At 43.5% G+C, this 115,343-nt stretch carries 103 protein-coding genes, 3 pseudogenes, 1 riboswitch and 1 other annotated feature (1 of these 108 running past the window's edge); of the genes and pseudogenes, 13 read left to right on the top strand and 93 right to left on the bottom strand.

Annotation, left to right across the window (positions count from 1 at the left end):
• The 14 genes from HFM85_RS06520 to HFM85_RS06455 form a co-directional block, all read right to left on the bottom strand.
• On the bottom strand, window positions 1-197 hold the 5' end (the start) of the coding sequence (locus tag HFM85_RS06520; RefSeq protein WP_173738366.1) for an HdeD family acid-resistance protein. It extends 358 nt beyond the left edge of the window; only the first 197 of its 555 coding nucleotides appear in the window; its start codon is at window positions 195-197; the stop codon falls past the left edge of the window.
• A gap of 198 nt (window positions 198-395) precedes the next feature.
• Entirely contained in the window at window positions 396-956 is a 561-nt protein-coding gene (locus HFM85_RS06515; RefSeq protein WP_173738365.1) for a TetR/AcrR family transcriptional regulator C-terminal domain-containing protein, read from the bottom strand.
• A gap of 155 nt (window positions 957-1,111) precedes the next feature.
• Window positions 1,112-2,440 carry a hemolysin family protein gene (locus HFM85_RS06510; protein ID WP_243873826.1) on the bottom strand — a complete coding sequence of 443 codons (1,329 nt, stop codon included), beginning with the start codon at window positions 2,438-2,440 and terminating at the stop codon, window positions 1,112-1,114.
• A gap of 262 nt (window positions 2,441-2,702) precedes the next feature.
• Window positions 2,703-4,385: a sensor histidine kinase gene (locus tag HFM85_RS06505; protein ID WP_330594762.1), complete on the bottom strand. Its 1,683-nt coding sequence runs from the start codon at window positions 4,383-4,385 to the stop codon at window positions 2,703-2,705.
• Between the two features lie 34 nt (window positions 4,386-4,419).
• Window positions 4,420-5,103 carry a phosphate signaling complex protein PhoU gene (phoU, locus tag HFM85_RS06500; protein WP_173738363.1) on the bottom strand — a complete coding sequence of 228 codons (684 nt, stop codon included), beginning with the start codon at window positions 5,101-5,103 and terminating at the stop codon, window positions 4,420-4,422.
• A 4-nt stretch (window positions 5,104-5,107) separates the two neighbouring features.
• On the bottom strand, window positions 5,108-5,866 hold the full coding sequence (pstB, locus tag HFM85_RS06495) for a phosphate ABC transporter ATP-binding protein PstB (protein WP_119239473.1): 759 nt from the start codon (window positions 5,864-5,866) through the stop codon (window positions 5,108-5,110).
• A 9-nt stretch (window positions 5,867-5,875) separates the two neighbouring features.
• The gene (gene pstA, locus HFM85_RS06490) at window positions 5,876-6,790 is read right to left on the bottom strand and encodes a phosphate ABC transporter permease PstA (protein WP_173738362.1); all 915 of its coding nucleotides are present in this window, start codon (window positions 6,788-6,790) and stop codon (window positions 5,876-5,878) included.
• Window positions 6,780-7,637, bottom strand: a complete 858-nt coding sequence (pstC, locus tag HFM85_RS06485) for a phosphate ABC transporter permease subunit PstC (RefSeq protein ID WP_173738361.1) — start codon at window positions 7,635-7,637, stop codon at window positions 6,780-6,782. The genes pstA and pstC overlap by 11 nt, the downstream gene beginning before the upstream one ends.
• Before the next feature lie 123 nt (window positions 7,638-7,760).
• Complete coding sequence (locus HFM85_RS06480; RefSeq protein WP_173738360.1) at window positions 7,761-8,624, bottom strand: substrate-binding domain-containing protein; 864 nt, start codon at window positions 8,622-8,624, stop codon at window positions 7,761-7,763.
• A gap of 155 nt (window positions 8,625-8,779) precedes the next feature.
• A complete protein-coding gene (locus tag HFM85_RS06475; protein WP_021977005.1) occupies window positions 8,780-9,214 on the bottom strand; it encodes an RrF2 family transcriptional regulator in 435 nt (144 codons plus the stop codon).
• Window positions 9,215-9,638: 424 nt separating this feature from the next.
• On the bottom strand, window positions 9,639-10,571 hold the full coding sequence (gene cysK / locus HFM85_RS06470; RefSeq protein ID WP_015526291.1) for a cysteine synthase A: 933 nt from the start codon (window positions 10,569-10,571) through the stop codon (window positions 9,639-9,641).
• A gap of 167 nt (window positions 10,572-10,738) precedes the next feature.
• Window positions 10,739-11,749 (bottom strand): DUF4097 family beta strand repeat-containing protein, encoded by a 1,011-nt coding sequence (locus HFM85_RS06465; RefSeq protein WP_173738359.1) that lies wholly within the window; start codon window positions 11,747-11,749, stop codon window positions 10,739-10,741.
• Window positions 11,742-12,455: a DUF1700 domain-containing protein gene (locus HFM85_RS06460; protein ID WP_173738358.1), complete on the bottom strand. Its 714-nt coding sequence runs from the start codon at window positions 12,453-12,455 to the stop codon at window positions 11,742-11,744. Before HFM85_RS06460 ends, HFM85_RS06465 begins: the two co-directional genes overlap by 8 nt.
• Window positions 12,452-12,772, bottom strand: a complete 321-nt coding sequence (locus HFM85_RS06455; RefSeq protein ID WP_173738357.1) for a PadR family transcriptional regulator — start codon at window positions 12,770-12,772, stop codon at window positions 12,452-12,454. The genes HFM85_RS06460 and HFM85_RS06455 overlap by 4 nt, the downstream gene beginning before the upstream one ends.
• Window positions 12,773-12,948: 176 nt before the next feature.
• Here HFM85_RS06455 and HFM85_RS06450 point away from each other — a divergent pair, with 176 nt between their 5' ends.
• Both HFM85_RS06450 and HFM85_RS06445 read left to right on the top strand, forming a co-directional pair.
• A complete protein-coding gene (locus HFM85_RS06450) occupies window positions 12,949-13,977 on the top strand; it encodes an N-acetylmuramoyl-L-alanine amidase (protein ID WP_243251491.1) in 1,029 nt (342 codons plus the stop codon).
• Between the two features lie 18 nt (window positions 13,978-13,995).
• Window positions 13,996-15,177 (top strand): serine hydrolase, encoded by a 1,182-nt coding sequence (locus HFM85_RS06445; RefSeq protein ID WP_173738356.1) that lies wholly within the window; start codon window positions 13,996-13,998, stop codon window positions 15,175-15,177.
• Window positions 15,178-15,247: 70 nt separating this feature from the next.
• On the opposite strand, the gene HFM85_RS06440 is transcribed toward HFM85_RS06445, so the two are convergent.
• The 10 genes from HFM85_RS06440 to HFM85_RS06395 all read right to left on the bottom strand — a co-directional run bounded on the left by HFM85_RS06440 (window position 15,248) and on the right by HFM85_RS06395 (window position 33,078).
• The gene (locus HFM85_RS06440) at window positions 15,248-16,474 is read right to left on the bottom strand and encodes a hypothetical protein (protein WP_173738355.1); all 1,227 of its coding nucleotides are present in this window, start codon (window positions 16,472-16,474) and stop codon (window positions 15,248-15,250) included.
• A 57-nt stretch (window positions 16,475-16,531) separates the two neighbouring features.
• Window positions 16,532-17,347, bottom strand: a complete 816-nt coding sequence (locus HFM85_RS06435) for a PP2C family protein-serine/threonine phosphatase (RefSeq protein ID WP_173738354.1) — start codon at window positions 17,345-17,347, stop codon at window positions 16,532-16,534.
• Window positions 17,348-17,379: 32 nt separating this feature from the next.
• Window positions 17,380-19,380, bottom strand: coding sequence for a serine/threonine protein kinase (locus HFM85_RS06430; RefSeq protein ID WP_173738353.1), 2,001 nt, complete (start codon window positions 19,378-19,380; stop codon window positions 17,380-17,382).
• A 102-nt stretch (window positions 19,381-19,482) separates the two neighbouring features.
• The gene (gene rpoC / locus HFM85_RS06425; RefSeq protein WP_173738352.1) at window positions 19,483-23,181 is read right to left on the bottom strand and encodes a DNA-directed RNA polymerase subunit beta'; all 3,699 of its coding nucleotides are present in this window, start codon (window positions 23,179-23,181) and stop codon (window positions 19,483-19,485) included.
• A gap of 17 nt (window positions 23,182-23,198) precedes the next feature.
• Entirely contained in the window at window positions 23,199-27,056 is a 3,858-nt protein-coding gene (rpoB, locus tag HFM85_RS06420; protein ID WP_173738351.1) for a DNA-directed RNA polymerase subunit beta, read from the bottom strand.
• 226 nt (window positions 27,057-27,282) lie between these two features.
• Complete coding sequence (locus tag HFM85_RS06415; RefSeq protein WP_173738350.1) at window positions 27,283-30,030, bottom strand: right-handed parallel beta-helix repeat-containing protein; 2,748 nt, start codon at window positions 30,028-30,030, stop codon at window positions 27,283-27,285.
• Window positions 30,031-30,166: 136 nt separating this feature from the next.
• Window positions 30,167-30,541 (bottom strand): 50S ribosomal protein L7/L12, encoded by a 375-nt coding sequence (gene rplL / locus HFM85_RS06410; protein WP_015526302.1) that lies wholly within the window; start codon window positions 30,539-30,541, stop codon window positions 30,167-30,169.
• 75 nt (window positions 30,542-30,616) lie between these two features.
• A complete protein-coding gene (gene rplJ, locus HFM85_RS06405; RefSeq protein ID WP_021652200.1) occupies window positions 30,617-31,126 on the bottom strand; it encodes a 50S ribosomal protein L10 in 510 nt (169 codons plus the stop codon).
• Window positions 31,127-31,178: 52 nt separating this feature from the next.
• Window positions 31,179-31,315 (bottom strand) — a sequence feature (ribosomal protein L10 leader region).
• Between the two features lie 97 nt (window positions 31,316-31,412).
• Entirely contained in the window at window positions 31,413-32,042 is a 630-nt protein-coding gene (upp, locus tag HFM85_RS06400; protein ID WP_173738390.1) for a uracil phosphoribosyltransferase, read from the bottom strand.
• 157 nt (window positions 32,043-32,199) lie between these two features.
• The gene (locus HFM85_RS06395) at window positions 32,200-33,078 is read right to left on the bottom strand and encodes a Cof-type HAD-IIB family hydrolase (RefSeq protein WP_173738349.1); all 879 of its coding nucleotides are present in this window, start codon (window positions 33,076-33,078) and stop codon (window positions 32,200-32,202) included.
• Window positions 33,079-33,290: 212 nt separating this feature from the next.
• Between HFM85_RS06395 and HFM85_RS06390 the strand changes: the two genes are divergently transcribed.
• Entirely contained in the window at window positions 33,291-34,427 is a 1,137-nt protein-coding gene (locus HFM85_RS06390; protein ID WP_173738348.1) for an FAD:protein FMN transferase, read from the top strand.
• A gap of 5 nt (window positions 34,428-34,432) precedes the next feature.
• On the opposite strand, the gene HFM85_RS06385 is transcribed toward HFM85_RS06390, so the two are convergent.
• Window positions 34,433-34,684 carry a hypothetical protein gene (locus HFM85_RS06385; RefSeq protein WP_044961921.1) on the bottom strand — a complete coding sequence of 84 codons (252 nt, stop codon included), beginning with the start codon at window positions 34,682-34,684 and terminating at the stop codon, window positions 34,433-34,435.
• A gap of 386 nt (window positions 34,685-35,070) precedes the next feature.
• Here HFM85_RS06385 and HFM85_RS06380 point away from each other — a divergent pair, with 386 nt between their 5' ends.
• Window positions 35,071-36,444 (top strand): sodium-dependent transporter, encoded by a 1,374-nt coding sequence (locus tag HFM85_RS06380; RefSeq protein WP_173738347.1) that lies wholly within the window; start codon window positions 35,071-35,073, stop codon window positions 36,442-36,444.
• A 122-nt stretch (window positions 36,445-36,566) separates the two neighbouring features.
• Here HFM85_RS06380 and HFM85_RS06375 read toward each other — a convergent pair whose 3' ends face one another.
• Together HFM85_RS06375 and HFM85_RS06370 are read right to left on the bottom strand one after the other, a co-directional pair.
• Window positions 36,567-39,956, bottom strand: a complete 3,390-nt coding sequence (locus HFM85_RS06375) for a DEAD/DEAH box helicase (protein WP_173738346.1) — start codon at window positions 39,954-39,956, stop codon at window positions 36,567-36,569.
• Window positions 39,957-40,087: 131 nt separating this feature from the next.
• Window positions 40,088-41,518 carry an aspartate ammonia-lyase gene (locus HFM85_RS06370; RefSeq protein ID WP_173738345.1) on the bottom strand — a complete coding sequence of 477 codons (1,431 nt, stop codon included), beginning with the start codon at window positions 41,516-41,518 and terminating at the stop codon, window positions 40,088-40,090.
• A 342-nt stretch (window positions 41,519-41,860) separates the two neighbouring features.
• Here HFM85_RS06370 and HFM85_RS06365 point away from each other — a divergent pair, with 342 nt between their 5' ends.
• Complete coding sequence (locus HFM85_RS06365) at window positions 41,861-42,307, top strand: Lrp/AsnC family transcriptional regulator (RefSeq protein WP_173738344.1); 447 nt, start codon at window positions 41,861-41,863, stop codon at window positions 42,305-42,307.
• A gap of 16 nt (window positions 42,308-42,323) precedes the next feature.
• Here HFM85_RS06365 and HFM85_RS06360 read toward each other — a convergent pair whose 3' ends face one another.
• The 14 genes from HFM85_RS06360 to HFM85_RS06295 all read right to left on the bottom strand — a co-directional run bounded on the left by HFM85_RS06360 (window position 42,324) and on the right by HFM85_RS06295 (window position 58,884).
• Window positions 42,324-43,280, bottom strand: a complete 957-nt coding sequence (locus HFM85_RS06360) for an RpnC/YadD family protein (RefSeq protein WP_173738343.1) — start codon at window positions 43,278-43,280, stop codon at window positions 42,324-42,326.
• Between the two features lie 572 nt (window positions 43,281-43,852).
• Window positions 43,853-44,494, bottom strand: a complete 642-nt coding sequence (gene thiE, locus HFM85_RS06355; RefSeq protein ID WP_173738342.1) for a thiamine phosphate synthase — start codon at window positions 44,492-44,494, stop codon at window positions 43,853-43,855.
• A gap of 16 nt (window positions 44,495-44,510) precedes the next feature.
• Window positions 44,511-45,413: a hydroxyethylthiazole kinase gene (locus HFM85_RS06350; RefSeq protein ID WP_173738341.1), complete on the bottom strand. Its 903-nt coding sequence runs from the start codon at window positions 45,411-45,413 to the stop codon at window positions 44,511-44,513.
• Entirely contained in the window at window positions 45,376-45,930 is a 555-nt protein-coding gene (gene thiW, locus HFM85_RS06345) for an energy coupling factor transporter S component ThiW (protein WP_015526323.1), read from the bottom strand. The genes HFM85_RS06350 and thiW overlap by 38 nt, the downstream gene beginning before the upstream one ends.
• Before the next feature lie 338 nt (window positions 45,931-46,268).
• A riboswitch (TPP riboswitch) is annotated at window positions 46,269-46,371 on the bottom strand.
• 90 nt (window positions 46,372-46,461) lie between these two features.
• Window positions 46,462-47,451: an aldo/keto reductase gene (locus tag HFM85_RS06340; protein WP_173738340.1), complete on the bottom strand. Its 990-nt coding sequence runs from the start codon at window positions 47,449-47,451 to the stop codon at window positions 46,462-46,464.
• A gap of 68 nt (window positions 47,452-47,519) precedes the next feature.
• Window positions 47,520-49,025 (bottom strand): arabinosylfuranosidase ArfA, encoded by a 1,506-nt coding sequence (gene arfA, locus HFM85_RS06335; RefSeq protein WP_173738339.1) that lies wholly within the window; start codon window positions 49,023-49,025, stop codon window positions 47,520-47,522.
• A 136-nt stretch (window positions 49,026-49,161) separates the two neighbouring features.
• The gene (locus HFM85_RS06330; RefSeq protein ID WP_173738338.1) at window positions 49,162-50,859 is read right to left on the bottom strand and encodes an acyl-CoA dehydratase activase; all 1,698 of its coding nucleotides are present in this window, start codon (window positions 50,857-50,859) and stop codon (window positions 49,162-49,164) included.
• Complete coding sequence (locus HFM85_RS06325) at window positions 50,856-52,136, bottom strand: 2-hydroxyacyl-CoA dehydratase subunit D (RefSeq protein WP_173738337.1); 1,281 nt, start codon at window positions 52,134-52,136, stop codon at window positions 50,856-50,858. Before HFM85_RS06325 ends, HFM85_RS06330 begins: the two co-directional genes overlap by 4 nt.
• A 317-nt stretch (window positions 52,137-52,453) precedes the next feature.
• Window positions 52,454-52,633, bottom strand: a complete 180-nt coding sequence (locus HFM85_RS06320; protein WP_015526328.1) for a DUF6472 family protein — start codon at window positions 52,631-52,633, stop codon at window positions 52,454-52,456.
• A gap of 108 nt (window positions 52,634-52,741) precedes the next feature.
• Window positions 52,742-53,200 carry a ferritin-like domain-containing protein gene (locus HFM85_RS06315; RefSeq protein WP_173738336.1) on the bottom strand — a complete coding sequence of 153 codons (459 nt, stop codon included), beginning with the start codon at window positions 53,198-53,200 and terminating at the stop codon, window positions 52,742-52,744.
• Window positions 53,201-53,265: 65 nt separating this feature from the next.
• Window positions 53,266-55,650 (bottom strand): glycoside hydrolase family 31 protein, encoded by a 2,385-nt coding sequence (locus HFM85_RS06310; protein WP_173738335.1) that lies wholly within the window; start codon window positions 55,648-55,650, stop codon window positions 53,266-53,268.
• 31 nt (window positions 55,651-55,681) lie between these two features.
• A complete protein-coding gene (locus tag HFM85_RS06305) occupies window positions 55,682-56,503 on the bottom strand; it encodes a carbohydrate ABC transporter permease (protein ID WP_173738334.1) in 822 nt (273 codons plus the stop codon).
• Window positions 56,504-56,518: 15 nt separating this feature from the next.
• Window positions 56,519-57,397, bottom strand: a complete 879-nt coding sequence (locus HFM85_RS06300; RefSeq protein ID WP_118512744.1) for a carbohydrate ABC transporter permease — start codon at window positions 57,395-57,397, stop codon at window positions 56,519-56,521.
• Window positions 57,398-57,507: 110 nt separating this feature from the next.
• Complete coding sequence (locus HFM85_RS06295; protein WP_173738333.1) at window positions 57,508-58,884, bottom strand: extracellular solute-binding protein; 1,377 nt, start codon at window positions 58,882-58,884, stop codon at window positions 57,508-57,510.
• A 451-nt stretch (window positions 58,885-59,335) separates the two neighbouring features.
• Here HFM85_RS06295 and HFM85_RS06290 point away from each other — a divergent pair, with 451 nt between their 5' ends.
• Window positions 59,336-60,361: a LacI family DNA-binding transcriptional regulator gene (locus HFM85_RS06290; protein ID WP_173738332.1), complete on the top strand. Its 1,026-nt coding sequence runs from the start codon at window positions 59,336-59,338 to the stop codon at window positions 60,359-60,361.
• A gap of 110 nt (window positions 60,362-60,471) precedes the next feature.
• Here the strand turns inward: HFM85_RS06290 and HFM85_RS06285 are convergent, their stop codons facing one another.
• Both HFM85_RS06285 and HFM85_RS06280 read right to left on the bottom strand, forming a co-directional pair.
• Window positions 60,472-60,744, bottom strand: a complete 273-nt coding sequence (locus tag HFM85_RS06285; protein ID WP_118512776.1) for a hypothetical protein — start codon at window positions 60,742-60,744, stop codon at window positions 60,472-60,474.
• 145 nt (window positions 60,745-60,889) lie between these two features.
• On the bottom strand, window positions 60,890-61,378 hold the full coding sequence (locus HFM85_RS06280) for a DUF1648 domain-containing protein (protein WP_173738331.1): 489 nt from the start codon (window positions 61,376-61,378) through the stop codon (window positions 60,890-60,892).
• A 213-nt stretch (window positions 61,379-61,591) separates the two neighbouring features.
• Here HFM85_RS06280 and HFM85_RS06275 point away from each other — a divergent pair, with 213 nt between their 5' ends.
• Entirely contained in the window at window positions 61,592-62,974 is a 1,383-nt protein-coding gene (locus HFM85_RS06275; protein WP_173738330.1) for an NCS2 family permease, read from the top strand.
• Between the two features lie 62 nt (window positions 62,975-63,036).
• On the opposite strand, the gene HFM85_RS06270 is transcribed toward HFM85_RS06275, so the two are convergent.
• The 8 genes from HFM85_RS06270 to HFM85_RS06235 form a co-directional block, all read right to left on the bottom strand.
• Window positions 63,037-63,891: a YitT family protein gene (locus tag HFM85_RS06270; RefSeq protein WP_173738329.1), complete on the bottom strand. Its 855-nt coding sequence runs from the start codon at window positions 63,889-63,891 to the stop codon at window positions 63,037-63,039.
• Entirely contained in the window at window positions 63,888-64,241 is a 354-nt protein-coding gene (locus HFM85_RS06265) for an arsenate reductase family protein (protein ID WP_173738328.1), read from the bottom strand. Before HFM85_RS06265 ends, HFM85_RS06270 begins: the two co-directional genes overlap by 4 nt.
• Before the next feature lie 108 nt (window positions 64,242-64,349).
• Window positions 64,350-65,138 (bottom strand): zf-HC2 domain-containing protein, encoded by a 789-nt coding sequence (locus tag HFM85_RS06260; RefSeq protein ID WP_173738327.1) that lies wholly within the window; start codon window positions 65,136-65,138, stop codon window positions 64,350-64,352.
• Window positions 65,122-65,619 carry an RNA polymerase sigma factor gene (locus HFM85_RS06255; protein ID WP_173738326.1) on the bottom strand — a complete coding sequence of 166 codons (498 nt, stop codon included), beginning with the start codon at window positions 65,617-65,619 and terminating at the stop codon, window positions 65,122-65,124. The genes HFM85_RS06260 and HFM85_RS06255 overlap by 17 nt, the downstream gene beginning before the upstream one ends.
• Window positions 65,620-65,815: 196 nt before the next feature.
• Window positions 65,816-66,985 carry a YkvI family membrane protein gene (locus HFM85_RS06250; RefSeq protein WP_173738325.1) on the bottom strand — a complete coding sequence of 390 codons (1,170 nt, stop codon included), beginning with the start codon at window positions 66,983-66,985 and terminating at the stop codon, window positions 65,816-65,818.
• Window positions 66,986-67,003: 18 nt separating this feature from the next.
• Window positions 67,004-68,422 carry an FAD-binding oxidoreductase gene (locus HFM85_RS06245; RefSeq protein ID WP_173738324.1) on the bottom strand — a complete coding sequence of 473 codons (1,419 nt, stop codon included), beginning with the start codon at window positions 68,420-68,422 and terminating at the stop codon, window positions 67,004-67,006.
• A 3-nt stretch (window positions 68,423-68,425) separates the two neighbouring features.
• Window positions 68,426-69,616 (bottom strand): electron transfer flavoprotein subunit alpha, encoded by a 1,191-nt coding sequence (locus tag HFM85_RS06240; protein WP_173738323.1) that lies wholly within the window; start codon window positions 69,614-69,616, stop codon window positions 68,426-68,428.
• Between the two features lie 13 nt (window positions 69,617-69,629).
• A complete protein-coding gene (locus HFM85_RS06235) occupies window positions 69,630-70,418 on the bottom strand; it encodes an electron transfer flavoprotein subunit beta/FixA family protein (protein WP_173738322.1) in 789 nt (262 codons plus the stop codon).
• A 225-nt stretch (window positions 70,419-70,643) separates the two neighbouring features.
• Between HFM85_RS06235 and HFM85_RS06230 the strand changes: the two genes are divergently transcribed.
• Window positions 70,644-71,015: an SMI1/KNR4 family protein gene (locus tag HFM85_RS06230; protein WP_173738321.1), complete on the top strand. Its 372-nt coding sequence runs from the start codon at window positions 70,644-70,646 to the stop codon at window positions 71,013-71,015.
• Between the two features lie 63 nt (window positions 71,016-71,078).
• Here the strand turns inward: HFM85_RS06230 and HFM85_RS06225 are convergent, their stop codons facing one another.
• The 7 genes and pseudogenes from HFM85_RS06225 to HFM85_RS06195 all read right to left on the bottom strand — a co-directional run bounded on the left by HFM85_RS06225 (window position 71,079) and on the right by HFM85_RS06195 (window position 75,885).
• On the bottom strand, window positions 71,079-71,261 hold the full coding sequence (locus HFM85_RS06225; RefSeq protein ID WP_173738320.1) for a hypothetical protein: 183 nt from the start codon (window positions 71,259-71,261) through the stop codon (window positions 71,079-71,081).
• A gap of 23 nt (window positions 71,262-71,284) precedes the next feature.
• The gene (locus HFM85_RS06220) at window positions 71,285-71,689 is read right to left on the bottom strand and encodes a hypothetical protein (RefSeq protein WP_173738319.1); all 405 of its coding nucleotides are present in this window, start codon (window positions 71,687-71,689) and stop codon (window positions 71,285-71,287) included.
• A 663-nt stretch (window positions 71,690-72,352) separates the two neighbouring features.
• On the bottom strand, window positions 72,353-72,535 hold the full coding sequence (locus tag HFM85_RS06215; RefSeq protein ID WP_330594756.1) for a hypothetical protein: 183 nt from the start codon (window positions 72,533-72,535) through the stop codon (window positions 72,353-72,355).
• A gap of 39 nt (window positions 72,536-72,574) precedes the next feature.
• Window positions 72,575-73,864 carry a glycerophosphodiester phosphodiesterase family protein gene (locus HFM85_RS06210; RefSeq protein WP_173738318.1) on the bottom strand — a complete coding sequence of 430 codons (1,290 nt, stop codon included), beginning with the start codon at window positions 73,862-73,864 and terminating at the stop codon, window positions 72,575-72,577.
• Between the two features lie 526 nt (window positions 73,865-74,390).
• Window positions 74,391-74,996, bottom strand: a complete 606-nt coding sequence (locus HFM85_RS06205) for a helix-turn-helix domain-containing protein (protein WP_330594754.1) — start codon at window positions 74,994-74,996, stop codon at window positions 74,391-74,393.
• Window positions 74,997-75,134: 138 nt separating this feature from the next.
• Window positions 75,135-75,512, bottom strand: coding sequence for an SdpI family protein (locus tag HFM85_RS06200; protein ID WP_173738317.1), 378 nt, complete (start codon window positions 75,510-75,512; stop codon window positions 75,135-75,137).
• Window positions 75,513-75,624: 112 nt separating this feature from the next.
• Window positions 75,625-75,885, bottom strand: a pseudogene (locus tag HFM85_RS06195) (TnpV protein).
• Window positions 75,886-75,897: 12 nt separating this feature from the next.
• Between HFM85_RS06195 and HFM85_RS06190 the strand changes: the two are divergent.
• On the top strand, window positions 75,898-76,044 hold the full coding sequence (locus tag HFM85_RS06190) for a hypothetical protein (RefSeq protein WP_243873825.1): 147 nt from the start codon (window positions 75,898-75,900) through the stop codon (window positions 76,042-76,044).
• Window positions 76,045-76,968: 924 nt separating this feature from the next.
• Here HFM85_RS06190 and HFM85_RS06185 read toward each other — a convergent pair.
• The 10 genes from HFM85_RS06185 to HFM85_RS06140 all read right to left on the bottom strand — a co-directional run bounded on the left by HFM85_RS06185 (window position 76,969) and on the right by HFM85_RS06140 (window position 84,539).
• Window positions 76,969-78,024: a helix-turn-helix domain-containing protein gene (locus HFM85_RS06185; RefSeq protein ID WP_173739179.1), complete on the bottom strand. Its 1,056-nt coding sequence runs from the start codon at window positions 78,022-78,024 to the stop codon at window positions 76,969-76,971.
• Window positions 78,025-78,244: 220 nt separating this feature from the next.
• A complete protein-coding gene (locus HFM85_RS06180) occupies window positions 78,245-78,832 on the bottom strand; it encodes a DUF2812 domain-containing protein (RefSeq protein WP_118049207.1) in 588 nt (195 codons plus the stop codon).
• Window positions 78,829-79,152 carry a PadR family transcriptional regulator gene (locus HFM85_RS06175; RefSeq protein ID WP_004850579.1) on the bottom strand — a complete coding sequence of 108 codons (324 nt, stop codon included), beginning with the start codon at window positions 79,150-79,152 and terminating at the stop codon, window positions 78,829-78,831. Before HFM85_RS06175 ends, HFM85_RS06180 begins: the two co-directional genes overlap by 4 nt.
• 132 nt (window positions 79,153-79,284) lie before the next feature.
• Window positions 79,285-79,659, bottom strand: coding sequence for a TnpV protein (locus HFM85_RS06170; RefSeq protein WP_173739180.1), 375 nt, complete (start codon window positions 79,657-79,659; stop codon window positions 79,285-79,287).
• Between the two features lie 4 nt (window positions 79,660-79,663).
• Window positions 79,664-81,079, bottom strand: a complete 1,416-nt coding sequence (locus HFM85_RS06165) for a plasmid recombination protein (protein WP_118701431.1) — start codon at window positions 81,077-81,079, stop codon at window positions 79,664-79,666.
• A gap of 201 nt (window positions 81,080-81,280) precedes the next feature.
• On the bottom strand, window positions 81,281-81,508 hold the full coding sequence (locus HFM85_RS06160) for a DUF5348 domain-containing protein (protein WP_008373546.1): 228 nt from the start codon (window positions 81,506-81,508) through the stop codon (window positions 81,281-81,283).
• Between the two features lie 174 nt (window positions 81,509-81,682).
• Window positions 81,683-81,922: a hypothetical protein gene (locus HFM85_RS06155; RefSeq protein WP_004850590.1), complete on the bottom strand. Its 240-nt coding sequence runs from the start codon at window positions 81,920-81,922 to the stop codon at window positions 81,683-81,685.
• Window positions 81,923-81,989: 67 nt separating this feature from the next.
• Complete coding sequence (locus HFM85_RS06150) at window positions 81,990-83,072, bottom strand: AAA family ATPase (protein WP_055247529.1); 1,083 nt, start codon at window positions 83,070-83,072, stop codon at window positions 81,990-81,992.
• A 169-nt stretch (window positions 83,073-83,241) separates the two neighbouring features.
• Entirely contained in the window at window positions 83,242-84,333 is a 1,092-nt protein-coding gene (locus HFM85_RS06145) for a site-specific integrase (protein ID WP_173739181.1), read from the bottom strand.
• An 11-nt stretch (window positions 84,334-84,344) separates the two neighbouring features.
• A complete protein-coding gene (locus HFM85_RS06140) occupies window positions 84,345-84,539 on the bottom strand; it encodes a MerR family transcriptional regulator (protein ID WP_004850599.1) in 195 nt (64 codons plus the stop codon).
• A 232-nt stretch (window positions 84,540-84,771) separates the two neighbouring features.
• On the opposite strand from HFM85_RS06140, the gene HFM85_RS06135 reads away from it, so the two are divergent.
• Entirely contained in the window at window positions 84,772-85,254 is a 483-nt protein-coding gene (locus tag HFM85_RS06135; RefSeq protein WP_008790928.1) for a helix-turn-helix domain-containing protein, read from the top strand.
• 258 nt (window positions 85,255-85,512) lie between these two features.
• Here HFM85_RS06135 and tuf read toward each other — a convergent pair whose 3' ends face one another.
• From tuf to HFM85_RS06055, 16 genes and pseudogenes are all read right to left on the bottom strand, one after another.
• Complete coding sequence (gene tuf / locus HFM85_RS06130; RefSeq protein WP_118515188.1) at window positions 85,513-86,706, bottom strand: elongation factor Tu; 1,194 nt, start codon at window positions 86,704-86,706, stop codon at window positions 85,513-85,515.
• Between the two features lie 125 nt (window positions 86,707-86,831).
• The gene (gene fusA, locus HFM85_RS06125) at window positions 86,832-88,955 is read right to left on the bottom strand and encodes an elongation factor G (protein WP_274602634.1); all 2,124 of its coding nucleotides are present in this window, start codon (window positions 88,953-88,955) and stop codon (window positions 86,832-86,834) included.
• A gap of 18 nt (window positions 88,956-88,973) precedes the next feature.
• Window positions 88,974-89,444, bottom strand: a complete 471-nt coding sequence (gene rpsG / locus HFM85_RS06120; RefSeq protein WP_207660371.1) for a 30S ribosomal protein S7 — start codon at window positions 89,442-89,444, stop codon at window positions 88,974-88,976.
• Between the two features lie 229 nt (window positions 89,445-89,673).
• Complete coding sequence (gene rpsL / locus HFM85_RS06115) at window positions 89,674-90,093, bottom strand: 30S ribosomal protein S12 (protein WP_119240298.1); 420 nt, start codon at window positions 90,091-90,093, stop codon at window positions 89,674-89,676.
• 284 nt (window positions 90,094-90,377) lie between these two features.
• Complete coding sequence (locus HFM85_RS06110; protein ID WP_173739067.1) at window positions 90,378-91,007, bottom strand: hypothetical protein; 630 nt, start codon at window positions 91,005-91,007, stop codon at window positions 90,378-90,380.
• Between the two features lie 150 nt (window positions 91,008-91,157).
• Window positions 91,158-93,695, bottom strand: coding sequence for a YfhO family protein (locus tag HFM85_RS06105; protein WP_173739068.1), 2,538 nt, complete (start codon window positions 93,693-93,695; stop codon window positions 91,158-91,160).
• 509 nt (window positions 93,696-94,204) lie between these two features.
• A complete protein-coding gene (locus tag HFM85_RS06100; RefSeq protein ID WP_119240301.1) occupies window positions 94,205-94,609 on the bottom strand; it encodes an amino acid-binding protein in 405 nt (134 codons plus the stop codon).
• Window positions 94,610-94,708: 99 nt separating this feature from the next.
• Window positions 94,709-94,861 (bottom strand): annotated as a pseudogene (locus HFM85_RS06095) (sporulation transcriptional regulator SpoIIID); the annotation flags it as partial.
• Complete coding sequence (locus HFM85_RS06090) at window positions 94,848-96,383, bottom strand: recombinase family protein (protein ID WP_117593509.1); 1,536 nt, start codon at window positions 96,381-96,383, stop codon at window positions 94,848-94,850. The pseudogene HFM85_RS06095 and the gene HFM85_RS06090, both read right to left, overlap by 14 nt.
• 119 nt (window positions 96,384-96,502) lie before the next feature.
• Window positions 96,503-98,227, bottom strand: coding sequence for a hypothetical protein (locus tag HFM85_RS06085; protein ID WP_015541718.1), 1,725 nt, complete (start codon window positions 98,225-98,227; stop codon window positions 96,503-96,505).
• A gap of 27 nt (window positions 98,228-98,254) precedes the next feature.
• Window positions 98,255-99,931 carry an RNA-binding domain-containing protein gene (locus HFM85_RS06080; protein ID WP_117593511.1) on the bottom strand — a complete coding sequence of 559 codons (1,677 nt, stop codon included), beginning with the start codon at window positions 99,929-99,931 and terminating at the stop codon, window positions 98,255-98,257.
• A 128-nt stretch (window positions 99,932-100,059) separates the two neighbouring features.
• Entirely contained in the window at window positions 100,060-100,236 is a 177-nt protein-coding gene (locus HFM85_RS06075; RefSeq protein ID WP_171030313.1) for a hypothetical protein, read from the bottom strand.
• A gap of 307 nt (window positions 100,237-100,543) precedes the next feature.
• Complete coding sequence (locus tag HFM85_RS06070) at window positions 100,544-101,893, bottom strand: virulence-associated E family protein (protein ID WP_008707132.1); 1,350 nt, start codon at window positions 101,891-101,893, stop codon at window positions 100,544-100,546.
• Window positions 101,802-102,506 carry a CHC2 zinc finger domain-containing protein gene (locus tag HFM85_RS06065; RefSeq protein WP_008707134.1) on the bottom strand — a complete coding sequence of 235 codons (705 nt, stop codon included), beginning with the start codon at window positions 102,504-102,506 and terminating at the stop codon, window positions 101,802-101,804. The genes HFM85_RS06070 and HFM85_RS06065 overlap by 92 nt, the downstream gene beginning before the upstream one ends.
• 21 nt (window positions 102,507-102,527) lie before the next feature.
• The gene (locus HFM85_RS06060; RefSeq protein ID WP_008707136.1) at window positions 102,528-103,766 is read right to left on the bottom strand and encodes a hypothetical protein; all 1,239 of its coding nucleotides are present in this window, start codon (window positions 103,764-103,766) and stop codon (window positions 102,528-102,530) included.
• Between the two features lie 180 nt (window positions 103,767-103,946).
• Window positions 103,947-104,171: a helix-turn-helix domain-containing protein gene (locus tag HFM85_RS06055; RefSeq protein ID WP_008707138.1), complete on the bottom strand. Its 225-nt coding sequence runs from the start codon at window positions 104,169-104,171 to the stop codon at window positions 103,947-103,949.
• 316 nt (window positions 104,172-104,487) lie between these two features.
• Here HFM85_RS06055 and HFM85_RS06050 point away from each other — a divergent pair, with 316 nt between their 5' ends.
• Entirely contained in the window at window positions 104,488-105,531 is a 1,044-nt protein-coding gene (locus HFM85_RS06050) for a DUF6076 domain-containing protein (RefSeq protein WP_025577902.1), read from the top strand.
• Between the two features lie 30 nt (window positions 105,532-105,561).
• Here the strand turns inward: HFM85_RS06050 and HFM85_RS06045 are convergent, their stop codons facing one another.
• The 9 genes and pseudogenes from HFM85_RS06045 to HFM85_RS06005 all read right to left on the bottom strand — a co-directional run bounded on the left by HFM85_RS06045 (window position 105,562) and on the right by HFM85_RS06005 (window position 112,697).
• The gene (locus HFM85_RS06045) at window positions 105,562-105,993 is read right to left on the bottom strand and encodes a winged helix-turn-helix domain-containing protein (RefSeq protein ID WP_020993285.1); all 432 of its coding nucleotides are present in this window, start codon (window positions 105,991-105,993) and stop codon (window positions 105,562-105,564) included.
• Window positions 105,994-106,023: 30 nt separating this feature from the next.
• Window positions 106,024-108,072: a M56 family metallopeptidase gene (locus tag HFM85_RS06040; RefSeq protein WP_243119273.1), complete on the bottom strand. Its 2,049-nt coding sequence runs from the start codon at window positions 108,070-108,072 to the stop codon at window positions 106,024-106,026.
• Complete coding sequence (locus tag HFM85_RS06035; RefSeq protein ID WP_044951768.1) at window positions 108,059-108,382, bottom strand: BlaI/MecI/CopY family transcriptional regulator; 324 nt, start codon at window positions 108,380-108,382, stop codon at window positions 108,059-108,061. Before HFM85_RS06035 ends, HFM85_RS06040 begins: the two co-directional genes overlap by 14 nt.
• 175 nt (window positions 108,383-108,557) lie before the next feature.
• Window positions 108,558-108,935 carry a TnpV protein gene (locus HFM85_RS06030; RefSeq protein ID WP_008707145.1) on the bottom strand — a complete coding sequence of 126 codons (378 nt, stop codon included), beginning with the start codon at window positions 108,933-108,935 and terminating at the stop codon, window positions 108,558-108,560.
• A 58-nt stretch (window positions 108,936-108,993) separates the two neighbouring features.
• A pseudogene (locus HFM85_RS06025) lies at window positions 108,994-109,116 on the bottom strand (sporulation transcriptional regulator SpoIIID); the annotation flags it as partial.
• A 108-nt stretch (window positions 109,117-109,224) separates the two neighbouring features.
• On the bottom strand, window positions 109,225-109,905 hold the full coding sequence (locus HFM85_RS06020) for a TMEM165/GDT1 family protein (RefSeq protein WP_173739070.1): 681 nt from the start codon (window positions 109,903-109,905) through the stop codon (window positions 109,225-109,227).
• Window positions 109,906-110,134: 229 nt separating this feature from the next.
• Window positions 110,135-111,109 carry a TPM domain-containing protein gene (locus HFM85_RS06015; protein ID WP_173739071.1) on the bottom strand — a complete coding sequence of 325 codons (975 nt, stop codon included), beginning with the start codon at window positions 111,107-111,109 and terminating at the stop codon, window positions 110,135-110,137.
• Window positions 111,106-111,672 carry a LemA family protein gene (locus HFM85_RS06010; protein ID WP_173739072.1) on the bottom strand — a complete coding sequence of 189 codons (567 nt, stop codon included), beginning with the start codon at window positions 111,670-111,672 and terminating at the stop codon, window positions 111,106-111,108. The genes HFM85_RS06015 and HFM85_RS06010 overlap by 4 nt, the downstream gene beginning before the upstream one ends.
• 80 nt (window positions 111,673-111,752) lie before the next feature.
• Window positions 111,753-112,697, bottom strand: coding sequence for a ketopantoate reductase family protein (locus HFM85_RS06005; protein WP_173739073.1), 945 nt, complete (start codon window positions 112,695-112,697; stop codon window positions 111,753-111,755).
• A 194-nt stretch (window positions 112,698-112,891) separates the two neighbouring features.
• Between HFM85_RS06005 and HFM85_RS06000 the strand changes: the two genes are divergently transcribed.
• Together HFM85_RS06000 and HFM85_RS05995 are read left to right on the top strand one after the other, a co-directional pair.
• A complete protein-coding gene (locus HFM85_RS06000; RefSeq protein WP_173739074.1) occupies window positions 112,892-113,980 on the top strand; it encodes a pyridoxal phosphate-dependent aminotransferase in 1,089 nt (362 codons plus the stop codon).
• Between the two features lie 182 nt (window positions 113,981-114,162).
• A complete protein-coding gene (locus tag HFM85_RS05995; protein WP_173739075.1) occupies window positions 114,163-115,290 on the top strand; it encodes a CDP-glycerol glycerophosphotransferase family protein in 1,128 nt (375 codons plus the stop codon).
• Window positions 115,291-115,343: the final 53 nt, after the last annotated feature.

The raw sequence follows: 115,343 nt of genomic DNA, 5'->3' as shown, positions 1-115,343 counted from the left end.
AGACAAAAAGCATCTCTTGTGAAATATCCGCTGATCTTAATAGCTCCGTACAGGATCAGCATGATTCCCATGAGCACGCACAGCATTTTTACAGAGCTTTTGGGCTTCGCCATCAGAAAAATACCCAGCACGCAGAACAGTAATGACATGACGATGTAGATGTTTTTTACAAGCTTCAGCTGTTTCAGGTCATCCATACGTTCCCTCCTTGATAATTTTTTCTCATTTATTGTACTGAATTATACATCACCGTGTCGTTTAAAAAAACAGACAAAAAAGAGCCAGTGCCTAAATTTCAGACACCAGCTCAAAATTAACCGTTTCTATATCTTAATATTTGAGAACATTCCCGTTCTACAGCTAAATGGATATTTTTAATCTTCATTTAGTCGAAATCATAGCTTTCCTTTCAGATTTTTGTACTGACTCTCAAGGCTCTTCTCGTAAATATGCTCCAGCTTATGCATATCTGACAGGATATCATAATCCATATCATGACGCAGCCAGTCCAGGATCACTCCCACAAATACGCATTTATAATACCGGCTTATAAGATGCCTATCCTCCTGATCCATTTCAAAGTCTCCGACCGCCCTGTTGATCAGCCCCTCCACCACACGCTCTGCGGCATGATCCAGATAATCGGCAAATACATCCCTCTGGATCGAGCGGTACAGATGTATCATGGCTTTTTTGTTCTTCTGAACTGCATTGACAAGGATTCTCATACAGTCGCTGACTGATTCCGGTGCTTTCTGATCCTTCAGAATGTCATTCAGCTCTTCCCTTACCATTGCTTCCACTGCATCCGGAATATCCCTGAAATGGTAGTAAAATGTATTCCTGTTTACTCCACAGCGTTCCACGATGTCCTTTACCGTAATCTTGGACAATGGTTTTTCGTTCATAAGTTCCGTCAGTGTATGCAGTATGATCTGTCTTGTAAAACCTGGCATTTCCTCTCCCCCATCACAAGCTTCCCTCGGGTTATTTCCTTATTATGTCATAAAAATAACATACTTTCAAGCAACAACATGTTCGAAAATGTCGATAAATCCCCGGAGATCTTTCTCTCGATAACTGTCCCCTGACCTGGCTGAACAAGGTTTTGTCAGATCTCTTCTTTCTGTTCCTGCACTTTTTTCTCTGGCTGAACATGAACGATTCCCTCCACAACTGTATGGTTTCTGACCTGATTTACCACAATATCCAGATTTTTCCAGCTGCATCGGAACTGTTCTCCATCCTCCGGTACACGTTCCAGAACTCCACAGACAAAGCCGCTGAAGGTATCATATTTTTCTACAGGAAGCTCCACATTTATAGCTTCTGCCACATCATCCAGGATCGCTCCCCCCTGTATTTTCCAGATATGTTCTCCTGTCTTCTCAATATCATCCGGCTTCGGCAGATCCGTCCTGTCGTCAATGTCTCCCACCAGTGTCTCCACCAGATCATGCAGGGTGACGATTCCTACAAAGCAGCCATATTCATCCAGCACTACTGCAAAATAATCACGTTTCTCCCTCATTTCCCGGAAGATCAGGTTGGCACGCATGGATTCCGGTACAAAAAACGGCGGATAACAGGCATGATGCAAAACAGCAGCTCTGGTTCTGTCATTCAGACGGAAATAATCTCTGGTATCCAAAATATGGATAATATCATCCTGATCTTCCCCACATACCGGATAAAAGGTGTGACGGTTTTCCCTGATGATCCTTTCCCATTCCTCATCTGAATCCTCCATATAGAGGACAACCACATCTCTTCTGTGTGTACAGATCTCATCTGCCGCAGTATCATCCAGGTCAAAAACATTCTGGATCATCTCGCTTTCTTCCTGCTGGATGCTGCCCTGTTCATTTCCCTCTGTAAGCAGCATACGGATCTCTTCCTCTGTGGCCTGCTCCTCTTTTTCTTCCGGTTTGATCCCCATCAGATACAGCACACCATTGGCAGTTACTGTCAGAAGTGCAGTAGCCGGCCAGACTGCGATCATCGCGATCTTAAGAAGTCCTGCCAGACGCAGAGACAGCTCATCCGGATTTTTCATTCCCAGACGTCTTGGCACCAGTTCTCCGAACAGAAGACTTACATAGGAAAGCAGTATGGTCACAATGATCATGCATACGATCTTCAGAACATTCTGTGGTACATCTATCCCTGTCTTTATCAGTGCCTCTGTCATCGGCTGTGCAAAATATTCTGCCGCAAAAGCGCTCTGCAGAAATCCTGCCGTAGTTACCGTTACACGGATCGCTGTCATAAAATGTGCCGGCTGTTCTGTGAACTCTATCAAAATCTGTGCCCGGTGATCTCCCTCTTCCGCCAGCTCCCTCATCTTTGCTTCATTCATGGACAGAATCGCCATTTCCGCACCTGCGAAAACAGAGTTCAGAAAGATCAGGAATACCAGTAAAATAATTGCCTGTATCATATTTTTATTCCCCTCAGTATAGTCGTTCGGAATTATTCCGAACCAATTATAATACAGAAAGCGGACCGTTATCATCCGCTTTCCTGTTGCTTATTCTGATTATTATTACATAAGATAGCATAACCCTTCCGGTCTGTCAAACCATCCGCTTCCAACCAGCAATATACTATAATACAAAAAGCAGCAGATACATACAACAGAACGGCCTTTCATCTTCCACTCTGCTGCATGCCTATGAACATCATCGCTGCACGACCTATGTTCACTCTGCTGCTTCCTTTTCCATATGATGTTTCGGAAATTCCATAATGATCTCTGTTCCCTGTCCCGGTTCACTGTTAAGCCACAGCCTGCCGTTCAGAGTTTTTACCCCGTGCTTCACAATGGAAAGGCCAAGACCGGTTCCGCCGATTTCCCTGGAATGGCTTTTGTCCACCCGATAAAAGCGTTCAAAAATGCGTTCCTGATCTTCCTTCGGAATACCGATCCCTGTATCCCGCACATTCACGCGAACTGCATCCTCGCCATCCTTCAGTCTCACAAAGACCTCTCCACCCCGGCGGTTATATTTGACAGCATTATCGCAGACATTATAGAGAACCTCTTCCATGATCATCGGTACCGTATCCAGCACTGTACTTCCACCTTCCATATACATGTGCACTTCCTGCTTTTCGGCAGCTTCATGTAAGGTAGAAAAAATATCATGAGTCAGACTGTAAAGATCCAGTTTTTCCCACTGATACGGCAATCCGCCTTCATCCAAACGGGAAATCCGGATCACATCCCCAACCAGACGGATCAGTCTCTGCGCTTCCTTATAGATGCGTCCTGCAAAAACCTTCACATCCTCATCCTTCACAAACCCGTCCTGCATAATCTCAGCAAATCCGGAAATGGAAGTCAGCGGCGTTTTCAGTTCATGGGAAACATTGGCGGAAAATTCTCTTCGCAGCTGTTCCCTTTCTACTTTTTCGGTCACATCCACCAGAAGGATCACCGCACCCTCTGTTTTGTTTTCTCTTGTGACTGGATTGGCGATCACCTGAATCTCACTGCCATCCAGACGAAGGATCTTGTTCTCATGCTTTCCTTCAAGGACCTGCCCAACGACACCTCGAAACTCCTCCGAGCGGTTCAGAAGATATACACTTTCTCCTGTTTTGATCTCCTTTACCTTAAGAAGCTTTCCCACACTGGAGTTAACAGAAAGTACCATGGTATAACGGTCGATCACAAGAAGTCCCTCCTGCATGTTCTCCGTGATAATAGAAAATTCTTTCTGCTGTCTTCTGGCTGCCTCAAGCTGCAGACGGATCTGCCGGCTCTGTCTGCCAATCTTGCTGAGAAGCGGCTGTACCTCATCATAGGCATCATTCTCATCCGGATGCTCCAGATCAAGCCCATTAAGAGGTTCCACAACCTTCCCGGAAAGCCTGGATGCAAATACGCCAGACAGGAGCAGCATAAGTATCAGAACTGCAGCAAAAGGCGGAAGCAGCTGCAGGAGCAACATCCATACAGAAGCCTGGTTACTGGAAACTCTCAGCACATTGCCATTTTCAAGGCGTACTGCATAATACATTGTTTTTTCGGAAAGCGTGGATGACATTCTTTCATCCGCACCTTCTCCGTTGATCTCTGCTTCACGGATCTCCTTGCGATGTCCGTGATTATCCATGCTTTCCACATTTGCCTCATTGTCGTAGATAACTTTTCCACTTTCATCCACATAAGTGATCCTGGAATCCTCATCATTCAGCTGCTGCAGATAATCCACCCCTGCACTTTCCACGCCTCTGGAAATATACACGGCTTCTTTCTTCAGTTCATCCATCAGCTGTCCCTGAAAATAGTGATAAAGGATCCCAACGACAAATGCCAGTCCCAGTACTGTGATCAGCGATGAAACCAGCATGATATACTTGAATATTTTTTTACTCAAAGCTCAGCCCTTTCCAATCTGCTCTTACTTATTTCTATTCCTCAACAAAATAGTTATCTGTATGGCTGGAACCGCTTCTGTGGTTTCCTGTGATGGAATATTCCACCCACTCTGCAATATTCACAGCGTGATCACCGATACGCTCGAAATATTTTGCAGCCATAAGGATATCCAGACCGATGCTTGCATCCGGCTTTCCGTTATTCAGGACCTCGGCCAGCTTTTCCTTAATATCATTGAAGGCATCGTCCACCTTATCATCATCGTCAATAACCTTTCTGCAAAGCTCAAGATCACCCTTTACAAAGGCATCGATGCTTTCTGTAACCATCCGGACAGTATCCTCTGCCATCTTCCGGATATTAATGATATCTCCGGTAACTGCTTTGTCCTCGATATGCTCGGAAAGATCCGCAATATCTGCTGCCTGATCACCGATGCGTTCCATATCGGAGATCATCTTCAGCGCTGCGGAAATGGATCGCAGATCTCCGGCTACCGGATGCTCATGAAGAAGAAGCTTCATGCAGAGATTTTCGATCTCTCTTTCCTGTGCATCGATCTCTTTTTCCGTTTCAAAAATCTTGCCAATGAGAGTCATCCCGCCTTCGCCCTGAATAGCTTTGGCAGAAAGTGAAATTGCTTTTTCGCAGAGACTTCCCATGGTGATCAGTTCCACGTGAAGCTCTTCCAGCTGTCTTATAAAACGTTCTGACATAATATCAACCAAACCTTCCTGTAATATAATCCTCTGTACGCTTATCCGCCGGCATGGAGAACAGCTTGTCTGTATCCGCAAATTCCACAACCTCACCAAGAAGGAAAAATGCTGTCTTGTCGGAGATACGGGTCGCCTGCTGCATGTTATGTGTGACCATGACAATGGTGTAATCCTTTTTAAGCTCTACTGCCAGATCCTCGATCTTGGAAGTGGAGATCGGGTCCAGGGCAGATGTGGGCTCATCCATAAGGAGCACCTCCGGCTGTACAGCAAGGGCGCGGGCAATGCAGAGACGCTGCTGCTGTCCGCCTGACATTCCAAGAGCACTTTTTTTCAGACGGTCCTTGACCTCATCCCAGATGGCCGCATCACGGAGAGATTTTTCCACGATATCGTCCAGCTTTGCCTTGGAACGAATGCCGTGTGTTCTCGGACCATATGCAATATTATCATAGATGCTCATCGGGAACGGATTGGGCTTCTGGAATACCATACCCACACGTTTACGCAGAAGATTCACATCCATATCTCCGTAAATATCTTCCCCGTCAAGCTCTACCTTTCCTGTGATGGTACAGCCTTCCACAAGGTCATTCATACGGTTTAAGGATTTCAGAAGTGTGGATTTGCCGCAGCCGCTTGGTCCGATAAATGCTGTGATCTCTTTTTCCGGGATCTCCATATTGATTCCCTTCAGGGCATGAAAGCTTCCATAATGAAGATTCATATTATCAATTGAAATTTTTGTATTTTCACTCATGATCGATCATTATCCTTTCGCAATTTTTCTGGCTACCAAACCGGACAGTCCGTTAATAACAAGTACAAATGCCAGAATGACTACTGCTGTTGCAGATGCCTGGTTTACATGAAGTCCCTCACTGGAAAGCACATACATGTGAAGTGCCAGGGTACGTCCGGAACCCATCAGGCTGTTTGGAACTGCCGCAACAGTACCGGAGGTATAAAGAAGTGCTGCAGTCTCACCTACCACACGTCCGATGGCCAGGATCACACCTGCCAGGATTCCAGGAACTGCGGAGGGAAGTACAATCGTAAAAATAGTACGGAGCTTGCCTGCTCCAAGTCCGAAGCTTGCCTCACGGTAAGAATCCGGAACAGATTTCAGTGCTTCCTCAGCGGTACGCATGATCAGAGGAAGTACCATGATCACCATAGTCAGCGCACCGGAAAGAAGAGACATACCCCAGTGCAGTGCAGTTACAAAGAACAGCATACCGAACAGACCATATACGATAGATGGAATACCGGAAAGTGTCTCTGCGGTAATACGGATCAGCTTTACAAAACGGCTGCCTTTTTTTGCATATTCCACAAGGAAGATCGCTGCAAAGATTCCTACCGGAGCGGCAATCACCAGAGATACCAGTGTCATGATCAGGGTATTGATCAGTGACGGGAGAAGGGAAACGTTCTCTGAAGTATAGGTAAAGCTGAACAGACTTGCGTTCAGATAGGGAATACCTTTTACAAGCACATAGCCAATGAGAAAGAACAGCAGTGCAAAAGTAGTCACTGCTCCAAGCAGTGTGAGGAATGCCAGGACTCCTGCGCCGGGATGTTTCGCATAGGACTTCAGCTGGTCTCCTATGGTAAGTGTATTTCTTTTTTTCATTGTTGTTTCTGCCGCAGGATCTGCGGTTACTGATACATTAGTTTGCATTCTCCGCCCTCCTGTTCAGCAGTGAAAGACTTAAGTTGATGATCAGGATAAATACAAAGAGTACAACTCCTGTTGCGATCAATGCTTCTCTGTGAAGTCCTGATGCATATCCCATCTCTGTTACGATGTTTGCAGTCATGGTACGTACACCCTGAAGAAGTCCCTTCGGCATACGTGGCTGGTTTCCGGCTACCATGATCACGGCCATGGTCTCACCGATGGCACGTCCGATTCCAAGGACAACGCCTGCCAGGATTCCGGATTTTGCTGCTGGAAGCATAACAAAGAAAATGCTTCTTTCTTTTGTTGCGCCAAGTGCAAGTGAGCCTTCATAGTAGCTTTCCGGAACGCTTCGTACTGCCGATTCCGTAACTCCGATGATCGTTGGAAGGATCATGATTCCCAGAAGGATACATGCTGCCAGCATACTGCTTCCGGTTCCTCCGAACAGCTGACGGATCAGCGGTACCAGGAGAACCAGGCCGAAATAGCCATATACGATGGATGGAACGCCTGCCATAAGCTCAATACCGGATTTCAGTGGTTTATAGATTTTTTTCGGACAATATCTTGCCATGAACACGGATGTAAAAAGTGCGATCGGTACTCCGATAAGGATTGCTCCTGCAGTTACATAAATACTTGCCACGATCATTGGCAGGATTCCGAATTTATCGTTTGTTGGTCTCCATTCCGTTCCGAAGAGGAATTTTAAGGGACCGATCTTTCCCATTGCAGGAAGGCCGTTTGCAAAAAGGAACACGCAGATAAGAAATACTGCGAGAACCGACGCACAGGCCGCAATGAGGAAAACGCCCTTCATGGCCTTTTCTCCTAAATGATTCATAAGACACCTTTCTCTCTGTTACAGTGGATATCCACTGTGCTGATATATAACGGAGCGGCTTTCCTGACCTTGTCATGATCGCCGCTCTTTGTAAGATACTTCAATCGTTTTTTGCCCGGGAATTTATTTGGTTACGTCTTCCCAGTCTGTGATATCACCTGTGAAGATGGATTTTACCTGGTCACTTGAAAGCTCCTCAAGGTCATTGTCATTGTTTACGATGACTGCAATACCATCTTTTGCGATCTCTGTAGCCTTAACACCTTTCTCTGTTTCCTCGTCCTTCAGGTCACGGGATGCCATTCCGATATCACATACACCCTCTGTTGCGCTGTTGATTCCTGTTGTGGAGTCGCTGACCTGAACCTCTACTGTGATGTCTTTGTTTGTTTTCTGATATGCCTCTGCAAGCTTCTCCATTACAGGTCCTACAGAAGAAGATCCCATAACTACGACTTTACCTTTTGCATCGCCTGCTTTATATGCCTCTGCTTTATCATCTACTTTGATGTAGCCTTCCTTTTCGATGATGTCCTGTCCGTCAGAGCTCATGATGTAGTTGATGAAATCCTGTGCTGCATCGCTGAGCTTGTCGCCTGTTACGATGTTGAACGGACGTGCTACCTTGTATGTATCGTCTGCAACATTCTCTGCTGTTGCCTCTGCTCCATCGATCTTTACTGCTTTTACAGTATCGTTGAGGGAACCAAGGGATACGTATCCGATGGAGTTCTCATCGCCTGCTACTGTGGTAAGCATTACATCTGTGTTGTTTGTGATGCTTGCTTCCTGTGTTGTCATATCTACTTTCTCGCCGTCTTTTTCTTCTTCGATTCCAAACAGCTCTACGAATGCTCCACGTGTTCCGGATCCATCCTCACGGGAAATTACGTCGATCGCTCCGGATGGTGCTGCCATTACAACTGTTCCCATTACTGTAGTTCCGATAAGTGCTGCTGTTAAGATACCTGCGATTCTTTTTTTCATGATTGTTTTCTCCTCATTTCTATGATCATTCTTACTTGCTTACTGCTTAAGTACAGGTGTTATTATAGGAATGAAAGGTAAAATATAAAATCGCGGTTTTGTAAAATGTTGGTTAAAAAACGTGATATAAAAAAAAGCTGCTCGCGCAGCTTTTTTTATATGATGTATTCGTCTGCCTTGACAGATTGCCAGTTCATCAGGTCTTCCAGTGTTATATGATCCACCACACCTTTGATAGCATCGTCCAGCTTTTTCCAGAGGATCTGAGTGACACAGTTCTCCTCACGTTCACAGAAGGCTCCGTTGTCGTCCAGACATTCCACAGGGGAAAGGCTTCCTTCTGTGAGACGAAGGATCATTCCGACCGTGTATTTATCCGGGGTCTGCTGCAGTGCATAGCCGCCCTGAGGGCCACGGACACTGCGGACAAAGCCTGCTTTGTTCAGAATGGATATGATCTGCTCCAGATATTTATCTGAGATCTCCTGGCGCTTCGCCACATCCTTCAGGCGGATCGGTTTTCCTGTATAATTTGTAGCAAGATCCAACATCAGTCTCAGCGCATATCTTCCTCTTGTAGAAATCCTCATGTAATATTTACCTCCAATATTTCAGTATTCTTCTGATTTATAGCCTTTCGCTCTTTCTGTTATTGTGCAGCTGTTCGGCCGGAAATATTCCTCTGTATTCCATGACCGGCACCCTTCTCTGTGATGCACAAACAGCTTCCTGTATCTTACACAAGAAGCAGTGTCTGCTTTGCAGACTTTATTCTTTATATTGTTAATAGGTTTTATTCGTTTTCTCTATTATACCCTAAAAAGCTACAGGATACAAGCAAGTCCCCACCCACGGCTTATTGTTTTTCGCAGCTCCACAGGGGACTTACTTGATCCAGTGAAAAATAAGAATAAAACCGGCGCTCCGGCAGCCTGCTTGGACAGGCATTCAGGAGCGCCGTAAATAATCCCGCAGAATCACGCTTCGGGGCAAAAGAAGCGGTCTTCGGATCGATTATTTTGTAAACAGTGGTGTGGAGTAGTAACGGTCTCCACTGTCCGGAAGAAGTGCTACGATCACTTTCCCCTTGTTCTCAGGGCGTTTTGCAAGCTGGATCGCAGCATAGAGAGCTGCACCGGAGGAAATACCTGTAAGGATTCCCTCTTTCTTGGTAAGGAGTTTGGATGTCTCAAATGCATCCTCGTTCTCTACCGGAATGATCTCGTCATAAACCTTGGTGTCAAGTGTATCCGGAACAAAACCAGCGCCGATACCCTGGATCTTATGCGGGCCTGCTTTTCCCTCGGAAAGTACAGGAGAAGTTGCAGGCTCAACAGCAACTACCTTCACATTCGGGTTCTGGCTCTTCAGATACTCACCTGTACCTGTGATCGTTCCGCCTGTACCAACACCTGCTACAAAAATATCTACCTTTCCGTCTGTGTCATTCCAGATCTCAGGGCCTGTTGTTGCTGCATGTGCCTTCGGGTTAGCCGGGTTCTCAAACTGTCCTGGGATGAAGCTTCCCGGAATCTCCTTGGCGAGCTCTTCTGCCTTGGCAATGGCCCCTTTCATTCCTTTGGCTCCGTCTGTGAGAACTACCTCTGCACCATATGCTTTCAGGATGTTTCTTCTCTCAACACTCATGGTCTCCGGCATGGTAAGGATCGTCTTATAACCCTTGGCAGCTGCAATGGCTGCAAGTCCGATTCCTGTATTGCCGGATGTTGGCTCAATAATGGTTGCGCCTGGTTTCAGAACGCCCTTCTGCTCTGCATCCTCGATCATTGCCTTGCCGATTCTGTCCTTAACGCTTCCTGCCGGGTTGAAATACTCGAGCTTGGCAAGTACTGTAGCCTCAAGTCCCTCAGACTTCTCTACATTCTTAACCTCTACAAGCGGTGTGTTTCCGATCAGTTCCAGTGCGCTTCCGTAAATTTTACCCATGATGATATCCTCCTTGTTTCCTTTATGTCCATTTTCTTATTTCCTAGTAACTATATATGTTTTCTGTGATTTGATTGAATTATATCATAGTACAGGGATTTGTCAATACATTTCAGCCAAAAAACGCAGGAATTTTTCTCCGGAAAAACCCCTGCGCTTCATATTTTTTATTTTTCAGATTCTGTTAATGTAATATCTCCGTCGCTGCATTTCACATTTAAAGTCGGTGCTGAAGCACTGGCCTTGTTCTCATAAACAGAGGTGTCTTCCTCATTGTCGGATTTTCCCCTGGAAAGCCCCTCCGTATCCACATCTCCATCTGCAGCTTTCAGATAAATATTGGTTTTCTCCACACTGCCGTTTTTCATTTCTACAGAAACATCACCGCAGGAGCTATTGATCTTCATATCTCCGTTAAAGCTGCCGTTGTCTATCTGAAGATCTCCGTCGCTGAGAGCTATCTGTCCATCTGCAAGCTCTGCCTTTTTTATGGTCACATCTCCGTTTCCGGATTTCAGCTGCATGTTATCTGTACATTGAAGCTCTTTTACATTCAGATCCCCGTCGGAAAGCTTTGCATCAAATTTTTCGAACTCGCCCTTATCCAGCATCAGATCTCCATTGAGAAGTTCCAGGGTCATTTCTTTACACAAAAGCTGATCGGCAGTAAGATCCCCGTCGGAAAGCTGAAGCTCCGCTTCGGAAAGCTGTGCCTTCTCCGGAATGTAAAGAATAACCGTATTCAATGCATCTTTCTTTTCTGTCAGATCCGCATATGTCGAGAATATCCCCAGATCATAGGTTATATAATAGCTTCCACTGCCGCCTGCAGACTCCTCAAGTGTGAGCTCTCCATCCTTATCCTTCCAGGTCAGAGGATTTTTCCTCCCGTTTTTCTCAAGCTTATATTCCATATAATAATGGTCATCATCTGAGGTACGGATATCCAGATCAAAATTCTCAAAATCCACATTCAGCTTCGTAAAATCATCGATCTGTTCTTTTTTCATTACTGTAAGATTTTTACGACTGGAAGAATTTCCTCCGGATACATACATATGATCTGAAGTATATGTGAAATCTTTTCCCCCTGCAAAATATCCTGCTGTGGAAAGAACAACTCCCGCTGCACAGAGTGCTGTGCCTGTCATCAGCACTGTTTTTGCAATCTTATTCATTTTTATGCACCTTCTTTCTTGCAAGTCTGTTAACCAGACGGCCAATTCCCATTGCACACCATTTACATATATATATGGTAAGTACTCCAACGAGGATTCCCGCACCTGCCATCAGAAATCCACTGCCGACCATCATGCAGGCTGCTGCCAGAGATTTCGCGATCAATGTCACTCCAAAACCTGTAAGCACAATACCTCCGGCTATTGCTGATACACCTGTAACTGCCATGGAAAAAATCACTGCTGCGATGACAAGCACCACTGCTGCCAGTACTGCAAGGCCTGCAAACAACAGCGCAATACTCACCGGCGATGCACAGATCACCAGAAATGCGAGAAGAATGATCTTTCCGGGAGAACGCTTCTTTCCTGCGGATGTACTGTACCCTGTTGTACTCAGGTTTCCTGAATCTGTCCGCCCATGTGCATGGGAGCTCTCTCCGGAATATGAACCTGCTGCCGGCAAAGCTGCTGTTTTTTCCCCGGTGATGTCCTTACTGTCACCGACACTCTCCTGCAAAAGGTTCAGGAGCAGTTCCCTTGCCGCCTCTTTAGGTTGTCCCAGTTCTTCCATAACCTGCTGTTCATTCTCAGGTCCAGCCTCATCAAAGTATTCTGAAAAATACTCAATGGCATTGTCATAATCTTCTTTTGGAAGCCGCTTCAGATATTTCTTCAGCTGCTCCATATACTCTTTTCTTGTCATTTTCGAAGTCTCCCTTCCACAATATCGTCTATAGTATCGCGGTATTCTCTCCACTCTTTCCTCAAATATTCCAGCTGCTTCCGTCCTTCTTCTGTGATGGAATAATATTTACGTTTCCGTCCCTGAAATTCCTCTGAATAAGTTGTCAGATAACCGTCCGTCTCCAGTCTGCGAAGGATCGGATACAATGTGGATTCTTTGATAGAAGCTACCATCTTCACTGTCTGGCTGATCTCATATCCGTAAGAATCCTGCTGCTCTACAACAGAAAGGATCAGGCATTCCGTCAGCACTGCAGACACCGGATAATAATACATAGGCACACCTCTTTATGTAATTATTTTATATATAAAATTTTTATATATAATTATTTTACATATATAGTACCACACTTTTTCCTGTTGTCAAGCACAATTTCGCAATTGCTTTTTCCAGACTCCTTCTTTATAATATTTACAAATACAAAATACCCACCCAGAAAGGACATGAGCTTATGGAAAAAAAGCCCCATCTGATGGCGATCGTCCTGTTTTTGACGGGTCTTATCTGTATTGGACTGCTTTTTGGCCTCAGTTACAAGACTTACCAGAAGATCGATGCTGTTGACCAGAAAATGGCATCTGTAATCAAGCCGGTTAAACAAAAGCAGACAGCCCTGAAAGAAGACATTGAACTTTATACAGCAAAGATCGAAAAAAAACAGGCAACCGACAAATACCTGCAGCATAGATCTCAGACAGAGAAAGCTGCCAAAAGCAACACCGGAGAACATGAACGTGCACCGGAAGCAGAGAATACGCAAACCACTGCCAAACCTTCTGTTTTCAGCCAGGTTGACAGCAAAGAGGCCTCTGACGATGCAGACGTTGCTTCCACATCTGCTGCCAACGGACATATCGTAGGCATTGATCCGGGACACCAGAGCGAAAGCGTTGACATGAGTGCCACGGAACCCAACGGACCTGGTTCTTCCACAATGAAAGCAAAAGCTTCTACAGGAACCAGCGGTTCCTTCAGCGGTCTTCCTGAATATCAGCTGAATCTTAACGTTTCCCTTCTTCTCAGGGATATCCTGGAACAGCGTGGCTATCAGGTTGTTATGACACGAACAGATAATGATACTGCGATCAGCAATAAGGAACGTGCAGAACTGGTGGCATCAAAGGGCGCGGAGATCTGCGTGCGGATCCATGCCAACGGCGATGATTCTTCCGGCGTTTCCGGTGCACTGACCATGTGCCCGTCTCAGCAGAATCCCTATGTTTCTGATCTTTACGATAGTTCCAACCGGCTTTCCCGGTGCATCATTGATTCCTACTGTGCAGCTACCGGTTTTCAGAACCGCGGCATTATCTACACAGACAATATGACAGGGATCAACTGGAGTACCATACCGGTTACAATCGTGGAAATGGGATTTATGACCAATCAGAACGATGATCTGAAGATGGCGGATTCCTCCTTTCAGCAGACAATGGCCGAGGGAATCGCCAATGGAATAGATGCTTATTTCCAACAATAAAAAGGAGTTTACTTATATATGAAAAAAAATACGTTTCTGTATATTGTGATCGCAGTGCTGGTAACTGCACTGGCAGGTCTCGGTGCACTAAATGTCCGGACTCTGGACAAGCTTGCATCTCTCCAGTCTAAAGTAAATGAACTGCAGAAAAATGTTCAGGAAGTTTCTGATTCTGCTGCTGAATTAAGCAGCAAGGCAGATCAGCTGGATGCACTTTATCCGGATGATCCTACTGTTGCAAGTGCCGCTGCAAATGCTCAGACTGATTCCCAGGCTTCCTCCGATGCTTCTGATTCTGACACACAGAATTCCACAGACTCCGCTTCACAGGATTCCACTGATTCCGTTTCACAGGATTCCGCTTCAGCAGACAGTAAAGACAGCTCATCTGCAACTCAGGAAGAAGGCACTCTTTCCCCTTCCAGCGGAAGCAGTACTTTTACCGATAATTCTGATTCCAGCATGGACAATGTACTGAATCAGGTGCAGGCTCTTCTTCCAACAGATAACGGAACCTGGTCTGTATATGTATGCAACCTTGCAAAAAATACCGAAGGTGCCATCAATGACCAGCAGATGCAGGCAGCCAGCCTGATCAAGCTCTATATCATGGGTGCTGTATATGAAGACTATGACAAGCTTTCTGCCTCATACGGAAAAGACAGTCTGGATAACAATCTGAATTCCATGATCACAGTCAGCGACAACGATGCAGCCAATACTCTTGTGAATTATCTGGGAAGCGGCGACGATGCAGCCGGAATGGCACGTGTAAATAAGTTCTGTCAGGATCACGGATACACCAGTACTTCCATGGGCCGTCTCCTTCTTGCAGATAACTCCAATGGAGATAATTACACTTCTGTCAAAGACTGCGGAAAATTTCTCAAGACCATTTATCAGCAGGATAAAGGCACTTCCACTGAGGATACCCTTGCAGGTGCAGAATACATGTACCATCTTCTCAAAATGCAGACAAGACAGAACAAGATTCCTGCACAGATGCCGGATGGCGTAAAGGTTGCCAATAAGACCGGCGAGCTTGACACAGTAGAGAATGACGCTGGTATTATCTACGACACAGCCAAGGGAATTGATCTGGTCATCTGCTTTATGTCACAGGATGTCAAAGATACCTCTGCTGCACAGAGTACCATTGCCGAGGACAGCCGCGCGATCTACGGTTACTATAACGAATAAATAATATTTCCCATAAAAAAATGATACGCCATTCAGAGTTTATACAGAACCTTTATGACGTATCATTTTTTTAATTCTTCTCTTCCCCCTCTTCGTAGGACTTCTCCCAGATTTCAGAGAATACTGCCAGCGGACAGTCCGTAAGCAGACACATGAGAATAAAACATTCATATGGATTTACTATGTAAATTTCACCCATTCCGCAGCGGGCCAGAATCCCCTGGATCTCATCCAGAAAATGGCGGTATCTGGTATATGGATCATCATCTGCCATCTCCTGCGAGATCACAAAAAACTCCAGCGTGATCAGATCAAAACGTTCCACAGGAAATTTATGGTTCAGGATATTATTGATCCTCTGGCGGCTGAAACGCTTCTGGCTGAAATGTTTTGTCAGAATAGAAGCTGACATCTTCTTAAGATTTCCCATCTTATTGATCGGGATTCCGCTGCAGATAACCTTCTCAAGATCTGAAGCGTTTATGTTCTCAGGCTTCCATATCTTTTTGCCGCCGTTCTCTTCTTCATCCTTCTGATACATCGCTGCAATGATCTTCTTTGCACGCTCCAGGAGAACCATAAATTCCCGGAACGCCTGGCTCTTCTCAGACATAGGATCATCACATCTGCCTTTTAAAAATGCCAGATATTCCAGAAGCTTCTCCTCGCTGTCCAGACAAAGGCCTGTACCGTAAACAACTTCTCCGGTCTTTTTTTCCACAGGAGCAAGGTTCTTGTAGGTTTCTCTGTATTCCTCTGCTTTATAGTAGCCCAGATGGTTCTGATAGCAATACCAGTAGATTACTTCCTCCGGATTATGGAAATCAAAATCCTGCTCACGGAGCACTCTTGTGAGGAAGTCCGACACATCCTCCGTACTCATGCGAAGACCGAATCCCAGCAGAAAAACAGTCTCACGTTTCACAGAAGCCTGTGTCAGCCAGTTGTTCACCAGCGAACTTAATTTGGCTGATGTGGGGGACATGGATTTCGGTGTGTAAGTTTCCTTGAAGGATTCCACTACGATCTCCTTATAGACCTCCTGGGGCACCTGAGAAAAAGGCTCCTCAAGTTCTGCCCTCTCATAAACATATCTCTTCAGATAGTCACCGAAGGATACAAGCTCCATTTCTTTATAAAGATAATGAAAAATAACGTCAGCATCCTCATCCTCAAAGGAATCCAGACTGACAACCTGGCGAAATTTCTGCGCCGCCTTTCTTGTAAACTCAAAGTCCTTCACAGAATCGAAGGCAACTGTCTGTTCAAAATCAAGATCCTGCATTCGATTTCTCATCTTAGATTCTCCTTATCCCTTTTATTACTCCCCGGCAGAACTGCCAGGCCGGTATTGTTACCGCCCGGTGCTATGCCGCTCTGCCCATCTTTTGAGAGGATTTTTTTCTTCGTAGCCGCTGATCTGAGCCAGGACCATTGTCACATTATCCCGACCGCCTTTTTCCAGAGCTGCTCCAAGAAGTTCTTCCACCTTCTCTTCTGCTGTGGAATTTTTAGCCAGAACTGCCTGGATCTCCTCATCAGAAAGCATATCTGTCACTCCGTCTGAACAGATAAGATAGCTGCTTCCATCCTGATAACCGATCTCCACAATGGACGGCTCCAGTGCCACATTCTCTTCCTGAAATCCCAGGTACTGCGTCAGAGGTGCTTTTCCCAGCATCTTCCCACCGATCACATGATCTGTGGAAATCTGCTGGAGTTTTCCCCGAAAATGGCGGTAAATACGGCTGTCTCCCAGGTTACAGGCATAGATTGCCTTTTCACTGAAGGACAGCAGCGCCATTGTAGTTCCCATGCTGCTGATACGGTTATCTCTGCTGTAGCGGCATACTGCTTCATTCATATTTTCGCAGGCCCCTGTAAGAAAATCCACAGGTTCCTTTCGAAGATTCCTCCGATTCTCCTCGTAAAATCCACCCAGTGCTTCCACTGCTGCAGAGGCTGCCATCTCACCGCAGCTCTCTCCTCCCATGCCGTCAAAAACAGCAAGTACAGGTAGCTGCCAGTGCTGTGTATGACCTGCCAGGATGCCATCAACTCCCTGGTTGTGCACCGGCAGGCGCACACCGCAGCACCAGAAATTATCCTCATTATTAGCCCTTACCTTCCCGGTGTGGCATGTATACGCATAATCAATCTGATAGGCCATTCTTTTTCCTTTCGTAAAAACCCTTTTAACAATTACTGCTGCAGCTCCACAACGGAATTGCTCCAGTATTTGTCTCCCAGTTCTACATATTTGTCATTGTCACTTTCTTTATCATGGACTTTTCCATCCTTATCGATCCAGCGTATCAGAAGACCGTCCTGATAATAGAAATACTGATTCTCATCACCGTTCCATACATAGGTATAAAACATCTGCTCTCCCCAGTAAAAATATTCCTCATAAACACCATCTGCGGACTGATCCGGGTAGACAAGCACTTTGGCAATCTCTCCTGACGGATTATAAAAGCGCAGGCGTTCCCCCTCTGTGCCTTCACGTTTATAACTGTCCAGAGCCTCTTCTATGGTTGTTGCATGCTCACGTATGGTTTCCATTGCCTGGGTAAAACTCTTGTCAGTACTATCTGTTGTTCCGAAATTCCCACTGTTCAGTGCATCAGAATCATCAGTTTCCGCAGAAGCCTGATTTCCGCTGTCCGCAGATTCCAGAACATTACGTGCTATAAAAATTCCTCCGATCAGGGTGATGACCACAACAGCAGTTATGATCATCCTGAAAAAACCTTTTCGATTCTTTCTGTCCGGTTCCTTTTCAGTGCTGTCAGACACCGGATCCTTCCATTCCCGCAGATCCTGGTCCCGATTATTCTCCAGATCTTCTATTGTGGTAACTTTTGGCTGCACAGCTCCGGTTCTTCTTATACCGGAATTCTGCTGTCCCTGACTCTTTAACTGTGAAACAGATCTGCTTTCGTTTTCCGGGGTTGTCCTTCCGGAAACAGGTTTACGGGAATATGCAAATGAACTCTGTGCAGTATTCTGCGCTGAATCCTGTACATTATCATAAGCCCTGTTCCGGTCTGACATTCCTGCTGATGGATTATCCTGCTGACTATACTGACCAGCTCCGGCAGCTTTGGATTTCTGTACATAATTTCGCCTTGCCTCACGGACAGCTTCTGTATTTATCTGGCTTGTTCTTGCCAGCTGATTTACCGCTCCCTCCTGAAGGAACCTTGGCATTGATTCAGGAACGTACCGTTCTTTCGCTTCTTTCCGAAGCGGCTGCGCTGTTTTGCCAGCTTCCTTTTGCACTTTTGTTCCATATCGAATGGCTTCCAATGCTTCCCGGAACTCACGTGGCGTCTGATAACGTTCTCCTGAGTCATAGGCACAGGCCTTCAGGATGACTTCGCCCAAAGCATCTCCCGCATCTGCTGGTGCCGGAGGTTTTTCCCCGGACATTCTTCTCGTCAGGGCATTCTCCTTATCCCGGTATGTGATCAGCTGTTTCTCAAGGTTAAGAAACGGCAGTCTGTTATGGTTCATTAACTTGTAAAGCACCAGTCCAAGTGCGTAGATGTCCACTCTGTTATCGTACTTTTCTCCCCTGTACATCTCCGGTGCCATATAAGAATAAGTTCCCTTCTTGGAAAGGGTACTCATTGTTTTTTCCAGCTCACGGGCGATTCCAAAATCACCCAGTTTGAAATCCCCGAACCTGGATACAAAAATATTCTCAGGTTTGATATCCCTGTGAATGATGTGAAGCTGTCCGCAGTATTCCAGTGCTTTGCAAAGGTCCATGCCGAGCTTCATCACTTCTTTTTCTGTGAGATTTTTTCCCGCATAATATTCCATAAAGCTTGTAAGATATTCCATGCGGATAAAAATATCCCATCCGATTTCATCCAGGTATTCCATAACCTTGTAATCTTCAACAGATACAATGTGGGAATTCCCCCGGAAATACTCCATGGTGCTTACTTCCTGAATGCACTCCTCAACCAGGTTTTCGAAATAATCGCGAACGGATTTCTCATCACCGGATTCTGAGCGCACACTATCCAGTTCCCCTTTACTGGCGGGGATTGTGATTATCTTAATTGCCGAGTAAAAAGAACGTCCCTTCTCTGTTCTCTGAGCTTTGTATACTCTTCCAAAAGATCCTTCCCCGATCTTGCTTATGATCTTCCACTCAGGCCACGGGGAAATTGGCAGTTCCTTGTCCATCGCAATCCCTCCTCTCTCAGAATGTTAAATGCTCCCAATATACAGAAATCTCCCTCCGGAATTCCGGGGGGAGATTATGTTTATATTAGCAAGGTATTCGACTTATTCTTCTACCGGTGCAGTTTCCTCTGTTGTCTCTTCAACAGCAGCGGTCTCTTCTTCCGGAGCAGTCTCAGCCGCATCTTCCTCTACGGAAATATCCTCAATATCTTCCGGCTCCTCAGAAGCATTCTTTACTTCCGGCATTCCTGTATCGAGACTGATCTCACTGTAACGCTTCATACCTGTACCTGCAGGAATCAGTTTACCAATGATAACGTTCTCTTTCAGACCGATCAGCGGATCGATCTTACCCTTGATAGCAGCTTCTGTCAGGACTTTCGTTGTCTCCTGGAAGGATGCTGCTGACAGGAAAGAGTTGGTTGCAAGAGATGCTTTTGTAATACCAAGCATAACCTGTTTGCCCTCTGCCGGCTGTTTGCCCTCTGCCTCAAGCTTCTCGTTAACTTCCTCAACGTCAAGGACATCAACAAGTGTTCCCGGCAGGAACTCTGTATCTCCGTTATCCTCGATACGGATCTTCTTCAGCATCTGATGAACGATAACCTCGATATGCTTATCGTTGATCTCAACACCCTGCAGACGGTATACACGCTGAACCTCGCGGATCATGTAATCCTGAACTGCACGAACACCCTTGATTCTCAGGATATCATGCGGATTTACACTACCTTCTGTCAGCTCGTCACCGGCCTCAAGAACCTGTCCGTCAAGGACTTTGATACGGGAACCGTATGGGATCAGGTAAGTCTTGGAATCACCTGTCTCCGGATCGTTTACGATGATCTCACGTTTCTTCTTAGTGTCGTTGATAGTGGCAACACCCGGGATCTCTGTGATGATCGCAAGACCCTTTGGCTTTCTTGCCTCAAAAAGCTCCTCGACACGAGGAAGACCCTGTGTGATATCTCCACCGGCAACACCACCGGTATGGAATGTACGCATGGTCAGCTGTGTACCTGGCTCACCGATAGACTGTGCTGCGATGATACCAACAGACTCACCAACCTGTACCGGCTCACCGGTAGCCATGTTTGCACCATAACATTTTGCGCAGACACCAACCTTGCACTTACAGGAAAGGATGGTACGGATCTTCAGTTTGTCGATCGGTCCGCCTGTCTGGTTGCTTACGCCCTCTTTCATAATACGGGCTGCACGCTTCGGTGTGATCATGTGGTTTGCTTTAACAAGGATTTCTCCGTCTTTATTCTTAACTGTTTCACAGGAGAAACGTCCTGTGATACGCTCCTGAAGGCTCTCGATCTCTTCTTTTCCGTCCATGAATCCACGAACAACCATACCCGAGATCTCTGCTCTGTTCTCACAGCAGTCTGCCTCACGAACGATCAGATCCTGGGATACGTCAACAAGTCGTCTTGTCAGGTATCCTGAATCGGCTGTACGAAGAGCGGTATCGGAAAGACCTTTACGGGCTCCATGAGCGGACATGAAGTACTCCAGTACGTCAAGACCTTCACGGAAGTTTGACTTGATCGGGAGCTCGATTGTATGACCGGTTGTATCAGCCATCAATCCACGCATTCCGGCAAGCTGCTTGATCTGCTTATCAGAACCACGGGCTCCGGAGTCAGCCATCATGAAGATGTTGTTGTACTTATCAAGACCTGTAAGAAGTGCTTTTGTAAGCTCATCATCAGTCTTCTTCCAGGTATCAACAACCTCTTTGTAACGCTCTTCCTCTGTGATAAGACCACGTTTGTAGTTCTTTGTGATACGGTCAACAGTATCCTGTGCCTGCTTGATCATCTCCGGCTTCTGCGGCGGCACGGTCATATCGGAAATAGATACGGTCATGGCTGCACGTGTGGAGTATTTGTAACCCATAGCCTTAACGGAGTCAAGTACCTCGGCTGTCTTTGTTGCACCGTGAGTATTGATAACCTTTTCAAGGATCTGCTTCAGCTGTTTCTTACCTACAAGGAAATCAACCTCAAGAAGCAGTTCGTTTCCAGGTACACTTCTGTCTACGAATCCAAGATCCTGCGGAAGAATCTCGTTAAACAGGAAACGTCCCAGTGTAGAATGAACATTACCGCTTAAAACAGTTCCGTCCGGCATTGTCTTATGGCAATGGACAATGATCTTTGTCTGGAGTGTGATGACCTTGTTCTCGTATGCAAGAATTGCCTCGTTGACACTCTTGAAGAACTTGCCTTCACCCTTATTTCCAGGTCTCTCCTGAGTCAGGTAGTAGATACCAAGAACCATATCCTGTGAAGGAACGGCTACAGGACCACCATCTGACGGTTTCAGAAGGTTGTTCGGTGATAACAGAAGGAAACGGCACTCTGCCTGTGCTTCCTGGGAAAGCGGAAGATGTACGGCCATCTGGTCACCATCGAAGTCAGCGTTGAACGCTGTACAAACAAGCGGATGAAGCTTGATAGCCTTACCTTCTACAAGGATCGGCTCGAACGCCTGGATACCCAGACGATGCAGTGTAGGTGCACGGTTCAGCATAACCGGATGCTCCTTGATAACTTCCTCAAGGACATCCCATACTGCCGGCTCAAGTTTCTCTACCATTTTCTTGGCATTCTTGATGTTGTGGGAAGTTCCGTTGGCAACAAGCTCTTTCATAACGAATGGTTTGAACAGCTCGATAGCCATCTCTTTCGGAAGACCACACTGATAAATCTTCAGCTCAGGTCCTACGACGATTACAGAACGTCCGGAGTAGTCAACTCGTTTACCAAGAAGGTTCTGACGGAAACGTCCGGATTTACCTTTCAGCATATCGGAAAGGGATTTCAGAGCTCTGTTTCCAGGGCCTGTTACAGGACGTCCACGGCGTCCGTTATCGATCAGGGCATCTACAGCCTCCTGCAGCATACGCTTCTCGTTGCGGACAATGATATCCGGAGCACCAAGCTCCAGAAGTCTTTTCAGACGGTTGTTTCTGTTGATGATCCTTCTGTAAAGATCATTCAGGTCAGATGTTGCAAAACGTCCTCCGTCCAGCTGTACCATAGGACGAAGATCCGGCGGGATAACCGGAATAACAGTCATGATCATCCACTCAGGACGGTTGCCGGACTCACGGAAGGACTCCACAACCTCAAGACGTTTGATGATTCTTGCACGTTTCTGGCCGGTTGCATCTACAAGCTCTGCTTTCAGCTCTTCGGAATCTTTTTCAAGATCAATAGCCTGCAGAAGCTCCATGATGGATTCAGCACCCATACCTACGCGGAATCCTTCGCCGTAAGACTCACGTGCTTCCTGGTACTCACGCTCGGTGAGTACCTGTTTGTACATAAGTCCGGAATCAGCAGGATCCAGAACGATATAGTTGGCAAAGTAAAGCACTTTCTCCAGTGTTCTCGGAGAAATGTCAAGGATCAGACCCATACGGGACGGAATTCCTTTGAAGTACCAGATATGAGACACCGGAGCTGCAAGCTCGATGTGTCCCATACGCTCTCTACGAACGGCAGATTTGGTTACTTCAACACCACATCTGTCGCAGACAACGCCTTTATAGCGAATTTTTTTATACTTTCCACAGTGGCACTCCCAGTCCTTGCTCGGTCCGAAAATTCTTTCGCAGAAAAGACCGTCCTTCTCAGGCTTCAAGGTTCTGTAGTTGATTGTTTCAGGTTTTAAAACCTCACCGTGTGACCACTCTCTGATCTTCTCAGGGGACGCCAGTCCAATCTTGATGGCATCGAAAGTCATTGGCTGATATGTTTCATTGGCGTTCGTTGTTTCTGCCATGTATTCTTTCCCCTTTCTTATTCCTCATCATCAAAGGACTCTTCAAACTCGATCATGTCATCCTCGTCTTCCATGTCCTCGTCTTCTTCTACATTGACAAGCTCTTCTCCGCTGAACTCCTGCTTGGTATAGCCGTGTTTACCGAAGGACTCCTCATCTCTGCGTCCTCTGGAATCGCCCTCGATGACATGACGAAGATCTGTATCTCCGTAATCAGAAGTCTCCATAATGTGTACCTCTGATCCGTCCTCGCTGAGCACACGTACATCCAGACCAAGGGACTGAAGCTCTTTAAGAAGAACCTTAAAGGACTCAGGAATACCTGGCTCAGGAATGTTGTCGCCTTTGATGATTGCTTCATAGGTCTTAACACGTCCGATCACATCATCAGACTTCACTGTCAGGATCTCCTGCAGTGTATAGGAAGCACCATATGCCTCCAGTGCCCAAACCTCCATCTCTCCGAAACGCTGGCCACCAAACTGAGCTTTACCACCCAGAGGCTGCTGTGTTACCAGGGAGTATGGACCTGTGGAACGTGCGTGGATCTTATCGTCTACCAGATGATGCAGTTTCAGGTAGTGCATATGACCGATTGTTACAGGACTGTCAAAGTACTCTCCTGTACGTCCGTCACGAAGTCTTACCTTACCGTCTCTGGAAATAGGAACGCCCTTCCAAAGTGCTCTGTGAGCCTTGTTCTCATCAAGGTACTGCATAACATCCGGTGCAAGAACATCTTTATATTTCTCACGGAATTCCTCGAAGTCTTCCGTATTAACGTAATCATTGGCAAGCTCCAGAGTATCCTGGATATCAACCTCGTTTGCGCCATCGAATACCGGTGTTGCGATATTGAAGCCAAGTGCTTTGGCAGCAAGGCTTAAGTGGATCTCCAGGACCTGTCCGATATTCATTCGGGAAGGTACACCCAGAGGGTTCAGCACGATATCGAGCGGACGTCCGTTCGGAAGGAATGGCATATCCTCAACAGGAAGTACACGGGAAACGACACCCTTGTTACCATGACGACCAGCCATCTTATCACCAACGGAGATCTTTCTCTTCTGTGCAATATAAATACGTACTGCCTGATTTACTCCAGGGCTCAGCTCATCGCCGTTCTCTCTTGTAAATACCTTGGCATCTACGATAATACCATATTCACCGTGTGGTACCTTAAGAGAAGTATCACGTACCTCTCTTGCCTTCTCACCAAAGATGGCACGAAGGAGACGCTCCTCAGCAGTAAGCTCTGTTTCTCCCTTAGGAGTAACCTTACCAACAAGGATATCACCGGCACGTACCTCAGCACCGATACGGATGATACCACGCTCATCCAGATCCTTCAGAGCATCATCGCCGACACCCGGAACGTCACGTGTGATCTCTTCCGGTCCCAGCTTGGTATCACGGGATTCTGCCTCATACTCCTCGATATGAACAGATGTATAAACATCGTTCTGTACAAGTCTCTCACTAAGAAGAACAGCATCCTCGTAGTTATAACCTTCCCAGGTCATAAATCCGATCAGCGGGTTCTTACCAAGTGCAAGCTCACCATTGGATGTAGACGGACCATCAGCGATAACCTGTCCAGCCTCAACATGCTCACCCTGGAACACGATCGGTCTCTGGTTGTAGCAGTTGCTCTGGTTGCTTCGCATAAATTTGGTCAGATGGTAATCATCCTTGGTTCCGTCATCATTCTTGATGGAAATATCTGTAGATGTGGAACGAAGTACTGTACCTGCTTTTCTTGCAACAACACATACACCGGAGTCAACGGCTGTCTTGGTCTCCATACCAGTACCAACAACCGGAGCCTCTGTTGTAAGAAGCGGAACGGCCTGACGCTGCATGTTTGATCCCATCAGCGCACGGTTCGCATCATCGTTCTGCAGGAACGGAATCAGGGCTGTAGCAACGGAGAATACCATTCGCGGAGATACGTCCATGTAATCGAACATATGCTGCTCGTACTCCTGTGTCTCCTCACGGTAACGACCGGAAACGTTCTTATGAAGGAAATGTCCCTCTTCGTCCAGCGGCTCATTCGCCTGTGCTACATGATAATTATCTTCCTCGTCCGCTGTCATGTATACAACTTCATCTGTTACACGCGGGTTGGAAGGATCTGTTTTATCAATTTTTCTGTACGGAGCCTCTACGAAACCGTACTGATTGATTCTTGCATAAGATGCAAGGGAGTTGATAAGACCGATATTCGGTCCCTCAGGAGTCTCGATCGGGCACATTCTTCCGTAATGGGAGTAATGTACATCTCGAACCTCGAATCCGGCTCTATCTCGTGACAGACCGCCAGGTCCCAGTGCAGAAAGTCTTCTCTTATGAGTCAGCTCTCCAAGAGGGTTGTTCTGGTCCATGAACTGTGACAGCTGGGAAGATCCGAAGAACTCCTTCACTGCTGCAGTTACAGGTTTGATATTGATCAGGGACTGCGGAGAAATACTCTCTGTATCCTGTGTTGTCATTCTCTCACGTACCACACGCTCAAGTCTGGAAAGACCGATGCGGTACTGGTTCTGAAGCAGCTCACCGACAGCACGGATACGACGGTTGCCCAGGTGATCGATATCATCATCGTTTCCAAGGCCGTACTCCAGATGCATATTGTAGTTGATGGACGCAAGGATATCTTCCTTGGTGATGTGTTTCGGGATCAGGTCGTGGATATCACGTTTGATCGCATCACATCTGTCCTCAAATGTGTCATTTTCTTCCAGAATTTTTTCGAGTACCGGGTAGTATACTAATTCTGTAACACCCAGGGACTTCGGATCCTCAAGCTCCGGCAGATAGTGACGGATATCAACCATAAGGCTGGAAAGAACCTTGATCTCTCTCTCCTCACCCTGGATCCACACATACGGAACTGCGGAATTCTGCAGTGTATCTGCAAGCTCTTTTGTAACAAGTGTATCAGCCTCAGCAAGGATCTCTCCTGTTGTTGTATCAACAACATCCTGAGAAAGCTTGTGGCCTACGATACGTTTATTGAAATGAAGCTTCTTATTAAATTTATAACGTCCTACTTTGGCAAGGTCATATCTTCTCGGATCAAAGAACATTGCCATGATAAGGCTCTCTGCGCTCTCTACTGCAAGCGGCTCGCCCGGACGGATCTTCTTATACAGCTCAAGGAGACCTTCCTGATAGTTTGTGGAGGTATCCTTTGTAAAGCTGGCAAGGATCTTCGGCTCTTCACCAAACAGATCAATGATCTCAGCATTGCTTCCAATGCCCAGTGCACGGATCAGAACAGTGATCGGAACCTTTCTTGTTCTGTCTACACGTACATAAAATACATCATTTGAATCTGTCTCGTACTCCAGCCATGCACCTCTGTTCGGAATTACAGTACTGGAAAACAGTCTCTTACCAAGTTTATCATGAGCGATTGCATAGTAGATTCCAGGGGAACGTACTAACTGGCTGACAATAACACGCTCAGCACCATTGATAACAAAGGTACCTGTAGCTGTCATCAGCGGTAAATCTCCCATGAAAATCTCGTGTTCGTTGATCTCTTCTGTTTCCTTATTGATCAGCCTTACTCGAACCTTCAAAGGTGCGGCATAAGTCACGTCACGTTCTTTACACTGCTCGATGGAATATTTTGCATCTTTTTCATCGTATGTGAAATCGATGAATTCCAGACTGAGCTTTCCGCCGTAATCTGCAATCGGAGAAATATCATCAAATACTTCTTTTAAACCTTCGTCAAGAAACCACTGGTAGGAATCTTTCTGAACTTCGATCAGGTTTGGCATTTCCAGGACTTCTTTTTGCCTCTGGTAGCTCATACGCATGCTTTTTCCAGTTTTTACAGAACGAATTCTGTTTTTTTCCATTGACGTTTCACCCCTGTTTTTTTATTATTTATTACAACATGATCCCGCCTGACCTTTAGGCAGGCATATCTAGCCATAATATAGCATCCTCCACTTTAACATAAGAAAAAAAGCGTGTCAAGAACTTTTTTTGATTTTTTTACATTTTTCCAAAAAAATATTCTGTTCCTTTTATACAGACGATATCTGAATATCCGAAACAGAATATTTTGCTTGTCGCACATTCTTATTTCACAGTACAGCCGATGGTTACTGTATTTCCATATTTATCTTTTGAGATAAGCTTCATAGCTGTATTCTTTTTCTGTTTTTTTATTTTGATCGTAAACTGTTTCTTCTTATTTACATATGCTGTGCCAAGCTTTGTGAGCTTTCCGGCTTTCTGCACATAAACCGTAACGCTGCGGCTGCCGGATGCTGTTCCCTTTATCGCAGTGCTCTTTGATGTAACAGTTTTACAGACCGGACGGCCGATACTGGCCCAGCCTTTGCAGCCGCTTGCATATATGGCCTGACTTTTCACATTCCCGGATATGGCGTTGGATCTTATATCCTGAACCTGTGACTCATTAAGATAAATTCCATTTCCGCTGTTTTTATCAAGAGTATTCCGGTTCAGTTCTGATATCTTCGCTTTCCAGATCAGTATTCCGTTCTTTTTGTTGGATAAAACCTGATTGTCCCTGATCCAGATCTTTCCCTTTGTATGCTCGATCCTGATCCCCTGATTTCGGTTAAACGAAGAAGTGTTCCTGTAAATCCCCACAACTTTTCCATAATCCACACGGATACCCGAACAGCCTGAAGATCTCACTGAGTTTTTTTCCACTCTTGATGCCGCACCTGTTGCCTGCAGAAAAATTCCGTCTCCCCCAACAGAAACTACGCTGTTTCCACTGATATAATTCTTCTGCTTCGAATTGACACCATACACATTATCACCAAAATAGATTCCTGCATTCGCAGCTCCTGATACTGTATTCTGTTCAACACAGGTACCTCTGGAATCATCTGCATAAATCCCAAGATTAGAAAATGCAGAGGTCCTTTTCATTTTGATCTGATTCCCGGAAGCATTGACTGTATTTGTCAGCTTCATACTGATGCCGTTTCCATAGCCGGAAACCTGGTTGTTTTTTACCGTAACTCCTTTCACCGGATAGATTCCTTTCGGAATCACGCCCCCGGTTTCTTTCATGCTGTAACCATAAACTTTTATACCACTGCATATCCAGGCTGTTCCGCCAATATTCGTTGTATTTGCAAGGCTGATCGTATTTCCTGTCACCCGGATCTTTCTGTCGGCATTCACATCCGGTCCGCCTTTATATCCTCTGATGAGATGGGTGTTTTTTTTGTTCACAGCAGAAACTTCCACGCCAAGCCCCACATTGATCATCGTATTATTTTCTGCTGCAGAGTTTTCGTAATTCAGAAACTCAACGCAGCGTTTTCTGATATTTCGGAAGGTATTATTCCGGACAAAAATACGCCTGTACGTCTTTCCTGTCATCATGCTGTGCGTGCCTACTCCTGCAAAAACATTCTCAAATGTATTCCCCTCAATCAGAAAATCCTCACAGGTACTGCCATCATAAGGCATATATTGAGGAAAAACATTATCCTCATCAGTACAGCAGTCGATCTGAATGCATTCCTGGCCGCCTTTTACATAATTTTTATAATATCCCCGGAATGTACAGCCCGTGACCGTGGCATTTTTTACGCCACCAAATTCCAGAAAATGAGATTTCAGATTATTGAGGAACGTAGCATTTTTGATAACCACATTATTGGCATGTCCTATACAGAAGCCTACAAAACCACCTGGTTCATCTTTGCCTTTTACACATTTATAATTAAAATCCCATTTTCCTCCATCGATCACAATGTTGCTGTAGCCGGAATATCCACCTTTTGATTCTTTCGTATTTCCAAGCCTGAGGATCAGATGCTTGGTATCTGACGTTTTTGTGATCGTAGCTCCCTGTGCATATAAATACATATTGCTGTACATACAGAGTGTACCTGTCAGCACATATTCCCCCGGTGGGATGATGATCTTGTACGGAGAGACGGATGTAGCCTTGTCTTTCAGCTTCAGGAATAAAGTATTCAGTGGCGCAGTGATATCCTGACCGTTTTTTATTTTCAGAGTCCGCACTCTGTATCCATCAACTTCCCCTTCACCAGTATCTCCATCTGAAAATTCTTCATTCCCGCCTTCTCCTGAGGTGAAAGCTTCCTGCGATGATGTGTCATCTGATGAAGCATCTGATATATTGGCAGGATCCGCTTCCCGGATCAGTTCTTCACCGGAAATTCCAGCTGCTTCTGCATCAGTTGAGCTCTGTGTGTCTTCCTGTACACCGGCCTGCTCAGGCTCCTGTTCCAGTTCTTCACCGGAAGTTCCTGCTGTCTCTGAATCTGCGGTTTCCTGTATTTCTTCCAGTGGATCAGCCTGTTCATTTTCATCCGCTGTCTCGTCAGCAGCCGACACTTCATTCTCTGACGCACCGGCCTCTTCCACCGTCCCGTCTGTATTTCCGTCGAAAAAAATCTCTTCTTCCGGTTCCTGTGCCGCACTTTCCCCGGGGTCCTGTATTCCAGTTTTTTCTGCCGGTTCAGTTTCTGTTTCCGGTTCAGCGTCTTCATCTGTCCACGCTGCAACAGACGCAGGAACCACACTTCCGTCATCATCAAGAACCAGCGGATCCGGTTCCCGGGCAGGCATATTTTCTTCATCCTCAAGATCCTCCTGCTGCTCCATCGCTGCATCCTGTGCAAGGATCGCTTTTTTCGGGTCTTCAGTCTGCATTTCCGCATTAACCGGTTTTTCTGCGGAATATGCTTCCCGTATTTCTGCACTGCTTATATTTTCTTCTGAAACCGTACTCTGTGCCGCAGCCGGAAACGAAGCTTCTGCAAGTCCCAGAAGCACAGCCAGAACACCGGCCAACATTTTCTTCTTCATATTTATATTTCATCCCTCTTTCTGTTTTTCCATTATCCTTCTTTTGTTCCCAAAAAGCAAGAGACAAAAAAGAAGCTGCTGTGCCGCCGGTAAACCGGCAGGCACAACAGCCTCAAAAACTCTTATTCTGATTGGATTATTTAAGTGTAACCTTAGCTCCCTCAGCCTCAAGTTTAGTTTTGATGTCCTCAGCCTCAGCTTTGGATGCGCCCTCTTTAACAACCTTCGGAGCACCATCAACGATAGCTTTAGCCTCTTTAAGTCCAAGACCTGTAACCTCACGAACAACTTTGATAACTTTAACTTTGTTAGCGCCAACCTCTGTAAGCTCTACGTCAAACTCATCTTTCTCCTCAGCTGCCTCGCCTGCTGCACCTGCTGCTGCTACAACAACACCTGCTGCTGCAGAAACGCCGAACTCTTCCTCACAAGCTTTTACAAGGTCATTTAACTCTAATACAGATAATTCTTTGATTGCTGCAATAAATTCTTCTGTTGTTAATTTTGCCATTTTAATTTCCCTCCATTTATAAATTTTAATTAATAATCATGCGGTCGTTATGCCGCCAATTGCACGTTGCTGGGATTACTCAGCAGCTGCTGCGTCAGCTCCGCCGTTCTGCTCTGCGATCTGATTAAGCACACGAGCGAAGTTTGCGATCGGAGACTGCATGCTTCCAAGCAGTTTTCCAAGAAGTTCCTCTCTTGAAGGAATTGTGGACAGTGCCTGAATTCCGGCCTGATCATTGTAGTTACCTTCAACTACACCTGCGATCAGCTCCAGTGCCGGGAACTGTTTTGCATATTTAGCAAGGATTCTTGCCGGAGCAGTTGCGTCTGTCTCGGAGATAGCGATCGCATTTGTGCCATGTAAATGATCACTGAGGCTCTCAAATGCTGTACCCTCGAATGCACGACGCATCATGGTATTTTTGTATACCTTGTACTGAACACCAGCTTCTCTTAACTCTTTACGAAGAATTGTATCCTGCTCAACTGTAAGACCGCTGTAGTTTACAAGTACAACAGACTGTGCGTCTTTAATGCTGTTAGAGATCTCTTCTACGATTGGTTGTTTCAGTTCTACTTTTGCCATGAAATGGTACACCTCCTTATAGATTTTGTATACCGCCGTCGCAATAAGTCAATCTGTTTTAAAAAAAGACCTTACTGCTTCGCAATAAGGCCTTGTGTAATCTTAACTCAGAATACTTGGACCTCGGTAGGCGTTTTAATCCTTATGCCTTACGGCACCTACTGTCTTCGGCAGCGTTCTTAGGTACAATACCATAACAGTGCCGGGTGTGTCAAGTATTTTTTTGAAGTTTTTTCAGATACCACAGATTGTTCCGCAGCAAGCTGCTTTTCACCCTGATATCATTTTATTTTGTTCCGAAAATTCTGTCTCCTGCATCACCAAGTCCCGGGCAAATGTAAGCGTTCTCGTTGAGTTCTCTGTCAAGGGAACCGCAGTAGATCTGTACATCCGGATGTGCCTCGTGAAGACGTTTCAGTCCTTCCGGTGCTGCAATGATGCACATAAATTTGATATTCTTTCCACCCTGTTTTTTAACAAAATCAATGGCAGCCTCTCCGGAACCGCCTGTTGCAAGCATCGGGTCAACGATTACTGCGATACGCTCATCGATGGACTCCGGAAGTTTACAATAGTACTCGTGTGGTTCGTGTGTTACCGGATCACGGTACAGTCCTACATGGCCAACTTTCGCAGATGGCACCAGTGTCAGGATACTGTTTACCATTCCAAGACCTGCACGGAGAACAGGGATAACAGCCAGCTTCTTACCTGCGATCATCGGTGTCTTGCATGTCTCGATCGGTGTCTCAACTTCTACTTCCTCTGTAGGAAGATCGCGAAGTGCCTCATATCCCATCAGGATACCAATCTCCTCTACCAGTTTACGGAACTCGTTTGTTCCTGTATTTTTATCACGGAGCATTGAAATTTTGTGTTTGATCAGCGGGTGATCCATAATATAAACATTTTCCATTTTTTCCATCGTGATTTCCTCTCTTTGTCTGTGTTTTTTGTAAAACGAAACTTCTCATTCCACTCTGCTTCATACACCGGAACGCAGGCCTTTCGCTTTTCTGTATTCATCTTTCTACATTATAATATATATGACACTTTTTCAAAAGGGGGAAAAACTATTTTCCCTGGCGTTCCAGAACCTGATCAATCGCATAGGCCACGCCAAACTCATTGTTGCTCTTTGTGATATATTTTGCTGCCCTTTTGATCTCCGAAACTGCGTTTTCCATTGCAACGGTTGCTCCGAAATCCATGGAGATCATGGAATAATCATTAAGGCTGTCACCAAGGACCATCACCTCATCCATGGTATATCCCAGAGACTCGATATATTCTTTCAGCACCGGGCCTTTCTGCGCCTCCACTGCTGTGATCTCCTGATTATATATAAAGGAAGAAGCCACTGCAACGGCTGGATTTTCTTTCAGCTCATCACTGAGTTTCTCCAGCTGCTCCACATCTGCCGCAAAAATGAAAATCTTATATACCGGAGCACCGCTGCTCTCCAGAGAACGGATGTCGGAAATCCCTTTCGTGTTTCCAGCGATCCTGCGGTACTGGGGTGATTTCCGGACAATTTCCTCGCTGGTATCTATGTCCATATTGAAAAGACGGATCTGCTGAATGATTCCAGCTTCAATTTCTTTCTTTGTTCCAATACGGTAATCGTAACGGTCTGTAAAAAATGCCACCGATACCGGGTATTTTTTTGCCGTCTTGTAAACCTCCTCACACAGCTCGATAGAAATCGGTGTACTCTTTACAACCTCCTGCTGCGGATTGCGTACTTCCGCACCGCTGCTCACCACATAATCACAGGTCAGATCAGTTCCCTTCAGTTCCTCCATGACGCCGGGAAAATTCCGACCGGTGGCAACCATAAAACGGATTCCTGCATCGCAGGCACGCCTGATCGCTGCAAGGGTTTCCGGTGCAATCCTGTGGTCATCACCAAGAAGTGTGCCGTCCATATCACTTGCAATTACTTTTATCATAAAAAATTTCTCCTTTTATCTGTAAAAATTCCACTCAATCATCCTGATCCATATCATCCATAGCAAATATGTTCTTTTTTCGGAGAAATTATATCTTATATTATTGCAAAATACAATGATTTTTGCAGCAGGCATATTCCTTTCTGATTTCAGAAATACATGGTATAATAAATCTTCAGTTAAGCCAGTCAATCAAAAAGCAGGAGAATATTATGTCAACTTATTTTTTTCATTCCAAAAGAAGCCACTCACATTCCCATTTCTTCTATTTAATATTGTGCACAGTTCTTGTCTGTCCAATGCTTCTTTTCACAGGCTGTGGAAATATCACTGATACAGATAGCTTCAACAACGAAAATGAGCCCATCAGTATCAGCAGCATCAAATTGAACACCGCCGTACAGATTACAATTTACGATTCCCAGGATAAAGCTCTCCTGGATGACTGTCTGGCACTGTGCGATAAATATGAGCTGATCTTCAGCCGGACAAACGAGAACAGCGAGCTTTATAAATTAAATCACCGCAAAGATACATCTGATGAAGATTCCAATGCCGTTGGGCAGACTACTCCATATCCGGTCAACGGCACAGCAGGCACCTGGCATATATCCGAAGACCTTGCCGCTCTGCTTTCCGAAGGGCTCGATATCACCAGGGAATCCGACGGTGCCTTTGACATCGCCATTGCGCCTTTGACCTCTCTCTGGGATTTCACAGCAGAAGACCCGAAGACTCCGGATGATGCAGATATTCAGAAAGCTCTCCCTCTGTGCAGCTCCGACGGCGTTACCATTAACGGTCAGGATATCACTCTTCCCTCTGATGATATCCAGTTCGATGTAGGTGCCATTGCCAAGGGCTATATCGCAGATCGTCTGAAGGATTTTCTGGTAAAAAAAGGCGTAAACAGTGCTATCATCAACCTTGGCGGCAATGTCCTCTGCATCGGCTCAAAGCCCGATGGTACCCCTTTCAAAGTAGGCATCCAGAAACCCTTTGCAGACCGCAACGAAACTGAAGCTGTTATGGATATCACCGGAAAATCCGTTGTATCCTCCGGAATTTACGAACGATGCTTTAAGCAGGACGGAAAATTATACCATCATATCCTGAATCCCAAAACCGGCTATCCTTATGATAACGGTCTGATCTCTGTGACGATCATCTCCGACCAGTCTGTGGACGGAGACGCCTTAAGCACCACCTGCTTCGCACTCGGTCTGGAGGGCGGCCTGAAATTTGCGGAGAAAAAAGGAGTGCAGGCCGTTTTTATCACAGAAGATTATGAACTGCATTATACGGACGGATTCCGGGATGAAATCAGGGTTACTGATGTGGAATCCTGAAATATTCAATTATTTATCATATCCGGCCAGGAAAGGATCTCTGCGGAGATCTTTTCCTCATAATCTCCGTCAATATCCTCACTCCTTCCGGCCGCATAGATATTCGTCTCGGCTCCCCAGCCGTTATCCTCATATTCCCATACATGGAACTTCAGTCCACGGAACATGAAATCCAGGCTTCCGCAGCCGTCCTCCTCTGTGTATTCGAATTTAATGTTTTTTTTATTCAGGGCATCCTGTACTTTCTGTAAACGCATGCTCCACGATCCTTTCCGGAAAAATTCTCCATGTATTTTCTGGCAGATATCCTGATCCGCCAGTCTGTATTCCAGTATACCACGAAGCGTTTTTTTCCACAACAAAAGGGCGTGGGACAAGTAATTTTTATTGTGCAAAATCATGAAATATGATAGAATTAACTCCGTGACTTTAACGTATTACTTGAAAGAAACTCAGCGACAGTTACGGGTGGAGCAAATCGGTAAGCCCTGCTGCCATGAAGTAATTTTTCTGCCGGATAATACCGGTATGTCAGCCTCCTTAAAATTACCGACTGCCAGAGCATGTTTGAAAAAGCTTTCTGTAAGGCAGGAATGATTTTTCAAACACCCTCTGATCTATACATATTTACATGAGGTGAATTATGAAAGAAAGAGAGAAACTCGGATCCCGTCTGGGATTCATCCTGATTTCCGCAGGCTGTGCCATCGGAATCGGAAATGTCTGGAAGTTTCCTTACATGGCCGGACAGGGCGGTGGCGGTGCATTTGTACTGTTTTACCTGATCTTCCTGGCTCTTCTTGGACTTCCTGTTATGACTATGGAGTTTTCAGTTGGACGCGCCAGCCAGAAAAGCCCTGTCAAAGCTTACTACGCTCTGGAGAAACCAGGGCAGAAATGGCACATCCACGGATATGTCACTCTGATCGGATGTTATCTTCTGATGATGTTCTACACAACAGTTACCGGCTGGATGCTGAATTATTTCTATATGACAGCAACCGGCAAATTCCAGGGGCTTGATTCTGAAGGTGTTGCCGGTCAGTTTACAGACATGCTTGGCAAGCCTGTAACCATGGGATTCTGGATGATCGTTGTTGTTATCGCAGGTGTTTTTATCTGCTCCCGCGGTCTTCAGAACGGTCTGGAAAAAGTTACCAAGGTTATGATGATCTCCCTTCTGATCATTATGGTTATCCTGGCTGTCAACAGCTTTACCATGGATGGTGCGAAAGAGGGTCTGAAATTTTACCTGATCCCTGATTTTGAGCGCATGAAAGAGATCGGTATCATCACCACCATCACCGGTGCTATGAACCAGGCATTCTTTACTCTCAGCCTCGGTATCGGTGCTATGGCAATCTTTGGAAGCTACATCGGAAAAGATCACGCACTGCTTGGGGAATCCGTGAACATTGCTATCCTGGATACATTCGTTGCGATCACCTCCGGACTTATTATTTTCCCGGCATGTTTCACATTCAATGTTGACCAGACCTCCGGACCGAGCCTGATCTTTATCACACTGCCGAATATTTTCAACCACATTCCGCTTGGAAGACTCTGGGGAAGCCTGTTCTTCATCTTTATGTCATTTGCAGCTTTCTCGACCATCCTGGCTGTATTTGAAAATATTATTTCCTGCGGTATGGAGCTTACCGGCTGGAGCCGAAAAAAATCCAGTCTTGTAAATGCCATCGCCATCATCCTTCTGTCTCTGCCATGCGTACTTGGATACAATGTATGGTCCTGGGACTGGCTCAAGGTATTCGGCGGCGCAATTCTTGACCTTGAAGATTTCCTGGTAAGCAACCTTCTGCTTCCGCTTGGTTCTCTTGTGTACCTGCTTTTCTGCGTTTCCAAACGCGGCTGGGGCTGGAAGAACTTCACAGAAGAAGCCAACACCGGAAAAGGTCTGAAGATTCAGAAATGGATGCATGGATATATCACTTATATCCTGCCGCTGATCATTCTGTTTATTTTCTTCTTTGGTCTGTACGATAAGTTTTTTGCATAAAATAAAGCTTTAAATAAAATACCCCTGACGGATAGCGTATGTGATTTACACACGCGGTTTTCCATCGGGGGTGTTTTTGTTGAGTCAGGCGGGTATTCGCAGTCAGCATTCGATTAAGAAGTTTACCGACCCAGCAGCTCCAGCACTTCCTCCCTGCTGATCAGTGCCTGTCCGATTCCCTCTCCGCTTAAGATCTCGTCAGCCAGTTCCCGTTTCATTTCCTGCAGGGCGCGAATGCGTTCTTCTATGGTGTCCTTCATAAAAAGCCGGTAAACACTGACAACGTTCTGCTGTCCGATGCGGTGGGCACGGTCTGTAGCCTGATTCTGCACAGCAAGATTCCACCAGGGATCATAATGGATCACGATATCTGCCGCAGTAAGGTTCAGTCCTGTCCCTCCCGCTTTCAGGGAAATACAGAAAACAGAGGTATCATCCTCATTAAAAGCCTTCACCAGCCTGGCACGCTTTTCCTTAGAGGTAGCTCCCGTCAGCACATAAAAAGAAATCTTTGCTTTCTTCAGACGTTCTGCCAGCACATCCAGCATGGTAGTAAACTTGGAAAACAACAGGAGCTTATGTCCTCCGTTCACCGCATTCTGAACCAGCTCCATACACATTTCCAGCTTGGAAGAATTCCCTTTATATCCTTCATATACCAGTCCCGGATAACAGCAGATCTGCCGCAGTCTTGTGATCTCCGCAAGGATCTGCAGCTTGGAAGTACGGAATTCTGCATCGGACTGCATTCCCAGCATCAGCCGGAGCCGTTCCGTATGAGCCTCATACAGCTCCTTCTGCTCACTTTCCAACGGGGAAAACATATCTTTTTCCAGCTTATCCGGAAGATCCTTCAGCACATCCTTCTTCAATCTCCGCAGCACAAAAGGACGGATCATTTTCTGCAGACGCTCCATTGCATCGGAATTGCTGTACTGCACTGCCGGAAGCTCTATTTCCTTTCGGAACTTCTCATAAGAATACAAAAACCCCGGCATCAGAAAATCAAAAATACTCCACAGCTCACTAAGCCGGTTCTCTACCGGTGTACCAGTCAGCGCAAGCCTGAATTCCGACCGGATCTCCTTCACAGCCTTCGCCACCTGAGTTCCGTGATTCTTGATATACTGCGCCTCATCAATGATCTGTACAACAAAATCCAGCTTTTGATAAGCCTTCAGATCCCGTTTCAGAAGGTCATAGGATGTGATCAGAACCTCTCGTTCTCCCGCATTTTGGATCAGTGCTTTCCTCTCCTTCACATCACCTGTCACAACGGTAGCCGGAAGTCCCGGAGCAAAACGTTCGATCTCGCTCATCCAGTTAAACACAAGCGAAGCAGGCGTTACCACAAGTGCACGTCTGTTTTCTTCTGGTCTGGATTCCTGAAATTCCGACCAGAGAAATGCAATCACCTGGAGAGTTTTTCCAAGTCCCATATCATCTGCCAGGATTCCTCCAAACTGGTTATACTTCAGGGTTTTAATCCAGTAAAAGCCCTCTTTCTGATAGCCCCGAAGGATTTTTTCCTGCTCCTTGGGAATCTGAAATTTATGTTCCTCCATTGTCTGCATGTTCCGGATCAACGCACGAAAAGCGTTATCCTTCTCTACCTTGATCAGATCGCCTCTCTTCAGCTGACTGTCCAGATACATGGCACGGTAAGCCGGAACCTGAGTCTTTCCTTTTTTCAGTTCACTGTCACTGATCTGCATTCCATTCTTCAGAACAGAAAGTTCCCGGAGCTGACCATCGGAAACATCCAAAAAGCTGCCATCCTTCAGACGGAAATATTTTTTTCTGCGGTCGTACCTGGAAAGGATGTCAAAAAGCTGCGCCTGATCCATCCCCTCCACATCCAGATCCAGGTTCAGAAGTCCGGCTGAAAGAGACACACCAAGACGGATTCCGGGCATTTTCATTACACGCATCTGCCTGATTGCCTGGGAAATGTAGACTGTTCCGATTTTCCGCATGGCAGGGATGCCCTCTTTGAGGAGCTGGTATAGTTTTTCTTCGGAGCTGTCCATATTCACAGACGCGTCTTCTCCGTTTAAATTTTCATATTCCCCGGTACGACAATCCAATGCCAGTTCCATCCGCTGCGCATCATATCCGTTAAAATACTTCGACAACAGGACAAATACGCCCATCTCTCCGGGAATGTCCCTGGTTTGTACAGATACATTTCTGTCAAAGACCGAAAATTTATCTTCCCCGTAAACAGAAAACGCCTTACAGGTGATCCAGTCACGCTCCGGCGCATCCAGATAGATTTCATATGCAGCCTTATAGCATTCAAGACCTGTTTTTTCCGGGAAATCCCTGAGATCACAGTGGAAAAATTTTTCCAGGGAAGGAAGCATTTCTCTCACAAACGCAGACATATCCGGTTCATCAATAAAGCCTCTGCCTGCTGGAAGCTGCTCCAGACAGGTGACAAATTCCTCCACTGCCCCAAGCTCCTGCCTGGAAACCAGATATACCTTCGCATTATCAAAATACATATGATACCGTATGCCTGTTACACTGTATACAGGTGAGATTTCCAGAGATAATCCCTGATCTTTCTTCCGTATCGTCAGTATTCTGTCCGGAATTTCTCTGACAGCATGCCATGTTGTTTCCGGATCATTGTTCATTTTAAACTTGAAACTATTCTCACCAAGTATAAGAAGCAGATCTTCAAGTTCTTTTCTGTCAACGGTAAGATCCCTCACCTTTACCTCTGTAGTTATTTTTTTCAGCTGTTCATACCTGGCCATGTAAGTGCCGTGATGATTTTCAACCCATTCCCGGATAAATGACAGCACGCCTCTGGATTTCTCCGAAAAGGCTTCATCTGAATGGATAAATTCCAGATTTTTTCCATAAGAAACCTTCTCATTATGATCCAGGTTCCACACAAAGGCCAGCACATCCTTAAGGATATATTTTTTCTCACAGCCAATGCGAAATTCCACGGTAAAGCAATTTCCCACAGAATTGAATTTCAGACAGGTTTCCAGCTCCACCCTGCCAAAATACGGATCCCCGGAAAATGGGAGCATACGGCTGTACATCTGACGATTAAGAATACTTTTTAACTCAACGGTGGTTTTCGTTGCAGGCTGTCCAGATCCGGATACAGCTGCCGGAAATTCTGTTCCACTGAATATCTCTGCCTGCTTCTGGCCTTCATCCTGCTGTTTACGGACTTCCACACGCTCATAAGCCTTACGGTCTCCATACTCCAGAAACACTGCAACGCAATGCTTACAGATCCCGGAATAGCTGCGAAATGCCGGACAGTCACAATATACTTTTTTTATGCGATCCGCTTCTGTATCATACTGAAAGCCTGTATTGTATACATTACGCCCACTTCCCTTCACCGCTGCGGATATCTTATCCACAGCTCCTTCAGGCTTAATATTCAACGACTGGATTCTCTTTCCGGTACGGTAAATATCAAGGCCTCTCTGATATGCCGTTGTATTGCAAAGTGCCCGTATGGCTGTTCGTTTAAGCATGTATCTTTCCCTTCTTTTCTTATCACATTTCTTCCATTATAAAAGGAGACCTGCACTGTGGCAAGTCTCCCTTTTTGTACTCATTGATATCACATTCAATCGGATATTCGCAATCCGCTTTCGCTACTTTCTCAGCAGGCCTTCCTTCTTGCTTCATCCTCTTTCCTCTCTTCTCCGACCTCTGTCATCAGATACGGATCAAGAACCTCTTCCAGCTCTTTCTCCGTCATGAATCCCTGCTCCATAACAAGCTCTCTGACGGATTTTCCTGTTTTTACAGCTGTTTTTGCAATGGCTGCAGATGCCTTATATCCGATATACGGGCAAAGTGCTGTTGCGATTCCCGCACTGCTTTCCATCAGATCTTTGCAGTGTTTGCGGTTTGCGGTGATTCCTGTGATACAGTTTACGATCAGGGTATCCACTGCCTTTTCCAGAGTTGTGATGGATTCAAACAGGTTACAGAATACAACCGGCTCAAAAGCATTCAGCTCCAGCTGACCTGCTTCTGCTGCCATGGTAATGGTGGTGTCATGTCCTACGATATGGAAAGCAACCTGACTTACCACCTCCGGAATAACCGGATTTACCTTACCAGGCATGATAGAAGAGCCATTCTGCTTCGCCGGAAGATTGATCTCACCAAATCCGGTTTTCGGACCGGAGGACATCAGGCGAAGATCGTTGCACATCTTGGAAAGATCCACCGCACAGGTTTTTATCACGCTGGATACAGCAACAAAGCCATCCAGATTTTCTGTTGCGTCAAAAAGATCCTCTGCCTGTTTCAGCGGATAGCCTGTAAGCTTTTCAAGATTTGGCACAATTTTATAAAAATAAGAATCAGAAACATTGATAGCAGTTCCCACTGCAGTTCCTCCAAGGTTTACGGTGTACATTTCCCTGTGAGCTTTTTCGATACGTTTCCGGTCTCTGGAAACCATGGACACATAGCCATGGAACACCTGTCCAAGGCGGATCGGAACCGCATCCTGAAGCTGTGTACGTCCCATAGTGATCACATCATCAAATTCCTCTGCTTTTTTTGCAAGCTCAATTTCAAGTCTTACCAGCACTTTTTCCAGAGGTACAAGAAGATCCAGAACGGTAAGCTTACCGGCCGTTGGGATCACATCATTGGTGGACTGCGCCATGTTTACATGATCATTTGGATGAACCATTTTATAGCTTCCCTTTGGACATCCGAGGAGCTCACCGGCTCTGTTTGCGATCACCTCATTCATGTTCATGTTTGCACTGGTTCCGGCACCACCCTGAATGGCATCCACGATAAATTCCTCTGCCAATTTTCCTGCGATCACTTCATCACAGGCTTTGATGATAGCATCTGCTTTTTCCTTCGGAAGAAATTCTGCATTATTATTTGTGATGGCTGCTGCTTTTTTGACCTGTGCCAGGTTTTTGATAAATATCGGATGAAGTTTTGTTCCTGTGATCGGAAAGTTTTGTTTCGCTCTTAATGCCTGTACTCCGTAATATGCCTCTGCAGGCACTTCCATAGTTCCGATTGAATCTGCTTCCAGTCTTGTTTCTGTTGTCATTTTGTCATCCCTCTTCTTTCTTCTGATCCTGTGCACATCTGATTTGCTCCGCCCTCCGATCTTATTTTTTCAGTCCGACGGATATTTACTGTTTACAAATCATTTTGTTATTTTCATTTTTATCAGCAGCTGTTTTTCTGATGCCTAAGAAACTAACACTTTCTTTGTGGCTTGTAAATACTTTTAAGGGAAAACCATGATTATCCGTGTTTTCCAATAGTTTAAATTAATTTTTTTAAGAATTTTATTTGTTTTTCTTATTTTTATTAAGTCGTTTCTTGTGTTGTGATAACATACGCAGTATAATCAATACAGAAAAACCATTGAAAGGAGCCAGTCCGCATGGAACACAAGCTTGACAATATTGACCGAAAGATCATCGAAATGCTTCAGAAAAACGCCCGCATCCCGGTAAAGGAAATCGCAAAGGAAGTTTTCCTCTCCTCCCCAGCTGTCTCCGCCAGGATCGAACACCTCGAAAAAACCGGGCTGATCACAGGCTACCACGCCCAGATCAACCCGGTTTTTCTCGGTTATCATATAAAAGCATTCATTAACCTGGAAGTAGAACCCTACCAGAAAAAAGACTTCTACCCCTTCATCCAGTCCATCCCCAACGTCATCGAATGCAACTGCGTCACCGGTGATTACGCCATGCTCATCGAAGTAGCCTTCCGTTCCACCATGGAACTGGACCACTTCATCAACGAACTCCAGCAGTTCGGCCGCACCAAAACACAAATCGTATTCTCCACCAGCGTAGAACACAGAGATCTTCCGGTGGAGTAATCCCCACCGGCATTTTTTATAAACCATATTCCCTGTACAATTCTTTACACACATCCTCACTGTCAGCTATCTTCTGTATCTCATCCACACGACCATCCGAGATCAGACAATTGATCAGAGCCCGTATTCTTGCTTCTCCCTCTGCTTTTCCTTCCGCTTTTCCTTCCGCTTTTCCACGGGCTTTCCCACGGGCTTCTCCAATAGCCATACCTTCCTCCCGAAGCCGCTCTGACTCCAGCTGCAAAACCTTTCCACCCATAACTTCACCCACTCCTTTCCTGACTTTTTCTTCTTTTCGAAAAATATAATCCGATATTCTTACGATCAATTTATTAAGATCTGTATACATACCTGCTCTTCCAGTAATTGAAAATTCTCTCTCAAGTTTTATCCTTATATCTTCATATTCCATCAACAATCCCTGTAACTTCTCCGAATCTTTAGCTAATGTGTCTGCTACATTTTCATACCTCATCACGTAAAATGGAAGCAACAGCAACAGATTCTTCTCGAAAATACTATCCTTCGTATAAAGTTCCATCTTCACTGTCGGAACCCGGTACACACACACCTGTCCATCCGGAAACAATACCTCCACTTCCTCAACATCCGGCGTATTCTTCGTAGATCTCAAGTATATCACACAAGATTTCGGGAACTCTACATAAAACTTCCTTCCAATCCTCTGTCTGTTCTCCAAGGCAATTGCAAGATCATATTCAAACATCCTGATCGCCATCATAGTATCATCAGAACTCTGACACTCAATATGATACACCTTATCCCCGATCAGAAGTCGGGCATCCGTGATCAGTTCACCATCCTCAAGCTGATGCTCATTCCTAAGGTGCATGATCTTCACATCTTCCGGATATGATGTATGAAACACCTCATTGATCAGCGGAACGATCAGATACGTCATCTTTTCCACCATCGTCCGGAAAACATCATCAAATATAGTATTGTTAGTCATTAACACTCCTACTGATATATATAGATTATACCACACAAATAAAACATGAAAACACCCTAAACCGGCCTTTCATAAATTTCACAGGTTACTGTTCACTCCGTTCTCAGTAACACGCTTCGCGATGCACAGAATTTATGCTGATTGCATAAATTCGCGCGGTATGCCTCGGGTTTTCTGTGACCTTCGCTCACAAAAAACACCTCGCGGGATATTACCAGTGAACAGCAACTTTCACAGTACCAAAAATGGAAAATGCTTCAGAACTCGAAGCTCCAAGAACGTCCATACAGACAAAAGATCTTATAAGATATAACAACCATACCACATGCTATAATAAAAATCACTCAAATTTCATCCAAAAATCTCAACAACATTCGACAGCGAAGTGCCTCACATCTCATTCCCGGCAGACCACTCAAACCAACATTCACGCCCAAACTTCCGAGCAGCCACCTTCCCCTGCCGTCTTGAAAAACCAGCCCGTGAGGCGTCCGTATTTCAACAAAAAAAGAACAGCAATGAACCTCAAATCCACCACTGTTCTCCACTCATTTTCTAAGTCACTTTCTAAATCACTTTCCCATCAAAGCAACAATTCTTTCCTTCAGCTCCTGCGCATTCTTCTTCGGATCCTCTGCCTTCATGATCGCAGAAACAACCGCCATACCACTCATGCCTGCGCCCTCAAGCACATCCATATTCCCGGCATTCAATCCCCCGATCGCAACCGCCGGAATCGGAACCGCCTCACAGATATCCTTCAACGTAGAAACCTTGGTAAGGATCGTCACAACCTTAGTAGTAGTAGGATAAATCGCCCCCACACCAAGATAATCCGCACCATCCTCATAAGCCTTCACAGCAGCCTCCACCGTCTTGGCAGTAGCCCCCACGATCTTATCCGGCCCCATCAGCTTCCTTGCCACAGCAACCGGAATATCAGAAGCTCCAACATGCACACCAGCAGCATCACAGGCCAGCGCCACATCCACACGATCATCAATGATCAGCGGCACCTGATAACGATCTGTGATCTCCTTCACCTTAAAAGCCTTATCCAGATACTCCCGTCCACCCTTATTCTTCTCACGAAGCTGAACCAGAGTCACACCACCCTTACAGGCCTCCTCAACCGTACGGAGCAAAGACTCCTCCGTATGATAAGAGCTATCCGTCACCAGATACAACGTTACATCCAAATCTTTTCTATCCATCCTAATCCCCTCTTTTTCAGTACATTTCAATCTTCAACAGATCCAGCAGCTGCCGATCCGAAAGTCCATAAATCTCATCCAGCAGATTTACCTGAAAACTTCCCGGACCGCGGGAAATCTTCTCCGCTTCCTCACCAGCGATACCCATAAGTGCAGTACCAAGAACTGCCGCAGCCAGATAATTCCCGGATCTCTCATTTAATCCTATCTCACCGCCAGACCAGACACCTGCCTCTATACTATCCGTCATCTCTTTTGCAATATTATCTTCGCGCCCCGGCAAAAATGCCGCAGTCAGTGCACCAACCATACAACCGGTTCCTGTGATCCCGGACAGCGCCGCACTGCCATTTTGCACCAGAACAACCCGTTCACCATCCGTAACAAAATCCTGTTTCCCGGTTGCCAGCACGATCGCCTGATTATTTCTGGAAAAAGCCTTAAGCACCTCACTGACTCCATCGATATTTTCCTCAGTCAGGGCATCCTCGACACCCGCATCGATCCCGATCGCATGGGACGGCAGCCCGGAAACAGCCAAAAGCTCTGACATATTTCCCTTCAATACCGCCGGATGGCCGATGCTTAAAAGCTCCCTCGCCAGATCCAGCCTGAGATCACTGCATGCAACCCCTACCAGATCCAGAAGAACCGGGATCTTTTTTTCCATCGCAGTTCTCATAGAACGCTTCATTGACTCGATCCTGGCATCGGTAATATTCCCGAGATTCAGCATCAGCGCACCAGCCGATGCCGTAATATCTGCCACCTCTGCCGGATGCTCCGCCATGATCGGCCTTGCACCCACTGCAAGGATCACGTTGGCACAATCATGGATCGAGATCGGATTGGTGATGCAATGGATCAGCGGCTTTTCTTCTTTAATTAGCTTTCGCAGTTGTAAAATTCTTTGTCTCATATGTTTTTGAACCCAAAGCTGCCTGGAATTTCACCAAAAGACCTGCTTTACTCAGAGCCTTCAGGAAAATATAGGCAACACATCCTCCCATTGTGGTTGCTGCAAGGAACATCGGCGTATAATAAAATGCTGTCAGTCCGCCTCTTCCCATCAGGAATGCCATCACCGGATAAGAAACCATAGACCCGATGATACCCGTTCCAAAGATCTCACCGATCACCGCGCAGATGATCTTACCTTTGGAAAGTCTGTAGAACACACCTGAAAGGAACGCGCCAAATACTGCACCGGTCAATGCAAGTGGCGGGATTCCCATGAACATCATACGGATCACGCCAATCATGGTCGCGCAGAGAAGTGAGTACCACGGTCCCATCAGAACCGAGCATACGATATTGACAAGATGCGCCGTGGGGCACATTCCCTCAATCCTCAGGATCGGTGAAATAACGACACCGATCGCAACCATCATTGCCAGCATTACCATACGAAGCGTGTGCATCCTTTGTTTTTCCATAGTGTTTTTTCCTCCCTGAAATATCAGGCAGATTCCTGTCGGAGCCCGGGCAAAAACTTCCCGTCTGCTGCAGTCTGCCCTTAGATTTTGGCGGTCGAAGTTCCCTTACTTCCTCTCACTCCGAAAACACGGATTCCCATCGCTTACATGATCCTCCCGAAAAAATCCTCCGGAATATCACTCCCCTGCCAGACATTAAGGCGCTCCCCTTCCTGCCCGCTCGCCGCAGAAGCTCCACATGCAGTCTCTGTCACTTTCACATTCCCACATTGTCAGACCATTCCAGTTCCATCCCTGCATCAAAAAAGAGCGCACCCCATGGCAAACTCCACGGAGACACGCTCTTATATCACAATCCCTCCGTTGGCATTACCCAAATCAGGTACGGTCGAAGATCTATCTTCCTCTCAGCCTGTCACACAAGCTCCCGCTGGCTCTTTTCTTTTCTGTTTTTCAATATAGCACACACCTATCCCGTTGTCAAACCTCTCTTCCCAGACGAAAAAATCCAGGCATTTATCATAATAAATCTTATTTTGAAATCTCGTCGATCAGACGCAGCTCCTCAGCTGTAAACGGTGCACAGTGGATCGCTTTCACATTATCAAGGATCTGCTGTGGCTTGGAAGCTCCGATCAGAACACTGGTAACTTCCTTATGCTGAAGCAGCCAGCCAAGTGCCATATCAGCCAGCTTCTCTCCACGCTGGGCTGCCAAATCGTTCAGTCTCCGGATCTGATCCAGACGCTCCGGCGTCAGCACACTTTCCTTAAGGAATCTTCCGTCTTTGCGGATACGGCTGTCCTCCGGGATCCCGTTCAGGTAACGGTCTGTCAGCTGTCCCTGGGCAAGAGGGCTAAAGGTAATCAGACCTTTTTTCAAAATGCCGGTAGTTCTCTTGAGACCGTTTTTTTCCACAGTTCTGTCAAAAATGGAATACCGGTTCTGGTTGATCACAAAGGGGCATTTCAGATCCTTCAGGATCGCTGCCGCCTGGCTTAAGGTTTTTCCATCATAATTGGAAAGTCCCACATAGAGGGCCTTGCCCTGCTGAACCGCTGTTGCCAATGCACCCATAGTCTCCTCAAGCGGAGTCTCAGGGTCCATTCTGTGATGGTAAAAAATATCCACATATTCCAGGCCCATGCGCTTCAGGCTCTGGTCAAGGCTCGCCAGAAGATACTTGCGGCTGCCCCAGTTTCCATAAGGACCCTCCCACATATCATAGCCTGCCTTAGTTGTGATGATCATTTCATCACGGTAAGGCATCAGTTCCTCTTCCAGGATCTTGCCGAAATTCCGCTCTGCACTTCCGTAGGCAGGTCCGTAATTATTGGCAAGGTCAAACTGTGTGATACCATTATCAAAAGCTGTAAAACACAGCTGTTTCATGTTTTCATAATCAGATGTATCTCCGAAATTATGCCATAATCCAAGAGATACCTTCGGAAGCATCAGACCGCTTTCACCGCAGCGGTTGTATTCCATGGTTTCGTAGCGTTCCTTTGCAGGTGTGTACATAAAAAACCTCCCATAATGTAGCATGATTTACATTTTCTGTAACTGCTTTTACTATACTTCACCGACCCTTATTTCGCAAGACGGATCATATTCCAGCTGTGTTTTTCAAAAACTGCTTCCAGTTTTCCACCATCCAGCTTTGAGCACTCTGCACTGGCTTTTACAGGAACTACATTCTCTGGCTGCGCCTCTGTATTGACTGCCTGAAGATCGTCATTATTGAGTACAATATGCTCTACGATTTTATATCCCTTAAACTGCCTTAAATCGCAGGAAACTTCCATATCCTCATCCAGGCTCTTATTTACCGCAAAGATCGTCAGCGTCTCTTTTTCCTCATCCCAGACGCAAACGGAATCCAGATACGGAGCCTCACCATAAGTTCTGCTCTCGTATACCGGTGTGAGAACCTGTGTATTCAGTACCGTTCCTCTTCCAAACACACTTGTCAGCATATATGGATAAAAGATCGTCTGACGCCATGCGCCTGTATCAGAGGTCATGATCGGTGCGATAACATTTACCAGCTGTGCCATACAGGCGATCTTTACACGATCTGCATGACGGAGAAGTGTAATCAGCATGCTTCCCACAAGAAGTGCATCCTCAAAGTTATAAACATCCTCCAGCTGATGAGGTGCCTGTACCCATTTTTCCAGCTTCTTATCCTGTTCATTGCTGTGGTACCATACGTTCCACTCGTCGAAAGAAAGATTAATCTGTTTTTTTCCATGCTTCTTTGCTTTTACAGCATCGCAGATGGAAACCACTCCTGAGATAAAATCATCCATGCCCTTGGAGCTTGCCAGGAAATCGGCAGTGTCTCCCGCTGCATTTCCATAGTACTGATGCAGGGAAAGATAATCCACCTGATCGTAAGCCTCATCAAGAACGGTATACTCCCAGGAGCCAAAGGTAGGCATTTCCAAATTGGAGCTTCCGCATGCAACAGTCTCAACCTCCGGATCCATAAATTTCATCAGGCGGGCAGTCTCTGCTGCAACTCTTCCGTACTCTGTCGCAGTTTTATGTCCCATCTGCCACGGACCGTCCATCTCGTTTCCGAGACACCATAATTTGATATCATGCGGCTGTTCATAGCCGTGAGCCTTACGAAGATCACTGTAATAGGTACCACCCTTAAAGTTACAGTATTCCAGAAGATTTTTCGCATCCTCCGGTCCTCTTGTTCCCAGGTTCACCGCCATCATCACATCACTGCCTGCTTTTTTTGACCAGTCCACAAACTCATTGAGACCAAACTGATTTGTCTCGATCACGCCCCAGGCCAGCTCCGGTCTGGACGGACGCTGATTCTTCGGTCCAACACTATCCTCCCAGCGGAATCCGGATACAAAATTCCCGCCCGGATAACGGACAATCGGAACTTGAAGCTCTCTTACCAGCTCCAGAGTATCCTTCCGGAATCCCTGCTCATCAGAAAGAGGGCTGCCTTCCTGATAAATCCCCTCATAAACCGCACGTCCGAGATGTTCTATAAAAGAACCATAGATCCTTTTGTCTGTTTTTCCGGTGAGGAAATATTTGTCCACGATGATCTGCGCTTTTTTCATTGTAAAAACCCTCCTGTGATAGAATTATCATTCAGAAAACTACTATTCTGTCTATCATTCTATCATTCCATCAGGCTTATGTCATTTCTTTTCTCAGGAAATATAAGGATTTTTCAAAAAATTTCCACACTTCTGACTACAGTGCCGCATTACACTTCTCATAAGCAAACAGTGCCGCACCTAGCGCACCACAAAGCTGTGCCTCATCACAGATATAAAGCTTCGCACCCAGCTTATCCTCCAGTGCCTGGATGATACCTTTATTTCTGGCAACACCACCGGTCATCATGTATTCACCCGGATTCTTTTTGCCAAGGCGGGCTGCAAGAGCTCCTACCTTGGAGGCAACGGATACATTCAGACCGTGGATGATATCTGCAACATCTTTATTCTGTGCAACCAGGGAAACTACCTCGGACTCTGCAAATACAGTACACATGCTTGAGATCACCACGTTCTCCTTCCATTCCAGTCCACGGGTACTCATTTCCTCCAGGGAAAGTCCAAGAGTACGGGCCATCATTTCCAGGAAGCGTCCGGTTCCTGCCGCACATTTATCGTTCATCAGGAAATTTTTTACCGCACCGTTGTCATCAATACTAATGGCCTTGATATCCTGACCGCCGATATCGATAACTGTACGCACATTGGGATTCAGATAATGTGCGCCCTTTGCGTGACAGGTGATCTCTGTGATACTGTCATCACCACTGTCAATATAGGCACGTCCATATCCGGTAGTAACGATACGCACGATATCTTCTTTCCTGATCCCTGCTTTTTCCACTGCCATCTCCAGGCTCTTCTCTGCACTCATCATAGCGCCGCCGCCTGTGGGAATGATCATGGTCGATTTAATTTTTCCGTCTTTATCCAGGATCACAACATCCGTACTTGTGGAACCGCTGTCGATCCCTGCCACATAATAAACTCCTGATTCCATTTTTTTCTTTATCTCCTCGCTGATTCCTTTTGATGGGTCCATATCCTCAGAGCCTTCCAACGTCTCCGCAAAAGCCTGTACTCTGGTAAGAAGCTGTCCTGCACTCTGGCTTGTAAAATCTGTCTCGATCTTCAGAAGCGGAACCTTGATATCTCTCTTGATACTTGCATATTCAAAACCATAATAATCACAGAACTTGATAGTATGATAAATGATCCCCTTCAGATTCGGGTCCAGATACAGCCGGTTTCTTCTGGTGCTGTTATTCATACGGAAGCAGGGCATCTGGGAAAGAAGTGCATCCGCATAAGCCAGGAACATAGCATCATCATCCATTTTTTCCAGTTCCTCACGGATCACTGCAAGACGTCTTCCACCTGTACAGGTCAGGTTTTCCACATCCATGCGGATGTTATCCCGGATCATTTTTTCCAGGACACCACTGACACGGACACCCAACACTCCGATGTATGGCTGGTTATCCACATCTTCACGGGAAAAAGCGTTCAAAAATCCACTTTTATCAAAGGTTTTCCCCGAAAATTTTTCGTAAGCTTTCTTAAGACGGTGGATACCCTGGGCAAGCTTCACCTTTTCACAGTCATTATCCTCATGCGGCATGTCCAGCATGTACAAAAATTTACATTTACCGGTACTTTCCACAATGTCGTACACACGGCGCATGGAATCACAGCAGTTAACAAGAACAAGCTGTTCAACCTTCCCCTCCAGCACTGCCTGGATCACGGATTTTCCGAAGCCGCAGAGATTGGCATGTGCGATCTGGTCCGAAAGCTCAAAATTCTCCGGCATTTCCTCAAGAACCGCACATTCCTCGCCAAAACCTTTAAAAAGCTCCAACGGTGTATATTTACAGACGTAATGTATCATGATCTCTTTCCCTCCTTACCTTCTGACAGCATCTCAAGATATGCCTGAAGTCGTGTGGATACCTGACCGTCACTGGAATTGGCCGGGTTACAGCCGTCACCGTCCAGGACCATGGTTGGGAGTCCTGCATTTTCCAGAGAATTTTTGATCAGGCTGGAAGCTCCGATGGTTCCCTTGCAGCCCCAGTGTGCAAAAAGGATCCCTCCGTCTACCTCTGTAAGGTTCGCCAGCTCCTGGGCGCGCCGGATCCTCTGCTTCACACTTCCGTTGTAAATACAGTTGACCATTTTTTCCGCAAGGGCCTCATAAGGATCCGAGGCCTGCATCCGCTGAAAACCGTCTGCAACAAAATCACAGGCACTGATGTGCACGTTCTGGCTGTAATTAAATACATCCTTTACCGGCTCCTGCAAAAACGGCATCATATGCATCCACAAAATGTGAAGGCCTTCCCCCTTTGGCGCCTTCTTCACATCCTCAAGGAGCATTTTTGTATATTTCAGGGATTCCTCTGAACCCGCAAGAAGGTGGCACATAAAGATCGCATACAGCTCATTTGTCAGGGAAGTCACCGGATCGTGATCCTTTCTGAGGGCAAGCTGGCGGCTGTAATAGGAGGCCGCTTCATTGCTGTTGGCAACTGCACGCTGTACCGCCTGCTCAGAAATCTTTTTGCCGGTGACATCTTCCAGGAATTTTTTCATCTCGCGAAGCTGATCTGCCACGTAGCGGATGGAATCCTGATTTTTTTCATAGGGTACGTCAATATAAAAGCCCGGGATCTGATATTTCTGTTTCAGATAAGGAAACGTCATCATGTTTCCGTCGCAGGCAAGGTTTGTGTAGATGGTACATTTGGGCTTCGGTACCAGTCCTGTCATGGACGCTCCCAGAAAGACCCTGTGATAGGAGCACATGGTTTCCGGAAAGCCCTCTGATTCCGTCTGTGCCAGAAATGCCTGCTCACATCTGGTTCCGGCGATGAAGCAGGACATTGCCTCCACGGAATACGGAGTGATCCCTGCTGCTGTCAGAAGCTCTCCCGGTACAAAAATGCTCACCAGAGCGGTATCGTCCGGTTTTGCAAGAGCTTTGATGATATTCTGCATAACTACACGGGCTACATACTGTCCTGAAGCCGGTAGCTTCCTGTCAGGGAAAAGCTGCAGACGTTTTTCCTGAAGCCGGTAGCCAGTGAGAAGAAGTTTTCGTGCTTTTTCCGGGTCCCTGATGGATTCCTCTCCCACCATATCCCCGAATTTCTTTATAATATCCAATCTGTCACACCCTCCGTCAAGTCAAAAAATCTATTATAAGTCTGTCAGGCGCTTACCCGAAATTTTTGTCTTCAGACAAAATCCTGTATCATTATCATCTCCTGGATGATATAAAGTCCCACCTGTCAGACCAATATTTTTATTATAAAGATATTTTTTTCAAATGTAAACACGCCAATTTTTACAAATCTGAAGCCTTTTACACATATTAAAACATCAAAATGCAGATTTTCCACAAAACTCTCATCTCTTTTCGTGGAAAACCTGCATTTGTCTTATCACATTATTTTCTGCTCTGTTTTTTCTGTTGCTCTGTGTCACATCTGATGACGTACCACCTTATATTCATCTCCGGAACGATAATACGGACATTCCTTGTAATCACTGCTCACAAAACGATAATATTCATCCTCATCCAGATTGACATCACAGTAATATTCGTCACACTCTTCATCATATGTATAGTTTGCACAGTATTCGCAGCTGGTTCCCTTCATGCTTATTTCTCCTCTCTTTGCAGGAAAGTATTTCTCCCTGCTGTTCTCCTGATTATATAACAAAAAAAGGAAGAATTCCATTACTGAAATCCCCCCTTTTTTTATATATCAGAACATTCCGTTCGCAGTCTTATATTTGTAAAGCATCTCCGCATGGTTCTGCTCTTCCACCTGGATATCTGCCAGAAGCTTCCGCACACCACTGTCTTCAAAAGCAAAAACCTCCGAGTTGTATTCTCCGGAAATCAGCTTTTCTGTTCCGATACAGTCTGTTGCAAGAAAAGCATCGTGTTCCTTATCCTCTGTGGACATCACCGATGTGTAGGTAACTTTTGGCTGGTAATCACGGCCGTCACTGTCGTTGCAGTTTACCTGTGGAACTGTACCGGAAAGCACCTGGTTCAGGGAATCGTAATGCTCCTGCTCTTTTTTCTGAAGAGTCTGAAATAAGCTTTTAAGCTCCGGATCCCTGGCCTGCTGTGCATATTTTCCGTATTTTTCAATGCAGCTTTTTTCCTGTGTCTGAAGATCCTGGATCACTGTGCGTTCTTTTTCCTTTAATATCATTATGATCATCCTTTCTTTTGATAATAATGATAGTATGGTTTGGAAACGCGATTTTATTCAGATTTTTATGCAGTCAGGATCTCCATCAGTGCTCCATAAAGATCCTTGTCCAGCTCCATGGACTGAAGCTCAGATAAAAGAACTGGCAGCTTCTTTCCGGCTGTAACCAGCTGATATAATCTGTCCTTCAGTACAAAACCGATCTCTGCCTGGTTCAGGAAATCAAAGACACGTTTCTCTGTCTGATTATCTGCCACTTCGCCAGCGAGAATGATCTGCACCTCTGCCGCTGTGTCTGCTTCCACTTCCACACAGATCTTCTGAAGCTTCTCTTCATATTTTACAGCAGCCTCAGTCTCTGCTCCGTTAACCAGAACCTTCACAGTATCTGAGCCTGTTTTCGCAAAATTACAGAACTCTACGGTATAAGCTCTCTTTGCCGGGATCAGCTCTGTTTTTCCCTGCGCGGGATGAATGGTAAATACTCCCTGATCCTTTTCCTTATAATCCATTTCCGTAAATACACAGGCACCATTTTCGTAAGCACAAGTTTCGTTGTCATCCTCATACAATCTGAAGCTTCCGTCAGCACCCGGGAATACCCGGATATTCAGGCTTTCCGGATTCTTTTCCGCCTCTGTTCCACGGATCTCATCGGTCATCACCAGAATGCCGCCCGCTTTTGCAAGAACCGGGATACTGTCCAGAGTACGGTACATATCCACCATTCGTCCACCTTCATAGCGCAGACCTGTATAAATATCATACCATACCCCATCCGGCAGCCATACTGCTGTCTTTGCTACATTAAGGCCTTTTACTCTCGGTGTTGTCACAACCGCTACCATCAGCTGGTCTCCGAAAAAGTACTGATTTTTTACCGCATATGCCTCCGGTGCCTCCGGATATTCGTAATACATCGGCTCCACCAGAGGAAGATCTTCCTGATAGCTTCTGTAGTTCATTGTATAAAGATACGGCATCATTCTGTGGCGCTCACGGAGAGCTTCTTCCATGACAACCTCTGTCTCCTTTTTGAAACGCCACGGCTCTTTTCCGTTGAAGTCACTGCATGAGCTGTGGAGACGCATGATCGGAGAAAAGATCCCGTACTGTGTCCAGCGGGCGGTCATCTCGTCATCCTTATATCCAAGCATATGCCCACCGATATCATGACTCCACCATCCATAACCGATGTTGGAGGCTGTGGATGTAAAGTATGGCTGAAAATCAAGGGAATCCCAGGTAATATGAGTATCTCCGGAAAAGCCTATCGGATATCTGTGGCTTCCGGGACCTGCATATCTGGAAAAGGTCATGGGACGTTTTCCGTTTCTGGCACTGTCCAGGAAATGGAAGTGGTTGAAGATCCACAGAGGATCAAGCCCTTCGATCTTGCAGTTGCTTCCCTGCTGCCAGTCGATCCACCAGAAATCCACACCTTCTTCCTCTCTCGGATGATGAAGATATTTGAAATAGGCTTCCATAAATTTCGGACTTGCCGGATCGCATACTACCGGATCCTCATTTTCATAATCCACACCCATGGCCTTTGCCATGTCCTCATACATTTCTTCCCAGCCCTGTACGCCGTCTGCAGGATGTACATTTAATGTGGTACGCATTCCTCTTTTATGTAAACCATCCAGGAAACGCTTCGGGTCCGGGAAGAGCTCTTTATTCCAGGTATATCCGGTCCAGCCGCTTCCGTATTTCGGGTCAACATCGGTCACATGCCAGTCCATATCAATGACTGCAACCGTAAATGGGATATTTTTTTCCTGGAATTTATCCATCAGCTCATTGTAGCTTTCTTCAGAATATTTATAATATCTGCTCCACCAGTTTCCGAGAGCAAACCTTGGAAGCATCGGTGTTTTTCCGCAGAGTCTGTAAAAATCATGAAGTGCTTCTTTATAGTCATGTCCGTATCCGAAGAAGTACAGATCCTTGATACCCTTTCTTCTTGGCTCGATCCAGCCGTCCGGCAGAAGCACCTGCGATCTGCTGTCGTCCACCAGAGAATATCCGAACCTGGAAAGAATACCATGCTCCAGCTCTGTTGCTCCGTCCACCATATCCAGCGTTCTGGCGGTTCCCTTCAGATCATGGATCTCTTCTCCGTAGTGCCAGATGCTGTGGTAAGCGCTTAAGTTTCCTTTTACCTGAATGCTTAAGCCCCAGCTGGTAAATTCCTTCTCATTATAAATAAGGTGGATTCTTTTCGTATGGACCTCGATCCCATTCTCTGTACGCACTACACGATAGTCCGCTTTCGGAAAATCCCTGAAAAACACCATCTGCGTGGGGCGATCCTCAAATACGCCCTCCTCATCATACTCCAGACGGATCAGTCCCTCTGTAAGAAACGTAATCCTGTATTTATCCCCTGTGATCATATTTTCGCTTAATGCCAGAGGATGTGTTTCTACTTTATATATATCCTGCATTTATGTCCCTCCGTTTATTATCTGTATGCCATCAGCCCTTTACAGCAGATGCTGCGATTCCGGCGATAAACTGTTTCTGGAAGAACAGATAGATCAGAAGTACCGGGATGATGGAAATGGCAGTTGCCGCAAACAGTGCACCATAATCTGTGGAATACTGTCCGTTAAACATCTTAAGACCAACGGCAAGAAGCTGTTTGTCTTTGTTTGTAATTACCAGGTATGGCCACAGGAAATCCTCCCATGTCCAAAGGAACTGGAAGATCGCAATACTGAAGATTCCATTTTTTGACATCGGTAATACGATCTTGTGGAAAATATAAAACTCATTGGCTCCGTCAATTCTTGCCGCCTCCAGGATCTCGTCCGGAAGTGCGGAGATATGCTGCTTCATCATGAAGATTCCGAAGCCGCTGAACATAGCCGGGATGATCAGTGCTTTGTAGCTGTCCATCCAGCCAAATGCCTGGATCATGGAATACTTCGGGATAATGGTAACACACCACGGGATCATCATAGTAGAAAGTACGAATCCGAAAAGAATATTTCTTCCTTTAAATTTGTATTTACTCAGTACAAAACCACAGATAGTACTTGTATAAATTACGATCAGAGTGATCACTACCGTAATAACAATACTGTTTAAAAAGAAACGGACAAAATTAAAATGTGCGTTCATATTGATGTAGTTATCAATGATGAATTTCTGCGGAAGGAGATGCTGCTCCAGAGCCATGATCTCCTGATTTTCCTTGAAGGATGAAAAAATCATCCATACAAAAGGATATACGGTAACCACTCCAAGGATCAGAAGGAGTGCATTTAAAGCAATACTACTGACTTTTCTTTTCATGAATGTTTTCCTCCTTTAATCTTCTGTTCCGGAAACACGGAATGATAACCAGGTAAATACTGCTGTGATAACGAACAATACAAAGGACAGTGCAGATGCATATCCGAAGTTGTATTTTACAAACGCTTCATCATAGATGATGTAGGATGCAAGGTAAGTTGCTGTTCCGGGGCCACCTTCCGTCATGATCAGGATCTGAACATATGCCTGAAGGTAGGAAATAATAGAAGTGATGATAACGAACAGTGTCATAGGCTTCAGCAGCGGAAGTGTGATGTAACGGAACGTCTGCCATGCGTTGGCGCCATCTACTTTTGCGGCCTCAAGAGCATCTGTCGGAAGAGAATAGAGACCTGCCATGTACATAACAACTGCGTATCCGAAATCCTTCCAGATGGTCATGATCATAATTGCAAGAAGAGCGGTTTTCGGATTCATCAGCCAGTTTACATCCAGTCCGAAGATCTGATTGATGGTACCGATCTGAGGATTGTACATGAATTTCCATACAAAGGCTACGGCTACCATAGGAGTTACAACCGGCATATAATATACAGCTCTGAAAAAGCTTTTATATTTTATCAGTGTGGAATAGATCGCATAGGCGATTCCAAGTCCAAGACCTACACGAAAGAAAATAACTACAGCAGAGAAGATCACTGTGTTCAGCATGGATTTTCCAAACAGAGCACTGGTAAATACTTCCTTATAATTCTCAAGACCCAGGAACCGGTAAGTACCGCTCAACGGGTTCCACTCATGAAAGCTTCCTGCAAAAGCGATTCCAATAGGTACGATCAGAAATACCGTAAAGAAGATCACCATTGCCAGAACAACGATATTTCTCAAAATGATCTCGCTTTTGCTCTGCAGCGGATTTGTTTTTTTAAACATCGATGCATCCTCCTTATCTTTTCGATACACATCTTTTTGCTGAGAAAGGCGCACCCTTTTCCAAGTGCGCCTTTCTGCTCTGATACCTGCGGATTGCTCACGGCATCTTTTTATTTTGCATACTCATAAAGGTTTTCTACAGATTTGAATGTACTGTTCTTCATATCCTTTGTGATGTTGGCTTCTGCCTCGTCCAGGGCAGTATCAATGTCAACACCGTTGAAGAATACATCCTCTCCTGCTTTTTTCAGAGAAGTCTCCACAGTTGCAGGCATCGGGCCCGGCCAGATATAGTGGTCAATGTGCTCGGAAAGAACCTTCAGAGAAGGATTTTCAAGGATCTTCTCATTATCTGCCAGAGATTTCTTAGCCGGGAAGGTACTCATTGCCAGGTTAAATGCGATCTGTGCGTCATCGTTTGCCAGGAAATATTTTACGAAGTCCTGTGCAACTGCCTGCTGGTCAGCCGGAGCGTTTTTGTTTACGCCAAAGGTAGACTCACCGTTGTAACGGTTGTAAGCATATGGCTCGCCGTCAAAGGTCGGGATTTCAAATACGCCAAAGTCGATGTTGCTCCATGTTGTTTTCAGAGTGTTGTAGTAGTGTCCCCACTGGATGACCATGGCTGACTGTCCCTGTCCGAAGCTGTCTGCTGCTTTCTCACCGAAGTCCTTGGAACCGATGCCATCTACATCATACATATCTACCAGCATCTGCATTACCTTCTTCATTGCATCAGAGTTTACATTCGGAGTAACTCCGTCTTCCTTGAAGAGGTTTTCTCCCAGCTGATAATTCAGGCCAAGGAGGTAATTCTGATGGAAATCATCGTTGAAGTTCAGACCTGCCTGAACGATCTTGTCACCGTCTTTAATAGTAAGCTTCTTGGCAACCTCGATCATCTCGTCCCAGGTCTTCGGGATATCATCATCTGTCAGACCTGCTTTCTCCCACATATCTTTGTTGTAGTATACAGATCCGGTCATCATACCGTAATCAATATAGTAAACCTTTCCATCGATCACATGGGCGCTTACACCGTTGAAATCTGCCTCCAGATCCTCTGTGGGGATATCAAGAGGAGCCATGTAATTGATCAGGTTCTCATGGTAGCTGTTATGTACGTTGAAAATAGCCGGTCCGTTGTTCCCATCCAGTGCAAGAGGAAGCTTGGTCCAGTAATCCTCCCATGGGTTATCAACAAGATTGATCGTTACATTTGGATGGATCGCTGTGTATCCGTCGATGATCTGCTGGAACAACTCGTCACTGCCCCACTCCCAAAGCTCTACGGTGATGTCTTTTCCGTCATTGAGCTCCACACTGGGGTCATATTTGACCGTATCTCCGAAAGGCTCTGTAGGTACCTCTGCCTTAGCTTCGGATTTGCTGTCACTTCCGGCAGAACTTCCTGTACTGCCACATCCTGTAAATGCAGTTACAACCATTGCTGCAGCAACTACCGCTGCAAAAACTCTCTTTTTCATGCATTACCTCTTTCTTTCCGGTATTTTCCTGTTTTTTGACTACGTTTTCCGTTCCTTTTAGTTTAGCGCTAAATCTATTGTTAATCTATCACGCGCATAGAGATTCGTCAATATAAATTTATTATTTCGTCGATTTTTCCAGTATTTATATGGAATTTTTGTGCATTTTTCATATTTCAAGGCTGCATTTTTTTATTTTCCCGCAATCATACATTGATTTTTTCACTATGTTGGACTATAATATATATAGTTTATAAACCGTTTTTTTCGAACATTTATATTTCGTGTTTAAACCTTGTAAACCTGTAATAAGAGGATACATAAATTCTGGATTTTTCATTGTATTTTTATTTTTAACTGAGAAATGTGTCAGAATTTTTTATATAATATATATATGTATGACAGCAGTTTCCTTCCCGGAAACTGCTATGGAAGAACAGAGGTGTGTAGTATGACATTAAAAGATATCGCAGATCTGGCCGGTGTCAGTATGATGACCGTCTCCAATGTGATCAACGGCAAAACCAGCCGCGTTTCCCAGAAAACCAGAGACAAGGTCAATGCGATCATAGAAGAATACGGATATGTTCCCAACCTGAATGCCCGGAGCTTATCCAATAAAAAATCCCATATCATCGGCATCATCATTTCCCTCGATGAAAAAGATGTGCTCCTGGGAACCAACTATTTTGAGAACCCTTATGTCAGCACTATGATCGGTGCTATCGAAAAAGAACTGCAGAAGAATGAATATTTCACCATGATCCGCTCTGTATCAAAAAATGCGGATATCATTTCCCTTCTGAAGAACTGGAATGTAGATGGAATCATCATTCTTTATCCTGCCGCCGGCGAATACATGGCAAGGCTGATGGATTCTGCCACCTGCCCCATCGCCACTTTTGACTGTGAACTGGAACACCCCAATCTTATCAATATCACTTCCAATGATGAGAAGGGTCTTTACCTTTCCACAAAATATATGATCAATCACGGTCATTCTGCCATTGCCTTTGTGGCCGATTACAAAAACAACCACGTTCTTACCAGCCGTTTCAATGGCTATAAACGGGCGCTGGAGGAGAACCATATTGCTTTTAACCCGGATTACGTTTATGAGTACTCTCCTTCTTATGAGGGCGGTATCCAGGCCGGCCGTGAGATTGCATCCAGCAACTCTCCAGTTACCGCTGCGGTAACTACAGCGGATATCTGTGCTATCGGAATTATGGAGGGTGCCCGCCTGGGCGGCTACCGCGTTCCTGTGGATCTCTCTGTGATCGGATATGATAACCTGACACTGTGCCAGTACACTCTGCCCAAGCTGACCTCCGTCTCCCAGAACATCCCCCGGAAAGCACTCCTTGCCACCAGTCTTCTCCTGGAAAAGATCCGCACCGGCTCTGTCAGCTCCTCCTGCCGGCCTGCCCTGGATGTTGAGATCGTGGATCGGCAGTCAGTGATCTCGTTGTATTAAGTGCAGTGATTTTATCCTGACTATCTCTTATTCAAGGATCAAATCATAAAATCCCGGAACTGCTGCAGTGCTTCTAATCTGCCAGCACTGGCACAGCTCCGGGATTTCCGTTACAAACCCTCCCGATACACGCTGTTGATCGTAGCCTGGGCGTGTTCCAGCTCTTTCTTCCGGATGATGGCTTCCCGGTCACTTAAAATCGCCAGCATCTCATCGATCACATCCTCCACTCTGGGACTTGTCACCCTGTATAAATACCCCAGCATCCGTGTAGCTGTGTAATCGGTATTCATATGTTTATAGGCGATTTCCCGGCACAGTTCATCGGGATAGCCTTTGTCCTGAAGTGCTCTGTAAAGCTCATCTGTTCTTGTATCTGCCATATGCTCCTGAGATTCCTTTCCTGTTTTTATTATAATTTCATCAAGCGGATATTCGCGATCCACTTTCACTGGTTCCAGCCATATTCAGTACAATAAATCGGACATTTATCTTCCACTCTGCTGCATGATCACAAACGCGACCGCTTCACGATTTATCATCCTCATCCATGCCAGTTTCTTTATCAGTCTTATATATTCCCCGGATCCCCAGGATCAATGTTACGAAAATCCCTGCGATCAGTATCCACACCGGCCACATAGGTGCCGTTCCCAGATTACCGCTGATTCCGGCATAAAGACATACTCCAATGGATAACAGCTTGATCACAGACATCATTTTGGACGCGATCTCAAAAATACGCTCTCTGTTTTCCTCCGTCACCTCAACCGGATAATTCCACCACTGCGGAAATCTCTGGCAGAACATCAGAAGCGCCAGGATCAGCAGACCCAAAATCGGCTCCAGAAGAAGGCTGCCCTTCTTCCCATACCGGTCCGGGATCCCATGCGCATTAAAATGTATCGGCACCCTCTCCGGCAGATTTCCCCAGGTGGCTACAAGATACATCACGTACACTAGGATCATCAGAAAACAGATCACATCTGTAATATTCCGAAGTTTTTTCTCAGACATTATCTACTCTCCCTTCATCACAAAATAAACCCGTCTGTAAATCGAATACTCTCTTTTCTGTATTTTACACACAAATTACCTGCTTGTAAAAGTATTTTGCAAAAAATTACCTTACATAACAATATCTGTTAAGCATTAACGATTGCACACAAATTTTTTATATGATAAAATAGACATGTTGTCCAAAAACATATTTAAGAAAGGGAAAGAAATATGTTAGAAAAAATCTTCAAGCTGTCCGCAAACAAAACGGACGCCAAAACAGAGGTTCTGGCAGGTATCACCACCTTCATGACAATGGCGTATATCCTGGCAGTTAACCCAAACATCCTGTCCGCAACCGGCATGGATTCCGGAGCTGTATTCACAGCTACCGCACTGGCAGCCTTCCTTGGAACGCTGCTGATGGCGATCTTCGCCAACTACCCGTTCGCACTGGCACCCGGAATGGGTTTGAACGCATACTTTGCCTATACAGTTGTTATCGGTATGGGCTACAGCTGGGAGTATGCACTGACTGCAGTTTTTGCAGAAGGTATCGTATTTATTGTTCTTTCACTTACCAATGTACGTGAAGCGATCTTCAATGCGATCCCTCTGAACCTGAAATCCGCAGTCAGCGTTGGTATCGGTCTTTTCATCGCATTTGTAGGATTACAGAATGCCAATATCGTGATCGGCGGCTCCACTCTGCTGCAGCTTTTCTCTGTAGATGGCTACAACGCAGCCAAGGGTGTAGAGGCTTCCTTCAACAATGTGGGAATCACCGTTATCCTGGCTCTGATCGGTATCATCGTAACCGGTATCCTGGTTGTTAAGAATGTAAAGGGAAACATCCTCTGGGGTATCCTGATCACATGGGGACTTGGAATCATCTGTCAGTTCGCCGGACTTTATGTTCCGAACCCGGAGATTGGCTTCTACAGCCTGCTCCCGGATTTCAGCAACGGACTCTCTATCCCGAGCCTTGCTCCGATCTTTGCGAAGCTGCAGTTTGACGGAGTTTTCTCACTGGATTTCCTTGTTATCCTGTTTGCATTTTTATTTGTAGATCTTTTTGATACTCTTGGAACTCTCGTTGGTGTCTCTTCTAAAGCAGGCATGCTGGATGAAAATGGCAAGCTTCCTAACATCAAGGGCGCACTTCTTGCAGATGCAGTTGCAACAACTGCCGGTGCAGTTCTTGGTACATCCACAACCACTACCTTCGTAGAAAGTGCTTCCGGTGTATCCGAAGGCGGAAGAACCGGACTTACCGCAGTGACAACTGCCATCTTATTTGGCCTGTCCCTGTTCCTGTCTCCAATCTTCCTGGCGATCCCGTCCTTTGCCACAGCTCCGGCTCTGGTGATCGTCGGATTGTACATGCTCAGCAATGTTATTAGCATTGATTTCAGTGATATGTCCGAGGCGATCCCATGCTATGTATGTATCATCGCAATGCCGTTCTTCTACAGCATTTCCGAAGGTATCTCCATGGGAGTTATCACATACGTAGCCATCAACCTGATCACAGGTAAAGCAAAAGAAAAGAAGATCAGCGCTCTGATGTATGTACTGGCAGTGCTGTTTGTCCTGAAATATATTTTCCTGTAAAATATGGCAAAAAAATTCCCGGGAGTTTTGTCCCGGGAGTTTTTTATTCCAGCAAAATATTCTTATTTCTTCGGCTGATACCGCATATTCGATACATTATAAACCGTGATAAACGCTTTCGGGTCCTCCTGGTTTATAAACTTCATCAGCTTCTGATATTCACCTTTATCTACGATGGTGATGATCTCACGGCGTTTTTCCATGTTGTAGGCACCGATGGCCTCATAGATCGTTGCACCGCTGTGCAGGTCGTGAATGATAAACTGCCTCAGCTCCTCTTCCTTTTTCGTGATAATGCAGACACGCCGTTTGATGTTATGGTCAAAAATAAAATGATCCAGAACGATCCCGTTAAAATACGTTCCCAGAATACTTAACACCACCGTCTTCTTATCATAGACAAGAGCCGCAGAAAGTGCCACGCACATACCGGAAAGAGACATGGCTTTTCCAAGTTCCATGTGGAGATACTTATTCATGATCTTCGCTACGATATCCAGTCCGCCTGAGGATGCATTCCGGTTAAAAAGAATGCTAAGTCCCACACTCACTACCAGAACATAACACAGAACATCCAGTTCCTGGCTATCTGTCATAGAACCGAAATTTGGAAAAATGATCTCAAACAATCCCAGAAACAACGGCAGCATTACACTGGTATAAACCGTCTTAACTCCAAACTCTCTTCCACAGGTAAAAAATCCAATGATCAGCAATACCACATTCAGAATCATGGTAATAGCCGACAGCTGCAGCGGCACAAAGTTGGAAAGCACGATTCCAAGACCGGAAATACTGCTGACCGACGTATGGCTTGGCACCAGGAAAAAATATACCGCTGCTGCGATGATCGCCACTGCTACAGTCAGGATCACCGTTTCTTTGACAATGTCAACATAATTCAGTTTCTTTTTCATGGCTTCAGATACTCTTCCCACTCTTTTTCTTTTGCGCCCACCAGAATTTTATCCTCCGCTACAAGAATCGGTCGTTTCACAAGCATCCCGTCTGTTGCAAGAAGTGCAAGCTGCTCTTCCTCGCTCATTTCCGGAAGTTTATCTTTCAGTTTCATCTCTTTATAAATATTTCCACTGGTATTGAAGAAACGCTTCAGCGGAAGACCGCTTTTTTCCCACCAGGCTTTCAGTTCCTCTGCAGTTGGATTGTCCGTCTTAATATCACGCAACGTATATTCTGCGCCACTCTCATCCAGCCATTTCTGAGCCTTTTTGCAGGTACTGCATTTTGGATAGCATACAAATAACATCTTATGTCCCCCTGTTCTTCGGCAGTAAATACGTAAATTCACTGCTGTCTGTTTTTTTGCCTACAGCACAGAGTTTTTATAGAACTTTTTCACTGTACTGTCCAGGTTTTATTTTAACATAGACGATGCGGTATTTCTATCCTCTTGTTCCGACCATATCAGCTTCGATTTCTGTTTCATCTCATCCACAATTTTCTCCGCTGCATCCAGATCTCCCTTTGCTTCCATCTCTGTTAATTCCAGGCTCTTCTTTCCGGCCTCCTCACTCATATAATAAACCTCTGTTACCGTTTCCGGGGTGCTGTCATCTTCCGGTGATACTTCCTCTGTCTTTTTGGAAAAATCCTGAAGCAGCATGTCATCGCCTTTCAGTTCCAGAGTTCCTGCATATGGCGCGTCAATGGCGTAGACGAACTCTGTTTTTCCATCTTCTGTGTACTGTACTTTCATTCGATTGATGAGATTATTGGAAGAATACAAACTGTTATTTTTTACGTACATTCCGCTATTTTCCAGGGTCATGTATTTTTCGTTGAAATACCAGTGGTTGTAGCCTGCTGCCGCAGCGATGAGTGTCAGGATAACTGCCACTGCAGCTGTCAGCACTCTGCGTACCAGGAGTTTTTTCCTGATTTTTTTCAGTGCGGATATGCTTCCGGTATTTGCATTACTTTCAGTATTTTCCGTCCTACCAGCTCCACCTCCTGTTATGGAGGCTACAGATGATCTTATCCGGTCCTGCTCTTTTCCCTGCTCCTCTTTCATGATCTCATACATTTTTCTGCATTCCTGACAGGTTCCTATATGTTCTTCCACCAGTACCTTGCTGTCTTCGCTTAAAATCCCATCTATATAAGATGGCATCAGATCCTGTATTACATCACATGTGATCTTCATATTTCAGCTCCTCTCTTATCTTTACTCTTGCACGGTAATAAGTCACCCGCGCCCAGTTTTCACTTTTTCCAAAAAGCATTCCAATCTCACTAAACTTAAGCTCTCCGAATGTCCGCAGGGAAAAAACTTCTTTATACGGTTCCGAAAGGCTATGCAGAACTTTATGGATCTCCATGGCCTGGCTTCGCTGTGCCAGTTTTTCTTCAAAAATTTCTCCGCCATGGCTTTCTGCTGTTTCCAGCTGCTCATCTCCGGGAAGCTGCTTTTTCTGCTTTTTCAGATGGTCGTATAACGTATTCTTTGCGATCTGGCAGAGCCATACCCGCACATCACAGTCACCACGGAACTGATTTATCTTTTTCAGTGCCTTAAAAAACGTCTCCTGAGTCACTTCCTCAGCCAGCGGTCCATTCTGTGAGACAGAACAGATATACCAATATACAATATCAAAATATGTCCGGTAAAGTTCTTCTATGTTCATTGGCTTTCTTCTTTCCTCCCTTCTCACTTATAAGACGATCCTAGTTCAAAAACATTACAGAAAATCTTTCAAAATTTTGCCGTTATTTTTATTCCGGCATTTCTTTTATCGCAAACGAAGGGGATGTAAAAAAACTCGATTGAGTTTTTTTACATCCCCTTTTTTCAGCTTCTGATAAAACTTTATACTGTCCGGCTCAGATTTCTTTTCCCTTTGTCGCAACGGCATGTACAACAAACGGTACAAACAATGTAATAAACGCCGCATATCCAAGGTAAGCGTAACCTTTTTTTACAACTGTCATCAGACCGAACTGTGCAATAGCAAATGCCAGGAATGTAAAAATTGCTGTGAAAACTGCGTTTCTTCCAAGATGTCCCTGAGCTTTTTTTGCCGGGCTGTCCATACGGCGCTCCACTGCGTTTACACAACGTGTCACAATACCGGAGATCATATTTACTGCCGTGGAGATCGCTCCAAGGATGATCAGCAGAGAAATGACCGGTGTCAGGATACCGGAACCTACGCCATTCTGAACAAGTACAAGCATCGGTACAGATGCAGATGCAAGCTCACCTACATATGCAATGGCAAGAAGTCCCAGAATGGAAAGCTCCATTGCACAGAAGTTGCATACAAACATCCAGATCGCTGCTTTGTTGATCTGTTTTTCGTCCGTTACATCCTCCATGTGCTGGTACATAACAGAAACAGATGCCAGCTGGAAGAAGAAATAAAGGACTGCTGAATAGAGAGCCGGTCCAAAGGCTCCGCTCTCGGAGGAAAGTACAGTCATTTCTCCGGAGGACATAGTATGGATGGAAGCTGTGATATCTCCCCACTGTGCAATGATATTCGGAACAAGTACCAGTACAAGACCGATGATGATCAGCACACTTAAGGTAGAAGCACATTTTCTTACAACATTGGTTCCGAAAAGTGCGATCACAAAGATAAATGCTGCAATGATCAGTGTACAGAACCAGTATGGTATCCCAAACAATGTCTGCAGTGTGGAACCGCCGGTTGCAAAGGCTGCTGCAGATGCAGTTCCGATCATGATCAGGTAACAGATCTCATAGAGATTGGACATAACCGGTTTCGTTTTTCCGTAAAGACTGTCGGAAAAGCTTCTGTAATCGTAGGTTTTGTGTTTATAAGCATAGCGCATTCCATACCAGAAAAACAGTGCATACAATCCCTGTGTCACTGCCGGCAGGATCAGACACCAGATACCGTAGTTGATAAAGTACTGATAGATCTGCGCTCCTGATGCGAATCCGCCTCCGAACTGTGTGGTAAATGCTACGAACGCAAGTCCCATGGCCAGAGGCATTTTGCTTTGTAATGATTTATTCTGACTCATCTCTCTTTCCCCCATTTTTTATTTATTATATTCGATGACTTTTCCCGGATTCAGGATCAGTTTATCATCGAATGACAGCTTGATGGCTTTATAAAGAGCGATCATTCTCGGTCCCGCAAATTCTTCCAGAAATTCCAGACGTCCGTTTCCGATGCCATGCTCACCGGAAAGCTGTCCGCCCAGTTCCTTGGACAGTGCATACAGCTCTACCAGACTTGCGTGAGTGGCTTCCTTCCACTCCTGGTCACTCATTTCCGGTCCACGGAGCATCTCTGTGTGGATGTTTCCATCTCCGCAATGACCGCAGGGCTCTACACGGATGCCATGTGCACTTGCGATCTTTTTGGCTGCTTTTACATACTCGGCGATTCTTGCACGCGGAACAACTACGTCACATTCTTCCTGTGCTACAGAATCTGCTTTCATACCTTCCAGGATTCCGCCACGGACACTCCATACAGCTCCGGCACGTTCCGGCGTTCCTGCAATACAGCAGTCCAGAGCTCCGTTTGCAAGGGCCGCTTCTGCTGCTGCCTCTACTGCACTGTCCAGCTCCTGTTTGCTGGAAGCATCATACATAACGATCAGAACTGCTTCGCCTTGTTTTACCGGGAACATTTTGTTCAGATTACGTTCTACGATATCGATCAGTTCTCTTTCCAGAAACTCGATGGCTGTTGGCACAAACGGCAGCTCCAGAACCTTCGGGACCATGTCTGCACATTCCTCAAGACTCCTGAACGGCATTACAAGGGTACAGGTGCAGGTCGGTGCGGGAAGAAGCTTCAGCGTTACCTGAGTCAGGATACATAAGGTTCCCTCTGAGCCGATCACCAGATCTTTTACATCATATCCTGTTGTGTTCTTCACAACGTTGGATGAAAAATTCATGATGGAACCATCCGGCATAACTGCCTCGATACAGCGGACAAAATCTCTGGTCAGTCCATATCGTACTGCCTTCATACCTCCGGCATTTGTGATAACATTACCGCCGATGGAAGCTGTTTTTTCCCCTGGATCAGGCGGGTAAAAAAGTCCACCTGCCGCTGCCGCCGCCTGGATATCAATGAGCAGTGCTCCCGGCTCAGCTGTGATGGTCTGGTTCTTTCTGTCGATCGGAAAGATCTTGTTCATGCGCATCACAGACAGCATGATACCGCCATATTTGCAGGTTGCTCCACCTGCAAGTCCGGTTCCTGCACCACGGCATACCACCGGAATATTTTCTTTATATGCGTAAGCCATGATGGCAGAAATCTCTTCTTTATTTAAAACCTCCACATAAAGCTCCGGAGGAAAAACTCCGTACTCCGGCATCTCATCACGATAATATTCTTTTGCGATATCGTCGCCGACCCATACACGATCTGAAGCAGTCACAGAACGGATGTAGTCAAAATCTTCTGAAGTCATTTTTTTGTAGGGATATGCCATGACTTAATCCTCCTTCCGATTCTTTATCAGTTCTGTCAGCTCCGGTACAACCTGGTACAAATCGTCCACAATGCAGTAATCTGCAACATTAAAGATCTGTGCTTCCGGATCATTGTTGATCGCTACGATACAGTCAGATCCTGTCATGCAGGAGGTAAACTGGATGGCACCGGATACACCGCAGGTGATGATCAGCTTCGGACGGACAGTTCTTCCGGAAAGTCCGATCTGATGTGCAACATCTCCGAATCCGTTTTCTACCATAGGACGGGTGAAGGCAAGCTGTCCGCCAAGAACCTCTGCCAGTTCACGGCACATTTCCACATCCTTTTCATTCCGGACACCACGGCCTGCTACTACCAGAACATCCTCTTCCTCCAGGCTCTTTACCTTATCAATAACCCTTGATGAAAGAATTTTGATCCTGGAATCTGCCATTTTTTCATTTACCGGACATACGACCACCTGACCGTGAGGATTTTTTACCTTTTCTGCCTTGTCCATAACCTTATAACGGACAGTGGCAAACTGTGGTCTTGATTTGGTGATCCCGATCTGAGCCATGATGTTTCCGCCAAAAGCCGGTCTGATCTGGATCATATCGGTGTTGGAACGGATATCCAGTGTGGTACAGTCTGCAGTCAGTCCCGTATGGAATCTGGTGGAAAGCCTCGGCGCAAGGGAACGTCCCAGCGCAGTAGCTCCGATCAGCACAGAACTTGGCTTGTTTGCTGCGATACAGTCTGCAACTGCATCTGTGTAGCAGTCTGCACGGAAGCCCTCAAAACCTTCATGCTCATATACGTACACATTGTCCACGCCATATGGAAGCAGCTTTTCCGCATTTTCCTTTGTTCCTCTGCCTCCGACGATCACACAGTTAACCTGATAACCGACTTTGACAGCCATCTTTCTGGCTTCCCCGATCAGCTCAAAGGTAACCGGATGGATCTCACCTCTCTCCTGCTCCACATAAATAAGAAAGTTTTTCCATTTATCCTTGTCAAAGGATTTCGCCCTCTGCTCAAACCGGATCGCCTTTTCCGGGCAGTTACGAACACAAAGTCCGCACATACGACAGGCATCGCCTACAACAATTCCTTTTCCTTCTATGGCAAGAGCTCCGAAAGGACATTTCTCTACACAGATGCCGCAAAGAATACATTTATCTGCGTCAAATTTTAAAAATTCCATCTTCCTCTTCCCCCTATATGATTTTCTTTCCTGTCAGAATAGCCACAAGCTTATTTGCTTTTTCCTTTGCAGTTCCTTCCAGATAAACCTGTTTTTCGCTTTCCTCCGGTGCAAACATTTTTTCCACAGAGGTGGGGGAACCGATCAGTCCGTAACGGCTCAGGTCCTGATCCGGCATATCTTCAAAGCTTAAGATCCGTACCGGACGGTCGGCAGTTGCTCTCTTTAATAAGTAGGACGGCAGACGTGGCACGCAGGTATCCTTGTCAATGGTTAAAAGACATGGATACGGAATCTCGGAAACCTGGGAAACACTGACCAGATTCTGACGAACCTGAATGCTTTTTTCATTGACATCCATAATCTCTGCTACCCATGCAGCATGTGGAATGGTTAAATGCTCTGCAATGGCCGGTCCAACCTGGGCTGTATCTCCATCTGTGGTCTGTCTTCCGCAGATGATCAGATCTGCACCGCCGATCACCTGGATTCCCTGTGCCAGTGCATAGGAGGTTGCCAGAACATCCGCTCCCGCAAATTTTCGGTCTGAAAGGATCACACCTTCATCAGCTCCCATAGTATAGGCATCCCGGATCATCTCTTCTGCCTGAGATGGTCCCATGGTCAGAACTGTTACAGTTCCGCCTGTTTTTTCCCTGATCGAAAGAGCTGTTTCCAGTGCAAACAGATCATATGGATTAGTTCTTGTCTCACCGGACATTCGTTTCATGGCACCTGTTTCCGGATCGATATCAACCTTGGAGGTTGCCGGTACCTGCTTCATACATACAACGATCTTCATTTTCTATCTTCTTTCCTGTATTTTCACTTTTATTTTTCGCTTTAAAACGTTAAACAACTGTATAAGTATAGCATTAACGTGGTGTAAAGTCGAGAGGGTTTTGGTAAATTCTGCATAAAAAATCATTGTAAAAACTTTTAAGCATGCTATAATTACTCTCCGTTAGCAAGTAAAGCAGACATATTAATCTTTACAATATCACATCGATCAAGGAGCATATATGTAATGGAAGACATCCGTGCAATCTACAGAATTTTCAACAATCTAAAATATGAAATGGAAAATAATGGATGGGTCTATCAGTGGCATTTAGGCGATGAACCTATAAAAGTAACTCATAAATTTAACCCTCCTGTAACACCTGAAGAATTTCAGCTGTTTGAAAAATATTTTCCCAATATGAAACTTCCTGCTTCATACAAAGCTTTTTTATCCTGCTCAAATGGCATGGAACTTTTTTGCGGAGAGGAAGGCAGAGACGATTACCTATGCTATCCAGCTCCAGATACTGATCGTTTTAATATCCCTTTTAATGAATGGCTGGAAAGATATATCGTATGCCAGGGGCATGAATTCTGGTATTTCTTGAATCCATAAAACAGAAATTTTATGAATATTTTTCGTAAAAATACCCCGGAACCAATGGCCCGGGGCATTTTATTATTCGAATCTTAAAGTCACATCCTGCGGGATATGATAAAAATCTTTGAAATCTTTTTCCCATTCTTCTGTAGGTGGTACAGTTTGCCAGCAATATTCCGAATAAGGAAGGATCGGAAGCACGATTTCTTTCTGGTTCTGCTCTATTCCGGCCTGGATCAGCTGCGATCTGTAATCGTTCACCTGACCAATCGCCAAAAATATTCTTATATATAACAGCTAATACACATGGAAATCCGCTCGTTTTTATCCACTACATTCCAGATACACAGAAGCACATTTACAAAAAACAGAATCGCAAGTATCGTATTGATCCCGTTATTCAGCATTTCATTACTGTCAAACACCCACTGCGGATATACTTTATGAAAAACACTGTATACACTAAATCCGCAAAATACTACGGACATCTCTGCAGTCAGGAAATTCTTTTTTCCTCTTTTTATGATCAAAAATAAAAGAATTCCTGCAAGAATCACATTCAAAACCCAGTTATTGATCAACAAATGATACCAGATCTTACTGATAAACTGTTCTGGCATTCCGTTAAATGATATCTTTTTATATCCGGTACCTGTTGCTGCTTTTGTGTAACCTCCATTTGAAAACATAAAATATGCTCCAAGTATTGATGACCAGAGGAAATTCACCTGTATAACCGGAAGTTTTCGATACCTGACCAGTGTATAAACTGCCACCCACACTGCATACAAAAGCACAAATATCGTAACATGTTCACTGAACAGCTGAACAGAAATACCGGTGGAAAAAAATTTACAAATGCTGCCGGCCATCCATAACTCTGCTGGAATAAGGTTGCCGGAAGAGACAAAATCAGAAAAGCACAGCTTAATAATAAAAACAGATCTTCTTTTGTCTTTTTCTCTTCTTTGAAATATATATTTTTATACATTACATGAAAAAGCCATACTACTCCGACAGCAATTACCAATGTCTTCGCTATTACACTTCTTGTGATCAGAACTGCCAGAAGGTTGCCAAGATATCGTCCATTATAACCAGTAAACCCTCTTTTCATAAGTTGAAAACGGGCGTCCGTCCCCCACCTCCACTCATCATGACAATAGGGTACTTTATACCCGATATACAGAAATAATGCAAATACCAGTGCGTAAACAAACCACTAAATTTTTACTCTTTTCTTCATAAGTTCTCCTTAACCTCGTCTGCTATACGGCCTTCATTTTTACTGTGCCAGATTTTTCATCTGTTTGTACTCCATTTACATTTCAAGCTTCATCTGCTCCTACGGCCTACTCCTGTTTCCAGCATAGCCTGATATTTTTTTCAAATCCGGGAATCTTCTCCTGATCCGGCTTATTATCTATACTGTCTTTCAGGTAACGCAGCACATGGGCAAAGCATTCCTGGTAATCTGCACCATAATTATAAAAGGTAACATCGTAATCGTGGACAAGGATTCCCTGATAATCCATTTTGTGTGTGATAAAGCATTCTTTTTCTTTGCCATAAAATCACATGATCCTCTCACACGTAATATAATCCACACCCCAGTTCCTGTAGCAGTCTGCCACTTTAGAATCTGTAAAAAGCCACAATGCAACACGGATATTTCTGGAATGAGCTCTTTTAATAATGGATCTGTTTGTGCACCGGTACTGTGCACTTACGTCAAATTTATATCGGCTGCATTCATCCAATGCTGCTTTTGTGATCCGATCCCGTAGAATCCACTGTATGCTTACGGTTTTGTTGATCTGCCGGAGCATCTTTAATGGTTCTTCCTTAAATGAAATCACCACAGGGCTCTTTTTTGACATTTTTATGATTTGGTTAAATTTAGCTACACTTTCACTGTTCAGCTGTGATTTGATCTCGATCACTGGTACTACAGAGTATTTATTACAGCAAGCCAGATACTGTTTCAGTGTGGGGATGGTGTTATTTTTGTATGCAGAAGCATTGGTTCCGGTAATAATAGGATATTTTTTTACTTTCTGATATGTAAGATCCTCTATTTTCTTATTCACCCCGCACATGCGCTGAAGATTTCCGTCATGAAAAATCACGAAAGTTCCATCTTTCAGCTGCCGCACATCCGTCTCTATATACTGCGCGCCTTTTTGCCCGGCAAGTTCAAAAGCAGGGAGGGAATTCTCCGGTGCCTCCAGGCTTAATCCTCTGTGCAAAATAGTTCCGGTGCTGCCATTAAGAGGCGTATCTGCTGTTTTTATGTATTTCAGTTCCGCCACAACTGTAACTTTCAGCGATGCTGTATATCTGTATTTTCCCAAAGATACGCAGGTTATATTTACAGTTCCTGGTGTTTTTGCAGTTAAAATTCCATTAGATGAAATTACTGCTATTTTAGGATCTGATGTTTTATATATCGTTGTTTTTCCCCTGAGCTCAGGTTTCAGCTGCAGCTTACTTCTGACTTTTATTTTTGCTGAAGATGCTTTATATCCTTTAAAATTCGTACGGGCATTTTTATTATATGCATACACGGTACAGTAAATGGTTTTTCCGCCGTAAACAGCGGAAATCCTGACAGTGCCCCAGTTTTTTGCAGTAAGAGTACCTTTTGTTACAGATACTTTGTTCGGATTGCTGCTTTTCCAACGGATTTTTCCCGGATTTACTTTCCTTCCATTATTATAGGCAATAAGACTTTTGCTTTTTCCAACCTGCAAAGACACTGTTTTCTGCCCAAATTTGTATCCCTGCGTTGCTGCCGCAGCTGGAACTGCTATACATATCAATAATATAAATGCTAATATAAAACCACTGATCTTCTGTTTCATACCGTACTCTCCTGTAAAGCTGTTAAATTCTTCTGATATGCAAAAAACTATCTTACATTCTCACTGTTTTTCATCTGCAATTTTTAATTGTTACAATCGAAACATGGGTGCTGCCATAACGGTAGGCGGTTAGTCCTTCTCCAGAGGTTGCTGAGTGCCACTGGCACTCGTTTAGCAACGACCGAACGGAGTGTAGACCTGTGACCTTCTGATTACATAGAAACCTGTAAAGGAATCCAATAGAAAGAAGGACTAAGCCAATGAGTATTGTTGACTTCATAGCAGTAGTGAGCTTCGGCTTAACCTGCTTTAGTATCGGATATACATTAGGCAAAGATAATCATAAACCACAAAAATAACCGCCTTGGTCTGGTAAACTAAGCGGTTATCTTTGATGATATTCTAAATAGTAAAACGGACTAACCGTCTATCGGTAGCACTCTTTTTCTATAATCATATTAGCACGCATCTGTGAAAATGTCAAAAAGTTCTTTTTCCATAGTATGTAATACTAATTTGAAAATACTTATAAGCCGAAAAAATACACCAGTACCAGCTTGATCACAGCAGCTCCACCAAAAGCAACAACTGCAGTTACAACTAATTGCATAGGTTTTGAGAAATTTTCGAACACAAAAACTTTCCTACTCTTGCTCCGCACCTTGCTTAAAGATCCTGTCGTAAATGCTGCCATCATTATGACTGACACAGATACCAAGGTCTCACAATAGCCGGCAAGCTTTCCTAACACATCATTATACATATATGCACCTGTTTCATGCAGAATCCAGTATAGAACCAATGCACAAACTCCCATGACACTTTGGAGCTTCATTTCCTTAAAAATCTTCTCTTTCTCTGTAGTTGCATAATCTGACATTGTTTTAGCAATTTTTCTTTCTTCTTCGTTCATCATCTCGCTTTTCCTTTCTCCACTGATAATCTCAGGAATGCTGATATCATAATAATCTGCAATATCCACAAGAATACTGATATCCGGCATATTGTTTCCGGTTTCCCATCTGGATACAGTCCTTCCAGAGACATTTAATATTTCTGCCAACTGCTCCTGTGTAATGCCTTTTTCTTTGCGAAGTATTTTTAAAAAATTTCCGATTTTTACTTGGTCCACCTCAACTCCTCCTTTCATCATCAAATATAGAATCTGTTATCTGCAAATAACACGACACAAAGCGAGAAATGTCGTATTTTCACTAATAGACACAGTTGTCTATGCGTTTTTCATTTTTTCAATTATACAAACTGGAATTTATCGTCTTGTTCCATTCTTATCAAAATTCTTTTTTAATGCTATTTCTGTTGGGAGAATAGACCCAATTAAAGGAATAAGTTGAACACCACAGATAATTCCTCCTATACTCCCAACACAATCTTCATTTTTTCCAATCACTAAAAGCATGAATATTACTGTTATCGGCAACATAACCATTCCACAGACATACCAGACTTTACCACAATATTTATGAGCAAATTCCCATGTGTCTTTGTTCTTCATAGACATCGAAGTCCGATATCCAAATACTGAATTTATTTCCTTTGGAGCCTTTTTCGTAAAATATCTTCCAAAACCAATCATCGTAAATGGAAGAAGCAAATCCATAATCAACATAAAAATCCAAAACCCCATTGTAAACCTCCTTTACTACAACTTCCGATTTATCTCTTACATTTTATCATATTCTATCCCATAACTCTATTCTTAGATTGCCAAAGAGCAGCCTTCCGACTGCCCTTTCTGCTCACATATACACGCTCTCTTTCAACACAATTTCCTCCGCACATGCCTTTATATTATTTATCAATCCAACCCATTTCATCAGATCCTGCATTTTCAGTTGTTCCGTCACACCTTGTTTTTCCTCAATCTGCTTTACCAAGGTTTCCACCTACTCTCTGGCCTCCTGATCGACTCGGTTCAGATGTGCCGTCAGCTCCCCAGTCATCAATAAATACTGGTATCGTGCCGGTCTATGCTCTTTCAGGAACTGTTTCCGCAACATTCCGTATTTACCATGCCTGATGTAGATAATCTGCTTACATCATTCTATCAGCTTGATAATGAAGCCAGACAGGAAGTTGTGGAAACTATCCGTTTGAAGCTACAATATCATCGTGATCCGGAACGTGCTGAGCAGATCAAACAGATCAAAGGCTGGTAAAAAATTACTCCTGTGAATAGCAAACATTCGCAGGAGTTTCTTTTTGGCACCGTTTTGGCACCACTGGTCTGATTTTCGGTTTTTAGTTTGTTTGTACTTCGTCTTACTGATTAATTTTCTGCTTACTTTTATCTTGAAAACTCATAGGTGATTTTACTTTCCACTCAACAGAAAAACCCCGGAAACCTTACGGTTCCGGGGTATCTTACGTTTGGACACAATGTACCTTGCGGTACTCAATATATATTAAATTAGGATGTTATACTAATTAACGATTACTCGATAACTGTAGCAACACGTCCTGATCCTACAGTACGTCCACCTTCACGATACTTTAATCCCGTTTTTCCTTATATTTTTTATGGTTTTTTCTCCAAAATACAGTGAAAAACGGCTGATTTGCACTATTTATTTTCATTTGCCTGATTTCTTGGCACCGTTTTGGCACCGGAGAATACTCAAACTAATTCTCTTCTGTAGCTACCAGATACTTCTCTACCAACTTTATATTGCACCGGTAGTTTTTAACTGTTATAATCGAAACATGGGTGCTGCCATAACGGTAGGCGGTTAGTCCTTCTCCAGAGGGACTGTGACCCTCTGATTACATAGAAACCCGAAAGGGAATCCAGTGAAAAGGAGGGCTAAGCCAATGAGTATTGTTGACTTCATAGCAGTAGTGAGCTTCGGCTTAACCTGCTTTAGTATCGGATATACATTAGGCAAAGATAATCATAAACCACAAAAATAACCGCCTTGGTCTGGTAAACTAAGCGGTTATCTTTGATGATATTCTAAATAGTAAAACGGACTAACCGTCTATCGGTAGCACTCTTTTTCTATAATCATATTAGCACGCATCTGTGGAAATGTCAAAAATTTTCTTCTTTCTCAACTACATCTATTTCCATACATTTTTACAACCTATTTCAAGTGTTCCTCAAAAATTGATTCGAGTTCCTTATTCCCCCTCAAGAATTCATACTCTTTCTTATTTTCAATTTCCGAATACAATTCACGAACAAAATTTTTTCCAAGTCCCGAAAAAGCTTTTCCCTGTGCAGTATCTTCATACCTGTAATACAAAGGGGATTGTGTCATATTCCAAGGCTTCTGTGATTCACTTAATAATCGCTTAATTAACTGGATACATTTTTCTACATCTTTTCGATATCCAGCAATCAGCAGATATGGAACTGTGTTGCCATAATTCCATAGTCCAAACAATGATATCATGTGATCTGTAATCTCAGCAATTTTCTCTGCTTTATCATGATTTCCTGTCTCTTCTTCCATTTCTATTAACTTATACAAGTAGCTTTGGATATTGATAACTGCCTGTAGCAATTTCCCTTCTAAGAATAATGCAGCAGTATCTGTTCCTTCCTGATGTGCTAATACACTTGTTTTCATAATCGTTGCATCAATTACAGTATCAGGAATTTTTTTCAAAAGGACATTTGCTTCTTCATATTTCTCCATTTGGACATATTTTGTTGCAAGTATAAAAACGCTTGAATTTCTCACTCTTTCATCCTGACTATCTGCTGTTCGTTCCAGCCACTCAATAATAGCTGTATTATATTCCATTCGTTCTTCGTCATTAAGATCTGACAAAGTCAAAGATCCGTTCAGAACGGTTGCAATCGTATATATTAATAAGTCGCAATGAGGATACTCCTGTATTTTACGAGATGCCATCTCGAAAGCCTCTGTAAAGCTGTCCAATGAAACTTCCGAAAGTTCATTCACAAATTGTCCAATCTCTTTTTCTGTCAATTCTTCATGAAACGAAAACAATTCATTCATATCAATTTTCAATAGTCGTGCCAAAGCTGGAAGTAATGAGATATCGGGATATGTATTTCCCTTTTCCCATTTATTTACCGCTGGAGTAGAAACACCCAGATAATTTGCCACCTGTTCTTGTGTTAATCCCGCAGTTTTTCGATAATTTTTTATCTGCTCACCAATACGCATTGTTCACACCTCCTGTCCTTATTTCCATTATAGCGTTCCCAATACATGTTTACAATTGAGCCTTTGTTTACTTATTACTTTCTTTTTTTAACTTTCAATTAATTTTCTCTAATATTTATATCATCAGCAACAAACTGCCCACAAGTTTATGAACGGGCTACTAACCCTCAAACGACAGTGTATTACATTGCATCAACTAAACCAACCTTGTTATCCTGAATCACCACTCCTTCATCTTCGCTTCATGCCTATTTTTCATAATTTGCAACTGGTATATAATGACAGGGATTAGAAAAATCACAGCAACTATGCCTAAAATAACAGACCGATTTACAGTAGCAAATGCCGCGAACATAAGCATTAATAACAGCCAGGGATTTCGCAAATTACTGTAATAATTTGCCCTATCTTCATAGGACGTATGAAGGTCAAAAGGTTTTCCATCATTTTCTTTTTCTACAATCAGCAATTCCCTGTTAAATGTTGTAGTGTTTGTTGCAACACGACCGCCAATTTCAGCCCACGGACGCCAGCGAACTTTACCAACAGAATAATTAAGATTGATATTTTTATAGAATACGGAATATCCCATTTCTTCCAAGAAATCATGGTAATCTTCAGCATTAGCTTTTGATTTTTGTCCTATAAACTCCACGCAATATTGAACTTGACCTGGCTTACATTTTTCAAATTCATAGAGTAATTTTCCCGTTCGAATAAGGCGATAACCTTTTTCAGCCATCTTATTCAGCCAGTTTTTCTGTACCGTTAATAGCCCACCAAAAAAACGATAACACTTTTTGCTCATAGTGTACCTCCTACAATTCCGCTTGCAATACCTACAAGTTCACGAAGTCTGATAAGTTCTTTTTCAGCTATCTCCTTTCCTTTTACAGTGATAAGATACTCTTTTTTTCTACCTTCACTATCTCCGAAAAGCTCAATCCATCCCTTTTCTAGCATTGAATTTAATGCACCATATAAAGTGCCTGCTCCCAATGAAAGCCGCCCACCTGTTTTTTCTTCAATGAACTGCATGACAGCATATCCGTGTTTAGGTGAATAGAGTGAAAGCAAAATATAGAATGTCACTTCTGTGAGTGCACCACTTTTCACATTATCCCTCATAGCATTCCCTCCTTATTACGGTTACTGTAATAACTATATCAGTAACCGTAATAAAAATCAAGAGATGTGAAATAAATCTTAATAAGCCGGATAGTATTTTGCTTTTCCTGTTCAGTCCTTTACAAACAATACTTATATATAAAGTATTTCTCTCAACACCATTTCTTCTGCACTAGCTTTTATATTATTCATCAGTCTAACCCACTTCGTCCGATTCTGTACCTTTAATTCTTCAGTTACGCCCTGTTTTTCTGCCATCTGTTCCATAAGCATTTCCACCTGCTCTCTGCTCTCCTGATCAATCTGATTCAGGTGTTCCGTCAGCTTTTCAGTCAACAACAAATATTGATATTTTGCTAATCTGTGTTCCTTCAGAAACTGTTTCCTCAGCATTCCATATTTCCCATATATCGGTTCTTCTTCATTCAATACCAAATCCGGCAAATAATAATCTCCATGCAAAGTATAGCTTAATCCGTTCTTTTCATCATAAATGTGTGTTCCCATAATCTTATCTCTCCATTTCTCTGTTTTTTGATTTAGTTTTCTTACGCTGCTGATTCTCCATCTCGCTTTTTTTCATTCCCCATGCCAATCTTTCATGAATATTTCCCTTCGGCATTTGTTCCATCCGTCGCTTTTCTTCCAGGACTTTCTCGTTTTGAATATCCTGCTGTACTGCTGTATCTACAGTTTCTATTCCAAGAACACGCACAACACGATCATACCTATCAGAAACACCTTGTAATATATCTTTTTCTTCTGACAATTTCTGATTATCTTTACGTATATCATCCAGTTCTCTCTGAATAGCATTATATTTTTGTTTCACCTTTTGATATTTTCTCTTCCAACCTTCCACCTCTTTCGTGAGTTCTTTAACCTGAGCCGCCATTACAGCAACCTTATTCTTTATTTGAAGAAACAGTGGTTTAATTTTTTTATCTCGATAGGTTACTGCCCGTTCTAGCGTGCCCGCCTCCGGCAGTAACATTTTAACCGTTCCATATTCTTTGATTTCTTTGCTCACACTATCCATAATCGGTTGTAGCTGTTCTCTGCGATCTTCCAGGCTTTTTAGTTCTTTTTCTGCGCTCCCTGCCTTTTGTTCTGCTTCTTGCTTCGCCTTGATTGCCTGTTCCTTATCGTCTTTTAAATTCTGGATATCTGCTCTGGATTCTGCAATTTGTGCTGTTAATTCTTCTTTTTCAGCAGTTAGATGCTCTTTCTCCTGCTCCAATTCCTGTACTTCCTTTTTCCGTTCTTTTTTCTTGAAGTTATAGACATCCAGATGTTCCTCATGAGTACCTTTCTGTTCCCATTCAATTCCATACTGCTTTGCAGTCTCTGCCAGAACTTCTTTTTCATGATTTATCCACTGATTCAGTTCCGTATCATGCTTATTTCCACCTTGAAATCCAAGACTTTTTAATGCCTGTTTCAGTGAAACTCTGGTATCCATTCCTTTTCCTTTCCAACCCGTCACATAAGGAATAAAGTCAATATGGAGATGTGGAGTAGCCTCATCCTGATGCAGATAGCAACTAAATACCCGAAGTGTCGGATTCCGTTTCTGGAAATCTTTTACATACTCATCCAGTACGTTTACAGCCAGATCTCCTGCTTCTGTTCCAACAGCCATATCTTCTCGGTTTCCAATCTGGAAAATCACTTCATGGAACAACTTTTCCTGTTTTCCTTGGCGAATCTTTTCATAATAATTTGTAATCTGCCGATCTTTTCTTTTCCCGACATTATACCGTTCTACAGCTTCATCAAACAGCTCTTTATAGACTTCTTTCAGATTCTCATTCCGGTAACAAATATTTAATTGCACTCTGTCTGGATCAACATTTTCTGCTATAAAATCTCGTCTGTTATGAGCCAGAGACCCTGTCCCGATCATACCACTGATTGTTCGTTTCATCGTCATATTCCTCACCCCGCTTTCTAAAACCAGTGCCAGACATGGCACATAAATTTGTATCTTTGCGAGCTATAGTATAAAAAGAAATATTCGCCGGATACGGCGGTTTTGTTACTTTTGTCAAAAGTAACGCAAAAGCACTTTCGACAGCCGTACCGTCCATCAAAAGTACCCTTGCGCCCTCCGGGGGTACAGAGACCTTTACTCCGGTATCCTTGCCCGAATATATTCCAAATCACCACAATACGGTGTCCCTACAAGATACCATTCTCTTGCAGGATTCATTTCCATTCTGGTCTGAACCCATTCATCATCAAGCAACACTTCCAGGCATTCTCCACAGTGAAATCCTGTATCAATCCATAGATCTGATGATAATAATCCATATCTTTTGTTATAACTGTTATATCCTAATCTTCCTTCTCTCATTGTGCCAATCTCCTTTCATCTACCGTTTCCGCAGGGGCGCCCTGAATCAGGGCTCCCTTTTGAAAATTCTCTTCTACGCCAGTCAACTCCCGACTACACCTTACCAACATTCTCCTTGTCTGCTATCTACAGGTGCGTGACACGCTCCTGTAATAAAGTGTTCAGAAAGAATCTTTACCATCGAAAGTTCTCCGGTATTCCCCGTCTGTCCAGATATTCCTGCCGGAACTTTTCTCTTTCTTCTTCCGTTGGTGCTGTTTTGGATTTGCTGTATACTTCACGATTCACCATTGCATCCAGTTTTTTCTCCAATCCCAACCGGATTATTTCTTCGCCATCGTAGTTATCCATCAAAAAATATTGTAAGAGCTGAAAGAATAACTCGTATGGAATCTGTACACTTTTATTTTGCATCTGTTCTCCTTTCAAGATAGCAAGATTCCCTCTTCTTAAGAAATGGTAATCTTGCCATCTTCCATTTTTATTCTGGCAACATCCAATACCATTGCTTTCCACGTTTTACGGAATCAATTTCAAGTTCCCGTTTGGCGTTCCATAGCGTTTTACTTTTGATTCCTCTGGCTTCTGCTTCTTCTGCAATTTTCTTCTGAGTCATTCCTCCATTTGCCAGTATCTCAAGGAGAAATTCTTTTGCTTTCCGACTTTTCTGTCCTCTTCCGTCTCCATTAAGAAGTTCATCGGCACTGATATCATATTCTCCAATCCATTCAAACCCATTATTCTTATCCAGTCTGAATGCAATGGACGTTCCTTCCGGTGCAAGAGAACTCTTCGTATGACATACCACTCTTACTTCCGGTTCATCTTTCACTCGCCCGACAATCAGAACACTTCTTGCAGCAGCCTGAAAATCAATGGATCCAAGTCCTCGATAAGAAGATTTGCCGTTGCTGTTTTTGTTCATATGACCGATTAAAATGACTGCACAGTGATATTTTTCTGACAGCACTGCGATACGCTTCATCAGTGGTCTGATCTCATTTGCCCTGTGCATATCTACGTCCGCTCCCAGAAAGCCCTGTATCGGATCAAGAACAACCATTTTTGCTTTTGTCTGCACGATTGCTTCTTCCAATCTGACATCTGCCATTGTCAGTGGCTGGTCACTGTCATCAATCACCAGCACCTTTGAACAATCTGCACCTGCAGCAAGTAATCTGGGTTTGATAGTATCTCCAAGTCCATCTTCTGCTGTCTGATAGATTACATTTACAGGTGACACAGAAGACTGTTCCTGCATATTATCTTCAGCATCTAAATCTTCATTCTCACTATCGACTTCATCACTTCGTTTTTCTTTTGTTTTCGTTGTATCAGTAACAGGAAGAATCGGCTCTCCTCTGGTCAGTTTTGCAATAATCTGAAGTACCATCGTTGTCTTGCCTTCTCCTGGATCTCCCTGTATAATGGTCACTTTTCCATAAGGAATAAACGGATAAAGCAGCCATTCTACCTGTTCCACCTCTACTGAATCCATATTGATCAGTTTCAGTTTTGGTTCTATTCTACAATTCTCAATTTTATTTTTTTCATTCATATTCATTCCATCATCTCCTCTTGCCCTTCCGGGCAAGTCTCTGATGAACAGATATTCGGGAATTGTCGTATTTCCCGATTCGTGATATACTGAATCTGCCAAGATGGTATATCAGTGAATCTGATTATCAGAGAACTTGCTCAGATTATTTATCTGGGCTTTTTCTTTTGCCTTTTCAACATTCATCTCTTTCTTCTCCCAATCCGGTAACAGCATTTCCATTTTCATTATCCAGAAGATTTGCAATCTTTCTCTGCTGATTTGGATAAAGATGTCCATAAGTGTTCAATGTGATACGAATATCTTTATGACCTAATCTGTCCCGAATCAATAACGGTTCCACACCTTTCTCAATAAGATAAGCCACATGGCTGTGCCTGATATCATGCACTCGAATTTTCTTCACTCCTGCCAGCTCAATCTGCCGTTTCATCTTATGCTGTACCGCTTCCTGAACAACCGGAAATAATCTTTCTGTATCCGGCATTCCGTAATGACCATCTACAAATTCCTTAATTTCCTCTTTCAGAAATTCCGGAATTTCGATTGTCCGAAAGGACTGTTTTGTTTTCGGTTCTGTGATAATATCCTGCATTCCTGTCCGGTAATAAGTCTTATTGATACTAAGCCGATTCTTTTCAAAATTGATATCAGCTTTTGTAATCGCAAGCAGCTCCCCGATCCTGCATCCAGTCCAGAACAACATCTCAAACATAAGATAATATCTTGTTCCCGGCTCCATTGTCTGTATAAACTGTTTGTACTCGTCCAGTGTCCAGAAGTTCAAACTTCTCGAATCTGAATTTCCCATTCGTTTCACTTTCTTGCATGGATTAACCGGCAGATCATAGATTTTAGCTGCATGTGTAAACAGGCTGGTCAACTGATTCTGTATCATTCTCAAATAAGAATCTGAATATCCTTTCTTCTGTATTTCATTCTGCCACTGAATAATCTGCGAAGCCTTGATCTCACTCATCATCTGATTTCCAAAATATGGAACTATATGCTGTTGCATCATATATCTTTTATTTTTGATTGTTCGATCTTTCAGATCATTTTGTTTGTCTGAAAAATAAATCTCAATAAAATCGCTCAGCTTCATATCCATATTTCGCTCATTGCTCAACTTTTTGCTTCGTTCAAACTCCAATGCTTCTCGCTTTGTTTCAAATCCACGCTTTCTGCGTTTTTTCTTCTCACCCATGACATTTGTCTCAAACCACTGGGCTGTCCATTTTTTTGTGTCTTTTTCTCTGTAAGCCATATTGATCCTCCCTAATTTCCTGCTATTTCATAGCCATACATCTTTTTTGCCCAAAACGCCTTTGGTATTCTTCCAGCCATCGTAATATATCCCTGTGCAGATAATTCTTTATTCATAGCTTTCACCAGTTTATAGGCATGAGATTTTGAGCAGTTTAATTCCTGTGCCACTTCATCAGCACTCATCATATAATTGTAACTTGCCATATTGCCTCCTCCTTTCCTCTCCAGATATAGAATACGTTTACTGTATTTCTATATCTGTACGATTTTCGTAAATTGATAATATCATGTATTTCTATCGTTGTCAATATTTCGTAAACACATTTTTACGAACTTCGTACACTATTTTTTCTTTATTTTATTCCACGTCTGTGTTATGATATTTTATAGATTTATGTTTTTCGTAATTTTCTAATATATGAAAAAGGAGGATTCTATGGGTGACGGTAAAAATTTAAAGAAATATCTTGATGAAAAAGGCACAAATGTCCGCAAAATTGCAAAGGCAACCGGAATCAGTGCTACAACCTTATATTCAATTATTCAAAAAGATTCCAATATTCGATTTGATTTTGCATTAAGACTTGCGAATGAATTGCAAATTGATGTGAATGAGATATGTTCTGCCAGTCCATTTTCTGGCACAATTAAGGAAGAAGAGATTTATCCTACACTTCCAGACGGTTTGAACGGAGCATTAGACGCAAGTCGTGTAAAGACTTACTTAAAAAATTCTATGTATCCGCTGATGTACCTTTTCGGTAAGAACAGTATGCCTGATGTAGATAATCTGCTTACATCGTTCTATCAGCTTGATGATGAATCCAGACAGGAAGTTGTGGAAACTATCCGTCTGAAACTACAATATCATCGTGATCCGGAACGTGCTGAACAGATCAAACAGATCAAAGGCTGGTAAAAAATTACTCCTGTGAATAGCAAACATTCGCAGGAGTTTCTTTTTGGCACCGTTTTGGCACCGCTGGTCTTATTTTTCAATTATAAATTTATCTGTATTTCATCTTGCTGATAAATGTTTCGCTATTGCAAATCTGATAAATTTACGAATAATTCTTTTCTTAGAGTACAGAAAAACCCCAGAAACACAAGGTTTCTGGGGTATCTTACGTTTGGACACAGAGTGTACTCCTGACACTCAATTTATATCAAGTTATAATTACTCGATGATTGTAGCAACACGACCTGAACCTACAGTACGGCCACCTTCACGGATAGCGAATGTAAGACCCTGGCTCATAGCGATCGGATGAATCAGCTCGATTGTCATCTCGATGTTATCTCCAGGCATGCACATCTCTGTTCCCTCTGGAAGGTTGCAAACACCTGTTACGTCTGTTGTTCTGAAGTAGAACTGCGGACGATAGTTGTTGAAGAATGGTGTATGACGGCCACCCTCGTCTTTAGTCAGAACGTAAACCTGAGCTGTGAATTTTGTATGGCATGTAAGTGTTCCCGGTTTAGCAAGAACCTGTCCACGCTCGATCTCGTTTCTCTGAACACCACGAAGAAGTGCTCCGATGTTATCACCAGCCTGAGCCTCATCAAGAAGTTTACGGAACATCTCGATACCAGTTACAACAACTTTACGAGTCTCCTCTTTGATACCAACGATCTCAACCTCATCAGATACGTGAAGAACACCAGCCTCAACTCTACCAGTTGCAACTGTACCACGTCCTGTGATGGAGAATACGTCCTCTACAGGCATTACGAACGGTTTATCTGTGTCACGCTGTGGGTCTGGAATGTAGCTGTCAACAGCATCCATAAGCTCCATGATCTTGTCGCCCCACTCGCTGCTCGGATCCTCAAGAGCTTTAAGAGCAGAACCCTGGATAACCGGGATGTCATCTCCTGGGAAGTCATACTCGGAAAGAAGCTCACGGATCTCCATCTCTACGAGCTCAAGAAGCTCCTCATCGTCTACCATATCACATTTGTTCATGAATACAACGATGTAAGGAACACCTACCTGACGGGAAAGAAGGATATGCTCTTTAGTCTGAGCCATAACACCGTCTGTAGCAGCAACAACAAGGATAGCACCATCCATCTGAGCTGCACCTGTGATCATGTTCTTAACGTAGTCAGCATGTCCTGGGCAGTCAACGTGTGCATAGTGTCTATGCTCTGTCTCATACTCAACGTGTGCTGTAGAAATTGTGATACCACGCTCTCTTTCCTCTGGAGCCTTATCGATGTTAGCGAAATCTGTAGCTGTATTTCCTGCTACTCTCTCAGACAGAACTTTTGTGATAGCTGCTGTTAAAGTTGTTTTACCATGGTCAACGTGTCCGATGGTACCAATGTTACAATGCGGTTTTGTTCTCTCAAACTTAGCCTTTGCCATTTTAAAATGTCCTCCTTAAAAAACTTGACTCTGTAATCAGAGCATTTTTTCAGATTTAAACTTGCTAACCTTGATTATATTGCAAACCAAGGTTATTTGCAAGCATTTTATTTATTTATAGTGGATCAGTCCTTCTTAGAAAGGATCTTCTCCTGTACAGACTTCGGAACCTGCTCATATTTCTCAAAGAACATAGAGTAGTTACCACGTCCCTGTGTTCTGGAACGAAGGTCTGTAGCGTATCCGAACATCTCGGAAAGCGGAACATATCCACGGATCATCTTACCGCCGCCGATATCTTCCATACCCTCGATACGTCCACGACGGGAGTTGATATCACCGATAACGTCACCCATGTAATCCTCTGGTGTAGTAACTTCGACCTTCATGATTGGCTCAAGAAGAACCGGAGCTGCTTTCTGCATAGCATCCTTGAATGCAAGAGAACCTGCAATGTGGAATGCCATCTCAGAAGAATCGACTTCATGGTAAGAACCATCGTATACATTTGCATGTACACCAACTACCGGGAATCCTCCGAGGATACCAGCTTTCATAGCTTCCTCGATACCTTCGCCAACTGCCGGGATGTATTCCTTCGGAATAGCACCACCAACAACTGTGGACTCGAACTTGTACAGCTCTTCTCCGTTGGCATCCATAGGCTCGAATTTAACTTTACAGTGACCATACTGTCCACGACCACCAGACTGTTTAGCATACTTGCTGTCTACATCAACAGGCTTGGTGATTGTCTCTTTGTAAGCAACCTGAGGTGCACCAACGTTAGCCTCAACCTTGAACTCACGAAGAAGACGGTCAACGATGATATCCAGGTGAAGCTCACCCATACCAGCGATAATGGTCTGTCCAGTTTCCTGATCTGTATGAGCACGGAATGTCGGGTCCTCCTCAGCAAGCTTAGCAAGTGCCTCACCAAGTTTGCCCTGTCCGGCTTTTGTCTTAGGCTCGATCGCGAGCTCGATAACCGGCTCCGGGAACTCCATGGACTCAAGGATTACCGGATGCTGCTCGTCACAGATTGTATCACCTGTTGTAGTGAATTTGAATCCGATCGCTGCAGCGATATCACCGGAGTAAACCTTATCCAGCTCCATACGTTTGTTAGCGTGCATCTGAAGGATACGTCCAACACGCTCTTTTTTATCTTTTGTGGCATTCAGTACATAAGAACCGGAGTTCATTGTTCCTGAATAAACACGGAAATAAGCAAGTTTTCCTACGAATGGGTCAGTCATGATCTTGAATGCAAGAGCGGAGAACGGCTCATCATCAGATGAATGTCTCTCAACTTCGTTGCCGTCAAGGTCAACACCCTTGATAGCCGGGATATCTGTAGGAGCCGGCATATACTCAAGGATTGCATCCAGAAGTTTCTGAACACCTTTGTTTCTGTAAGCGGAACCGCAGCAAACAGGTACTGCTGTACACTCACATGTAGCTTTTCTGAGGACAGCTTTCAGCTTGTCTACAGAAGGCTCATCTCCCTCAAGATACTCCATCATGAGGTCATCATCCAACTCGCAGATCTTCTCGATCAGCTCTGTATGATAAAGTTCTGCATCTTCCTGCATATCCTCCGGGATATCAGTAATGGAGATGTCATCACCCTTCTCATCGTTGTAGATGTATGCTTTCATCTCGAAAAGATCGATGATTCCTTTGAAGTCATCCTCTTTTCCGATTGGAAGCTGAAGACAGATAGCGTTTTTACCAAGACGAGTCTTGATCTGCTCTACTGCACCGTAGAAGTTTGCACCAAGGATATCCATCTTGTTGATGAATGCCATACGAGGTACATTGTAGGTATCAGCCTGACGCCATACGTTCTCTGACTGCGGCTCAACACCACCCTTAGCACAGAAAACGCCGACAGCACCATCAAGTACACGAAGGGAACGCTCAACCTCAACAGTGAAGTCTACGTGTCCTGGTGTATCAATGATGTTGATACGATGCTCAAGAGCACCTGGCTTTGGTTTGCAGTTCTCCTCAAGAGTCCAGTGACATGTTGTAGCAGCGGATGTGATTGTGATACCACGCTCCTGCTCCTGCTCCATCCAGTCCATTGTTGCTGTACCTTCATGAGTATCACCGATCTTGTAGTTAACACCTGTATAATAAAGAATACGCTCTGTAAGAGTTGTTTTACCAGCATCGATATGCGCCATGATACCGATATTTCTGGTTCTCTCTAATGGATATTCTCTTCCTTCTTTTCCAGCCAATGAATTTTCCTCCTCGAATTAGAAGCGATAGTGAGCAAATGCTTTATTTGCCTCAGCCATCTTGTGCATGTCTTCTTTTCTCTTAACGGATGCACCTGTGTTGTTCATTGCGTCCAGAAGCTCATTAGCCAATCTTTCTTCCATTGTCTTCTCGCCTCTCTTACGTGAGAACATTGTAAGCCAACGAAGAGCAAGTGCCTGACGTCTGTCTGCTCTTACCTCGATCGGAACCTGATAAGTAGCACCACCGATACGTCTTGCTTTTACCTCGAGAACTGGCATGATGTTGTTCATAGCCTCTTCAAATACTTCAATTGCTGGTTTACCAGCTTTTTCCTCTACTCTGGCAAATGCACCGTATACAATTTTCTGAGCAACACCTTTCTTACCGTCTAACATGATGTTATTGATAAGTTTGGTAACCACTTTGTTATTGTACATCGGGTCAGCCAGAACGTCTCTTTTCTGAGTATGTCCTTTACGTGGCACGTTACTTCCCTCCTTAATCATATTGATTATATCATCGGTACTCACGCAGTAAAACTATTGCATGTTCGCACTGGTAAGGTCCTATATTTAACCCGCAACCGACAGGGTATATGGAATACCGTACAAATCTTTATAGTCTTCCGCTGTAATACATTAGATGAATAATATCTTTGTAATCCTCCTGATCGTCTGCAATCAGGAAGCGGTGTAGATTTCTGATCTACTTAAATTATTTCTTAGCTTTAGGTCTCTTAGCTCCGTATTTGGAACGAGCCTGTTTTCTGTTAGCAACACCTGCTGTATCAAGAGTACCTCTGATGATGTGGTATCTTGTACCAGGTAAGTCCTTAACTCTTCCTCCACGGATAAGGACAACGCTATGCTCCTGAAGATTGTGACCCTCTCCTGGAATGTAGCTTGTTACCTCGATACCGTTGGAAAGACGAACTCTGGCGATCTTTCTAAGAGCTGAGTTAGGCTTTTTAGGAGTAGCTGTCTTAACAGCTGTACAAACACCACGTTTCTGTGGAGCAGCCTGATCAACTGATTTCTTTCTTAAAGAGTTAAATGTTTTCTGCAGAGCCGGTGCTGTAGATTTCTTAACAGCTGTCTGACGGCCCTTTCTTACTAACTGGTTGAATGTTGGCATTCCATTTCACCTCCCGATTTATTTCTCCATGGGTTATCCCATGGGGCCTTGCGGTTGCTATTTACAAATTACGGCATGCGAAAATATAACGTTTCATTCGCACGCTTGCTCATTATAGACCGTAAATATACGGCTTGTCAAGGTGTTTTACAAAGAATTTTTGCTGATTTTACAGGGGTTCAGCGCAATTTTCTTCATAGATGTCACAACCCTGCAAAAATGACACTTTTACTTCCAGGACCTTGTCTTTCCCGATCTCCGCCATCTTTTCCGAAGAGACTGCTTTATAATTTATTGCATGAACTGCAGTACTGTACCTGTATATCTTTCCCATTTCCCGGAAAAACATTCTGCAAAACGGCTGCTGCTCCAAAAACCTCTGCATTTTCCTCTGTATAACCGCCTTCTTTATCCATCCAGAAATCCACAACCTTCTGTGCATCTTTATACCGTCTGTCTGCGATCCAGGCATAAATCAGCGCAGCTGCCGCAGCCGGATCATTCTCATCCTCTCCATACCATCTCTCGCAGAAATCCCCTGCCTCTTTTTTCTTATTTAAAGACAGCATAGATGATGCCAGACGGAACCGTATATCAGACGGCGATGCCTTTTCCCACGCAAAAAGCTTCAAAAGTTTTCTGCATACTTTTTCCAGCTGTTCCTGCTCCTCTTCCTGTTCCAGAAACTCCATGTAATCATCTAGCCATATCTTCAGATCAAACATAAAATCCGTGCTTCCATCCAGGATAAAAAGCTCCGGTGCGAAATCCCCGTATTTTTTCCGACCATACTCAACGATCTCTGCCAATGTCTCAAACGCCCGGTTCCACACCGTCATATCGGAATCTTCCTTTACCATACCTTCGTAAGACTGTACCATCTGCGTCTCCAGTCTTTTCCACAGTTTTTCCATGATATTTCCCTTTCTTCCAGACAGATCATTCTCTATCTGTCTGCTGACTGTTCCCAACCATTCAGCACCGCACAATCTGAACCAGCTGATTTTTCCGTTATGGCCTCCGCTCCTTCCAGGAAGTATATCACGTCTTTTTCTGTTGAGCTACTATATCCAGGTAAAATATCTCCTTCTCCCGTAATTTTTCCGCTTTCTGCTTCCTGCATACTCTATAATTCCCAGCACAAATACCATTAATATAGAAAGAACTGCTCCCAACCGAAGCCCAGGTGTATGATATTTCATAACAATCTTATGTGCTCCTGCCGAAAGCTTCACCCCGGTAAGTCCCTGCAGGTTCAGTGTTTCCGCTTTTTTTCCATCTACATAAATCCGCATATCCGAATCATAAAAACTGCTAATCATAAGTATTCCGCCCCTTTGCACAGTTATGTTCCCTTTTCCTCCTTCAAGATCTATCTGCTGTAAGGAAAGCTTTTCATAGATTTCATCCAGATCCGTCTCCTGATAAGTTCCGAGAACAGCTTCGTGTATACCGGAATTTGCAGTGATATGAACCATTGTTTCTGTATCATAAGTTCCAAGATCCAGAAAATTATTATTCCAGTAATCTGACTTCTGTTCCTGCCCATTGATCGTAACTGTATCCGGCTCTGTTCCCGGAATGTAAAGATACCCATGTTCGTCTTTTTTCAGTCGGATATTGAAGGCTGCCATTCCGGTAAGTGTTGTCTCAGAGCTGACTGTCTTCAGATTATAAAGTCTTTTCCCTGCAATGCCTCTGAGCAGCCGGTTCTGTACTTCCATTGGATTAGTGCCTGCCATTGCATAATCCACTGCAGAATCACTGACCATATATCCGGCTTTCAGCGCACGGGGATTTTCATACAGGTCAAAAGACAAACTTTCCCCCATCTTCTGATAGGATGTGTTCAATATCCTTGTATTCCGACAGATCAGATAACGGATTCCCAGAAGCATATCCATTGCCTCTGTTGCACCTGCATATTGATAGCGGTTCTCCAGATTTTCAAAACCCATGGTTTTCACAAAATCCCACATTTCTTCCGTATTGGTAGATGAATACATTGAAATTCCATTAAGCTGATACAGAAGTTCCTCATTTCTCACCAGCGGATTCACAATAGCAGCTCTGTAATTTACCTGATCTGCACTTACAGAATCCATAAGTTCACTAACTTCCTGCTCGCTTTCCACATAAATATCACGACTGGCTGTTCCGTTATCTGTAATGCTTACAATCCCGTGGATTCCGGTTTCTGCAAGGATCAACAGCATAAGTATACAGCTGCATATTTTTCGAATTTCCACATGTCCGAAGTGGTTTACCGGAAGTTTTCCACAAATAAAACATTCCGTCCACACAGGTAAAAACATCAGTGCAATAGCACCGGCTGAGAATAAAATTTCTCTGTTTTTCCCACCCAGAATCCCTACAGCTACACAAAATATTTCTGCTGCTGCCAGCCCTGCAAAAAGCCATTTTCTGCTCTGTACGGATATTTTTCCCCAGGCATCACTGGTCACTCTTAGAAGCAGGAACACCAGAACAAAAGCAAATCGGTTGGGAATTCCCACCGGCTTATGCAGCCCGTGAAAAAGAAGATTCAACATCGTTACATGAAACCCTGCAAAATATAAAACGATCAGCAAACCCAGCACGATTTTTTCCACAATTCGGATCTCTTTGTTAAAAAAATACATTCCTGCAAAAAGCAGCACCGCGCAGCCACAGTAAAGGTTCACATCTCCCTGCTCACCTGATTTCACAAAAGACAGGGAATCTTCCATCAACGCGCCAAGCTGCTTCCAGAGATCTCCGTAAACACCGTTCAGTTCGCTTCCTGCCTCTGTTGCTGCAGCTGTTCTGGAAACCGCGATGATTCCGGGGATCAGCGTGATACCCCCTAGGCCTGCTGCCGCAATGGAAGCTCCCGCGAACGTCCCCAGTGAATAAAAAATCTTAGCTCCGCGCTGATCCGTTTTCGTCGCCACCATAATAATGAGATTGGCCAGATAATAAAGTGCTGCAAATACGCACAGCATAAATCCCATATAATAGCTGGTCAGAATACAGTACCCCAGCACCAGGCAATATCTTTTCCATCTTCCGGTATGTACAAACTGTTCTATAAAATATGCCAGCACCGGAAGCATCATAATACAGTCAAACCACATCACATTGCTGTAATAGCCCAGCATAAAATTAGACAGGCCGTACATGCAGCCAAGAGAAACTGCCATGCTGCTTCTGCCAGGATATTTTTTTCCGGAATACCATGCCATGGACACGCTGCAAAGACCCACTTTGACCAGGATCACAGCTGTCACAGCTTCGTTTACGTACATGAATTTCATCAGCAGAAGAACCAGCAAACTGAATGGACTGCAGAGATAATAACAGAATAAGCCATAGAAATTGTATCCCATGGCGTGTGAAGAATAAGTCCATCCCAGACCTTTTCCAAGCTGGCTGGCAAGCTCTTTATAAAAAGCTGTATACTGGTGAACACCGTCTACAACAAGTGCTGACGCCTCCCCAAAGGGATACACGCCTTTTAGGGAAAAACCAGCTGTAAATATGATTACCGGAAACAAAAATGCCAGGATATAGACCCAGACCGGGATTTCGCTTCTATGATTTCGTTTTTTCAGTAATTTCATCGTATTTCCTCTTCCGTCGATTCTTATCAGTCGTCAGGCAGATATTCACCATCTGCATTCAGGTCATGCGGATATTCGCAATCCACTTCGCACTTGCTCATAAAAGCAAACGCTGCGCTTATCTATATTCGAAATGTATTATAACACTTCCTATAATGTATCACGTGTTTGTGAAAATACTGCGAAATTTTTGACTGAATATTACATAAAGAAAAAAGCTGCCATACCATTGGAGACACAGAAAACTCCGCCGATATAACAGCTTTTTTCTGAAGTAACCTGTGTACGCTGATTCACAGGATCCTTCATGGGTGTAATTATTAACTTTATGTGATGAGTTTTTTAGTTCTGCCCTGTATTTATGTCGGATACTTGCATATCCGTAGGTGGCTGATACAGGTTAAGAACTATTATGGTTATATGATAGCATGACCATGTTTATTTGTAAAATTAATATTTAGTTTTTATAATATAGAATTCATTAATAATTGGACATGATCGTTTTATTTCTATAAAACAGAGTATCCTCTGGATTTCAGGCATTCTCTTACTTCCATGATATCTTCTGTATGGAATACCATGATCGGCTTGCCGGAATCACGATTAAAAGAAAGATACAGATAATCCACACTTACGTTACTGTCCTTTAGTGTAAGAAGAAGATCATTGAGATTTCCTGTTTTATCTTCTACTTCTACTCCGATCACCTCAATAACATGACAGAGATAACCGGCACCGATCAGAGCCTCCTTCGCTTTTTCCGGATCAGAAACTACCATTCTTACGATTCCGTACTCAGCACTGTCGTTGGTAACAGATCCCAGAATGTTAATGTCCTCTTCCTTCAGGATCCCTGTGATGTTCTGCATAACGCCCTTCTTGTTCTCTGCGTATATGGATAACTGTTTCAGCATGATAAAAGCCTCTCTTTCTTTCGTGGTGTATTCAATGCCTGGCAAAGCAGCTATTGCACTTATATACAAATCTTCGCACAACTCACCAGGTATGTCAACTTAATTTCGCGCATGCAGATACTTCTCCCGGGTCGCAAGCCCTCCACGGATATGTCTCTCCTGCTTATTCACATCCAGTACCTTCCGCACTTCCACAGCCATCCCCGGATTGATCACCTTCAACCGTTCCACACAGTCCTTATGTTTGGTTGTCACTAATTAGAACGGTTTCATCTAAGCCTAAATCACCGAAGATTCGTAAGTAAATATCTACGTTACCATCCTTGTCTACTTCAATTTTCTGGATAATCCGTTTAAGCTGTGCATTGGTCATCTGGTGAACATCGGAAATATCTTCAATCTCTTTAAACGTGCGATTCAAGATTGTTTCCAGTTGTTCACCTTTTGTCAGGTGATAAGCAACCATTTTCAACTCATTCTCCAGACGCTCGATTTCCTGTTTTGTGCCGCCGATTTTTTCATTCAGTTCCTCACGTGTAATGAGGTCATCGGTGTACATATCCATGTATTTCTGACGCATTTTTTGAAGCTTGTGAAGCTGTGCGTTCAATTCCTTTTCGTAATTCAGGTTCTCATCCTTGGCTTTGTAAACCCTCTGGAATTCGCCTGTTACGTGACGAATTACATTTTTCTTTGCTTTCAGCAGCTCGGAAAAGTATTCGGACAGAACTTCAATCAACTCTTCCTCGTCCACTGTCTGAGCATTCGGGCAGCTATCCGCCCCACGTCCATTATGACCGGAACATACCCAGCGAATATAAGTATTCTTATAAGTACGAACAGTTCGTCGAAATGACCAGCCACATTCCTTACATTTAATCAGAGTAGAAAACAAATACTTATTGCTCTGCCGTTCCTTTGTTAATTTAAAAGTCTTGCTTCTGCACTCCAAAATCTCCTGTGCCTTTTCATACATTTCCGGCTCAATAATCCGCAGTTCCGGACGTTCTGTTACCATCCACTCCGTTTCATCTTTTTCCGTTCTCTGTCCGGTCAGGAAGTCAGTTACTTCCTGCTTTCCATTGATAATTTTTCCGGTATAAAGTTCATTCGTTAAAATCCGGCACGTCGCATTCTGGCTCCACTGACAATTACGCTTTGTTCGGATGCCTTTCGCATTCAGCATGTTTGCAATCTTGGCGGCACCATATCCTTCTTCGATATACCATTTATAAATCTGCCTGATAACAGCTGCTTCTTCCTCGTTGATTGCCAAATTAAAGTAATCTCCAATGGTTTTATCATATCCGTACACAATATTCGGAACTCGTCCTTTTTCAGCATTCATTTTCTTGCCGAATTTCACACGCTTTGAAGTATTGGCACTTTCTTCCTGCGCCAATGCACCGAAGATTGTCAGAACAAATTCACTGTTTCCCATGCTGGTCATGTTGGCCGTCAAAAACTGTGTCTCGATTCCTAATGCTTTCAGTTTGCGGACATTCTGCAGAAGGTCTACAGTATTTCTGGCAAAGCGAGAGATGTCCTTTACTACTACCATATCAAATAGTCCATGTTCAGCATCAGCCATCATGCGTAAAAATTCTTTTCGATTTTTTATTTTCGTGCCTGAAATACCCTCATCTGCATATAATCTAACTAAGTTGTCACCAGTACGCTGGGTGTACTCAGAGAAAAATTGCTTTTGAGCTTCCAGACTGTTGAGCTGATCAGCTTTATCAGTGGAGACACGACAATAAGCAGCTATATTCATATCTAATACCTTTCTGTTATATTTAAGTCGTTCTGTTACAACTTTATTGTACCATCTAAAATATAATTGTAAATAGCAAAATAAGGAATACCCTTTCTTCAGAATATTCCTTATATGCATTACTCTTCGATAAAAAAATTTTCTAACAATAGCATAATGGATTGTTCATCAACATTACCTGGTTCTTTTAAATTTTTTTTCTTTTTATTCAATAACAAATATGTATCTGTAAAAACATCTTGTATCGTCCCAAGGCATTTATCTTTTGCTAATTTAACCATCAACTCAAGAATTACACGATCCACATAGATATGCAAATGTTCTCCTAACATTTGTATTCGTTTATGGCTTTCCCCTGCATGAACAATAGCATTTCTAAGCCTATATAAGCGATAAAGATGCCATTCAATTCTTTGACAATACTTTTCGGAAAGATGCCATAATTTTTCGCGATTTTCTCTTTGCTCATATAAGTTATATATTTTATAACGTATATTGGGATAATACTTAAGCTCATTCGCAAAATAATCTTCTCGATATTTCTCATATTTTTCAAGAAATATAAAGCCTGCGATTTTACAAATCTCTTTATCGAATTCTGTTATATCTTTAAGCAACAAACTTACTTTTCGATTACCTAAATTATTTTTCAAATCGTCAAGTATATTAGAAAATATGCATTCGAAATAGTCATTTTGTAGAATGGAAACTATATTATCAGTAACGCTTTCAATTTTGGATTTTGAACTATCTGTAACACTTGCAACCTCCAACGCTGACCACAAATTAAGAAATGCATCATTTAAGTCTTGTTGATTTAATGCCGCATTATGCAAATCAACAATCTTATTAAGCTGAGAATAAGTTTCCTTTCCTTTTTCTTGGCATCCCAAAACAATTGTATCTATTTCAGTTTTAAAATTTTCTCGTGGCTCAGGCTTGATACTTTTATACCCAAACGCTTTTACGGGAAGAATTATTCCCTCTTGGGTATCTTGTCGAATTACCAATCCGTTTTTACCTATTACACTGATATTATCATTCAAAAAAACTTCTAAATATCTCAAAAAAATTTCTAATGCAGAATACGCTCGTTTCATTGCTGAATAATTATCATATGCCTTTGTTTCCATAACCCCTATAAAGGACTTTTGCTTTCTTTTAATCTGTTTAAAGCAACCATCATCTTCAAACGAAATATGCAATCTTTCATTTAACAACTTTTGATATGGCTTTAATTTTTCATAAAAAACAAAGTACACTTTGTATTTACCAATTTCAAAATCAAACCTATTCAAAAAAATCTGTGCTTTTTTTTCTGGATCATTTATACTTTCCTCAAATATATTTCTCAGGAATCTATATATATATTCCGATGAATATCCATGCCATAGCAAAAAAGCAAGCCAAGCACGAAGTCCTTTTTCAATTTCTGTTTTACGGTTTGATTCCGACAAATTTTCTTTCAAGTATTTACAACATATTTCATAGTACTTTTTCTTTGGTATCTTATTGAATATATAATGTACCGCTGTTCTTTGATCTTTATCTAAAAATTTTGCCATCTCTTCAATAACTTCATATTTATACAACTCTCGAACAATAACGTCTGTCATTAAACTCGACTTAATCTCTTTTGCAATTATATCTAATTGATATTGCTTAATACTCCCTTTCACCACATCTTTTTCAGTATCAACATATTCTTCTAATAATGTTTGTGTATTATGAACAGGCGCTTTAACAATATCATCTGAATAATGAAACAACATTTCTTGTAGTCTTTGAACAAAAAATAAATATCCATCCTTAGTAGATGTCCAATCTTGTGTAATATATTTCATTTTTCATCCCCCTCGCATTTTTGTAAATCAATCATTTTTTATCAAGTACCACTTTGCATACCTATTAGTTCCTGTTGTAACAACAATTCCATCCTTTTTCATTGCCTGTAACAAATTAGAAACCTTCTTCGATTTCTGTTCATCGCTAAGTACTTCTGGCAATGCTTTTTCCAGTACTTCCATTAAATCTCTTTTGCTGGCTTCTCCCATTGACTGAAGTGCTTTTATAATTAACTGCTTGCAAATATCATCATCTAACCCTTTATTTCGAACATAAGCAGCTTTCTGTCCGACAATATCTGCCACCTTGAAAGATACAAAAACATTAGGATAACGTCCTTCCACAAGACCTTTTTTCTTCAAATCCTTAAAGCTTTCTTTAGAAACTACTTCCTGTTTCTGAACTTTATCCAACAAAAATACAGTTCTCATATCTAAATCTTCATTGGAATATAAAAGCTGAGTATAATTCTTATCCAATATCTTTCCGTACACAGTCACTGTAACTCTATTAATTGTGTTCAAATCATATGTCGGCAATGGGAAGCATTTATCACGCTGTATCTGATACATCATTGGTATTCCCATTGAATTTGTATCAATCATATACAGATTTACCATTGCGTTACACAAAAACACATTTCGATAATACGGTGGTTTATATCCCGGTTCCAGTGCTTGTTCAATAGTTTCTGGTATAAAAGCCCCCTCATTGATAAATACCAGTCTGTCCTCAAATTCCTCTACGTTGATTTTTCCACGCAAGCGATAGTCCTGATGAGCAATACAGTTATTAATAATCTCTTTGATCAGCTCTGGTTCATATTGATCTACTTCATCCGGAAACAAAGTCTGCTGTCCGGCAATATAACGATACTTTACATTTCTGATCCTGGAATATACCTTATCCACTGCCATTAACATCGGTATATCAAAATGTTCATAAGCTTTTACCGAATTATCTGCATTATAAAGTGTCCAGGTAATTCTAGGAATAAAGCCATCAAAGAAATATTTAGCCTCACTTTTTCCTAATAACAATAATGCCGTTCTGGTGATTTTTCCTTTTATTGTAATACCAGCTTTATTTAAAACCTCAATATCAGACAGTTTCTTTAAAACTTCCTGTGCTTTTTTTCGATCACTCTGACGTTTTGAGAAAAGTTCTCTTGCTCTTTTAATCGCTTCTTCATCCAAGTCTTCTATCGTTGCATCTTCTACAATTTCTTTTGACCAATCCATTCCTATTTGACTTCTAAGTAGATCTACTTTATTCATCGGAAGCGGTGATATAGATTCATGCTCTCTGGCATACGCTGCCCCTTGCCATGTTGTCGGAATCCCCCTAATAGCTGGAGGAATTTGAAATGCTATCACTCGACATTTTTCCATTGTCAGTTCGTATATCTCCAGAAATGTCAATCGTTCATTGGTTCCATTTACGATTTCCTTTTTCAAACTTTGCAGACTTCCCTGTTTCCGAAATTCCGTTCCTACATATCGTTTATCATCCGAAATTCCGAAAATCAGCCACGCCTCCTGTAATCCCCGAAGATTTGCTTCATTGCTAAGTGCAGAAAAATATTTACCAATGTCATTAAACGAATAATTTGTGCGTGCTTCTTTAAATTCTACAACTTCATTTTCAAAAGATTCTATCATGCGAACAATCTTTTCTTTTAATTGGCTATCCGTATATATCATATTCTTCCGCCTTTCAAAATTTTCTATGACTAAATTCTATGACTAATCTATGACTTTCTAGAACTAATTTTAACTGATTTTCAGACAGAACACAAGCAATAGCAAAAAAATAAAAGGCATCCCACGCGCTACGCAGGACACCCTCCATCATGTTTTGGTTCATTGGGAAGCTCATCCGCTGCTTCTTGTATTGCCTGTTCCACCTTACTTGCATTTGCTTCAATCAATATCTTTAACAGATAGTCGGCGGTTACTTCCGCAGTGTTTGGATTATGGAATCGATAATTAAGTTTTCTCTTTTTCATAGCGGAATTTCCACCTCCTCCCGTATGTCTTTGTCCATAACTATGAAAATGTTTTTTGAAATAGTCCTGCCAAATGCCATTCCTGTTCAACTTAAATAGATGCCGGTCAAAGGGGCATCCCTGTTGTAAACCACCGCTGTAAACAAACTCCAAAAAATCTAATTCTTTTTGTTTTTTCAGTTTTCTTTCCTCAATACCAAATTACTCTTATATATCTGTTTACTGTTTACAAATTCTACAAGTCAAAGCAATATCCATAGAAAAAAGTGTAAACAACACGCCAACTACCGTAAACCTGACTGGCATTTTACTGGAAAGGTAACTCCACCTGCCGGGCTTCCTTCTCAGTAATCGGATGCCAGTCATTTTCATTTTTTAAGTCTTTTGCGTCTCGTTTACAGTTTTCGTTTACACATACCCACGAACGCTGTGTACCGTAATCCTTGAATCTTGTCATCGTCCCCTGTTTCCAACCCACAATGCTTGTATTCATGATTTCACAGATGCGGTCTGTCTCCGCCTTCTTCGGCTTTACATAAGGATTGTCCAGTGCCTCTTTAAAAAGCATCAATGAACAGACTTTTCTGTCTTCATGTTCATCCAGCCATGCCTGTATCATTCCGGCTTCCGTATCATCCGCCATGAACTCCTGCCGCAGTTTATCAAGCTGTGTTTCTGTTTCCTTTGAAAACGCCAGTTTAAAATTTCCATTACGGTACAACATCATTGCTTCCGCCCACACCTGATCAATATACTGTCTGGATTCCTTCTCATTTTCGAGGATATGAACCTCCATCTCTGCCCGGTTCGTCTGAACCGGAACGAATCTTCGATTTCCGGTACGGTCAAACGGCAGGAATCGCTTAATATTGGATGTTCCTCCAAATACACATTGCCTCGGACGATCAAGAGCATATACTGCATAAGAATCCCGATAAGTCTCTTTCTGCCTGCTCAGAAAGCTCTTTGTTTCCTCAATACTCTTAGAGCGTGCCGTTGCGACCATTTCAGACATTTCAATCATCCAATGACCACGAAGCTGACAATAAACTTTTTCCGAATCCAGTTTGCCGATGTCATCAGTGAACCAGTCATCCTTTACTGCCATGAAACGAAAAAATGTAGATTTTCCCACGCCCTGACCCCCGACCAGACAGAGCATATATTCAAACTTAATTCCGGGGCGGAACGCACGGGCAATAGCTCCCAGCAAAAACATTTTCATACTTTCATAGGTCAACTCATCCACAGGTGCACCAAGAAAATGATGCAGCACATAGCGGATACGTTCCTGCCCATCCCATTGCAGACTGTTCAAATAATCCCGGACAGGGTGATATTTGTTCCGATCTGCCTGATGGACAATACTTTTCTGCACAATCTTATCCATCGTCAGACCGTAAGTCTCTTCCAAATAAAGCATAATATAGTTCAAATCCATATCTGTGAATGCCGGGCTTATCCGTTCCCACCACACGGGTTTTACAATGTCTGTCTGCTCAGTCAAAATATTGTGCCGGAATACATCTTTTAACAGAGGATCATGTTCTAAAATTAGCTTACAGTTATGCCGATTGTTTTTCACAGCACCCTTCTGTGTCATTTCCAGTTGTTCTCTGATTTCCTCTACTGTCAACTCCGTTTCCATTATATCCATTACTTCGCACAATTCCTGTCGTGTCTGTGGTGATAAAGTCTGAAATTCTCTGTTCAATCGCTGTCACCTCCTTCCCATGAGCCACCACTACGGCAACTCGTTCTTCTAATGTGCCTGATAATAATGTATCCAACAGGTACTCTGTTTCTGATATTTTTTCCAATGCCTCCATAAACAGCGGATGCCAGACATCTTCCACCTGTTTCGGAGCACACTCTTCTTTCCACTGTTTCAACAAATGCAGGTAATCTGCCAGTGCACGGAAATATCTATTTTCTGCCTGCAGATACCTCTGTTCCTGTGTTAGCTGTCGTTTGATTTGTTTTCTCTGTGGCGGGCTGTGCCCCATGTTCTCATAATGTATAGAAAAATCTCTTGCCAATTTCTCTGCCGCCTCTTTTGGTTTTAAATTGTACAAGTGTGCCGTAAAATCAATCACATCCCCATCTGCCTGACATCCGAAACAATGAAAACGCCTGTCCACTTTCATGCTTGGATTCTTGTCACGGTGAAATGGACAGACCGCCATTCCATTCTTGTTTACCCGTATTCCATAGCTTTCTGCAGCCTGCCGGGTAGTCACAGACTGTTTAACTGCTTCAAATATATTCATCCTTTTCCTCTTTTCTTTACATCACAACTCCATATCGTTCCTTCCCAATTTAGTTCTTCCTTCGTGTTCCCATCGCTCTCGGTTCTCCTGTTCCGCAGTAATTTTTGCTTTTGCCAGCCTATCCAGAATGGAACTTCTGGCTTTTTTCTTAATCTGTTCGGTATTCACCTTTTTGACTTCCGGTTTTATCAGCGTGGTCTGGATTGTTTTAACTGCTGTCTGCATAGCTTTTGTAATTTTGGTAATTACTCCGTCCAATCGACTTACAGCATAAGTTCTTTCTTTTTGGGAAGCCTTGCGCTCAGGGGAAAGCACCCACGCCTTTGACTGTTCTACCAGACGAATGTCTTCTTTATGGGTTTCCACTCTGACCTCATCCGTCACAACCTCCACAGCTTTGTCGTAAGCAATATCTGAAACTTCATCGATCAAAGCTTCTACTTCTTCAATTTTCAAAGTAAGTGTATCCAGTATTTCTGTCTGGTTTTTCATCTGTTCCTTTTGCTTAAACAGGATATAATCCTGCTTTTCAAGATAATCTCGCCCTCCATAAGACGGTTCTTCTTCCAGATGCAACCCGTATTTTCGAGTTATATCAAAAAGCATTGTCCGGCAAATAGCATCAAAAGTCTGCTTTCGATTATTATTGCGGCCTTTAGGTTTATCCGGTTTTGGAAGTGCAATCCCTAATTCTTCCAGTGCTTTTTCCTGCTGGGGACAGATTTCCCCGTACTTATTCTCACAATCAAAAACATGACGTTCATGAATGTGCGGCGTTCCTTCGTCCAAATGCAGTGCCCAGTCCAGAATATGGACATGAGAACCGAACCGATTTGTGAACTGCTTTGTAAAGTCCTGTACGACCGCAAGTAATATTTCATAGGAAACAGATTCTTCTACTGTTCCTATTTGAAAAATAGTTTCCTCTGGACAGGTTTTATTGTTCTTTAGTAAATCTTCCACAGATCGGTTACGCTCTGTATGACGGGTTCTTGCATTTCTTTCATTCTGCGCTTCTATATATTTTCCATAATGTTCCTGATAAAAAGTACATTCAATTTTCTCAAAACTGATATCCTGAGAATCTTCTTCCCTGTTCTGCATTGTGGTATAGCCACGGTAACAGTCCCAGTAAATATTTTCTCTGACTCTTCCAGCATCAATATGTTCACTGTTTTCCAAGTCGAAACGGCGATCATTATGCCTGGGATTATAAGTGCCATTTTTCCCGGAGCGTCCATTGTGTCTTGTTGCTTTCAATAATTTTCTTGCCCTCCTTTTTCACGTTTTTCCAAATTAAATAAGGCAGCGAAGCTGCAAACCTGCGTGAATTTGCGTCAGGTAATACCCAGTATGAGTAGACGCACGCATCAACTCACTGGGCAATGGCTGCCGCCCTTAACCTGCACAAAAGACTTCGCTCTCCGCTCTGCTCCAGATTTAGTTACTATTCTCCGGCACCCTTCCATTCCCCTTTGCCATCCATTCGAAAAAAGCAATTTTACTAACCTTAATTAATCTGCCGCTTCGAAATGCCGGAAAACCGGGTGTATGAACCAGTTCATAAGCCGTTACTCTGGAAATCCCCATAATCCGCTGAATATCAGCCACATCCAGTACAAGAGGCAGTTCATCATAATTGTTTAATCTCTTATTTTCACTCATGTTGTTCCTCCATTTTTGATCTCATTTTTTTAGCTTCTCATTGCCGTTTTCTCTTTCCTGTTTCCTGAGTCATACTGCTGTCAAGGCATACAACACGTCATCCATTCGGATGCGCTCACTTCTTTTATCGAAGGTCATGGCGGTTTATCTCAGGTTAGACGGTCATAAAGTTGTCAAAGTACACTGCATAGTACGAAATTACCATTCAATCGTATCTTATCAATCTCATCTTGACTTTTCAATACTTTCGCGATACCATAAATGTAACTAATATTATATTTTTTAAAATTACCATACAAAACAGGAGCAAATAGAAATGGCTTATCAATTTATAAGGCAAGAACCTTGCTACGACCACATCCTCTTCGTTCTGGCATTGGATAGAGACAAAATGAAGGAGCGAATTTTAATCGGAACGGAACAGCAAATCCGTTTTCGACTGGACGGAAATAAAGATAACGATGTCATATATGATATAACACGTCCTCTAGGACGTTTTCTGATAGATTTTGAATATGATAAAGAAAAGAACTGGAATATATATGGACTTGCTCCCCTACGTGATGCATTGCACACTAACCGTTGGAAACAGCCTGCACTGGAACAGACTGCTGGTGATTTTCTGGCAAAAAAATATCTCACCGGTGATCCGGTGAGAATGTATGCTACATTCCGTATTTGGAATGAATATCTTGTTACAAGGGAATATCGTGACCGTAATACTGCCTGTGATCGTTTTATAGAAAAAATCCAAATTTTGACTCAGGCATTCCAAACAGAAAATGTCATGAATTTTAATTCTGATACCGGAAAACCAGAACGTTTTCATACTGGCAGTCTTTATTTCCGCAACACTCCTGCTGAAATCACTCGACTTGAACTTTGGTTTCCGGATAATAGGCGCAGAACAGAATGCGTAGCTGCCTATAGCTCTTTTTATCCGCTTATCACTTATTACTTGAATCGACTGAATGACTGGGGCCTTTGTTTCCGTCAGTGCAAAGTCTGTGGAAAATATTTTCTGGCAAAAAGCCAGCGTTATGAACTGTGCAGTGATAAGTGCCGTAAAGCACAGGCACTTCAAAACAAAAGGGAGTTTGATGAACGAGCCAGAGAAAATAACTATGATCTGCTTTATAAAAATGAATGCCAGAATTGGCGTAATAAAATCAATAAGTCCCAAAAAACTGCTAATTTTCCGATTGAACGCCTGGAAGAAATGAAAAATGCGTTTGACCTTTTTAAGAAAGAAGCTCTGCAGCGTAAGAAAGCTGTAAAGGCAGGAGCAACCAGTCCGACAGAATTCACAGACTGGTTGTATCAGCAGAGCAATATTATCTTAAAACTCAGCAAAATCTGAATCCATCCCTGTAAAGGAAAGGCAGCGAATTTACTCGCTGCCTGCCTTCTCATTGAACTTGTATCCTACACCCCAGACGGTTTGAATATATACCGGGTTACCCGGATCATCTTCTATTTTCTCACGAATATGACTGATATGGCTCATTACTATATTGTAATCGCCAAAATAGGATTCTTTCCAGACTATATCATAAATCTGTTCTTTACTAAATACTCTTCCTGGATTTTGTGCTAATAACTGCAGGATTTCAAACTCGGTGTAAGTTAATTCTATTTTTCTATTATCACGAACGACTTCTCTCCGTTTCAAATCAATCGCTATACCCTTATGCCATATTTTCGATTGAAATTGTATTTCCTGAAAAAGAAATTTCTCTCTGCCGGAATCTAACACAGAAATAACAGAATTTACCAAATCTTCCTCAGCTCCCTCGAATGATACCAGCAATATTTTTCCCACCTAATCGTCCTCGTTTCATTTAATACTAACTTAATGTTTCGCCTCTGAAGTATATCCATCAAATGTTTCCGCTTCCGGATTAAATTCAGTAAATAATTCCTGCATTCTATTTTTGCTTACTTTTTGAAAGCTGCTGATCTTTCCACTTTTGTCTCTCGTTACTTCAATGTACATAGTTCCGTTGCTGTTAGAAAAGATTCCCCTTCCCTCATCATATAAATCTGCTATAATCTTACCATTATAAACCCAGTTTCCTTGAGCATCACAAGATACTCCATAATCAGCATACTCCTGTGGAACAGCAATATTAAGACCTTTTCCCTCTTCACTGCTATATTCGCCCATGTCATCAGCCGCTATGTTCTCACTTCCTCCTTCTTCAAAAACAGATCCTTTCATTTCATCTGCAGTTACAGCTTCTCCGCCGGAACTTTCAACCAATACTGCCGGTTCTGACCAAAAATCATCTGATAACGGTTCTGCCTTTACGTCTGTGATGGTGCCATAGTTTTCCCTTTGCACTTCAACTCGAAGCGTACCTCCACGTTTGGAACTTATTGTATAAGTACCCGGCTTAAACTCATCCCGGAAATATCCAATGGTCTTTCCATCATACATCAGAAATCCTGTTTCTTTCTGGTAAGTTATTCCCGCTTTTGCATATTCAGAAAGCTGTTCTTCGCTGAATACATTTTCATTACTGTCTTTATTTTCGGTGACCGTTTCTGCTTCCTGCTTCGCATATTCTATATTTTCCGGAGAATATGCCATTGTAATTCCCACTGCATCATCAGATGATTTCGACAACTTCATCCCATCTTTTATTTTTTGAAGATTATCCTCATAAAGTGCAATCGTCTCATCTACCTTTTCCTGTGTCCATACAAACCATCCGTCGCCGCCTGTATAAGCTTTTTCACCAATCATAGACTGCAGAACTTCTTTTTCCTCGTCCAGCCATTTCGCATACTCTTCTGCTGTCCACCATTCCACATCCGAACTTGAAAGTGATTCATCTTCCCGGATATTCACTTCGTTTAAAGCAACTGTTGTTTCACCGTTTTCTTGCGCTGTCTCTGTCTTTTTCTCCAAGGATGATGCGGAAGTTGCAAATCCACCTGTCACGCAAATTACCAATACTGCACTTATAATTACTGCAAACTTAGATGTCTTCTTTATCTTCATAATTGCTCTTATCCTCTCTTCAATCGCATTTTTACTGAAACTGTTACATAATGGTGTCAGTCCGCTCTTTTTTTCTTCCATAGATATTAAAGCAGTTGCATATACCGACTTTATATCCATTCCAAATCTACGGACTACGGTTTCGTCACAGGATAATTCCAAATCTCTGTTAAAAAGAATATACATTACCCACACAAGAGGATTAAACCAATGAATGCATACTGCAGCAATCATTATCAGCTTTGTAAGCATATCAAGCCGTCTGATATGCACATATTCATGTTCCAACACATAACGAAGCTGATAAATATTTTTCCATTCTGTATTTTTCGGCATTAAAATAACTGGGCGAATCACACCATAAGAAAGTGGTGCAGCTATGGTTTCTGTCTGCCGGATGGATAGACTCCTTTTTAGTGGATGTTTTTCCTTCCATGCTTCCAAAATATCATTTTCAACAGGCAGCGAAAATCGAAATTCCCGATAACATTTTATATAGGAAACCGCAAAAAATCCAAAACAAAGTAACAGACCTGCCAGCCATATTACACTCAAAATCGAAATGGATTCTGTTCTCTGTACCATAGCCTCTGATAATCCATTTGCTATCTCAGGCATATTCCCATGAATGGGTAAAAATGTTGTCGTTTGCGCCGTTCTCACTGGGTTTATATCAGAATAAATACTCTGCAACAGAGAATAAATACTTGTGACTGATTTTATGGAAAATGGAACTAATAACCGTATTAATGCAATCCACCATAAAATCAAAAATGTTTTCTTCGGTAATCTGTTGATAAGCACAGCCCTTAATACCACAATAAGTAAAATAATAACCGTTCCCAGAAAACTCATTTGCAGCAGGCTCATATACATCACCTCATTCCAATTCACTGACGATCTGCTTCAGGTTCTTAATCTGCTCCATAGAAAGTTTTTTTCTGCCAAGAAGTGCCGCAAACAACTTGTCAACAGATCCATCATATATCTTATCAATAAGTTCATCTGTTTCCAGATCCTGTACCTGTTCTTTTGCTATAAGCGCATGGCACATAAATCCCGGTTCCGTTCGTTCAATCGCGCCTTTATTGATACACCGCTTAATCAATGTATACGTTGTGTTTTTATTCCAGCCGACTTCTCTGTTTAAAGTATCTGCAACATATTTCGCTGGCACGTCACCATCCTTCCACAGAACATCCATTACCTTTAATTCCGAATCAAAAAGTTTGATATTTTCCTCTGTCACTTGTTTCGCCTCCTATAAGACTACAGTAGTCTGTTCTTGTTTTCAGACTACCACAGTCTTATAACATTGTCAATCATTTTCTGTCGCTAGGAAAAGAAAAACAGCCAGCCTTTCGGCTGACTGCTCCATACTAAATATAAACCATTTCGTTCAGTACAATTTCTTCTGCTCTGTTTCTAATATTATTACACCGTTGTACCCAAAGCATAGCATCTTTCCGCTTCAATTCCTCCGTCACTCCCTCAGCCGCTTTCATCTGATCAACAATACACGTAAACCGTTCCTCCGCTTGTTCGTCCAAATCCTCCAGATAGCTCCAAAGTTTTCCGGTCAGCAGTAAACTGGAATATCTACCGTAGCACTGCTTTTTCAGATACTCCCTGTGCATTCGTCCCCACTTACCGATAGATCGCTTTTCCTCCGGCAGCTTCAAGTCTGGGATATAATAATCCCCGACAAGTACATAATCAATGCCATTCTCCGTAATTCTTGTTTTCAAATCCTTCATGGTTCGTTCCTCCTTGGTTTTTCTTATTCTATTACCCAAACGAACCGTTCTATATTATTACTTCCATATGTACCGTACTCTTACTGATTCCGAATTTCTTCGCCGCCTGCCTCACCGTAGCCTTTGTTTCTATAATATACCCTGCGATCTCAACTGCACGTTCCTCTATATAATCCTTCACTGTCAAGCCTCCGAAGACGCTTTTTTACAGTGTATGCCGGGGAATTTCGAGGTATGTCTTTACAAATGATTTCTATACATTTACGTATTACTTTATTACTATCCTTCTTTACACTTCAACCTTCTTACGCTTCTTATAAATCACAAGACAGACAATCACAAACACAACGGTAACAGTCACAGTCAACGGCAGGATTCTGGATGATTCCGCACCAAGCAGAAGGCCGAATCCCTGTCTCAGAGTCAGGATTCCGAAGATGGAAAAAATAAAAAATGCAACCGTATTGAGGATTCCTTCCGGTGCCTTGCTCTTCAAAAGATAACCAATAAGAAGCCCGATCACATCCGCAGCAAAAAGTCCCAGGGAACAGGCGAGCCATACAACAACAGCAGCACTTAATCCCTCATTTGCTCCAAAAGTGATCGCTGTGAGCTGTGTCTTATCGCCAAGCTCAGCAACAAAAAATGTACAGAACACAGAAAGCGGTGCGAACTTGATTTTTCGGTCCTTTACATTCTCTTCCTCATCATCGTCACTCTTTAAAGTAGTTGCTGCAAAAAACAGGAACGCCGCACCTGCGATCAGCCGGATCAGCCAGGTAGGAACTACTGTACTGACAAGACCACCTGCCAGAACTGCCAGTCCGTTAAGAACCAGGATTGCAACACCTGTTCCAAGCAGAATGTCTTTCAGTTTAAATTTGGAAGTCATCGCTACCAGCATCAGCTGTGTCTTATCACCCATTTCTGCAATAAACTGGGTAAAGAGCACCTTCATAAATAACAACATATCTCTTTTTCTCCTTTTCATATGTATCCGGTCAGAAGATATTTCTCATGACAAAAAAAGACCCACGTATACCTTATCTCCACAATAGAAATAAAATATACATGAGTCTCATTCTTTAAGATTTGCCAGGTGCGCACACCAGTATGTTGACAAACCACGTTTACACGCGAATTACTCCCTCACGGAATTAATTTTCGTCATTATAGCAAAGTTGAGAAATTTTGTCAATTCAGAAATCACGTCCTGCTCCGCCACCTCCGAAGCTTCCTCCGTCACCGGAATCTCCGCTGTCATAACTGCTGTCATAATCATAGTCATCGTTATTATCCGTACTGCTTCCACTACTGCTGCCTTTTCCGCCTCGGTTAAGTAACCAGCTAAGCGGAAACAGAGAATTAAACAAACGATGCAGAACTATCATCTTACTGAAATTTTTTTTCCAGTATTCCGACATATCCTTTCCCTGGATTTTCCAAAGAAGACCTTTCAAAAGTAATACGAGATTTACAAAAATAAATACAGGAATCGTAACAAACCCCAGATACGCCCCCGCCATGATCAGAACGATCAGTACTAATCCCAGGGCGATTTCCCACGGTTTTCCTTCATCCTCTTCATCTGCTTCTGCCTGTGTTTCCTTGTATTCCGGCACTGTCACTGCTTCCAGCCCATACTCATCACGAATTTCATTTAACAGTGCATAATAAAGCTGCACAGTACCTTTTTCAAAATTATCTTCTTTATAGGAAGGAACTGCATACTCATCCAGAAGCCGTCCTGTCTTCGCATCCGGCAGCTTTCCTTCCAGGCCATATCCGACAGCGATCCAAACTTTACGATCAGAAACGGAAAGTACAACCAGAACTCCATTATTCTTGTCTTTTGATCCAATTCCCCATTTACGTCCCACTTCAACTGCATAATCACTGATATCCTCCCCATCAGTGGAATCAACAGTAAGCACTACAAGCTGGGCAGTTGTATCATCATGAAGCTGTTTTCCTGCTTCACACAATGTCTCTTTCCAGGTATCACTGAAAACACCTGCATAATCATTCACATAAAATTCTTTCGTGGCAGACGGAATCTCACCGTAAACTGCCAGAACATTTCCGGACAGCATCATCACCAGAAACAGAAGTGCTGCCATCCATCTACGCATTTTTTTCATAGGCTGTTCCCCCATTGCAGTACAGCTTATCATTCAGCAAGCAGTTCTCCTACATCCGGGTTCTCACCGGCAGAAGCACTGGCCTCAAAATATGCCGCCTTTTCAAAACCCAAGGCTGAACCCAGAATATTTCCCGGAAATTTCACAAGCTTCGTATTATAGGTTTTCACAGCATCGTTATAATCTTTTCTTGCTACGGAAATACGATTCTCACTTCCGGACAGCTCATCCATAAGACTAACATAAGTTGTATCACTCTTCAGTTCCGGATAATTCTCCACTACAACTTTAAGGCCATTCAGTGCACTCTCCACCTGCTGATCTGCCTCCGCTTTCTCTTCTATAGTATATGCATCCATCAGCTGGCTGCGGGCTTCCAGAACCTTGTCAAAAACTTCCGTCTCATGTTTCGCATAACTCTTTACTGTGCTGACAAGATTCGGGATAAGATCTGCCCTGCGCTGCAGCATGGTATCCACATCAGCCTGTGCCGTCTCCACAGACTCCCTGCTTCCGGCCAGACCATTATAGCTGACAGCCAAGCCTCCCGCCAGTATAAGGATCACAATACCAATGATCGCGAGTATTTTCTTCATCGCTTCTTCCTCCTTCCGGTATACTACTTACATTGTACCAAACCCGCAAAAAATCCACCACAAAAAAGTCTGATTTTCCATCAGAACTTCTCAGCAATCTCCTTCAGTCCCTGATACATTTTTTCAGATAAAGGAATCTCCACGCCCAACCGTTTCGCCTCTTTCACAATATACCCGCTGAAAGTCTCCAGCTCTGTCTGTTTCTTACAGATTCGATAATCTCTCTGCAGAGAACTTGTGGCATTATCTGCATGCACGTGGCGGAATTTATGGATCACCTCATTGATATGCTCATCTGTCAAAGCCACACCCTTGGCACGTCCTACACTCGCAGCCTCCCACACAAGACTCTCATACTGCTGTGCTTTCACCTGATCACTTCGCAGTTCTCCGATGGTATTGTCATAAAAAGCAGTCATCACATTAAACGCGCAATTAAGGATATATTTCCGCCAGATCTCTACCTCAATATCCCCCTCATCTTTATAATCAATATCTGCACCTTTCAAGATCTTTGCAACTTCCGCAACTTTCTCCCGCTGCTTCTCATCCGCATTTTTGATCCCTATGCACAGCCATGTAAATGTATCCTGCTGAGAAATGGAAAAATCTTCATTTGCAAAAGCCACTGTATAGATCAGAGAGTCTACCACCGTTCCCTTTCCGATCAGGGCACGGATATTTTCTCCCGGATCAACACCATTCATTACCGGAATGATCACCGTATCATCCGTAACCATATCCCGGATACTCTCGCACACCTCTGCAAGAGAGTAATTTTTCACACAGATAAAAATATAATCCTGCTGTCCCATATCGCGGACTGTAACGACTCGTTCCGGTCTTGCAATGATCTCACCTTTATAATCACTGTGCAGCACAAGACCATTTTCCCGGATGCTCTCTGCTCTGGCTCCACGTGCCACCATTGTCACATGAGGATATGCTTTCGCCAGCATTCCTGCCACATATCCGCCAACACCGCCGATTCCGATCACTGCAATTCTTTTCTCTTCTGCCTTCATATCATCTGTCTCCTTTTCCCACGGATATCCTGTATTTCTGCGATTATAAAACCATTATCTCCATATAATTATTCATAATTTTATTTTATCAGATACAAAAGAAAATTACTATCCTGCCTTTTTTTGAAAAGCATTCTGGTGTATACTGGAATTAATTTTTGTAATGAAAAAATAACCAAATGAGGTGACAGCCAATGGATACAAAACCCGTTTTTCACGGAAGTGATATAGAAAAAATATGCAGCTACTATAATTTAAAAAAAGAGGACATCGTCAAATTTGGAGCCAACGTAAACCCTCTCGGATTATCTCCGAAAGCCAGCAAAGCAATTGCAGAACACGTTGATCTTCTTTCTTCCTATCCGGACAGAGAATACACTTCTCTTCGCAATACGATTTCCCGTTACTGCGGGATCCCGGCTGATTTTATACTTCCAGGAAACGGTTCCAGTGAACTGATCTCCCTTCTTATTGAAGAAAGAGCACCAAAGCACACTTTGATCCTTGGCCCGACCTACTCCGAATATTCCAGAGAACTCTCTTTCTCAGGAAGTACACAGGAATATTATCATCTTCAGGAGAATAATGATTTCGGGCCGGATATTCCGGATCTCTGCAAAAAGCTTACTCAGGGCTATGATTTTCTCATTCTCTGCAATCCCAACAATCCGACATCTTCTGCTATTTCACAGGAAGATCTCCGCAAGCTCATAAGCTTCTGTGCGGAAAAAAATATCTTCGTAATGATCGACGAAACTTACGTAGAATTCGCCCCTGATATCAGTGCCATCACAGCCGTTCCTCTTACACAGGAATTCACCAATCTCATGGTACTCCGCGGCGTATCGAAATTTTTTGCTGCTCCCGGAATGCGCCTTGGCTACGGCATCACCGGAAACATGGATTTCCTCTCAAAAATGCGTGAGAAACAGACACCATGGTCCTTAAACAGCATTGGTGCTTTTGCAGGAGAAATCATGCTTCAGGATGAAGAATACATCCGAAACACAAGAGAACTGATCCTGTCCGAACGTGTCAGAATAATCTCCGAATTAAAAAAAGTTCCAACTTACAAAGTCTATCCGGCTTATGCCAACTTCATCCTTCTCAGGATCCGGAAAGAAGGCCTGACCTCCTATGATGTTTTTGAGGCCTGCATCCGCCAAGGACTTATGATCCGTGACTGCTCCTCATTCCAGTGTCTTGACGGCGAATTTATCAGATTCTGTATTATGATGCCAAAGGACAATTCACGGCTTATAGATGTGCTGAAAGCCTTATGAAATCCGGCGTTGTGCTTCCATATAGGATATGTTATACTTCACAGGTATTATTAAATCAATGCAAAATATGGAAAACAGAAATAACTAACTTCTGAAACAATTATGTTATACTTTAACAGATATCGGCTATTCTATATCAGAGGAGCAATATAAATCAGAAACAGAAAACCGGAGGATATGTAATGATATTTTGGCTAAAACAAATAATAAAAATGCTTTTCCAGCAGCTTATTCTTCCGGCTGTTTATAATGTCCATGCCATGAAGCCGGTTATACCCGGAACCGTGATACTGGCTGATGCACATCACAGCGAGATTCCATTCAGCATGCTGGCCATCCGTGAGGAGCTTCTGACCCATCCGGAGCTTCAGATCACCGAAATGTACTGGAACAATAACTCCGATTCTCCTCTGAAGGTTTTTCAGAATATGACCTCTTTTATGAAAAAATATGCGTCCGCAGAAACAGTGCTCATATGTGACAATTTTCTGCCTGCAGCTTCCTGCAAAAAACGCAGCGAAACTCAGGTAATACAGCTTTGGCATGCATGTGGAGCCTTCAAAAAATTCGGTTATGACACGGATGCAGATATTCCATCCTACTATGTTGGCAATGTAATGGCCAACTGCAATATCGCCACTGTCAGCTCAGAAATCTGCGTGAAACCTTTTGCCAGTGCCATGAAACTTCCGGAGGATTGCATCCTCCCTGTAGGCGTCAGCCGGACGGACATGTACTTCAACAACAGTTTCAACCAGCACTGCCGCGAACAGTTTTTCCGGCAGCATCCTGAAGCACAGGACAAAAAAATCGTACTCTGGGCTCCTACTTTCCGCGGAAAACCTGGTTCTGCCCAGGTCTGCGGACTGGAAGATGTCCTCAAGGCGCAGGAACGCCTCAGAGATACTCATTACTTTATCATTAAACTGCATCCCCATTCCCAGCTTCATACACAGGGAACCAACTGCAGCATTCCTTCTGAGGAACTGCTCCCTGTTGCTGATGTAGTGATCACAGATTATTCTTCTATCCTTTTCGACGCAATGATCTACAAACTTCCGATCATTCTGTTTGCACCGGATCTTAAAGAATACGTGGACAACCGGGGATTTTATCTGGATTACTTTACACTGCCCGGCATACTTGTCCGCGACAGTGAACATATCGTTCAAACGCTGTCTGATGAAGCAGCTCTTGACGCTTCCATTGATCAGCATTATTTCGAATTTTTCGAACAGTATATGGCCGCCTGCGACGGACACTCCACACAGAGAATTATAGATTACATCACAAAACCCCAGAATAACTAGGAGGTTATTAACAGTTAAATATAAATTATAAAATCATATAAGTACATGTTGAG

The organism is Blautia schinkii, from assembly GCF_013304825.1.
GTDB classification, from domain to species: domain Bacteria; phylum Bacillota; class Clostridia; order Lachnospirales; family Lachnospiraceae; genus Blautia_A; species Blautia_A schinkii_B.
This window is presented reverse-complemented; position numbering and strand designations above follow the sequence as displayed.

Bases quoted from the DNA above. Each gene is read 5' to 3' on its own strand.
- HFM85_RS06275 (WP_173738330.1), top strand. From the start codon at position 61,592: ATGTTAGAAAAAATCTTCAAGCTGTCCGCAAACAAAACGGACGCCAAA.
- HFM85_RS06015 (WP_173739071.1), bottom strand. From the start codon at position 111,109: ATGATAAGCTGTACTGCAATGGGGGAACAGCCTATGAAAAAAATGCGT.
- cysK (WP_015526291.1), bottom strand. From the start codon at position 10,571: ATGGGTAAAATTTACGGAAGCGCACTGGAACTGATCGGAAACACACCG.
- HFM85_RS06190 (WP_243873825.1), top strand. From the start codon at position 75,898: ATGCCTGATGTAGATAATCTGCTTACATCATTCTATCAGCTTGATAAT.
- HFM85_RS06395 (WP_173738349.1), bottom strand. From the start codon at position 33,078: ATGATAAAAGTAATTGCAAGTGATATGGACGGCACACTTCTTGGTGAT.
- HFM85_RS06440 (WP_173738355.1), bottom strand. From the start codon at position 16,474: ATGAGAAATCGAATGCAGGATCTTGATTTTGAACAGACAGTTGCCTTC.
- HFM85_RS06475 (WP_021977005.1), bottom strand. From the start codon at position 9,214: ATGAGGATTTCTACAAGAGGAAGATATGCGCTGAGACTGATGTTGGAT.
- HFM85_RS06455 (WP_173738357.1), bottom strand. From the start codon at position 12,772: ATGTATTATTATCCGGTGTCTGCAGTGCTGACGGAATGCCTGATCCTT.
- HFM85_RS06135 (WP_008790928.1), top strand. From the start codon at position 84,772: ATGGGTGACGGTAAAAATTTAAAGAAATATCTTGATGAAAAAGGCACA.
- HFM85_RS05995 (WP_173739075.1), top strand. From the start codon at position 114,163: ATGATATTTTGGCTAAAACAAATAATAAAAATGCTTTTCCAGCAGCTT.
- HFM85_RS06000 (WP_173739074.1), top strand. From the start codon at position 112,892: ATGGATACAAAACCCGTTTTTCACGGAAGTGATATAGAAAAAATATGC.
- HFM85_RS06390 (WP_173738348.1), top strand. From the start codon at position 33,291: ATGTCAACTTATTTTTTTCATTCCAAAAGAAGCCACTCACATTCCCAT.
- HFM85_RS06155 (WP_004850590.1), bottom strand. From the start codon at position 81,922: ATGCAAAATAAAAGTGTACAGATTCCATACGAGTTATTCTTTCAGCTC.
- HFM85_RS06330 (WP_173738338.1), bottom strand. From the start codon at position 50,859: ATGATACATTACGTCTGTAAATATACACCGTTGGAGCTTTTTAAAGGT.
- HFM85_RS06370 (WP_173738345.1), bottom strand. From the start codon at position 41,518: ATGACAACAGAAACAAGACTGGAAGCAGATTCAATCGGAACTATGGAA.
- HFM85_RS06210 (WP_173738318.1), bottom strand. From the start codon at position 73,864: ATGAAACAGAAGATCAGTGGTTTTATATTAGCATTTATATTATTGATA.
- HFM85_RS06450 (WP_243251491.1), top strand. From the start codon at position 12,949: ATGGAAAAAAAGCCCCATCTGATGGCGATCGTCCTGTTTTTGACGGGT.
- rplJ (WP_021652200.1), bottom strand. From the start codon at position 31,126: ATGGCAAAAGTAGAACTGAAACAACCAATCGTAGAAGAGATCTCTAAC.
- tuf (WP_118515188.1), bottom strand. From the start codon at position 86,706: ATGGCAAAGGCTAAGTTTGAGAGAACAAAACCGCATTGTAACATTGGT.
- HFM85_RS06510 (WP_243873826.1), bottom strand. From the start codon at position 2,440: ATGATACAGGCAATTATTTTACTGGTATTCCTGATCTTTCTGAACTCT.
- HFM85_RS06020 (WP_173739070.1), bottom strand. From the start codon at position 109,905: ATGTTGTTATTTATGAAGGTGCTCTTTACCCAGTTTATTGCAGAAATG.
- HFM85_RS06105 (WP_173739068.1), bottom strand. From the start codon at position 93,695: ATGAAATTACTGAAAAAACGAAATCATAGAAGCGAAATCCCGGTCTGG.
- rpoB (WP_173738351.1), bottom strand. From the start codon at position 27,056: ATGGAAAAAAACAGAATTCGTTCTGTAAAAACTGGAAAAAGCATGCGT.
- HFM85_RS06270 (WP_173738329.1), bottom strand. From the start codon at position 63,891: ATGAAAAAGAAACTGAATTATGTTGACATTGTCAAAGAAACGGTGATC.
- upp (WP_173738390.1), bottom strand. From the start codon at position 32,042: ATGGAAAATGTTTATATTATGGATCACCCGCTGATCAAACACAAAATT.
- HFM85_RS06430 (WP_173738353.1), bottom strand. From the start codon at position 19,380: ATGGACAAGGAACTGCCAATTTCCCCGTGGCCTGAGTGGAAGATCATA.
- HFM85_RS06515 (WP_173738365.1), bottom strand. From the start codon at position 956: ATGCCAGGTTTTACAAGACAGATCATACTGCATACACTGACGGAACTT.
- HFM85_RS06260 (WP_173738327.1), bottom strand. From the start codon at position 65,138: ATGAAGATCACATGTGATGTAATACAGGATCTGATGCCATCTTATATA.
- HFM85_RS06160 (WP_008373546.1), bottom strand. From the start codon at position 81,508: ATGAGAGAAGGAAGATTAGGATATAACAGTTATAACAAAAGATATGGA.
- HFM85_RS06080 (WP_117593511.1), bottom strand. From the start codon at position 99,931: ATGATATATACGGATAGCCAATTAAAAGAAAAGATTGTTCGCATGATA.
- HFM85_RS06010 (WP_173739072.1), bottom strand. From the start codon at position 111,672: ATGAAGAAAATACTCGCGATCATTGGTATTGTGATCCTTATACTGGCG.
- HFM85_RS06435 (WP_173738354.1), bottom strand. From the start codon at position 17,347: ATGGCCTATCAGATTGATTATGCGTATACATGCCACACCGGGAAGGTA.
- HFM85_RS06480 (WP_173738360.1), bottom strand. From the start codon at position 8,624: ATGAAAAAAAGAATCGCAGGTATCTTAACAGCAGCACTTATCGGAACT.
- HFM85_RS06150 (WP_055247529.1), bottom strand. From the start codon at position 83,072: ATGAATATGAATGAAAAAAATAAAATTGAGAATTGTAGAATAGAACCA.
- rplL (WP_015526302.1), bottom strand. From the start codon at position 30,541: ATGGCAAAATTAACAACAGAAGAATTTATTGCAGCAATCAAAGAATTA.
- HFM85_RS06245 (WP_173738324.1), bottom strand. From the start codon at position 68,422: ATGGCATATCCCTACAAAAAAATGACTTCAGAAGATTTTGACTACATC.
- rpoC (WP_173738352.1), bottom strand. From the start codon at position 23,181: ATGGCAGAAACAACGAACGCCAATGAAACATATCAGCCAATGACTTTC.
- HFM85_RS06005 (WP_173739073.1), bottom strand. From the start codon at position 112,697: ATGAAGGCAGAAGAGAAAAGAATTGCAGTGATCGGAATCGGCGGTGTT.
- HFM85_RS06170 (WP_173739180.1), bottom strand. From the start codon at position 79,659: ATGGGAACACACATTTATGATGAAAAGAACGGATTAAGCTATACTTTG.
- HFM85_RS06280 (WP_173738331.1), bottom strand. From the start codon at position 61,378: ATGTCTGAGAAAAAACTTCGGAATATTACAGATGTGATCTGTTTTCTG.
- HFM85_RS06310 (WP_173738335.1), bottom strand. From the start codon at position 55,650: ATGCAGGATATATATAAAGTAGAAACACATCCTCTGGCATTAAGCGAA.
- HFM85_RS06250 (WP_173738325.1), bottom strand. From the start codon at position 66,985: ATGAGTCAGAATAAATCATTACAAAGCAAAATGCCTCTGGCCATGGGA.
- HFM85_RS06340 (WP_173738340.1), bottom strand. From the start codon at position 47,451: ATGTACACACCTGCAAAGGAACGCTACGAAACCATGGAATACAACCGC.
- HFM85_RS06185 (WP_173739179.1), bottom strand. From the start codon at position 78,024: ATGCGTATTGGTGAGCAGATAAAAAATTATCGAAAAACTGCGGGATTA.
- HFM85_RS06360 (WP_173738343.1), bottom strand. From the start codon at position 43,280: ATGACTAACAATACTATATTTGATGATGTTTTCCGGACGATGGTGGAA.
- HFM85_RS06235 (WP_173738322.1), bottom strand. From the start codon at position 70,418: ATGAAGATCGTTGTATGTATGAAGCAGGTACCGGCAACCTCCAAGGTT.
- arfA (WP_173738339.1), bottom strand. From the start codon at position 49,025: ATGAAAAAAGCGCAGATCATCGTGGACAAATATTTCCTCACCGGAAAA.
- HFM85_RS06315 (WP_173738336.1), bottom strand. From the start codon at position 53,200: ATGATATTAAAGGAAAAAGAACGCACAGTGATCCAGGATCTTCAGACA.
- HFM85_RS06165 (WP_118701431.1), bottom strand. From the start codon at position 81,079: ATGAAACGAACAATCAGTGGTATGATCGGGACAGGGTCTCTGGCTCAT.
- HFM85_RS06295 (WP_173738333.1), bottom strand. From the start codon at position 58,884: ATGAAAAAGAGAGTTTTTGCAGCGGTAGTTGCTGCAGCAATGGTTGTA.
- HFM85_RS06215 (WP_330594756.1), bottom strand. From the start codon at position 72,535: ATGGATTATCAGGGAATCCTTGTCCACGATTACGATGTTACCTTTTAT.
- HFM85_RS06035 (WP_044951768.1), bottom strand. From the start codon at position 108,382: ATGGATGTTCTGTGGAAGGATGGTGACGTGCCAGCGAAATATGTTGCA.
- HFM85_RS06305 (WP_173738334.1), bottom strand. From the start codon at position 56,503: ATGAAAAGAAAAGTCAGTAGTATTGCTTTAAATGCACTCCTTCTGATC.
- HFM85_RS06255 (WP_173738326.1), bottom strand. From the start codon at position 65,619: ATGAACATAGAAGAACTTTACCGGACATATTTTGATATTGTATATTGG.
- HFM85_RS06290 (WP_173738332.1), top strand. From the start codon at position 59,336: ATGACATTAAAAGATATCGCAGATCTGGCCGGTGTCAGTATGATGACC.
- HFM85_RS06445 (WP_173738356.1), top strand. From the start codon at position 13,996: ATGAAAAAAAATACGTTTCTGTATATTGTGATCGCAGTGCTGGTAACT.
- HFM85_RS06240 (WP_173738323.1), bottom strand. From the start codon at position 69,616: ATGGAATTTTTAAAATTTGACGCAGATAAATGTATTCTTTGCGGCATC.
- HFM85_RS06050 (WP_025577902.1), top strand. From the start codon at position 104,488: ATGGCTTATCAATTTATAAGGCAAGAACCTTGCTACGACCACATCCTC.
- HFM85_RS06175 (WP_004850579.1), bottom strand. From the start codon at position 79,152: ATGAGGGATAATGTGAAAAGTGGTGCACTCACAGAAGTGACATTCTAT.
- HFM85_RS06070 (WP_008707132.1), bottom strand. From the start codon at position 101,893: ATGGATATAATGGAAACGGAGTTGACAGTAGAGGAAATCAGAGAACAA.
- HFM85_RS06385 (WP_044961921.1), bottom strand. From the start codon at position 34,684: ATGCGTTTACAGAAAGTACAGGATGCCCTGAATAAAAAAAACATTAAA.
- HFM85_RS06090 (WP_117593509.1), bottom strand. From the start codon at position 96,383: ATGAATATAGCTGCTTATTGTCGTGTCTCCACTGATAAAGCTGATCAG.
- HFM85_RS06220 (WP_173738319.1), bottom strand. From the start codon at position 71,689: ATGTTTTCAAATGGAGGTTACACAAAAGCAGCAACAGGTACCGGATAT.
- HFM85_RS06030 (WP_008707145.1), bottom strand. From the start codon at position 108,935: ATGAAGGATTTGAAAACAAGAATTACGGAGAATGGCATTGATTATGTA.
- pstC (WP_173738361.1), bottom strand. From the start codon at position 7,637: ATGAATCATTTAGGAGAAAAGGCCATGAAGGGCGTTTTCCTCATTGCG.
- HFM85_RS06375 (WP_173738346.1), bottom strand. From the start codon at position 39,956: ATGCTTAAACGAACAGCCATACGGGCACTTTGCAATACAACGGCATAT.
- HFM85_RS06300 (WP_118512744.1), bottom strand. From the start codon at position 57,397: ATGTTTAAAAAAACAAATCCGCTGCAGAGCAAAAGCGAGATCATTTTG.
- phoU (WP_173738363.1), bottom strand. From the start codon at position 5,103: ATGTCAGAACGTTTTATAAGACAGCTGGAAGAGCTTCACGTGGAACTG.
- HFM85_RS06055 (WP_008707138.1), bottom strand. From the start codon at position 104,171: ATGAGTGAAAATAAGAGATTAAACAATTATGATGAACTGCCTCTTGTA.
- HFM85_RS06350 (WP_173738341.1), bottom strand. From the start codon at position 45,413: ATGAGACAAAGAATTTTACAACTGCGAAAGCTAATTAAAGAAGAAAAG.
- HFM85_RS06065 (WP_008707134.1), bottom strand. From the start codon at position 102,506: ATGAATATATTTGAAGCAGTTAAACAGTCTGTGACTACCCGGCAGGCT.
- HFM85_RS06380 (WP_173738347.1), top strand. From the start codon at position 35,071: ATGAAAGAAAGAGAGAAACTCGGATCCCGTCTGGGATTCATCCTGATT.
- HFM85_RS06365 (WP_173738344.1), top strand. From the start codon at position 41,861: ATGGAACACAAGCTTGACAATATTGACCGAAAGATCATCGAAATGCTT.
- thiE (WP_173738342.1), bottom strand. From the start codon at position 44,494: ATGGATAGAAAAGATTTGGATGTAACGTTGTATCTGGTGACGGATAGC.
- thiW (WP_015526323.1), bottom strand. From the start codon at position 45,930: ATGGAAAAACAAAGGATGCACACGCTTCGTATGGTAATGCTGGCAATG.
- HFM85_RS06180 (WP_118049207.1), bottom strand. From the start codon at position 78,832: ATGAGCAAAAAGTGTTATCGTTTTTTTGGTGGGCTATTAACGGTACAG.
- HFM85_RS06265 (WP_173738328.1), bottom strand. From the start codon at position 64,241: ATGTTATTTGTATGCTATCCAAAATGCAGTACCTGCAAAAAGGCTCAG.
- HFM85_RS06100 (WP_119240301.1), bottom strand. From the start codon at position 94,609: ATGCTGAAACAGTTATCCATATACGCAGAGAACAAGAAGGGCGTTATG.
- HFM85_RS06075 (WP_171030313.1), bottom strand. From the start codon at position 100,236: ATGAAAAAGAGAAAACTTAATTATCGATTCCATAATCCAAACACTGCG.
- HFM85_RS06145 (WP_173739181.1), bottom strand. From the start codon at position 84,333: ATGGCTTACAGAGAAAAAGACACAAAAAAATGGACAGCCCAGTGGTTT.
- rpsL (WP_119240298.1), bottom strand. From the start codon at position 90,093: ATGCCAACATTCAACCAGTTAGTAAGAAAGGGCCGTCAGACAGCTGTT.
- HFM85_RS06110 (WP_173739067.1), bottom strand. From the start codon at position 91,007: ATGGAAAAACTGTGGAAAAGACTGGAGACGCAGATGGTACAGTCTTAC.
- pstB (WP_119239473.1), bottom strand. From the start codon at position 5,866: ATGAGTGAAAATACAAAAATTTCAATTGATAATATGAATCTTCATTAT.
- HFM85_RS06415 (WP_173738350.1), bottom strand. From the start codon at position 30,030: ATGAAGAAGAAAATGTTGGCCGGTGTTCTGGCTGTGCTTCTGGGACTT.
- pstA (WP_173738362.1), bottom strand. From the start codon at position 6,790: ATGCAAACTAATGTATCAGTAACCGCAGATCCTGCGGCAGAAACAACA.
- HFM85_RS06285 (WP_118512776.1), bottom strand. From the start codon at position 60,744: ATGGCAGATACAAGAACAGATGAGCTTTACAGAGCACTTCAGGACAAA.
- HFM85_RS06140 (WP_004850599.1), bottom strand. From the start codon at position 84,539: ATGGCAAGTTACAATTATATGATGAGTGCTGATGAAGTGGCACAGGAA.
- HFM85_RS06230 (WP_173738321.1), top strand. From the start codon at position 70,644: ATGGAAGACATCCGTGCAATCTACAGAATTTTCAACAATCTAAAATAT.
- HFM85_RS06085 (WP_015541718.1), bottom strand. From the start codon at position 98,227: ATGAAATATATTACACAAGATTGGACATCTACTAAGGATGGATATTTA.
- HFM85_RS06465 (WP_173738359.1), bottom strand. From the start codon at position 11,749: ATGAATAAGATTGCAAAAACAGTGCTGATGACAGGCACAGCACTCTGT.
- HFM85_RS06320 (WP_015526328.1), bottom strand. From the start codon at position 52,633: ATGAAGGGAACCAGCTGCGAATACTGTGCAAACTATACATATGATGAA.
- HFM85_RS06460 (WP_173738358.1), bottom strand. From the start codon at position 12,455: ATGACAAGAAAAGAGTATATGGAGCAGCTGAAGAAATATCTGAAGCGG.
- HFM85_RS06200 (WP_173738317.1), bottom strand. From the start codon at position 75,512: ATGGGGTTTTGGATTTTTATGTTGATTATGGATTTGCTTCTTCCATTT.